The sequence below is a fragment of the Bradyrhizobium iriomotense genome, from assembly GCF_030160715.1.
In the GTDB taxonomy this organism is placed as follows: Bacteria; Pseudomonadota; Alphaproteobacteria; order Rhizobiales; family Xanthobacteraceae; genus Bradyrhizobium; species Bradyrhizobium iriomotense.
In genome coordinates, this window is record NZ_BSOW01000028.1 from 1 (window position 1) to 115,343 (window position 115,343).

Here is a 115,343-nt window from a genome sequence, read left to right on the forward strand (position 1 = left end):
CCTTTAACGATCGGGTGCCTCACCTGCGCGCGATCAGATTGGAAACGCTGCGCGGCATCAGATTGGAATACCTGCGCGCGATCATTGGAATCCGCAACCCCATCGACAAAATAGGTTAGCGTGTAGGGCGTCCACTCCACGCCGAAGGTGTGATCGCCGGCCGTGAGGTCGGGGGTATTCGCCCAATAGCCCTGATTTGAGGTGCTCGAAGACACAAACCCCCAATGGGCCTGGTCAGGGTCCCGGCCCAGCGCTTCCAGCGCATCAAGTTCCGTCGCCTGACCGTGCGGATTGATCGGCAGCATCCAGAAGGCCGGCCATGCCCCCTTGGTGTCGGGCAACGTAGCCTTCATCTCGAAGTAGCCGTAGGTCTGAACGAAGCTGTTCTCGGTCGTGATCACGCCCGACGAGAATTGATGGTTGCCGACATAAGCCGCGTCGCTCGATGGAATGGGCGCTGCCGTGATGACAAGATGGCCGTCCTGAATGGAGAACGGATTGAGGCCCAGCGGGCTCGACGCCTTGGTCCCGGGCAGGCCAGTAAAGCTCGGGTCAACGTAGACCTCCTGCTCACCGGAAAGCGTGTAACTTGCCGTTCCGCTCCAGGCGTAGTTTGTTTTCCAGGTCAGGTGTGGATCCTGGCCGGCGGAGAGCGAATTGAAATCGTCGCCAAAGGTCTGGATCAGTCCCGTCGGCGCAGTGACGATATTGATGTTGGCCTTCGTGAAATTCTGAACCTGCGTATTTTCGAGTGTTATCTTCTCGCCGTTCCCGAGTGACAGAACGACATCCGTGCCAACCTGTTGCATCGCAGCCGTGACGTCGGAGAGCGTCTTGAAATTCGCGCCGTTGATCTGGAGAACGTCCCCACCGCCGCCAGTTTGAAAATCCGTGATGATGTCATTGCCATTCCCGGTCCGGATGACAAATGTGTCGCTGCCAGCTCCACCGGTGAGGACATCATTGCCCTTGCCGCCATCGATCATGTTGCTGCCGGCGTTGCCGGCGATGATGTTGTCGAGATCGTTGCCGGTCGCGGGCGCGTGGTAGTTTCCCCCCAGCCTCAGATTCTCGACATTCGGCGCATTGACGAGACTGTAGCCGTCGATCATGCCATCGTAGATGGTATCGATGCCCTGACCGGCGAGCTCGACCACCTTCGTTTCGTGATTGTACATGAAGTACGAGTCGTCGCCGGCGCCGCCGATCAGCGTAACGCCGTCGCCCATCGCCTGCAGCGAGTCGTTGGTCGCGCCGCCGGTGAGTATCCCCCCAGCACCAACCGTGGTCCACGCCGTATTCGGCGATGCGCTGACCGGGAGCGGATTGTCGAGGACGACGTTCGCCGCCACGAGAGACGACAGCGCAACGTTCTGCAACGTGAGCGTCTCGCTCGACGAGAGCGTGACGACAACGTCTGCGCCGGTCTGCTTTGCCGCGGACATGAAGCTTCCAAACGTTGCAAAACCGTAGTCCTGCACGCGCAGCACGTCCCCGCCGGTGCCGCCCTGAAAGTCGCTGATGTTATCGGAGTCATACCCCTTCGAAATAACGAAGAGGTCGCTGCCGGCGCCGCCAGTTAACAGGTCGTTTCCGGTACCGCCAAACAGGATATCGGCGCCGGAAGTTCCGTGGATCGTTAAGGCATAGGTCATGATGGTCGTGTGCTCTTGTGTAACCGGCATAAGCTGTCACATCCGCGGCGATCAGCGCACGCGTGTGTAGCGGGTCGGTGTCCAATGTTGGCGCGAGGCCTCGAGGGCGGCTGGGATGTCGGTGTGAAAATTAGGCAGAAGCCCATTCTCCTGCTGGGTCATTCGAGCTCGCTGCTGGCGGGCGCCCAGCCTTACTACGAGCTCTGTTGCATCGGCGCTGTTGCGTTCCCCAGCAGAGTCGTAGTGATGAGCAACCGCCCCTTCTGGCGCTTGGCGATCAATGAGCAGCAGGTGAAGGCCGACCTCCAAAGAAAGCCCTTGTATGGGGGCTTCCAAGGGATTGATCGTCTCGCAAATGCCCGGCACGGGACCGCGAGGAGGTCGTTCCCGAACTGGGCGTCGGTATCAGATCTAGAAGGGCATTCCCCAACTCTCAGAGCGGCAAATTCGCCGCTACATGGCCTTCCTGGTCCACCCCTGAGTCTACCGGGCCAGGGAGTGCCAGTTTGCGAACATCCGGGTGCTCGATCAGCCTGCCAACGCTCATCGCCAAAACGCGAGGAGCTTGCTTTGCTGACTTTGAACGCCTGATTGTTGATGATCAATTCGGTTCGCTGCAGGACAGACAGAGCTAAACGACTGGCCTCCTTCTCCCAGGACACCATCCAATTCAGCGCGAAACCCACGGCTCGTGTTCATTTTCTATCCTTTAGGAAACGTTAGGCGGGCCAGCTGACGACAAGCTGACTGCCATCGCGCCGATCTTCAAGGCCCTGCGATTTCGCGGTCGGACGAAACGCGGACCGACTTGCTTAGCGACGGACTTGCGCTCTTTCCACCTCGCGAGCGTCTTGTTGATCCGTGGCCCTTGCCAAGCGATCTCAGGTTCTCTTGACAATCCTATATTGCTCGACGGCCTGCCCGTATCGTGGCGGCGCATCCGTGTTGAACTTGTCACCTAACCCATCCTTCAAATCGTGCGATAAGAATGCAGCCGGGGACTAAACACCTAGGTCTCCCTGCCTTCACGCAGATGTGTCCGAGCGTCCAGTCACGACGTGACCTTACGCAATGGCAGGGTGAACTGAAAGGTCACCCCCGGCTCCGGCTTGCGTACGATCGACAGGCGGCCTCCGTGAGTTTCCACGATTGAACGGCAGATCGAAAGACCCATTCCGAGTCCGCTCGATTTGGTGGTGAAGAACGGGTCCAAGACACGGTCCATATCATCCTCAGCCATCCCGATGCCGCCATCGGACACAGCAAGCTGAACGTAACTCGCATCGTCCTTGGATGACCGAATCACCAATTCGCGCGGCCGATCCTCGATTACCTGCATGACCTCGATTCCGTTCATCACCAGGTTGATGATCACTTGCTGCAGTTGAACCCGATCACCGAGGATCGCAGGAAGCGCGGGTGCCAGCTCGGCTCGCAATCCCACGTGCTGACTCTTCAGTTCACTCATCACAAGCGCGATCCCCTCGTTCACGACATCGTTGATATCGAGAGGCTCCATTCGATCTCACCTTTCTTCGCAAGTAGCCGAATGCGGCGGATTACCTCGCTTGCCCGGATTGCATCATTGATGATCCACTCAACCGAGCTGCGCGCGGCGGAAAGATCCGGAGTTACCCGGCTCATCCAACCGAGGCATGCGTCCGCGTTGCTAACAATCGCGGCGAGCGGTTGGTTGATTTCGTGGGCGATCAAGGTCGTCAACTCCCCCAGCGTCGTCACGCGCGTGACATGCGCGAGCTCGGCCTGAGCCTTTCGCAGCTTTTGCTCCACCTGATCTGCGCGGATAGTTGCGGTAATGTCGGTGCTAACACCCGATAGCCGAGAAATTTGCCGTCCAGATCAATATGCGAGAAGAATCCCGAGCCTCCGGCCCAGCGCCGACTACCGCGACCGGCTCTGGGAGACCCGCGTCGGCACCGTCGAACTGCGCATTCCCACGCTGCGCAAGGGCTCCTACTTCCCGGGGCTTTCTGGCGCCGCGCCGCATGGCCGAGAAGGCGCTCACCGCCGTGGTACAGGAAGCCTATGTGCACAACGGCTCGACGCGTTCGGTCGACAATCGGGTGCAGGCAATGGAAATGAGCGGCATCTCCAAGAGCCATGTGAGCCGGCTATGCGGCGAGATCGACGACAAGGCGAAGGCCTTTCTGGACCGGCCGATCGATGCGGCTGGCCGTATCTGTTGATCGACGTCACCTACGTGACGGTACGCCAATCGGCCGCGGTTTCCGCTGCTTACAGGCATTACTCCTGTCCCTGACGATGGCGCATCAATCAGAACTGGAATGAACCCTTACGGGACTTAGAAAGCTGCATGCCCAAACACATAATGCCCCCAGCACAAGGCACACGAGGCGCTCGCCGAAGATGCCAAGCTTAGGCAGCCTAGCGTTCAAGTCCTGGTCGCGATCTATGTCGTTCCGCATCAAACGCAATCGTGAGTCTGGCTTAGGCGAGCCAAGTCCTCGGATTGATGAGGAAGAAAAAAGGGCCGCTTGATTGACAAGCGGCCCAAGTCTAGGGAGGAAACGCCCAAGGAGGGCACGATAGCAAGGCGCTACCGCACTGCGATAATACGCGACCGCACTGCACACGCAAGTACTTTCGTCAGCCGGCCGCCCATCGAGAGCCGACGGCGGCCATGATGTGGCGATTCCCTGGTTGCGCTTAGGCAGAGAAAACACTTTTTGCTCTTGGAAGAGAATTAGAGCCCGTTCTGGAAATCTGCACAGGACGCCAAAGGGAGTTTCAGTCCGATAACGGCAATGAGCTATATCAAGCGGCGTGTTTAACTTGACCCGTTTTGTGTTCGACACCAGAGAGCCATATTGCCGCGGATTACGGTGATGCCGTTGGCATCTTCGTGCGTGACGGCAATCGAATCTCTCCGCCCGACTTTCCGCGCCGAACCAAATGTCGACAATGCGACGCGTCGTGCGCGCAGACTCAAACCTTCTGCGTTCGGCACGGCGCTTGCTTCTGTAGTCCTGGCATCTCCGATGAGGCGGAACGGTGATGTCTAGGGAGCGGACCTGCTCTCCCGGGTCCGCTCCCGCCGTACTTCGGTGAGACACGATGAAGCCGCAGCTGCCTTTGCTGCAACAGCATTTGCTCGCACGCAGCATCGACGTTCTGGCCGATGTATGGACGCGAAGAGTGCACGTGCCAAATCTCAGCGTTTTGCTTCCGAATTGCGTGTGGTTCCGATGCAGTCGGGATCGACGAACGCGAACAGCGCGATGTCGGGATTGAGACAAATTTCCCCATTTGAGGCGCTCACCTAAAACGAGGCAATTGAAGAACCTCCAATTTTCAAGCGGCACGCTACTTGCTTCATCCGTACCGCCGTCACCCGACGCCAGCTTCACGGCGCTCGGCTGAAAAACCGGAAAGCGCAGCGGAGTGTATAATGAGATCTGGAGTTCGTTCTTGCGGAGCCACAATGATTGCGCCGCTCGCAAGCTGCGCAGCCAATTCGGTGGGCTTTGGGCCAGTATTGAAGCTGCCGCCGCCCACTCTGTGGAGCTGGCCAGAAGATATATTGGCGCGTAGGTCGGGTTACTGCCGCATGTGGCTTCAGTAAGACCTGTTTGCCAATATGGCAACGTCGCCGACCACCGCGTCTTCCTGACAAGTAATTTTGGTCGACAAGATGAGGTCAGGGCGCAGTGCGCGTCTTTAAGTGCGACCCTGATGCGAAGCAGCAACTACCACCCGGACCTCACTCCGTAATAACCGACATTCCGATCGAGCCCGACGCGGCGCCGGCGACGAACAACGAGTTGCGGCCAATCGCACTGCACGGAAGCTAGTCCAGTGATTCGCAACCTCCAACGCTAAGGCCTGAACGCGGCTGAGGGGACAACGCTGCCCTCTCCTTAATCTGAGTGATCTGCAATGATATCGCGCGAGGAACTCGGGAACGGGCACGTGTGCTTTGGGCACGACGGCAAATCGGCCGCACGCAGAAGACTTTGCAAGTTGCAAGGTGACGTCGAACAAGCGATCGAAACGGACGAGCTGTCTCCGGCCTCAGCGCTTTCTCGACATTCTTGAGAGTTGCATACCCCGCTGTGAGGCGCTGCTGCGCGGGAACGATCCGCCGCCTGTTCAAACCGTACTCTCAAGGCACATGCCAAACTGCTCTTTCGAAGGAAAAGGCTGATGGGAAGTCGTTACATGTATATCGGGATGGTTGCGCTGGCCAGTCAGCAATATCTGGCGATCGCGTTCATCTATTCGGCCATTCCTGTGATCCTTCGGGGCAATGGCGCCAGCCTGGAACTGGTTGGCTTGTACAGCACGGTATTCTTTGCCTTCACCGTCAACTTTCTTTGGGCCCCCGTCGTGGATCGATGGAGCCTCAACCGTCTCGGGCTGAGGCGTTCATGGATCCTATTGACCCAAGTCGCCACGACCGCTGTGCTTGCAGCGATGGCATTTTTGAATCCGAAGACCGATTTCGTGGCGATTTTTCTAGTTTCTCTGGCGCTTGCGACCGTCGCCGCCACACAGCGGATCGCAACGTTGGGCTACATAGCGGAAGCCCTCGATTCCAGCCAGCGTTCGCTCGGCGCTGCGCTGCTGGGCTGGGGCCGGGTCATCGGCCACGTGATCGGTGGCGCGGTCTGCCTCCCAATTGATCGAGATTGTCGGTTGGCGCCCGGCTTTGCTGGGTTTAGCAGTGCTGCTGGCCGTTTTTGCTGGATGGGTGTTTGCAATAGCTGAACCGCTCCTTTGCAAAGACAGATGGGGCTCGCCGCGCCTGTCTATCTTCGCGATCTTACGTAACAACGGCCTGTGGACGACGGCCGCATTGATCGCGCCCGGCGTTATCGGGGTCGCTGTGGCGTTCGCAACGATGCAGCTGCGGCTCGTTGATCTCGGCTTTGCCGCGGCAGACATCGGATGGATCGGAGCGCTCTCGAACGTCGTGACGTATACTATCATCGCACCGCTGACCAGCGCGATCCTGGCCCGAATGGCGCCGCAGCGAGGCTTGATCTGGGGCTGCGCAGTCCTGGCCATCGGATTTGGAGCGCTCGCGATTATCGATCGCTATATCGGCGTTCGCGTGAGCGCCGTCGGAAGCGTTGGGTTCGTATTCGCGGCACTCGCAGTCCAGCATGTCACATTCACGAATTGGTTTCTCGGACTCGCCCGGCCAGGCAAGGCGGGGACCGATGTCACGTTCCTGACTTCGGTAATGTCGGCATTCGCACTGGTAGGCTTCGCGCCGAGTGGGTTTATCGCGGCGAGATTGGGCTATGGGGTCACGCTGATAGTGCCGGGCCTCGGCTATGCTCTTTCAGCTGTGCTCGCTGCGACATTCCTCCGCCAATCTGACACCGCAGCGCCCGAGGAGGAACTGATGATCGAGCGCACTAACTAGCCAACCAGACGCCTTTACAATTCCCATATGTGGAACGACCCCGCGGTCAAGGGTCGCCGTTGCCTGAATAACCTTTGGGGTTGGGTGCGCCCATATGTCCGGCCTCTAATTGTGCGGACAAAAGCCGCCGGCCTTGATGACGTTCGCGATAGTACCGGCGTCAAATCAGGCAGGTTCTAAGCTGGCGAGGGAAGCCGGCAGGCATGGCGACATCACTTTCGCGAGGCGGGGGTGGTCGCCGCCGTTGACGGCGGCATGCGACACACTTTCGCGCGGGCACGCCAAGTTCTATCCGCTAGGTGACGCAAGCGCGCAGCACTAAGCCTTCTGGACAAAAAACAGTCACACATAGTTTGGCGGATGTTTTCCGTCCTTCAGCGTTTCTATGCTGGGTCGGACCTTTTGGATCACCGGCCAGCGACCGTCAACCCCCTACTCCCTGTAGTTGATGAGGTCGGCAACATGATCTTGAACCCCTCGACAACATCCAAGTCGAGTCTATCGAGTGATAAGGGTTTTCCATCGAGATCATTTCGCTACGCTCCGGCCCGCTCAGCTTGTCGCCGTCCACGGTCGCTCGTTCGAGTGGCTGGACATCCGCACCGAAACAGTCGCCCAGCTGCGCGATCCGGTGACACTCGAACGAGCGTGGGTGCCCCTGGCCGCGATCACCGTTCCGGCGGAGCCAGAATGGGCACCGACGCATCCCGCAGTCGCGGAAGCCGATCGTCCACTTTGTAATTTTTTCCGTCGCTTCGTTCGTCGTAAAAAATCAGTCTCTCGCCAAAGCGGACTATCCTGAACGCCGCGAAACCAATCGCTCAACCAATTAGCCTCACGGCATAATCAGCCAACTTCACAATGTCGTCGATCGACCAGCTCCGGATTCACCCGCATATCGGACGGCAACCCGCAAAATAGCCCCGGCTATCTCAGACGCCGGGGCATCAACTCTTGCCGAATGTCAGGAGGTCGATCTTGTTGCCCTGCGGATCGAAATGCAATTTCACATCGGTTAGTCTCTATTCAGCCGTACCCTTTGTGTGGTGATACTTAGCAATTCCATTCTGTTGGGGGGACTTCTGTACCGATTTGCGAGGCTTCTGAAGAATTCACCCACATCCGCCGGTTCAATGGTAAATTCTCCATAGTTTGGGTCGAAGAGCGTCACTATTTCATCCGATGCTGACGTCGCAACTAAGTGATGCTCCTGTCGCCCATCGCGCTCGAAAGCCAAGCTGAGCAAATACACCCTCCCATCGGACACGATCTTGTCCTTCAATTCCGAGAATTGCTCAGTATTGCCGAAGGCGTACGTGATACCTTCGTTGGATGGAAAAAAGCCCGCGTCCGTCAACACGGTTGCCCGTGCCCTAAAATTGGCCTCAGAGCGTTCTACATCGTCCTCTCGTAACGATCTGAAAATATCTTCATACCGTTGTTGAGACCTGGCGGCTGATCGGTGCCCGTTCGATCCGGGTGACAGCGCAGCCATTCGTGAACTTGGGCTTTGCGCGAGATTGGGAAGCCATCCAGCCACGAGCCCAACGCAAATGTTTTGGACATTCGCATCGCGCAATTCAGCAGTCCTGTATTGAAACACAGAGGTGCTCATCCTTGCAGGGGAGGATGTACTGTTGGCCAGATTACTGGCGCAGCACCCCATTCCTTCGGGCAGATCCCCAGGCGGCAGATTCCTGTACCGTGCAAGATCGGTAAGTTGTTTATCGAAGCCGTCGCTGTCGAACGAATTGTTCAATTCGTGATGCTGGCCCGGAAGAGTTGATGATTGGCTGATTCGATTGTGCATCTCGATTTTCGCCTTGCATGAAGGTTGCGCCGGCCTATCGCGAAGAATGATAGGCAGCAAAGCTGACGGCGAGCTGACGGTGGCAGTTCCTACGAACTTCGGGGATATGACCGGGGCCTAGGCGAGCTGACTAACAACCGCATCATTAGATTCGAGCCACAGCTGTATCACTCCACCGTTTCTTTCCAAGAAAACTGCGGTGGAGCATTGTATGGCGCGGCAGCTAGTCCTTCTGCGTCACAAACGGTTATCTGCGTAGTGGTCGAACTTGATCGCACGACAAGGACATCTCGACACCGTTCAGACGAGCCCACCGGCCGTTTGCGCCGCACTCGATGCGTCCGCCAGGTTTTACCTGATGCCACTCATGATCCTCAGACAGCCGCCATGCCTCATCGGCGTGGTAGTCCTGCCGAGCGATTGACGGGACTACGCATTCGCTCTTTCCGTCTTTCCTATTTTTTGCGGAGTTTCCGGCTCCTCGCAAACTAGAGGATTAGCAACTTCCATCGTCATGGCGTTGCTGAATCGGCGATGTGGCGGCCGCTGATGTCCGAACGTCTGAATCACCTTATTTCATTAAAGAGAGGTTCGTCTGACGGCCACCCGACCACCTAACGGTAACGCCAAATCGTGACGTTGCGACGATCACCCCAATTGGGAGGGCTTCTGCACGACTCCAACAGACGTAATCTCCATTCTTCAGGCGCCTCGCCTGTTTCCCCGTCATCGCATCGCCTCTTACCGAGATTAGAGATGGCAGGTTAAGGCGTCCTTTTGAAATCTATACGCAGGGATAGTCGCACCCCGCCGCGGCCTGGCAATGAGGTTCTCTAGCTGGGCGCCTCATAACTGTGTGCCTCATGGAGGTCCGTCGTGGGCTTTCGAGCGATGCGTGAATCCCGACCGGACCGTCTGCCTCAAGCGCGGGATGGGCGGACCACGGTAGCTAAACCGAGTCCGCCCCCGCACATCACCGGGCCGGGGGGCGTTAGCTGGTGACGATGCCGTAAGCCAGGCAGAGTGTGCCGTATCGAAAGCTATCGATTTCCGAGCGCACTTTTTCTGGCGGAGCACAACGTCGTCTTGGCGAAATCGTTCCCAAGCTGCCGACTAATACCGCATTGGTTGCTCACGCTTTGTCCCCCTTCCGCAGATGAATCGTAACCGACCGCAGACGTGTAGCTCGTCCCGCCATTGGGGCGTTCTGGACAACGATGGCAGCCGCGCGCGGGCATCCGACGAATTGAGACGTCTGCGGATACGCATTCTTTATGACCCGTCAGCTTCCCGAAAGCTGGTTCTGCGAAAATGAAATGCGAAACAATCTATGCTCAATCAGAATAGAATGAACGTCGACCCACGGAACACCACAGACTTCATTGAAGCCTACAATCTCCCGCGCCAGCGGCATCAGCCGGGCGAGGTGAGCGGAAAAAGCAGCTCAGCGGCCCTCGCGTCACCGGATCAGGCGAGCTTTGAGTTGCACCTAAGCGAGTTGCGGCCAAGCCACCGAACATCTGATTCAGTTGCCGTTTCGGTACATTCCAAGAGTAACTCGTCCTCGATCGTGACGGCTGGCAATCAGAAAGCACGCAAGATTCCCGCAAGCGAACGATGTACAGCTTTGTCCTTTGTCAGGGGGCGCGCCGAACTTGCCGCATCGTTGGCTGGAGGGAACGTTAATGAGCTCAGACGCGAGATCAGGCTAGCTGAGGAGCAAGTGTCGCTCTGGCCAAATACGACCGGATCTTCCGTCGTCAGTGTTGATAGTGGCAGGGTTTTCAACGACGTCCTGGCATCGTCGTATCTACAGCTACAGCGTTTTCAGAACAAGCCCGGCCATTGCAAGCCGCGCATAGACGGCGATGTGAATGCCATGGCGCATGTACGTTCAATAGCGAATTTACGTCGGGACGCTTGCCCGCATATTTCTGAGGCGTTCTGCGACGAAGACATCGATGAGATCGATATGGCGCGTATGGCTGCAATGCACACGCAAGGTCATGCCAACTGTTCGTCTTTCGTGTCATTGGCCCAGAACCCCTCGCGACTGCTCGTTTCGGAGGACGACGGTCGAAAGGGCGCGAAGGCAATCGCAAGGAAGGCTAAAGAGTTGCACACTTACACTGTACCGAGTGTTGCCGCCTGGCCGACTAAAAAAATCGAGGATGTTCTAGCGCGCGGGAAGGATCTCGGAGATCCGAAACTGCGAAAGTGGCTGAGCGGAACACCGACCAAGGAGACCGAGGTTTTGTTTCTGGGCAGCAATCTGGATCACTATCGGACCGCCAGCGAACCAAATCCTTACAGGCCGAGAGCAAGTGAATAGATAATCACCCGTTCTGTAATCGTGGACGCACGTCCGCCTGTTACTTGCCTAACGACCACTGATGGGTTGTGCAGATCACAAAAACGATGCTCAATGTGCGATCACGACTTCGAGGCATGCCTTGCGGGAAAACTCGTTCGGGCCCGATCGTTGATCCTTCTGACAGGAGAATAGTTATGGGCAGCTGCATTTCACGACTGAGCGCGCGGCACGAGACCTCTCAGGATGATGGACAACACGCTCAGGAAGCCGAATTTGCTGGTCACCTGACTTCTGTGCGATCGCGTCCAACTCGATCCAGTCCCGAATGGCAGCACCCGCCCGGACCATCTCGCGAGGCCGATGGCGGAACCACTTCGCATTGTATTCCAGCCCGCGTTGACGAGAAGCTTGAGTTACTTGGGCAAACACTTGAGCGTGCCAGCCAGGCGGGAATTTCGTCCGGTCTAGTGGAATACGGTCAGCAGGTAGCTCGCTATCTGTCTGCCAACAAGCAACCCGACCACGAATTGTTGTCCTTCGATCTCGCCAATCTTGATCGCCTTGCAGACAGTTATAACGGGCGCTACCCGGACCTCAATCTTAAGTACATGGACTCGCCCGCCAAGCTTCTAGAGGCGCTGGCGGACCGGTCGTCGGATAGTGCATGGCGCGCTGTCGTGCGGCTGGCAGAAGGCGAATCGCACCATTTTGCTGCTGACGTTCGAACCCGCGCCGGAGCGCCGCCAACAGTTATTGTGATGGAGGCGACCGACCTTTACAGATTCGTGCCCCAGTACACCAAGTTGCGACGGCAAACGATAGGGCAGCTAGGAACGGAGCCGAAATGGGCCTTTATCGGGGTTGGCGCGCAGAAATCTGCCGCCGATTGCGTGATGTTCGGTATGCAACTTGCGCTGGCGGCACATCAAAAAACACCCACCTTCGATGACTGGCATGACAATCTTCATCAGCGTGGAACGATTGCCGACGAGGGAAATGATTCCAACAACTACCTTCCCTCACCCGACGCAATTCTGGAATTTGCCGGGATAAACCTCTTCCACGGAGAACAGTTTCTCCCAGCCCTGTTCTACAAGCACGCCCATTCCGGCGGAGTAATCGATGAGCTCGCAAGCTACCAACCCAGTATCAAGGACGAAGATGTGAGCACCAGCAGCCGCGATCCCAAATCAGAGACGCTGGCCGGACGGCATGATGCCTTTAAGGTCCAGCGTGACTCCCTCCGATACAGCGCATCTATCGAGGCGTCGAGGGCAACCAAGATCCGGACGGCACTGGACAGGATGTTATCCGACTGATCCGATCTGTCATGTCAGTTTGAGCTAAAGGCCGCTCGGACGAAATTGGCGTTGCTGAGCTGGACGCTCTGAATGTTTGATGGTGCTGTCCTTCGACATGGGCGCCCAGCCTCAGCATATCAGATGTTGCACAATCACGAAAGCAGCAGCGTTGCAATGTGCATGCGGGACCGGCTGACGGCGCGTGGTGGTCGGAGATCGAAGTGGTCGGCCGTTTAGCCGGGGGCCGGGGACAACGCGCTGGCGTCGAACGCATAGGAGCGGAGGTTTGCCTTGGTAAGGCTGAGCGATATTCTTGTAAAACTAATGGGTCATGAGGATTTCTTCGCCGCACTCAATCGTGAGCTTTTTCGTCAAGAGCGAGCAGGTGCGAAAATCCGGACATTTGGCAGATTAGCGCTACATCCGCGCGAATGGCCACCCGGCCTCATGACTGCGGTCGAGTGCAAACAGGTGAGAGGCGCCTCTGTTTAAGGGCGCGCTTCACAGCATGAGGCCCCGGTCTGCGAGTATCTGGTGCGTTAGCGTGCCCTTGATCTCGCGGGTGATTTCTTTGAGGATTTGGGCTCCGATTTCCCGCTCGGCATCGGCGTCGCCGGTCAGTTGATGTTCGGCGAGCCGTTGTGCCAAGCGGCCTTGAAACTCACCGCCCATCGCATCGGCGAGCCGCCTCTGCGTCGCTGCATGGGCTTCGGGTGCGATACGGCTCACCACCGTTTCCCAGGGTTGCCAGCGGGTTGCCAGATAGTCGGTGAATCCCGCCGATTCTTGGTTTCGCACCGACGTCTCGGCCGCGGCAATGTCGTGCTCCGTGACGTGGGCGACGCCGTAAAACCGCATGTTCGGGGCGATGTGCCGCAGTTGCAGCGGCTCGCGCAGCTTGACCTGATAGGCGAGATAAACCTCAATCTCATCGACGAAGCGGAGCGAACGAACCTTCTCGCGCGCAATCCCCTCCAACGCGTCCAAGCGGAACATGACGCGGCCCTGTTGGAGGAGCTCGTCGAGCCGCTCGTCATAGGCTCCGCCCTCGACATCAGCGTTCAGACGTGCGGTCTGCATGCTGTTCCAGGTCAAAATGATGCGATCCTCGCAAGTCTCGCTCGCTCCGATGGCCAGCTGGAAGTATTGCTCGCGCAATCGCGGCCTCGTCGTGGCCTGCCGCAGACCGTCTGCCACCGCTTGCCGGAACGCGGCATTACCATAGTTCACGGTGTCCGGCAGCCGCAACCTGTCGAGAAAGCGTGAGTATTCCTGGGCACCCGGTTCAGCGGCGAAGCCCTGCCACGCGGCCACCACCGCCGGCTCGTCCTTAAGCCAGTCCGCGACTGCCTCTGCGAGGGGCCGCGCCTGACTTTGCTCCGCTCCGCCGCCCATCGAGAAGAAGACCTGCGGGCCGGCATAGCCCTCGACATTCATGGCCGCCGCCAGGTTGGTCCGCACCCGCTCGGGCAGCGGGTTCTCATCCAGATCAATGGTGCACTCTGAGCCGAGCTGCGTCAGCAGGGTTTCAGGCAGGCTGGTCAGCTCGTTGTGATCGGCGTAGAGCGTCACGAGTCCAGTCGGGAGGGTGTTAGGCAAACTGGTCAGCTCGTTACCGCCGATGTTGAGCCAATTGAGCTCGCTTGGGAGGGCTTCGGGCAGCGTGGTCAACCGGTTGCGGCCGGCGTCGAGTTGCCGGATTCCAGCCGGGAGGGTCTGGGGCAAACTGGTCAGCCGGTTGCCGCGGGCGTTGAGCTGCTGAAGCGTCGCCGGAAGGATATCGGGCAGACTGTCCAGCTGATTGTCGTCGACGTTCAGGTGCCGAAGTCCGGCCGGGAGGCTAGGCAGGGTGCTCAGCTGGTTGCCGCTAGCGTCGAGACTTTGAAGTGTTGCCGGAAGGGTATCGGGCAGGCTGGTCAGCTGATTGTTATCGATGTTCAGGCGTCGGAGTCCGGCCGGGAGCGCGGCGGACAGGGTGGTCAGGGACAGCGATGAAAGATCCAGCGACGGCGGCAGATCGACATTGACCACCGCCTCGCACAAAGCTCTCGTTCGTCTTCCCGCCTCTTGCCGATCCTCGTGTTCGCCCTGCCCCTCTTCGGCAGCCCAGCCTTCCAAGAGCCCGTCCAGTGACATCTCTCTGGCGGCGGGGGCCTCGGGGTTCGTTGGATTGCCGGTAGGGCCGGCGGTGGAGGCCCGCGCTCTGGTCAAGGCTCCGACCCACTCCGTTGTGGCGCGGGCGAGACCGCATAGGCAACCTTGCCGATGAGCTCGCTCGGAAGCTTCGGGAGTAATGCCAGTGCCACGCTGGGCCTGCCCTGTGTCCATTAATGCCGCCTCTTAGGTCGCCAAAGCGAATTTGCTTCTCGAAGCCGCCAGCTGTCACCGCGGATGGCGACCGCCGACAAATGACGAACAATGTCGCAGGCAATCAAAGACCAACGTTTGCTACCCCGACCGCCGAACACGCTGCCGAATTCGCCCGCCGAGCAGTTGCAGCCAGGCTTTGTACGTCTGTACGGAATCTGGGCCGTCCAATCGCTTGATATTGCTAAAGGGATCCATCCCGTTCTCCCCTGCCAGAAAGATCAAGCGGGACCTGTCAGTCTCAATGGGCACATTCTGACGCTAAGGAGCTTAGCTGTCGATCAGCTGACGGGTCTCGGAAGAATTCCTTGGGAGAACATCCTTTGCGTTCTCCCTTCGATGTCAGGGGGCGCGCGACGCTCCAGCCGCACCCCCTACTCTTGCTCGGCGAGCAGATTGGCCGGTGCAGCAGCACATCTGCCGACGACTCCGTCAAGTCAACGAATTGGAGCGACCGATGAGACAGCCGACCGGCATGCCGACCGCCCGGGCCCCTCTTTGTCGCCGCCATCGCTTCCCACCGGAAGTGGTCAGCTGTGCTTGAGCAGGATCGAGGAAATGCTGGCGGCGCGTTGCATTGGCTTGACCGATGAGACCATGCGCCGCTCGGGACGGGGGTTCTGTAAGGCGTTCGCCGATCGGATCCGTCAGCGCGCGCTCCAGCTCGCGGTGACAGATGGCATCTGAACGAAATCGTTATCTCGATGGCGGGTGAACAAGATTCGCTCTGTCGCGCTATCGACCACAATGGCTTCGCTCTCGACGTCTTGATCTAACACCGAAGAGACTCGCGCGCTGCGCAGCGGCTCAAGAAGAAGCTCTTGAATCCGCCGGCACGCCGCCGGGCGTGATGATCACGGATAAGCTCCGTTCGCATGTCGCTACGAGGGCGGCCCTCTAGGGAACCGCCGCTTCGTACACCGATAGCCTTAGCCTGCGCTCCTTAGAGTGATTGCCTGATCAGGAGCTCAATGACGCTGCAAAATCGTATCCGACCACGCTCGGCATTGTAGAGCGCGCACAAGAAACCTACCGGTCATTGTTGCCGTCAGAAGCACCGCCGGCCTGCGAAAATCCCGGGCGATGGGACAGCTGACGATCGCGAGCTCGGAGACATCGAACGCTTGCTCCCTGACCATCGGTCGCTCAGTGCAGACCTCGAAGAGTTCTGGTCAACGGTCGATCCGAAGACCGCTGACATCGAGGATCGGATTGCCGAATGGCGACATCATTGGAATTGGCGTCGCCCGCATGCCGCCCTCGGTGGCGGCACGCCTGTCGATCGCGTCTGCGAACTGGCGAACGTCACCCCGTTCACAGACGAGGTGGAATCCCGGTTCGATCCTGCAAAAGAGCGGATTAGGATCCCGGATTTTCGCTTTGATCAGACGTTCGCTCCGCTGAAATGATGTGACCAGACCCTACAGATAGATCAATCTGGTCGTACGCCGCCGCGAGCCACTCCACCAGCGCTCGTCTCTCCAGCCGTAGCAGCGGGTCGGGATCCAAATTGACGTTGTAGAACAGCACTGGATTGAAATGGATCTCGTTAGTGAGATCCATCAGAAAAAGGCTACTCTGGAAGCGCCGCCCGCTGGGCACGCCCGATGGACGTGATGCGCAGCGGCGTCTCGACACTCGGCTGTGCGCTGTCGGAAGCTTCCGACCATAATCATCCAGGTGCTCGCGACATCGCCGATCGCATGATGGCTTCCCTCGGCTCCGTGCTGCTTTACTGGCATCATTTCGATTTCGCCCAGAACGGTCGCTGCGTCGATGTCGAGACCGACGATAACACGATTGGCGGGCACTTTCTGCATCTCCTGCAGGGGCGCACGCCGTCAGCCTCTCATGTCCGCGCCATGCACAACTCGCTCAATCTCTATGCCGAGCACGAATTCAACGCATCGACATTCACGGCCCGCTCGATTGCCGGCACGGGCGCGGACATGTATTCGGCCATCCCCCGCGCTATCGGCGCGTTGCGCGGACCAAAGCATGGCGGCGTCAACGAGGTCGCCTTCGAGGTGCAGAAACGGTATGGTGATGTCGACGAGGCCGACGCCGATATTCGCCGCCGCATCGCTGCCAAGCAGGTCGTCATGGAGTTCGGCCATCCCGGCTATACAATCGCCTATCCCCGCAACGAGGTGATCAAGGAGGTCGCGCGTCGACTATCGCGCGAAGCCGGATCGATAACGAGGCTGGCGGCCGGCGCGTCCCGATGTCCGGATCCTCACAAATCAGTCCCCCAGCAACACGACGAGCAAATCCTTCGCGTCGACTTGTGTCCCTTGACTGACCGGGATTTCCGTCGCCACGTGGAAGCTGCCTTGGCGAATCTCAAGCGTACGAGCGAGAGCGGAGCGAGATGTTGTCCTGATCCGCTCGTTCAGGCGAGCCCACGGTCTAGAGTCCGGGAGAGCCGCTCCAGCCAGCTCCATTACCCCAAGCCGGGATGAGCCAGTCGGTCCTGGAGGGACCGCCGATTGGCGACGAGGTTGTCAAGATGCAGCGGCTCGTGCTCTGGCCGCTCTCCTTGGGCCAATCGTCGAACCAGCGCCCGCGTGCCGTCCACCACGAAGACGCCGCAATCATAACCGTTCCGCTGCAGGGCCATGCTGGGTGACTCCAGGCGGGCACGCAGCCGTCGTGCGAGCTGCGCTGCCGCCTCGTGGTTGTGTCCCCTGACAGAGTCGTAGTGATAGGCAACCGGCTCTCCTCGCGTGCGGCGGTCAAGCAGCAGCAGCGACCAATGCGTGCCGAGGCGATTAGGATCCATAGCGTCGCTCACTGGCAGGAACAGGAAGTCGGCGGTATCATTACCATTCGGATCGTAGACGATGCGCTGGAATGCGAGGCGCCTGACGGCGTCGGCGCCGAAGCGCAGTTGATAGTGTGCTATCAGGGGATCCACGAACTGCGTCAGGGCGGCGAGTTCCGGACGGTCCCGCTGCAACTCCTGCGCCAGGAGCTCGTAATCCCTGTGGATGTGCTCGTCACCCAGCCATTCCTCGGCGCCGAGCTCTAGGCCGTTGCGGCCGTGGGAGGAGGCTGTCGGATCCAAAGCCCCGATCTGAGCATTGGCGGATGTGCGCGGGACAGGCGCATAACTAGCACCATCACGCAGCTCTTGCGGCGTCGGCGCATCCAGATCAACAAAAGGCTCAAGACCAGCGTGGGTATCCGAGCGAACCCTGGCAGGATGCGTTGGCGCAAAGTGAGCATCGTCGCGCAATTCGGATGGTGTCGGCGCATTCAGATCGACAAAAGACTCTAAGCCGCTGTAGGTGTCTGAGCGAAGCTTGGCAGGATGCGCTGGCGCAAAGTGAGCATCGTCGCGCAATTCGGACGGCGTCGGCGCATTTAGATCAACAAAAGACTCTAGGCCGCTATAGGTGTCTGAGCGAAGCTTGGCAGGATGCGCCGGCGTAAAGTGAGCATCGTCGCGCAATTCGGACGGCGTCGGCGCATTTAGATCAACAAAAGACTCTAGGCCGCTATAGGTGTCTGAGCGAGCCTTGGCAGGATGCGCCGGCGTAAAGTGAGCATCGTCGCGCAATTCGGACGGCGTCGGCGCATCCAGATCAACAAAAGGCTCAAGACCAGCGTAGGTATCCGAGCGAACCCTGGCAGGATGCGCTGGCGCAAAGTGAGCATCGTCGCGCAATTCGGATGGTGTCGGCGCATTCAGATCGACAAAAGACTCTAAGCCGCTGTAGGTGTCTGAGCGAAGCTTGGCAGGATGCGCTGGCGCAAAGTGAGCATCGTCGCGCAATTCGGACGGCGTCGGCGCATTCAGATCAATAGATGGCTCAAACCTGCCCTTAGCATTTGACGCGGGCCTGGATGGTGATGCTGGTTCTTGCAGCTGTTCCCCCAACCAAATCCAAGCTCCCGCGCTCGGGCTGGCTGGCGTTGAGGGAAGACCTTGCGCCGAGTCGGAAAGCCGATCGTCCTGCGCGGCCGGCGAGCTCGGCTGCTCAGGGCCTGGCACCCCCAGCTCTCGGTTCGCCTCGATGAGTTTTAAGTAGCTGCGAAGATGCGACAAATCGGGACCGTGTACTCTGCCTCCAGTCCGTTCGAATGCTACCACGTCATTGTCGAGCGATAACTGCTCCTTGCTCGAGCCGTTTAGTCGCCCGATGATGCTCCCTTTGCGATTCGCGCTAAGCCACGCACTCAGCGCACGAAGACGTGTCGCCCGCTTTTGCGCAGACTGCCTCAGCTTCGCAGTCGGGGCTGTAAGATCTTTCAGAGCTTGGCTCAGCGCGCCCTCGATGAGGGGCGCATCTTCTGGATGAGGAACGTGGCGACGGGGGCCACCGAGGACGCGGACGTCGGGTGCTTCGACTTCTTCACCCCCACGTAGCAGCTGTCGGAGAACGTCCAGAGCCGATCTAATGCGGTTCTGGGGGTCACGGCCCAAGCGCTTGTAGGCCGCAATTTCCTTGTCCAGCGATGAACCGTCTCGCAGCCGAGAAGCTAAAGGGCTCCCATGACTTGCGTTGAACCAGCGAACAAAAGTCCGAAGCCCGGAAACACTGTTGTTGATGGACCCTTCAGCGAGCTTGCGGCGCTCGGCGTATACACGAAACTTCGCCAAGAGCTCCGCGTCTTCGGCCGGAAGCTGCTCGCCGATTAGTTCGTCCGGCGACGGCATCGGAGCTTGCCTCTGCGATGGTGACGGCGCCAGTTGGGATGGGGTCTGCATCTGCCGCCGCTCCACGGCGACGCCTTGCGGGTTGCTTACCGTCTTCTGCCTCTTCGCTGATCTTAACTCCCCTATATCATGCTCATCCCTAATGAGAATCTGCTCGCCTGGCACGAGGGGGTTCCTGTGACGTTGATCCGTTAGTTCGTGGTCAGGGTGGCGCTGGTTCAAGGGACGAAGGGACTCTGCAGGATCCAGGCCATGCGTCGGTGGAAGCCAATGGTCGTCGCTGGGCAAGTTAAAGTCAGGAAAGGGACCTCCGGCATCCGCTGTCTGTTGATGGTGCGCGATAGTTTCGAGAGACGGCGAGGAGCTGCGCCCGTCCATGGTCTCCAAAAGCAGATCCTGCTGGTTTGCAGGCAGAGTCTCCGGCCAGCTAATAGCTCCGTTCGACCCGCTGTGCTGCGCAGTCGCGGCCGGGGTCCGCCTCGGCTCGGTGCGAACCGCGTCTTCGAAATCGGGAACGGGGCGGATATGACGCTGGAGTTCGATCGCTCTAGCAGCCGCCGGCGACCTGAGGAGATGAGCCAGTGCGGCCCCAGCTTTTCTGCGGCCAAGGGGGTCCGCCTCCTTATACCGGCTGATATCTTCATCCAGCGAGTCGTGGCCAAGTCGAGCAGCAATGCCGGGCTTATCGTTTTCACGGAGGTGATCACTGAGATCGGTAAGAATAGTCGCATAGCTCCTGGCGGTGTTGGCGGTGCCTGGCGCTGCTTCTTCCTTGTACCTTTTGATGAGATCCGCATCCTGGGGATAGGGATTCAGCTCAACCCGACCTGCAATCGGCGCGATGCCGCCCGGCGATTGGGACGCTCTAAGATAATCCAGTGGCGTACCGATGGCCTCCCCCTCCAGCTCGCCGAACTCCTGGGCATCCTTGTCCAGCGACTTGTCGTAAAGCCGGGCAGCAATGCCCGGCTTGTCGTTCTTTACGAGCCACTGCCCCAATCTGAGAATGCAACGGACATTGCGCCTGACGGTGCGCTCGGACGCTCCAGCCTTGATGAGTGCCGGCTTCAGTTCCTCAATTAGAGACGCATCTTCGGAATGAACAGGATCCAGGCTGCTACCTGCGAAAATCAAACTTGCATGGCCGGGCGGCAGCGCCGACGCATTTAGCATCGCCACACCGCCTCCAATATGCGGCTCTAGTGTGTCTTCTGGCCCGCTCCCTTGTCGCATCATGGGCTGAGCCTCCGATGGCGATGCACCCAGTTGATGGGTGGGCGGCCGCATCAGCACGCGACCGCCTGAATTGTCGATCTCGCTCAGCTGCTGCTCAAAGGCCGCCGCATCTGCGGACGGAGCCGGTAAGTCCTCTTGCGCGTTCGCGCTGCTCGATTGTTCAAGCACCCAGTTGGTTGATGGGACTTTCATTCGTTCTCAGTTTCGGAATATAGGCCAACTTGAAGCCTCAGGTGCGTTGTGATTTGCCACGGACCGGCACGAACCTCATCGTTGGACGCTGAACAGCTTCTGCAATCGCCTCAACGTCAAAAAATCGTTCTTCTTGCCTTCAGGAATGGCCGCACGAACTTCGCCGACATCAGGTGCGCATCGTGACCAAGCGGGATCAGGTCGCGGGCGAGGTGGTGGCTTTCGCAAGAGGCTCCCTCCGGCGTCAAGTGCCGAACCGGCTCACGGGGGATCGATATTCGCAAGTTGAGGGCGAGGGCAGTATCCGCAAGCGCTGCTTGCGCAGCGCCCTCACACCGTATCCGCAATGCAATCCACTGAAAAAAACTCTGCGATACCCATTTTTAGCGCCCAGAACCCGGAAACTGTGCTCCGGAAGCCTCCGCACCGGAACCCGGCGGCAGGCTTCGATCGTTTCGCCGTCGAGACATCGCCGCACCGGCGGACTTGATTTCTATGGAAACACCTATATATAGCTAGCCTGTCTAGCTAGGAGCGCTCAAAAATGGAATGGCCACTGCAGGACGCCAAGAATCAGTTCTCCAAGGTGGTGCAGAAGGCCCGCCGCGAAGGTCCGCAGGTCGTCACCCTGCGCGGGATGCGCGCCGCTGTGGTGCTGTCGGCCGCCGATTACGATGCGCTACGCTCTGGCCGGCCGACCTTGGTTGACGACCTGCTAGCCGGGCCGGGCTGGGATGACGAACTGGCCGAGACCGTGACGCAGCGCGCCAAGACTCCCAGCCGTGACGTCGCCTTCTGATGTATCTCATTGATACCAATGTTGTTTCCGAGGCTCGGCGCGGCTCTACCCAAGCAACCGGCTGGTTGCGCTCGGTCAACCCGGCCAGCGTTCACCTGAGCACCCTCACGCTCGGCGAGATCATGCGCGGCATTGCACTCAAGCAGAAGTCCGACCCGAAGGCGGCCGGCCATCTTGCCGAATGGTTGCGCAAGCTGCGCCACGACCACGCCGACCGCATCTTGGCGGTGACCGACCAGATCTCCGTGGAGTGGGGTCGGATCGCCGCGATCCGGCCGCGCGGCGATATCGATGGGCTGATCGCCGCCACGGCGATCGTCCACGACCTCATCCTTGTCACCCGCAATGTGGGGGATTTCGAGGATACGGGCGTAACGGTCATCAATCCCTGGGAGGCGTCGGCATAAGCCGCAGTCCAGGATGTCGCAAAGACTGTCCAAGAGACTGGGCAATCGCAGCCATCCTGTATGGGTAGAATGTTGACAAATAGGAACCAAGGAACCGACTCGATGGCGCTGAGCATCAAAGATCCCGAGACCGAAAAGCTCGCGCGCACGTTGGCCGAGCGCACCGGCGAGACCATCACCGTCGCGACCCGGCGGGCGATCGAGGATAGGCTGCGACGGGTCGGCGCCGACGCGACCAAGGCGGCGCTGATTGAGGATATGGAAGCCATTCGGCGCCGCCTCGCTGCCCTCCCCATCCTTGATCCGCGCAGCATGGATGACATCCTCGGGTACGACGAAAATGGCTTGCCGGTCTGATGGTGATCGACTCATCCGCCATTCTGGCGATCTTTTTGAATGAGCCGGAGGCCAGCGACTTCGAGCACCGCATCGCCGCCGATCCTATCCGCTTGATCTCGGCAGCAACGATCTTGGAGGCGGGAATAGGGATCGAGTCGAAGTTGGGCGATCGGGGCGGCGCCGAGCTTGATCTCTGGCTACACAAGGTTGGTGTCGAGATTGTTCCGGTCACGGCCGGGCGCGTGGATCAGGCACGGCGGGCGTGGCGGCGGTATGGGAAAGGCCAGCATCCCGCCAAGCTGAACTTTGGCGATTGCTTTTCTTACGCTCTCGCTGCCCTTACCGAAGAACCCCTGCTGTTCAAGGGCAACGACTTCTCACAGACCGACATCAAGGCGGCCTGACGATGAACATTCTCTCTTCCGGTAGCCCCACGCTGCCAGCTCATCTGGAACAGCTTGCCGATCGGGCCCGCGGCTATGTCGAGGCCGCGAGTTCAGCCAACACCCGCCGCGCCTACGGATCGGACTAGAAGCATTTTGCCGGCTGGTGCCGCCGCCAGGGCCTCGAGGTCCTGCCGCCCTCCCCGCAAACGGTCGGGCTCTACATCACATTTCCATCGAGATCATTTCGCTACACTCCGGCCCGCTCAGCTTGTCGCCGTCCACGGTCGCCGGTTCGAGTGGCTGGACATCCGCACCGAGACAGTCGCCCACTGCGCGATCCGGTGACGCTTGAACGAGCGTGGGTGCCCCCTGGCCGCGATCACCGTTCCGGCGCAGCCAGAATGGGCGTCGACGCATCCCGCAGTCGCGGAGGCCGATCGTCCACTTTGTAATTTTTTCCGTCGCTTCGTCCGTCGTAAAAAACCAGCTTCTCGCGCCAAAGCGGACTATCCTGAACGCCACACAGCCAATCGCACATCCAATTAGCTTCACCGCGTAATCAGCCAGCTTCACAATGTCGTAGATTGCGCCGCTCCGGATTCAACCACATCTCGGACGGCACCCCGCAAAATAGCGCCGGCTATCTTAGACGCAGGGGCATCAACTCTTGCCGAATGTCAGCCGGCCCGTCTTATTGCCCTGTGGCTCGAAATGCAATTTCGCATCGGCAAGTCCTTACTGAGACCGCACCCTTTGTGTGGTGATACTTAGCAATTCCATTCTGTTGGGGGGACTTCTGTACCGATTTGCGAGGCTTCTGAAGAACTCACCCACATCCGCCGGCTCAATGGTAAATTCTCCGTAGTTTGGGTCGAAGAGCGTCACTATTTCATCCGATGCTGACGTCGCAACTAAGTGATGCTCCTGTCGCCCATCGCGCTCGAAAGCCAAGCTGAGCAAATACACCCTCCCATCGGACACGATCTTGTCCTTCAATTCCGAGAATTGCTCAGTATCGCCGAAGGCGTACGTGATACCTTCGTTGGATGGAAAAAAGCCTGCGTCCGTCAACACGGTTGCCCGTGCCCTAAAATTGGCCTCAGAGCGTTCTACATCGTCCTCTCGCAACGATCTAAAGATATCTTCATACCGCTGTTGCGACGTGGCCGCTGATAGGATGGGCACGCGCTTCGCGTTCCATCTGCGACTATCCACGCGCCGGATTTCTTGTTGATCGCGTCGCGAACCGACCGGCGCAGGATCGGCAAGCCGGACTTCATGTCTTGCATTTTGTGGAGTAACAGCTTCGCATGAATTACATGAAAGTTGATATCATCCGGCATCGCCGCGACAGCCCCTTCCCTGAAAGGACCGTCGTCCAATCCTCGGCCTTCATACCCTGCGGCAAGTTGGCGACGATCGGCTCGGTCAACGCGCGCTTACGCGTTATCTGGCGCGTGGGGCGTTTGCCTTCGGCGATCCGCTGCGTATCACCTGGTGCCAAACGCTCCGGTGCCCGGGGCGCATGGTCCATCCGCGCGTCACTCAACTCTGCGCTTCATGGCGATCAACCCAGGCCACAATGTCTCTGCCCATTGGGTCTCTGCCCATTGGGAGAAGTTCAATCGTCCGGTCGAGGGCAACGGCGAATCGCCGCAGGCAGAAGGATAGGCCAATAGCGATCGCCGTTGCCCGGTCGCCCTTTCTCGGCCGGAAAGTATGGCCGAAAAAGTCAGATGAATAGATCGGTGGAAGGTATACCGGTGGTATGTATGACTGAGAAATAATTCTCAGGGTGATGCTGAACGTCGGCAGCATTCACATTGGAGAGCGTGATCGAATTACCCTCTCCGAGGTCGACGACCGTCGTATTCGTGCCAGCCGACTCGGCGCGATTGGCAAGATCGGCAACATTATGAATACCAGTGTGATTGATCCCATCCTCGATATGCAGTTTATCTCCCACTGCGAAGTCCATCACGGCATCCTTGCCGTTCCCACTCGTGAACATGAAGTTGTCGTTGCCCTGATTGCCGAACAGAACATCGTTGCCCTGATCGCCGAACAGATAGTCGTCGCCCGCACCACCGGAGATCGTGTCGTCTCCCCGATTGCCTTCCAGATCATCAGCGCCCGCACCACCGGAAATCCGGTCGTTCCCGCCCAGGCCCTGGATAAAGTCCCTGTCGGGCGTCCCAACCAAGTGATCGTCGGAGTTTGTGCCGCGGATTACAGCCATGTCGTTCTCCTGTGTTGTGCCTGCTATGCGAGCGGTCACGCAAGCGATCACGCTCTGGCTACGAAACATAATCATCGAAGCTGACGAAAGCCTGATTGCACACTCAGCCAAAACGGATGCGATGGGGTCGTCTAATTGCCGAGCGTTGTGAAAGTTGTTTTCAATTACCCTCTGGCTCAACACTGCGATCGGTACTGTCACGTTGATGAGCCGTCGGGTGGGTGGATGCGAGACTTCGCAGCGCTTGTTCAAGTCATAACAACGGCCTTGAGGTTTGACTCAGATTGCGGAGTCCCAGATCGGTGAATTTCTGAATCAGTCGTTGCTCTTTAGGAAAAGAGCGACATCGCTTGGGCGCGGCGGTAGCGATCAGCCGGTTTGATTTGACAGCACCTGAGCTTCGCAAGGCAGCGCAGCGGGAGAAGGACAGCACGGCGGCGCGGCGGATGTTGGCACTTGCGCTGGTTCTGGAAGGCGAGGAGCGCAGGAAGGCGGCGAAAAACTGCGGAATGGATCGCCAGACCTTGCGGGACTGGGGCATCGGTACAACGTGGAAGGCTTGGCCGGGCTTCCGTCACGCAAGCCGCCTAGTTCTTTCGCCGAAACTCGCCGTGCCGCGGGAGACCAGGGCTTGTCGAAGCCGGCACCGCTTTGGCGCAGCATGGGGTGGTGCGCTGGCGGCGGATTGATCTGCGCGACGAGATTGAACGACGCTTCGGCGTCGCTATGCAGGAGCGCTCGATCGGCATGGTCCTCGCAAGGCTCGGTTATCGCCCCCTTTCGCTGCGCCCCGCGTTATCCTCAAGCCGACGAGGAGGTTCAGCAAGCATTCAAAGAGTTTACCGCAACCGTTGCGGCGGCTCTCCTCCGTCACGCCCAAAGCAAGCCGATAGAAATCCGGGTTCCAGTGTATGGTTCGCCTCCGGTGTGCAAGAAGAAGCGACGCTCCCGAGAGCCCCTGCTCCATCGTGTTCGGCCTGTTGGTCGGCGGAATTTTGCCAGAGCCACAATGGGAGTCGCCGAGATGCATTTCTTGCAAGACATCCAGATCTTTCGATCTCCTGCCACCACCAGACTTGGTGCAGCCGGCTCAAGCAGGAATTCAATAAATAGCTTGAGGTTTACGTGGCGTCAGATTGTAGGCTTCGACGAACGCTGACCAAAGCTACACGAAGAAGGCAATCGATGACGCTTCAGCAAATCGGATTCGAGCGCCACGTGACGTTGGATCCCTCGCTTCGCGGAGTCTTTGGATCCCTCGCTTCGCGGAGTCTAGAGCACGATGGACGGCAGAAATTTCGTCGCCCGACTCATTAATGCAAGCACTTGGGAAGGGCCGGGAAGAATGACGGGCAGTCCAATCGAGCAAGTGCAAATCCACGGGGACGGCTTCCGAACGCGCGGTAAGGCGACCGCATCTTCAGTCAATGACTCTTTCAGAGGCTGCGCCGCAGGTCGCACCCGGCGACCAGCGCGTGATCATGCAGGACGTCACCTTTGCGGTCGAGGCCGGCAGCGGCGTCGGCGTGATCGGCCCGAGCGGCTCCGGCAAATCGTCGCTGATCCGCGCGCGCGCGCGTCTGGACGCCGGTCCGCGGCAAGGTGCGGCTGGACGGCGCGGCGCTCGACCAGTGGTCGTCGGATGTGCCCGGTCGTTACGTCGGCTACCTGCCGCAGGATGTCGAGCTGTTCGGCGGCACCGTTGCGCAGAACATCTGCCGCTTCGATCCCGAGGCCAAGTCCGATACCATCATCGCCGCGGCGAAAGAGGCCGGCGTGCACGAGATGATCATCAAGATGCGCGAGGGTTATGACACCCAGGTCGGCGCGCAGGGCACTGCGCTCTCGGCTGGTCAGGCCCAGCGGGTGGCGCTGGTGCGCGCACTCTACGGCAACCCGTTCCTGATCGTACTGGACGAGCCGAATTCCAATCTCGGCAGCGAGGGCGACGAGGCCTTGACGCGTGCGGTGCGCTCGGCCCGCGAGCGCGGCGCGGTCGTGATCGTGGTCGCGCACCGGCCGATCGGCCTCGAGGGCGTCGACCAGCTCCTAGTGCTGAAGGACGGCCGCATGCAGACCTTCGGTCCGAAGGAAGCCGAGCTCGGACAGGTACTGCAGCGTGTCGCGCCGCCGCCGATCAAGACCGCCTCCGACGCGGAAGCAGCGAAGTCATGAAAGATCAGCCGCGGAACACGCACCAGTCGATCAGAAAACTTCTGATCGTCGGCCTCGTTGTGGTCCTCGTGTTCGCCGGCAGCGGCGTCGGCTGGGCTTCTAAGGTGCCGATCTCGGGTGCCCTGATCGCGCCGGGCTCGGTTGTTGTCGATTCGAACGTGAAGAAGGTACAGCATCCGACCGGCGGCATGGTCAGCGAGGTGCGGGTGCGCGACAGCGACGTGGTCAAGGCCGGCGACATCGTCGTGCGGCTCGACGAGACCGTGGTGAAGGCGAGCCTTGCGATCGTCGTCAAGATGCTGAACGGATTCTACGCGCACGCGGCCCGGCTCGAGGCCGAGCAGCAGAACCGACCCAAGATCGCCTTTCCACCGCAGCTTACCGAGCGCGCCGACGACCCTGATGTCCGCTACGTGATGGCGAGCGAGACCAAGCTGTTCGAGGTCCGCGTCAACGGTCGCACCGGTCAGAAAGCGCAGCTGCGCGAGCGCGTCACCCAGCTCAACGAGGAGATCGCCGGGCTCCAGGCGCAGGATGCGGCCAAGGACAAGGAGATCGAACTGGTGCAGCAGGAACTGGTCGTCGTCCGACAGCTCTACGAGCAGCACCTGGTGCCGATCAACCACCTGACCACACTCGAACGCGATGCCGCGCGGCTTGCGGGCGAGCGCGCGCAATACATCGCCTCGCGCGCGCAGGCCAAGGGCAAGATCAGCGAGACCGAGCTGCAGATCATCCAGGTCGACATGGACATGCTCGCCGAAGTCTCGAAGGACCTGCGCGAGACTAACAACAAGATCGGCGAGTTCGTCGAGCGCAAGGTCACCGCCGAAGACCAGCTCCGCCGCATCGACATCCGCGCGCCGCAGGACCGGCATGGTGCCACAATCGACGGTGCACACCGTCGACGGCGTCATCACCGCCGGCGACGCCATCATGATGATCGTGCCGAAGGCCGACGACCTGTCGGTCAAGGCCAAGGTCAATCCACAGGACATCGACAAGCTGCAAGTCGGCCAGAAGACGCTGCTGCGGCTCTCGGCCTTCAACCAGCGCACCACACCGGAACTGAACGGCGTCGTGATCCGCGTCGCCGCCGACGTCACCACCGAACAGCGCACCGGGCAGAGCTTCTACACCATCCGCGTCTCGATGCCGCCGGAGGAGGTCGCGCGCCTCGGCAGCGACGTCAAGATCATTCCGGGCATGCCGGTGGAAGCTTTCGTCCAGACCGGCGACCGCACTATGCTGTCCTATCTGATGAAGCCGCTGAGCGATCAGCTGATGCGCTCGTTCCGCGAGAAGTGAGTCCTTCTCAATCACTCCCGTGGTCGCCGCGATCTGTCATGTCAGTTTGAGCTAAAGGCCGCTCGGACGAAATTGGCGTTGCTGAGCTGGACGCTCTGAATGTTTGATGGTGCTGTCCTTCGACACGGAAAGCACGAAGGCGCACTACGCTCAGGCAGCTCTAAGCTTGACGTCAAATCACTAAGAGCTCCTCCACGCGCAGATGGCGTGCGATCAGTTTCTGTCGCGCGGCATAGTCGATCACGATCTGCAAAGGCAGGACGCATGGCCGCCAACTCAAAAGGGTCTGGTACGGGCGCGAGCAGCGCTCGTTCGATCGCTTCAACAGACCGAATCAGGATCATCGTCTTGCAGCGCCTTGGTGACGACGACATGGTTGATCGGAACGATCTTGTACTTCTGAAACCATGCCTCGCTCGCGGATTTCGATTCATGCGAACAGAGGCCTCGACCGTAGGTCGTCGGATGTTTCGCCGCAGACCGCGTCCACCTCGCCATCCAGCAGCATCTGAAGGATCGTTCGTCTTGCGGGAGCTCGCGCACCACCCTCGCGCCGAGGAGCATTGGCAGCCTGTTCGGTCCATTCGTCATTTTCGCATCAGTCTGATCACTGTGCGCGAGCTACCCGGAAACCGCCTCGAGCTTCAGTCCGTTGGTGCGCGGGCCGAATACACCGATCGTCACAACGACGATCGCCATGGCCCCCGCGATCAAGGCGAACACGCCGGTCGCGCCGTAATCGCGGAGGCAGAACGCGATCAGGAAACCCGAAAACATCGCGCTGATGCGGCTGATCGAATAGACCACACCAATCGCGCGGCTGCGCATGCGTGTGGGAAAGAGTTCCGCCTGATAGGCGCGATAGGAAAATGTGAGACAATTGCTTGCCAAGGCCATGGCAACGCCCAGGGCGACGATGAGAGCTGCGTCTTCTTGCTTGGAGAATATTATTCCAATGACCGCCATCGCTGAGGCGGATCCCACCACGATCCACTTGCGCTCGATTCGCTCGGCGAATGACATCGAGAGCAGCGGTCCAATAGGGTTCGCGATCGCGATCACGAAGGAATAGAGCAGACTGTGCGTGACGTTGATGCCCTTGGCGATCAGGAGGGTCGGAATCCAGCTTGCAAAGCCGTAATATCCGATCGACTGAAAAAAGTTGAACACCAGCATCATGATGGTACGGCCTCGATATCGGGATTGCCACAGCACGGCAAAGTTCACTTTCTGCTCCTGGGCCACGGGAGGATGAGGCTTCGGCTCAGACAAAGACGTACCGGTGCGCGCGACGATCTCGTGTTCAAGCCGGGAAACGATCGCATCCGCCTCGGCGATACGGCCCCTCTGCGCCAGCCAGCGCGGGCTTTCCGGCAGGCCGAGACGGATGAACCAAACGGCCACCGCGCCCAGACACCCGATCCAGATGACCCAGCGCCATCCGTCAAAGCCAAGGGGAGCCGTCGGCACGAACCACCAAGCAACCAGCGCGACGGTCGGAACGGCGGAGAATTGTATCGCCTGTAGGAAGGCAAACGATCTTCCGCGCGAATTCGCCGGCACGAGTTCGGTCGTGTAGGAGTCGATCGTCACGATCTCCGCACCGGCGCCGATTCCCGTGAGAAACCGAAAGAAGATGATCCACTCTGCGCTGTGTTGACAGGCCAGCAAGGCGGCTGCTGCCGTATACCAGAGCAGCGCGCCCATGAAGACGACACGGCGCCCGAAGCGATCGGCCAATTGGCCAAACACGAGCGTTCCGACGAACAGGCCGGCAAACATGGCGGCCACGAAAGCCCCCAGTCCGGCGAAGCCGAAGAAATTCGCAGTCGAGGTCGTGAAGATTCCGCTTCTAACGAGCCCTGGTCCGATATAGGCGGTGAAAAAGACGTCGTAGATCTCGAACCAGGCGCCGAGGGCGACCATCAAGACGAGCTTCCAAATCGGCCGGCTCATCGGAAGACGGTCAAGGCGCGCATTGATCATGGCCGCAGCCGATGCGTTGTCGGTATCCAGCGCCCTCGCTCCGCTGCCATCCGCGGGTGGTACGGTCGTTCGTGTCGCCGGCCCATGCATGCCTTGATCCTCTGCGTCGATTTGTTTTTCTTGTTCAGCACGCACCACCTACGGCGTCACGGCGATGACTTGTTCTCGTGCCAGCCTCTCGATCTCTCGCTGGTCGAAGCCGGCGTCGATCAGAATTTCGTCTGTATGCTCCCCTAGACGTGGCGGTTGGCGGGCCAGTCCTGGCCGCTCGCGTTCCGCGCCGAATTCGACTGGCATGGCGGGAAGCCGCGTCATCTCCGTTGTGCCTTCGACGGTGCGGATCGCAACATCTATCAGCCCGCCATGACTGGCGAGATGCGGATCGTTGAACAGGTCCGTCGGCTTGCCGACCGGCGCCCATGAGACGGCCGCTCGTTCACAACGTTCGGCAATCACCGCCTTCGAGAACGGGGCAAGCGCTTCCTGCACGGCAGGGATGAGCCAGCTGCGATGGCTCGCCCGCATGACATTGGTGGCGAGATTCGGATTCTCGCCGAGGGCGGCGAGCCCGAATTCCTCGGTGAACCGGATCCATTGCTTGTCGCTGGTGACGCCGATGAAAATCTGATCGTCGCTCGCGTTGAAGACGTCGTAGATCGCCCAAGCATGGCGGCGCTCCGGCATGGGTTTTGGCGGATGTCCACTCGCGACCGCGCCCGCCATGTGTGTGACCATGAAGAACGCCGCGCTCTCGAACAATGCGCTGCTGATCCGCTGGCCTCGCCCGGTCGCGTCGCGCTCGCGAAGCGCTGCGAGTGCGGCCGTGACGCCGAAGATTGCACCTGTGATATCGTTGACGGACGCACCCGCGCGTAACGGCCGCCCCGCAGGGCCTGTCATATAGGCGAGCCCCGCCTGAAACTGCACCACCTCGTCGAGCGCCGGCCGATGCTCGTAGGGACCCGCGAGGAAACCTTTGAGCGCCAGATAGATCAGACGTGGATTGATCGCTTCCAGGTCAGCATAGCCGCACCCCAGCCGCTCCATCGTGCCGGGCGCGTAGTTCTCAATGACGATATCGGCGTCCTTCACCAGCCGATGGATCGTCGCGCGTCCCTCGGGATGCTTCAGGTTGATCGCGATACTGCGCTTATTGCGATTGAAGCCGGCAAAGAAACCTGCGCCGAAACCAGGCAAACGGCGCGTGTGGTCGCCGTCAGGCGCGGGCTCGACCTTGACAACATCGGCTCCGAGATCGGCCAGTATCAAGCCGGCGCACGGCCCCATGATCGTGTGGCTGAACTCGAGGACCTTCAGTCCCATAAGCGGTTTAGTGGACACCTGTCGCCTTGCTCCGAAAAGAATAGAGGCTTCCGGCGTGGAGGAGCTCGCTCGGCAGCTGGTGGCCGACGATCTCTTCCGCCATCCGTCCGACTTCGATCAGCGCATCGAGGTCGACGCCCGTACTGATCCCCATCTCCTCGCAAAGCAGCACGAGCTCTTCGGTGCAGATGTTGCCGGCCGCGCCCTTGTGCGCGGCGAAGGGACAACCGCCGAATCCGCCGACAGTCGAGTCGAATTTAGTCACTCCCATGCGCAGGCCCGCCATCGCGTTGGCGATCGCTAGCCCGCGTGTGTCGTGCAGATGCAGCGTGATCCGCTGATGCGGCCACCTGCTTCGCACCTCCCCGAGCAGCCTTTCGACGCGTAGCGGCGTCGCCCAGCCCATCGTGTCCGACAGGGAGATGTTGCCGATCGCAACACCGCATTCATCCGCAATGCGAAAGCCGTCGCGAAGGGCAGAGATGACCTGTGTCGGCGTGATATCGCCCTGGAAATTGCAGCCGAACGCCGCCATAACCCCGATCCGCCGAACCGGAACCTTTTTCGACAGATGAAGGAGGGTCTGCTTGCGCATCGCCTCCAAATTTTCCACGTGGCTACTATGCAGGTTCTTGCGGGTGAACGCATCGGACGCGGACAGCGCAATCGAGCCGGAAAGGGTCAGCTTGTCCGAATGTGCGAGGGCCCGATCGAGTCCCTTGTCGTTGAACCAGAGCCCGACATAGTGAACGCCGGGCGCCGGCCGAAAGCCCGCGGCAACGTCATCGGCATCCGCCCATCCGGGCACGAGGCGAGGATGGACGAAGGAGCAAACCTGGATGTGGCGAAGCCCGGTTTGCGCCAAAGCCTCGATGAGGCGAATCTTGTCTGCGGAGGCAATCGGTCCCGGTTCGATCTGAAAGCCTTCGCGCGGGCCCTCCTCCTGGATCTCCACTTCGTTTGGCAGGTCTGCCATCTATCCTCGCTCGGCGGAGTCGCGGCCGCGACTGCGCCTCGATTTCTGCGCTGAGCACAGGATTGCCGCGGTGTTCCCATTTCGTCCAATACTGATTTGACGGCGTTACCCATATGATTTTTAAATACCAGGATGGACATCCGACAGCTTCGCTATTTCATCGCAGTCGCCGAGGAGCTGAATTTCAGCAGGGCTGCACGCCGTCTCAACCTCAGCCAGCCTCCCCTCAGCCTCCAAATCAAGGCCCTTGAGCATGATGTGGGCGCGCCGCTCTTTCTGCGTCAACGCCGCGGCGTCGAGTTGACCCAGGCCGGACAGATCCTGCTTGAACAAGCGCGCGAGGCGCTTGCGAAGCTCGATCAAGCGATGGGGACGGCGCAGCGGGCTGCGCGCGGAGAAGTGGGCCTGCTTCGCATCGGCTATACAGGGTCAGCTCCGATCCACGCGTCGTTCTCGAAGATCCTGCGACGCTTTTCGCAAACCTATCCAGAGATACGCCTCGAGCTGCTTCATGCTTCCACCAGTGAACAGGCCGAGATGCTGACCGGCCGGCGGCTGGATCTCGGATTCCTGCGACCGTCCCCGACATATCCGCTCCCCAAGAACGTAACCATTCGCCGGCTCTGGTCCGACCCGCTGGAGTTGTTTGCGCCGAAGGGGCATCCGCTACTGCGCGAGCGCGGCGCCATCGCCGTGCAGGCGCTCAAGCCGCTGCCGTTCATCTTCTTCGCAAATGCCAGCCGACGCGGATTGAACGGCCACGTCGTGCATCTCTGCGGAAGCGCGGGGTTCACGCCCAAGGTGGTTCAGGAAGCCGAGGACGGCGGTGCCATTCTGGGCCTCGTGGCCGCGGGCTTGGGGGTTGCCGTGCTGCCGAAATGCTACGGCCAGATCGTCGTGAGCGATGTCGTGCGGCGCCCGCTGACCTCTGCTGAAGCCAAGAGCGATCTCTGCCTCGCCTACAATCAGGACCGCGCGTCCGATCACCTGATGCGACTTGTGACGCTCGGGTCCAGTACGGCCACAGCGGACTGACCCCATCTAAATATCAGATAGACCATATCTGGAGGTTAGCCTTGTTCGACTGAAGGCTTTGCGTTTTGCTGGTACAAACCCGGGACGCGACGTAGTTTGAGCCGCGTGATCACAACAGGCTACGGAAGCGGCAGTGAAGACAGGCATCCAGCCCCTTGTTCTTGCGACACTTGGCTCTTTGCTCTTGTTGGTCTTCGCCCTTGCGGGCTGATGACCTGCAATTCTCCAAGCTCGCCTTCAACCTGGTCGCCTCGCATCAGGGGCACTTTAGCGACATTGTCACGATCGCGGGACGAAGCCGGACAATTTTTGTGTGGGGTGTCGGCGCTGAAGACGAGGACAGCACCACCCAATTTGCGCCCCAAGTCCGCTTTCGGGGCGAATTCGCCAAGCAGTGCGACTATACCCTCGACAAGATCGGCCGGATGCTGGCGACCAGAAAATGCGGGCTCGCTGACATCGTCATGCTCAGAGTCTATCTGACCTGAAAGGCAGAAGATGACACCGCGGGCATGACTTGCACTATTCCCCTCCCTCGTAGAACAGCTCGAGTGGCAGCCCGACCAGGGACTTGCCGATCCAGTCCCGCGCGATCACGTTGGACGGCCCCATGGCGATACCGGCTCGGGCATCGCGAAACGACCGTTCGATCGGCCCGCGCCGATAACCGTAACCACCGGTTACGGTCAACGCTGCGGCCGCCACCTTGTTGGCTACCTCGGCGGCGTGGACCTTAAACTCCGTCAATGGAATCAGGATCTCGCTCTGCGGCTTTCCAGCGCGCCACAGCTCATCCAGCTTGGCGGCGAGTTCGTTACGCCATGGGCGCAAGGTTTCGACCAGCACCTTCGCTGCGCCGAGCTCTTGGCGGATCGCCTGGTAGTCCGACAAGTTCTTGTTCTTGTCCTTGTGAACGAAGCTCGAGGTATGGGCGACCGCCGCATTGAGAGCACCACGTGCGACCCCCTCCCACACGGCCCCGAGACCAATCAGATAAACCGGAGAGACACCGTCATAGATGATCTCCTTGCCCTGCCCCTCAGCTCCGAGCCGGTCGCGGCTTGGAACCTTGACGTCCGCATAGCGGATCGGTCCGGAGTGATTTGCCCGCACACCGAGCGCCTCCCAGGGGCCGGCTTCGATTCCGGGCGCCTTGCCATCGACGATGAAGAAGGAGATATCGGTCTGGTCCTTGGCGCCGGGCGAGCGCGTCTGCATCACGTAAAAGTCGGCCTGACCTGAGCTCGTCGTGAAGGATTTCTCCGCGTTGATGACGTAACTCTCGCCGTCACGCGAAGCTTCGGAGAAATTGTACCACCAATGTCCGCCCGACGCCCGCTCGCTGGTCGAATAGGTGCCGAGCAAGGTGCCGCCCTTCGCCTTGAGCCAACGCTCCTTCTGGTCATCATTGCCGAACAGGTTGATGGTCTGCGCTGCACCGACATGCATGACGTAAACGAGGCCCGTCGACGCATCATGCTGACCGATCCGATAGGCCGCCTCCGCGAAGTCGCTATGACTCAATCCGAGCCCGCCGAAACCGGGCTCGTTGAGGACTCCGGTCCATCCGGCGGCCGCCAGCGCCTGAAGATTTTCTCTCGGAAACCGACCTTCGAGGTCGTTGCGCCCGGCATGGAGCTTGACCGTCGTCTCGATCACTTCGTCGAGGCGCGAATAGACATCGCCGTCTGCCGCGCGCGCGAGGTTGTTCTTGCTCATGATAATCTCCTCAGTATCTTCCAATGCAACTGTTCAAGCGGCCGCGTGATCGGCCGGTGACGGACCGCGCAAGGCGGCAAGATGTGCCGCGCTCTCCTCAGGACTCCCGAGATAGAGCGCTTTGACCTCGGCACGTCCGCGCAGATCGGCAGCGTCGCCCGACAGCGCCGTCGAACCGCCTTCGAGCACGGCAGCGCGGTCGGCGTAACGTAGCGCCACTGTCGAGTTCTGCTCGGCGACCAGGATCGATAATCCTTCTTCGCGGTTGAGCCGCTTCAGGGTGCTGAAGATCGTCTCGACCACAAGCGGCGCAAGGCCCATCGACGGTTCGTCCAGCACCAGGAGCCGCGGGCGCGACATCAAGGCGCGGCCGATCACCGTCATTTGCTGTTCACCGCCCGAGGTGAGGCCCGAGGCAGAACGCCGGCGCTCCTTCAGGCGCGGAAATAATGTGTAGATGCGTTCAAGTCCTGCCGCGATCTCGCCACGCGACAAATCCCTTCCGATTCCGCCGACCACCAGGTTTTCCTCGACGTTGAGCGCACGAAAGCAGTGGCGGCCCTCCAGCACCGGGACGAGACCGAGGCGCACCAGATCGGCCGACGTGAGCGCGGCGGTATCGCGCCCGTCGAACACGACGCGTCCGTGGGTGAGCTGGCCGCGCTCAGCGTGCAGCAGGTTGGAAATCGCCTTGAGCGTGGTCGACTTGCCCGCACCGTTGGCGCCGAGCAGAGCCACGATCTCGCCGCGGCGCACCGTGAGCGAGACATCGGACAGCGCACGAATGGCATGGTTGTAGGTCGCAGCCAAGCCTTCGAGAATGAGAAGATGATCGCTCATGCGATGCTCCGGATTTTCGGACCAGGAACCGGCGCACCGGCTCCTCGTCATCTCGGGTCCCTTTACTGGCTGACTGCCGTGTCGTCAGAGGTGCGGATCTTGATGTTGTGTTCAGCCGCGTAAGCCGCCGCGGACTTCTCGATGATCGGCCGCAATGAAGCCCAGTCGGGCGCGATCCAGTCCGACACCACCTTCCACTTCGTGCCATCCCACTGCTGGAAGGTCACGCGGCCATCGCCTTCGTGATTGTCCCAGGTCACGTTGATGGAATGGAACAACCCTTTGGCGCCCAGCGCCTCGACTCGCGCCGGATCCAGCTGCAGATGCTCGAAGCCCAACCGCACCTCATCACCGGTCAGCGTGCGCTTGCCGAATTTCTGCTGGGCGATCCGGATCGCCTCGACATTGAGGATGCCGTTGACGATGCCGAGGTTGTGATAGACGCTGCCGATCCGCTTCTTGTCGTCGAGATTGCCCTTGCCGGCGCCGTAGACGGTCTTGATGATCTCCTGCAGCACTGGATATTCGGCGCCGGAAGCCTGCGTCGTGATCGCGACATAGCCCTTGGCAGCATCACCCGCGGGAATGACGTCCTCCTCCGAATTCGACCAGACATTGCCGATGATGTGATCGACCGGGAAGCCGACCTTCTGCGCCGTCTTCAATGCCACCGGGTTCATCACGCCCCAGCCGCGCAAGACCACGTAGTCGGCCTTGGCACGACGGATCGACAGCCACTGTGACTGCTGCTCGTTGCCGGGATGCGGCACTTCGATCTGCTCGAGGGAGAAGCCGTATTTGTCGGCGAGCAGCTGATAGATCGGGATAGTCTCCTTGCCATAGGGCGAGCCGTGATAGAGCACGACGATCTTCTTGCCCTTGAGCTTATTGGTGCCGCCCTCGCGCGTGGCGATGTAGTTCACGATACCCGAAGTTTCGCTGTAGGGATTGAGCAGAAGCGGAAATACATAAGGGAACACGCGACCGTCGGTGGAATCGGTACGGCCGTGGTTGATGGTGATCAACGGCACTTTGTCCTTGGTGATGCGATCGATCATCGCATAGGCGATTCCGACCGAAAGCGGATTCCAGGCCGCAACGCCCGGATGGTTCTTCAGCCGCTCATAGACCTCAACGCCGCGCTCGACCTCATACTGCGTCTCGCCCTCCTCCCAGGTCAGCTTGACGCCGTTGACGCCGCCATCGCGGATATTGATCAGATTGAGATAGTCGATGAAGCCGCCGAAGAAGCCGGTGCCACCGGCCGCGTAGGGGCCGACCCGGTAGCTCTGCAGCGGGAAAAACTGCTCATCGGCGTGGACCGGCAGCGCAGCGCCGATGGCGATGGCCGCCGCAAGCGCAGCAGTACGGAGGGATCTGGACAGAAGCATAACTTTTCCTTTCGTTCAGGAGACAATTTCAAGAGCGGATGGGACCGGGCTGCGGCCGGAAAAGCCGGCGCCGGATCTTGTCCGCGACGCGATCGACCAGCGCGATCAAGCCGCGCGGCTCGGCGATCAGCAGGCCGATGATCAGTGCGCCGATGACGATGCGCTGGCTCATCTCCAGGACGCCGGAATCGAAGACGTTGTCGAGCAGTGCGGCGCCAAACCGCGAGAGCAGCAGCGGGAACACGACGATGAACGCCGCGCCGAGAAACGCGCCGCGGATCGAGGCCAGGCCGCCGATGATGATGATGAAGAGGATCTCGAACGAGCGGTCCAGGTTGAAGCCGGCGGGCTCCACGGTGCGCAGGTAGGCGAAGGCCCACAGCACTCCGGCGACGCCGATCAGGAACGACGAAACCCCGAAGGCGAGCAGCTTGGTGCGCAGCAGCGGCACGCCGATCACCTTGGCCGCGACCTCGTGGTCGCGCAGAGCGATGAAGTTCCGCCCAACTTGCGAGCGCAGCAGCCGGATCGCGAGCAGCGTCGCAACAACGACGACGGTCAGCGAGAAGACGTAGCGCCCAACTGGGCCGGAGAAGCTCAGGCCGGCCACCGCCAGCGGCGGCGCGTCGATCACACCGGATGGATTGTTGTTCGAGAACCAGCCGAACTTGGTGAGCGTCCACTGCACAAAGAACTGCGCCGCCAACGTCGACACCGCGAGGTAGAATCCGCGCAGTCGCAGGCTTGGGAGACCGAATACGATCCCCACCGCAGCAGCGACAAAGCCTGCGGCCACGAGGCTGGCGAGAAACGGCAGGCCATGCAGCCTCAGATTGAAATTATAGGCGGCATAAGCGCCCACCGCGAGATACGCGGCCGAGCCGAGCGAGACCTGCCCGGCATAGCCGGTGAGCAGGTTGAGGCCCAGAGCCGCGAGCGCGAGCGCGAGAAACGGCGTCAGCACTGCATCTAGCAGGTAGTCGGAGCCGGCGAACGGAATGATGGCGAAGGCGGCGATCAGCAGGACCGAGAGACCGAAGCGATTCGGCGTGAGCCAGCGCAGAGAAGCGGAACGAGTGGGCGTGGTCATCGTCAGACCCTTTCCACCAGCTTCTGTCCAAACAGCCCTGACGGACGCAGCAGCAGGAAAGCGAGCGCCACAACATAGGCCGCCCACACCTCGATGCCGCCGCCAAACAGCGGGCCGACATAGACCTCGGCGAGCTTCTCGATGGCGCCGATCAGGAGGCCCCCGACGATGGCGCCCGCCACTGAATCGAAGCCACCGAGCACCAGCACGGGCAGCGCCTTGAGCACGACGAGCGAAAGCGAAAACTGCACACCAAGACGTGCGCCCCACAACAGACCCGCGACCAGTGCGACGATCCCCGCTGCGGTCCACACTGCCGCCCAGACGCGGGACAGCCGCAACCCCACCGCTAGTGCGGCGAACTGATCATCGGCGACCGCGCGGAACGCCAGCCCGGTTCGGGTGTAGCGAAAGAACAGCGCAAAGGCGGTGACCAGCGCCCCGGCAATCACCGCAGCGAACAGGTCGAACTGGCTGATCAAGACGCCGCCCACCTCGAACGGGATATCGTTGATGCCGAGATCGAGGCCGTGGACCTGGGTGCCCCACAACAGCTGCGCGGCGCCCTCGATCACATAAGAAAGGCCTAGCGTCGCCATGAACAGCGTCATCGGCGACTGATTGACCAGCGGCCGCAGCACGACGCGCTCGACGGTCACGCCGAGGGCCACCATGATCACGAGCGTGACCCCCGCGCCCAGCCAGAATGGCACGCCGCGCTCGACCAGACTCACGAAGGTGAGAGCCGCGAACAACAGCATCGCTCCCTGAGCGAAGTTCAAGACGCCGGACGTCTTGTAGATCAGCACGAAGCCGATCGCGACCAGCGAGTACATGACGCCGGACAACAGCCCACCGACGAGGACCTCGATGAAGAACTGGTAGTCGAACATCAGATCACAAGCTCCGTTTCGCCCTCATGGGCCACACCGAGATAAGCGTCGATCACCGCCTGGCAGGACCGCACCTCATCCGGCGTGCCGTCGGCGATCTTGCGGCCGTAATCGAGAACCGCGATTCGATCGGAGAGGCCCATGACGACGCCGATGTCGTGCTCGATCAGCACAATGGTGGTGCCATACGCGTCGCGTGCATTGCGGAGGTGTGCCGCCAATTCCCGCTTCTCTGCGAGGGTCACGCCGGCGAGCGGCTCGTCCAGCAGCAACAGCTGCGGGCGTGCGACCAGCGCTCGTGCGAGTTCCACCCGCTTCAGGATTCCATAAGGGAGTCCGCCTGCGAGCTGATGTTTGACCGCGTCGAGGTGAAGAAACGTAATCGCTTCCTCGGCGGCGGCGCGAGCCTCGGCTTCCTCGCGACGTGCCTGCGGCGTCGACAGGATCTGCCGCACGAAGCCGGCCCGTCGGCGGTGCACGAGGCCCATCACGACGTTGTCGAGCACCGGCAGGCCCTTGAACAGCGCGAGGTTCTGAAATGTGCGCGCCACGCCGACCGCAGCAAGTCGCGCGGTCGGCACATGCCTGAACCGTTCGCTGCCGAGCTGCACCACGCCCCGATCGGGACGGTAGAGCCCACTCACCACATTGAGCAGCGAGCTCTTCCCGGCCCCGTTCGGACCAATGATGGCGCGGATCTCGCCCTTCGCAACGGCAAGATCGATGCCGTCAAGCGCAGTTACGCCGCCAAAACTGAGCGAGATGCCCTGCAGCGTCAATACCGGCACACCAGCATCGGCGACGCGCACAGCGTCCGTGGCGCGAGACGTTTCCCTCGCCACCCGCGAGGCCTCGGTGGCGCGCTCACGCGCACGCGCCACGATCAGGGCGTCACCGCCCGCTGTCGCAACTAGGCTCATGCGTCGCCCTTCCCGCCTATTCCGCCGCCTGAACGTGCGGCGCGTTCTGGGCCTCGAGTTCGCGAACCAGAGGGATCACATGCTTGCCGAAATATTCGACCTCTTCCTGGAAATGCAGAAAGCCCAGCAGGATGAGATCGGCGCCGGCGCGCTTGAGCTCGATGATGCGCTCGGCGACCTGCTGCGGTGTGCCGATCAGGTTCGATCGGAAACCATCGTTGTATTGAACCAGATCCTGGAAGGTGGATTTGGCCCAATTGCCCTCGCGCTCGGGGCTGGCATTTCCGGCATTCTGGACCTCGTGATGGAAGCCGCCCACCGCTTCCGGGATTGCCTTGTCGAGGATCTCCTGGAGGACATCCTTGGCTTCCTTTTCGGTCTGCCGGACGATGCCGAATGCGTTGATGCCGATCTTGGTTCGCCAGCTCTTGCCAAACGCCTTTTCCTTGGCCTTGATGTCGTCGACCTGCGCCTTCAACCCGTCCGGCGTGTTGCCATTTGTGAAGTACCAATCTGACACCCGCGCCGCCATGTCACGGGCCGCGCGCGAGGAGCCGCCCTGGAAAATCTCCGGCAGAGGATCGAGCGGCTTCGGCTTGAGCGAATAATGCCGGAATCGGTAGAAATCACCACCTAGAGTGTAGCTCTCCTGGCTCCAGATCCCACGCAGTGCATTGATAAATTCCTCCGAGCGGCGATAGCGCTCGTCGTGATCGAGCCACGGCTCGCCAATGGCATGGAACTCACCCCGGAACCAACCAGAGACGATATTGACCGCAACGCGGGCGTTGGTCAGCTGGCTGATGGTCGCGATCTGCTTCGCGGCTAGCGCTGGATTCCACGGCCCGGGAAGGATCGCGGCGATGACGTTGAGTTTCTCGGTCGCGGCAAGAAGTGCGTGCGAGAAGCTGACGGATTCGTGCTGCTTGTCGGCACCGTAACCCGCAGTGAAGCGGATTTGGCTCAAGGCGTAGTCGAAGCCAGCCTTCTCGGCGATCTGGGCAAGCTTGCGGTTGTAGTCGATGTCCCAACTGGTGCGCTGCTCGATGGAAGAAATAACAAGGCCGCCGGATACATTCGGGACCCAGTAAGCAAATTTGATCGGGTTGCTGTTCGTAGTCATGCTGTCACCTCACGTGAATTGGTTTGCGACGATGTGGACAACGGGCGAAAATCAGGCAGCACACCGCATTCACGTCGCTCGATACGAACGATTGCACGCCTGTTTCGAAACTAGGCTATGATTTGGAGGCGTCTTGGCGATCTGCGGTGCAGTTAAGTCGATGCGAGATTGACATCATCAACAGATCGGCGCACGCGCCACGCAACACATGGTTCCACATGCATCGGAGCCTGCGGCCTCATCGACGAGATCATTGCAAATCATCGAGCTCCCCCTCTCGAGCACCATTGATCGACGATCAATAGTCTCAGACAAACGACGAGCGCACGAGTCCAAGATCAACTCTTTTTCGTCGCACTCGTAAAAATCGCTTCCTTAGATTTGCGGCAAACGGATGGTTTGTTGCAGAACGATGCATATCTCGTGAGAGACAGCTCGCTCGTCGCCGTTGACAACGACTGCATCGATCGTCCTGATTTGAAGCCCGTTGCTGCGTCCGCTCTGGCAAAGATATTCTCTCGATCCATCGCTGTGCAGAACTTGAGCAGCGCAAATCGTCTCGCCTCACATCAATTCATGTCCCCGAGCACAGGCTGCGTGGCATCTTAAAGAAAGCCGATGCGTGAGCAGCTCGATCAAGCATCGCAGCTAGTCACACATTGCAATCAATCTGCGCTTTCACCAACAAGCGGATGAAAGAGGCGTTGGGTATCGACGCCTTAATGCTTTCGGTCTACACGGTCTTCTCGAAAGACGGCCTCGCGTGGCCGAGTTGCTCTTTGTGTTGCTGCCGTCAAGCGGCCACAACGGGTCACTGGCGGACTACATCGTGACGCGTTGTGCCTAGGGGTAGATCTTTCGTGGAAGAAATCTTGAGCGTGAAATCTCGTGGGGCTGGGTGGCGCTCAGTTCTGTCGAAAGTGCGTGGTCAGTTGGCGAAAACTGCGGTCGCTCGCGACCGCAGCGGAGGTACAGCCAAGGCGGAGCGCGATCTTTTGCGCCGCTCCGGCCTGCTTCTATTGTCCGTGCCTTGCGAGTACGGCGGTATCGGCGCATCCTGGATCGATATCTTCGGTGCGGTGCGGGAGTTGGCGCAGGTCGATTCCTCGCTCGCCCATCTCTTCGCCTTTCAACATCTCCAAATCGGCTCGATCCTGCTCTATGCTAGCCCTGAACAGCAGGCATCGCTGCTGCGTGGCACGGTCGAACAAGGCTGGTTTTGGGGCAACGCGCTCAATCCACGGGACTTGCGTACACACCTCACGGCAGACGGTGCAGGATTCTGCCTCGACGGCATCAAGAGCTTTTGTTCGGGCGCTCGAGACTCGGATCGCCTGCTGGTTTCAACACAAGATGCCCGAGGCGGATTCCACATCACTGCCTTGCCAACGGTGCGTGAAGGCATCACTGTACTGGACGACTGGGACAATATGGGCCAGCGGCAGACCGACAGCGGCACCGTGACCTTTGAGCGTGTTCCAGTGGCGCAGCACGAAGTGCTGGGGCCACCTGGTCCCTTCGGTACACGTGCGTCGCTCCGCGCCTGCCTCGCCCAGACCGTGCTGGGCATGATCTATCTGGGCATTGCGCAGGGAGCGCGTGAGCAGGCGATTGCTTTCACGCGAGAGCAGTCGCGGCCCTGGCCGGGATCGGGTGTCGAGACAGCGTTGGAAGATGCCTTTATTCAACAACACTATGGCGAGTTTCATGTCGCGCTTGCTGGCGCCGAGGCCCTCTCGGAGCGTGCGCTTGCGCGGTTGCAGGCTGCCTGGGATGAGGGCGACAAACTTGGCGCCGAAGGTAGAGGAGAGGCGGCGGTGGCAATCGCCACCTTTAAAGTTGCCGCGGTGAAGGCGGGGCTCGATATCGCGACACGACTGTTCGACGTTACAGGCGCGCGAGCTACCCATGCACGCTATGGCTTTGACCGCTATTGGCGCAACCTGCGAACCCATTCATTGCACGATCCGGTCGACTACAAGCTGAAAGAGCTGGGCTGCTTCATCCTGACCGGGCGCTACCCGGTCCACGGGTTCTATTCCTAACAAGAAGCGATCGCCGACGCCTTCCGAGCATTCACGCCAAACGAATGCGCCAACGACTTCCTGCCGCAGGACACCGTTCAACTTGAACGGAATTTGCTCTACCGACTTTTGGGCGAACTTGGAGCCACAAGCGCTGTGTAGCGGGGGCCGTTTTGATAGCTCGTCCCCCGGAAAAGGCCTCCCGTTTTCAGATCATCCGGATCGCTGCCTGAGCGGGGGCGCGGAGGGAAGAAAGCCGCCTGCGCAAACGCTGTTGGGGCTCGAACCGCTTAAGGAGCCGGCCTGTCCAGCAAGGCGCCCTCGGTTGGACCCGGAAGCAGCTGAATGCGCGGAAGTTCTGCTCCTCGGCGGCCAAGGACAACTAAAGTGCGCCCCCTGCGCGGTTAGGTGAGGCTACGCGCTTGACTCCCGCTGATCTGCCTGCTTTTAATGTTCGTGTTTTGTTCTGTATAGCGTTGAGGTTCTTATGTCGAGCATCGTTCGGAATTTTTGGGGCGAGCTGATCGAGCCCTACCCCGACCTCTTCCAGCCACCGGCCGACTTCCCAGGGGCGGCTCAGGGCTCCCTCGAATGCAACGCCGGCTGGCACGACGTGCTCACCAGGCTGTGCGTTCGCATCCGGATCGCGGTCCAAGCCGACGGCGGCCCCTTCAAATTCAGCCAGATCAAGGAAAAGTTCGGGGGGCTTCCGCTCTACTGGAACGGCGAGGTTTCGCCGCCGACGGATACCCAGATCGAGGAAGCCATCGCGCTGGCTGAGGCGCGCAGCGTCGTGACCTGCGAGATCTGCGGCGAGGAAGGACGCCCACGGCACTTCGTTGACGGTAAGAGCCACGTCAGCTGCCGCCGGTACGACCGGGAGAGTGTCTCCTTCGTGTCGGTCGACCCCGCCTCCGTCGGGATCGAGGAGTATCGCCGTGCGCCTTTGGACCATGTCTGACGTACACGTCGAACTGACTCGCGGATGGGACCTGCCGTCCGGAGAGGCGCGTCCGCATTTCGACGTCCTTGTCGTCGCCGGCGACCTGGTCCCGAGGGCCGAACGCGGCGTTCGGTGGTTGCTGGAGCGCGTGCCGGACCGGCCCGTCATCTACGTCATGGGCAACCATGAAGCCTATGGGGTCGACGTCGATCGCACGCACGAGAAGGCCAAGGCCGCGGCTGCCGGGACCAATGTGCACGCGCTAGAGAACGAGACCGTCCGGATCGACGGCGTGACATTCGCGTGCTGCACGCTCTGGACCGATTTCGCCTTGTTCGGCGATCCGCGGCGCGCGATGGCCGTTGCCGCCGACAAGATGAACGACTTCCGGAAGATCCGGACCTCCCGGTATGTCGAGCGCTTCCGGCCGATCCACGCCCTCGCCAAGCATCAGCATTCGCGCGCGTTCCTGGAAGCCGAGCTCCGCAAGCCGCGCGGCATCGACGAGAAACTGGTGGTGGTGACGCATCACGCGCCGTATCCGGGCGATCTGGCTCTGTCGGACCCGCCGACCTCGGACGAGATCCTGAGCGCGGCGTACCGCTCCGACCTCACCGCGCTGATGTCGCGGGCGCCCGACGACGGACGCGGCGCGCTGCGACCGCCGAACCTCTGGATCTACGGCCACACCCACGAATCCTTCGACTTGTTGGTCGGCGAGACGCGCGTAGTCTCGAACGCGAAGGGCTACGGCCCGTGGCCGGGCCAGCAGCGCACCTGGGACAACGAGAACTTCGACCAGAACCTCGTCATCGAAATCTAAAGGGAGGCGGCCATGGACGACACGGACAACCAGAAACACGTCGAGGCCAGCCCCGCTCCTTCAACGGTTTCAGATGTTTCCGAAGTGTTTAGTCCAAGGCCCGCCGCGGCCAGGCCCGTGACCATCGTGAGGTCCCGTATATGAAGAGATCCAAGCGTCGATCCAATCCGCCTATCACCTACCGAATGCCGCCGAAGCGGTTCAGGGATGCACGACGGACAAACCAGATCGAGGGCAACTTCTACCTGGATGATCCGGAGGCCGAAAACGTCCGTCAGCTGCCGGAGGCGCAGCGGAAGTCGGTCGCGACCGCCGTCGAAGCCGCGCTCGGCGCCATCTCGTCGGAGAAAACGGGCCATCCGACGCTCCGCGATCAGGCGGGCTGCATGGTCGTCCGGGTGTCTCTGACCGGCGACGCCGTCCGGGCGAACTTCGACGCCCGCCAGCCGGGCGGCCGCCCGCGGAAGACGCGATCGCGCTGATGGTCACGATCGAACGCGCGCCGGAGGCGCGCGGGGCTGCGGGTCTTGAAGCAGCATTCAAGAAGCGCTTTCCCGGTATGAACATTCGGATTTTGATCGATCGCACCAAGTATCAGGGCGTCCGCATCGATGGGACGAACTGTATCCGGATTTCAGGGACCGGCTGGATGGTCTGCGGCCCTGCAGGAAGCCGGAGCCATCCGCGAATGCGACGAACACGGCTGGATGCGGATCGCGTCGTCCCCCCATGTCCGCGAGCGTGCCCTCGCCATTTCCCGCCGGGAACCGAAGCTGGGCAACTCTCCGGATGAGGCCATCAGAGAAAATCGTGACGTCCTAGATTTGATCGGCGACACCTGTCCGGGGTGCCTGCCCGAGGCTTCACACGTCAGACGAACAAGCCGCCGCCTGCGAACCGCGCTCCTGTACTATCGGGGGCTGTGCGAACGACTTGATCTTTTTTGGATCTGCAAGGCCATCGACCCGGTCAGCCCAATGCTGCATCAGTTTGGCGCGCGAGCCGATTAGTGCCAGCGGTCCGTGACGCCTGTAGATCGCCTTTACCGAGCCACTGTCGAGATGCGCCAACTGTAATTCGATGACATCACCATCCCATGCCTTGGCTTCCTTGAACTCCTCATGGTGGCAAAGGGTTGAGAACGTCGTGCGGAAGCCATGGGCGCAATGTTCGGTCTTAGTGTCGATGCCGAGCGCACGCAGCCGATGACAGAGCGTCGCGTTAGACAGCGGTGCGTCTTTGGCACAAGCGAACACGTAGCGCCGATGACCATTAATCTGCTGGACGCGTCGCAGGATTGCGAGGGCTTGGCGCGACAGCGGCACCACATGGTCCCAACCGGCTTTCATCTTCGCCGCCCGGATGGTCCAGCGTTTGGCATCCCAATCGACTTCGGTCCATTCCATCTCGTTAATCATGCCCGGGCGAGGGATAGTCAATGCATCGAGCCGAAGGGCATCACCGACCACGTCGCCAAATCTGGCCTTCTCCCATGGCGGCATGATCAGCCTGAAAAGACGAATCACATCCTGCGGGTCAGTGACGCCGGGCCGTGGTGTCGAGACGTTGGCAGCGAGTTGCTTCTTGCAGGCACGGAACGGATTGTAGCCATCGCCTTCGAGGTCGGCGTAGTCGCAGACTTGTTCACCGATACTGTGGACTCGGTCACGTGTCTCTAACCTGCCTTCACTCTGCATCGCCCGAAAGAAGGCGAGCACGTCGGAGCGCGTGATGTCCTGCCGGTAGAGCTTGCCGAAACGACTCTTCAGATAACCGGCCCATCTTTCGAGTAGCGCGATCGTTTGGGGGCTGCGCACGGTGACAAGCCTGCCGCGCTTGATCTTCTCGGTCTTCTTCTCAGTAAGCCATTCATCGATCCACATACTGAAGGGGCGTTCAGCTGCATAGCGATGCCGTCCGAATTGGATATCGCTCGAGGGATCGGCCGGCGACTCTTGTGCTAGCAAAGCCTTTGCGGCGTCCCGCTTCTGACCAGTAGCGAGCGAGATGGCGGGATCGTTGCCGTAAGGCCCGATTGAGTCCGACTTGTGCCTGCGGTGAAAGCGATAAGCCATCGGCCAGAGCTTCCGTGCCATCCGCGTAACATTCCTTTCTTATTCGGATCACTGAGAGTCGCTACCATCGTTTGTACTTTCGGTACAAACATATACAAAATGCCAACAAATCGGATGGCGGAGCAAATGAGACAAACAGTGACGAGCAGCGATGTACGGAGAAGCAACCGATCTTCGAGGGGCTCTGCGTACCTCGCGAGCGGTGTCGAACATCTTAGAACCATCTCGAATAAAGTCTTTCTTAGCTCCGCGGGCAACGCTCAGCAGTCGACAATCGGCCGAGCGATTGGAAAAACGTCAACCGAGTAATGCTTGTTCTAGTATAGACCTCGTGAACGTGATGAGGGAAATTGTTAGTTGCACGAAAATCATCATCGATGTGAATTCCGTTTGTGCCTGCGCTCTTTCGCGCAAGGCATCAATGGGAAGATACACAGCTCCGGCGGACCGGCGTATCGTCGTCCCCCCTGTAGACGGCACAGATCGTTACTGCGCCACTTTCGAGAGTCTTTTGATCTTGGTCCACCTTCCCTCGCCGCCAAAGACAGGCGGCCATCCATACGCAGCCGACTGCGACCAGCAGTCCATGTGCAACACGGAGGGGCTGCGAGCCGAAAAATTGCGGAATGTACAAGGACATTCCGACGGCGAAGGGAATGCCGCACGGCTTCGGGTAGCGACAGGAGCGCCAAAGCGCCGTTGCGGTCGCAATAGCGGAGGCGGCGAGGAGCAGCAGACCGGCAAGAAACATGACAAGACCGGGGCCGGAGCGGATGACCTCTACTAGGCCCAGCAGAGCGTCAGTGTGTAGCCGCAGCGCTTCCTGGCCCAGCGCGTGAAGACCATAGGTTTCGCCGCCATAGAACGGCAGCGTAAACCCCGTGCCGATCACGCTCAGGACGATGGCGACAAAGAGCAGACGTTCGGCCGAGGTGCCGCGAAGAGAGCGTTGCAGCCCGAGCAAACCCAGCGGCAACAAGGTAAACGCAACAATGGCAAGCATGTGCGAAGCCAACCATGCCGCTGATCCAAACGCCGCAGCCGCCAGCAGTGACCTCTCGTCGGAGAACGGGCGAAGGGCCGGGTAGATCGCGAACAGCCCCCCGGAAATGACAAGAGCGCCGGCGCCGAAGCGGATACGGTTCGCAACCATCGGTTCCTCTCTAATTCACCGCTGGATACGACATACGCGACACAAAACTGTGTTACCAGCGTCAGCGGGAGGCCAACTTTTAATCGGATGGTCGCTAAAAGCGCAGCGCGCTTCTGCGCTGCCTGATCTCGTTAGTCGCTGACGACCAGATATTTTTTGCCCACATTCCTAGCGACAAGTTTCGTATGGTCCATCAAGCGAAGCGGATTCTGGTCGAAGTGATCGGGTGCCAGAATATCTTCTCACGAGCCAGCGACTTCATCTAATCCGTCGGAGTATTCGCAAGGCCGGCTCCTTCCCCGCCTCCCTGCGCGACAATGCGCTCGCACGCGTACAGCAGTGTTCGCGACGGAGGCAACATTGCATACCGCGCGCAAACGAAATTCTACCCCGACCCTGCACACCATTAGCCGGGTCAGCGCGCAGCTTTTCATCTTTTTTCATCGCGAAGCGCATTGTTTCGACGCGCCACGACCGCCACTGCGTGATGAAAGCGCCAAAAAAGGTTAGCACTCGAAGATCCCAACGGTTTCAATTATGCATATGTTAGAGCTCGAACTTCGAGGAGCATTGCATGAAGAACAGCGACGTAACATGCAGTGACTGTGGTGCTGGCTTTTCAACGGCTCGAACTTAACTCCCTGCCTAGCACCAAAGGCGAATATCGCTGTCCGGCCTGCGGAGAAGTCTTGGAGACCTTCAATGGGGACGGTGCTCTTGTCGTCTATCGGTTGACTATCGAGCCATGCACGAGAGCAGCTCGCCTATAGCCGGATTGGTCGAGACCATCCGCAGCCTCTCCTGGACCCGAATTCACCTTGGACACTCTGTTGTGATTGGAAAACATTTCGTCCGTGTGAGCGACCCAAGCGTAAGCCAATTATCGATGTTGCTCTGGATGCTCGTTGAAGTCTTCTATTCAGCCTCCAGTCGGTGTCATCGACGGGGCCTACGGTACGAACTGTCTCTCCAGCGCAACATCACCGGGCTTGAACGGATCGATTCCGGTTCGGTCGAACGGCAGGAAAAAGCTCGGCTGCGACACGTATATGTTGCGTTGGAACGACATCCTCGGCGCCATGAACAACAAACAAGTCAAGCGCCGACGGCGCGTCAAGCACATCTTGACCCTGCTGGAGCGGCTTGAAGTGTCAGCGCAGTTTGCGAGAGCACGCGCTGAAGCGATGCCTGACAGCCGAGAGCGCGAAGGCCTGTTGAAGAAAGCTAAAGTTGCGGAAAACGTCGCCGAGTTGGAACGCTTCTTGACAAGACCAGCCGAAGGGGCCGCCGCTCAGCGGACAAAACCCCAGCCTCCAGGAGCTCGCGATCCCAGAGCACGCGACATCAGCGACTGAGCTCGTTTCGGCACTCGACGAAGGGCTGCATCGAGTTTCGCGTCGTGCTTCTTCCAGCGATCACTCTCAGCGACACTTGCCGCGTGGATGACCGGCGTGTTCCTCCCTGAGAATTCGATCGATCACCATCTTGACCCGCCGGATGGCGAGCAGTCCCAGGCGCGCTTGGATCCTGCCCGACTTGAACTTGCCTCCCCATAGCGATTGAATAACGCCAGTAACCAGCTGAGTCTCGGTTCAGCGAGTAGTGATTACCTCGATGCGTTCCCTCGTACTCTGTAGGTGGATATATGCGGCTTGGCACGGCCTTACCTAAGCTGTCGGCATGACGTTACTCGAGTAGGTCTGGGCTTGCGTCTAGCTTGAAGGAGACGCTACGGTGAGAAGGCTTGATCGCGAATCCTTCATGAATACAAATGCGAGCAGGCTGGCGCAGCGCAATGGCTTTGGCCGTCAGCGCCAAGAGGCTACCTGAGATAAGGTCGTAATTGCGCATGAACGGCCCTCGAACGCGCCATGGGGGCGAGAGCAGCAGCCTGCCTCGCATCACCCGATCGGACGATACTTATGATTCAAATTCGCCGCGCGGTTCCTGCTAATAAGAGGAGACAATGCATTTTTCTCGCATGATGAGGGTCAGCTTCGCCGCCTTGCTACGAGAATAAGCCGGTATCGAGTTCGGCGCTTTACAACCTAGATGCGCTCATCGCATCGGGCGCCGCAACACCTTCTCTACAATTCGCTCGTTCCAACGCACCTTTTGTGACCTTTTTATAATTGCGACACAGCCCTCCGAGTAAATTTGTAACATGCGCAGACTCCTGATCCTTCTCACCGCTTTTGTGATCATGATGGCGGCAGGTGGGCGGCACCAAAATGGTTTCGTGCCGCATCCAACCGCGCCCATGCCAACGGTCAACGTGCCTTAACCAAGGACTTGGATCAGGCAACGATGACTCGATACAATTCTCGAATGTTGGGGGAAGCCTCGTGATGCTGCTGAGACTGATAGTTCCGATCTGTACTGCCGCCTTCATGGCCAGCACCTCTTCGGCCATGGCCTGGGGGCAGCTGGGCCACTCCGTCATTGCGGAACTGGCGCAACGGCACTTGAGTCAGGCCGCACAAGACAAGCTCAAAGACCTGATCGGGGACACGTCTCTTGCTGCCATCTCAAATTGGGCCGATGACTACAAATTCACGCCGGAAGGAAGGAACACCTACCGATGGCGTTTCGTCGATATCGACGTCGAGCGTTCGACTTACGACGCGGCGATCGATTGCAAGGACGTGAACAGCCAGGGCTCCTGCATTGCAGAAGGCCTCCCAGCAGCCATTGCGGCCTTGAAAGATAAGTCGAGCTCCAAAGACGACAGGTTGCGCGCCCTTAAACTTGCTGTTCATCTTGTCGGCGATCTGGAGCAGCCGCTGCATGCAAGCGAACGCAACGGCGATCAGGGCGGCAACAAACTGCACGTTGTGTTGCACTCTAAGCGCTCCGACGGCACGGCGTACACAAAGACATCGACATTTCATAGCATGTGGGACGACTCCCTTGTCGACCTTCAGGCGTATTCGTGGGGCAGTTACGCGGACGCGCTCGATGCCAATCCGCTGCCGTCGGTGGAAGCACCTCCATATGACCAGGCACGCATCGCGGCATGGGCGAACGAAACTCACATTCTTGGAATAAAGGCTTACCAGCTTCTGCCGGTGGGGACGCCAGACCACAACGACGCCGGTCATCCCCTGGACATCAACAACGATTACGCCGCTGCCATCAAGGCCGACCTAGATCGTGAATTGGCAAAAGGAGCAGCGCGCCTCAAAGCCATTCTCGATGATGCGCTCGGCGACTCCTCGTGAGTAGCCGACAATTCCGCTCAACCGTTGCTGACTAGCGCGAAGTCTTAGCCACGCGGCCATACTGGAAAACGTCTGCAAAGGAGGCCAGACCGGGGCAGGCCATGGTCTGGCTTTCCCGACCTTCTTCTCTTCCCCATTGACTCCCGCGTTGTGGAATCGGCTCGTCGAGTAGGCGTTGACGCAGATCTATCCGGGTCGTCATTGCCAAGTCACGCCGCTTTTGCCGCTCGCGCTTTTGACTTTCTAATTGGCGTCAACTTCCGCCCACGATCAGCGCTCACGGGCTCGTCCCGCTCCTTAGTTGCCCGCCGAACGGCCCGATGTCGGTCACCAAAATCGTTGGCCGTGTAATGCTGGGTGGCGCGATTGTCCCAGATCGCAACGTCACCGGCCTTCCAGCTCCAGCGCACCGTGTTTTCGGATGAGGTGATGTAAGATTGAAAAATGTCAAATAGCTTCTGACTCGTAGCTTTCTGCAAGCCCACAAATCGCTGGACGGAATTCGCGAGTACAAGGGTGCGCTCGCCGGTCTCGGGATGAATTCGAACGACCGGATGCTCAGTTGCCTTGATCGTGGCGGTTGAGATCTCCTCGAAATGCTTCCTATCGGCTGCTGTGGCCTCGCTCTTCACCGCGTAGTCATAGGCCTTGCTATGAATCGCCCAAAGATCGTCCGCTAGTTTTTGAAGCGGCGCCGGAAGGTCCAGATATGCCGACGCTGTATTCGACCAGATTGTGTCCCCGCCGAACTCAGGAATTAAGACGCTGCGCAACACGGAGATCTTCGGATAGGTGTCGGCGAAGGTGACGTCGGTGTTCCATTGATCGGCGTAACCGCCACCTCGCGCGGAGTCGAGTTCCAGAATGCAATCAGTCTCTTTGGGTATGCCGGCAGTTGGATGAGCCACAAGCAGTCCGAGTCGGACGGCAAATCGTTCCTGCTCGGCATCGTCGAGATGGTTCTGATCGCGGAAAAAGATGACCTTGTGCTCTAGGAGCGCCCGATTTATAGCGCGAACGATTTCATCAGGCAGGTCTCCCGACAGCCTAACGTTCTTGATCTCAGCCCCAAGCCTGGCCGACCGCATGATGATCTCCATCCGGGAAATGGAGTTCTGCAGTGCAGTTGTATCGCTCATGATCTTCTCACTACCGCGATCGCCTTGGGAGAACTCCGTCTGGGCCGATCGCAGAGGCGGCGGCGGAGTGAACTGAACTCAACATTTGGCAATAGGGTTCTACTTTTCCCCATTCATTCGGCGGTTGTCAGACGGTTCACATGCACATTTCAGCGGTAGAGTCCGTCACTATTGCGTCGTCAGCATGTAGCGTCGCAATAAGCCAGGTCCGCCCCGAAGTGCGACTGTATCGGAATCGTATTGCAGCATGGTTGGATGACCTCGCTGAGACACGCGGATCGTAAAAGCGATGGAAGTCCAGTCAATGAAACGAAATCAGCTTTGTTTTCCGCGGCAAGCAATGATCTCTTCGCCAGGAACGCGGGTACTGAAAAATTTGCGGTGCTCTGACGCACTCGCGGGTACCTAATGCACTGACAATCGACTTACGGTCTGCCCGTTGCACCATGAAAGCGAGCGCACTCCTCTCTGATCCACCGACGGGTTAACGTCGTGCCACGATGGCTAGCAAGCGGGACTCCACCGGCTCGCGCCGAGCGGGCCGATCTTGCAAAAGCGCTGCCCGCTCCTATACGACTGGTCTTCGCACAACGCTGCCTGAGCCGCCGGCCCAACGTATTCCCCAGCATTCAGGTCAACGCGTAATCCTCTGGACTCTACTACGACAGAGCCGTTCTTTGTCACAAGGCGACTGTGAGAATCTGGCTAAGTCAATGCGATAGAAAGCGATGCGCAAAACAGCGGCTCAATCCACGTCGCGCGGGCACAGGAACCCGCAAGGAGACTCGCGGACACCACGTATGGCGGCGACGGCGCCGAAGCTTCCGCTATAGCGACGCGAGAAGCTCGCCTGGTCAGCCGGCCTGCTCTGTTCAAAAGACATCAGCTAAAGCGTGACTCATCGGTAGTTCCTTCAATTGGCATTGCCAGAAAGCTATCCAACCTGTAAACGAGCCCCCGCACCGTTCGGGCGTCTTTCAGCGGTCGCCCGTAGCGGGGGCCTGTAGCTCAATGGTTAGAGCCGACCGCTCATAACGGTCTGGTTGCAGGTTCGAGTCCTGCCGGGCCCACCAATTAGAACGCGGAGCTAGATTTGGTCCGCCGCCGCCATCATCGTCAGGCGGCTCATTGCTCATTTCCGCAATAATATTAAACGGTTGGCGGAAAGTCGCGGTAAGCTCCCCGTCGCGCCATGTCGAGTTCGAAAGTACAAAATTCAGAAGGCGACGTTTGTCCGCAGCAGCGCGTTTTTCGAAGAGGCGTTGCGAATCCTTGGCAATCGTCAGCAGAGTTACGCCCTCATCCATATAGGACTGTTCGGCAGTCTGGTGACGGCCGATCTCCCGCAGGCAGCGCTCCTGCTCTTTACGCCATTCCGATGCCATCCTGTCGTACATGACTGCGTCGATCCGGCCGTCGAGCTTGTCGATGTACATCGTGCTCAAGCGCTGCGAGAGGCGGTCATATTCTGTCTGGAGCCGCTTTACCGCCTCACGATGTTCCTTCGATTCGTCTTCGTGGCTTTGGTGCAGCCCTTCGGTGATCCATTTTTGAATGTCGTCGGAGAAACAAAGCCGGGAAAGCAAGGCGGAGAATCTCGCCTCAATCACTTCTTCGCGGACATAGGGCTCATTGCATTTTCCCTTATACCCGGTGCAGTGATAGTAAATGTACTTACCTTTCTGAATTTCTCCCACAAGCGCACATCCGCAATGGCCGCATTTCATGAGGCCTGAAAAGGCAAAATCTCGCGGGCCTTTGCGGAGCTTGGATGCATTCCGTCTCTCCAGCATCGTTTGCACGCGATCAAAGAGTTCGTGCGTAATCAGTGGCTGATGGCGGCCAACATAGCGGTTGCCCTTCCAGCGGATTTCGCCGGTGTAAATTGGGTTGGACAAAATCGTATGCAGGTTGCTGATCGAAACCGGGCCTCTTTTGAATCGTGAGACGAGGCCCGCTGCACGGGCCTTTTCAGATATATCTCGCAGTGACAGCGTACCGGTTGAATACCAGGCGAACATGTTTGCGATCACAGGCCCCAGGACAGGATCGATCTCGATGACCTTTTTGCCATCGGGACCGAGCACGTTGTTGTAACCGAGCGGCGCGCTGCTCGGCCAAAGTCCTTGCTCGGCTTTCTCCTGCATGCCCTTCCGGGCTTCCTCCGAAAGATTGTCGATGTAGTTCTTCGCCATCAGCACTTTGATGCCGTGCATGAACTTCTCGGAGGAACGCGAGTCCCGAGAGAGAACGACGCCCTCCTTCACAAGGTGCATCTCAAGTTCGAACTCATCCAGCGTCACCCAATCTTTGAGATTGCGATAAAGCCGGTCGGTCTTTTCAACCAGGATGGTGCGGATGCCGGGATGCTTTTTGAGATACTCGATCATCTCGCCGAAGTGTGTGCGGCCGCTAACCTTCGCCGTCTCAACATCGACAAACTCTCTTGCGACAACTAAGTCATTCGCTTGCGCATAGCCCGCGAGCAACTTCTTTTGAGCATCGATCGAGAAGCCCTCTTTTTCCTGTTCCTTCGTAGAAACGCGCGCGTAGACGACCGCCTTCTTCGCAGTTGGAATAGCACTCGTTCGATGGTTCTTTTTCATGAGCCTCCTGACAAGCTAAGTAACAATGATTGAATCAGGAAGGCGATACAAGCGCAATGAGAATCCTAACGCGCGCCTTTCATGCGCGCTGATTCCTTGCGCGGCCCCGAATCGGGCTGAGCTTGACTGATCTGCGGCTGTAGCGGCGAAGACTCAGTCAATCCAGTCGAACATCGTTCCTCCTCAGCCCATTCTCGCAAGATGCGAAAGAAGCCAACGACATTATGAATCATCTCGCGCGCGTCCTCGCGCGTTAACGAACGATCCGTATAGGGCTGCCACACTGAAATGGTATGATCGAGGAAGTCGCCCTTAGGCGTGCGATCAATGGTCTGATCGACGATGCTTACGCCTTCAACTACATCGGACGTCGCGTTCCCGCGCTCCGTTCTGGACTCTGTTTGGCACTTATGATCGTTGGTCATGACGTCCTCGCTGGACATCATTAGACCGGACGGAATCGAGGTTCGCCCTCGGAAACACTTGGAATCAGAAGGTTTCCGAAAGATTACACTCAATCCCGTCGAGCGACCCACACGGGTGTATGTTAAGCGATCGACATTCCATCACCCAGCAACTCACCGCCGCGCCTTCGCGCTCCATCGTTCCGGGACTAGGGTGAAAGCACGTACGCAGTCAGCATGCAGCAAATTACGACGGCGGCTAACGCCAGTATGCCTGAGAGGGGATAGATGAGACTTCCGGCGCGCAGTCGTTTGAATAGGTGCCCGTCTCGTGATGGTGCTGGCCGCCACATGCGCTCTGCAAATATGCGCTCGTCGGGTCCGCTGACGTCGCAATAGATGGCCGTCGTACGAAGCGAGGCATGTCCAAGCCAGCGTTGGACCAGATGAGGCGGCACCAGGGATTGAAAGGCGTTCACACCGAACCCATGACGCAATCCCTTCGGCATAGCGGGAAGTCCTGCAATTTCGGCCTTGGCCATGACTTCCTTGACCCTGCGCCAGGCCGTCGTCCGGCTCCAACTCCAAATTCTGCGATGGGCTCGAAGAGGATCTCGCTGGCGATCCCGGATGCGGAAGGCGCGATCGAGTTCGTCAAGCAGATCGCGGGGCAAAGGTACTTGCCGGATAACACCGCGTTTGCGGCGCTTGAGGGTGATGAGGTTGGCGGTACCCGCCTGGAGGTCAAGCCCGATCGGCGTCAGAGCGAGAACTTCTGAAATCCGGCCACCGCTCAGGCAAAGCGTCAGACAGAAGAGACGGACATCGGCCGAGACGTTTTCGGTGGCCCGAACAAAGCGATGCCGCTCAGCCGCGTCGAGATATTTGCGGCCGCCAGTCAGGCCGTAGAGCGTTAGATCGGTATGTCCTTGCGCCAGCATCACGGGGCCCAAAACAAAATGGCCGATAGTGTTGCAGCACGAGAAGTCCCCTAAAAATCTGCGAAGAACGTGCGATCGGCAGAAAATTCGCCTTAGAGTCTAGCGTCTCCCGAGAGCCAATATCAAGGGTTTTTCGGCAATCTGAAACACTATCGGCCATACGGTCACACCGGCGTTCGAACTGTTTCAAATCCCGCGCTCGCTTCGCCGGCTTATCTCGCGGGAGTAGCCGCACTCACCATCGCCTTCGCATGCATCCCTGTCAGCAGGGGTTGGCAAATTGACCGGGCCTATGCGCAGCAAAACGCCGGGCCGACAGCGACGATGTCGGAGGACGAGCTAAAGCGTGGCGCGCAAGATGCCGCCAACCAGAAGAACGAGGCCCTCGGCGTCAGCTACATCAAGGCGCTGGCTGAACGCGGGAATGCGTCGGCGCAGCTCGCAATGGGTGACTTCTACAAGACGGGGCACGTTGTCGAGGTGAATGCAAAGCAGGCAGTCTATTGGTATCGAAAGGCCGCCGAGCAAGGCAATCCGGAAGGCAACACCCGGTTAGCTCTCGCTTACCTCTTCGGTACGTTGGATATGCCGGTCGATTATCAGCGCGCTTTTGAACTGTTCAACAAGGCCGCCGCCGAGAATGAAGATAACGCCATTACGCGCATCGGATGGATGTATGAAAATGGCAAAGGCGTTCCGCTCGACTACACCAAGGCCATGGAATGGTACATGAAAGCCTCGGATCGAAACGCCGAAGCGCAGGAGCGGATCGGAATCCTATACTTCTACGGCTGGGGCGTGAAACAAGACAACGCGACGGCCGCCACCTGGATTCACAAGTCGGCTAACCAAGGTTTAGCAGGCGCTCAGAGCGTACTTGGATCGATGTACCTGGAGGGGTTGGGTGTGCCCCAGGATTTCGCAGAAGCCATGCGGTGGTTTCGTCGCGCGGCGGAGCAAGGGCAGGCACACGCCCAGAATGAGCTAGGGCGAATGTACTTGGTGGGAATGGGCGTACCCAAGAATTCCGCAGAGGCGGTACGCTGGTTCCGACAAGCCGCCGAAAATGGAGACGACGATGGCCAATACTTTCTTGGTGGTCTCTACGCCGAAGGCACTGGTGTAAAACCTGATGCAGCCCAGGCGCGCTTCTGGCTCACGAAAGCCGCCGCTCAGGGACACGAAAAGGCCAAGGCTCTTTTGGCCAAGATTGAGGCCAGGAAGGCGCAGACCTCTGCCGATACCGCAGGCAAGGTGCCGCCGGCGCTCGAATTCAGATGCGTTCTTGATGCACGCGTTCCCGCCATGCATGCGGGCAATCCCCCGCAGGTCGTCGAGGCAAAGTACGTCGAGTGTCTGCGCTCGAACTGGAAGAGACTACACGGGTCAGCGCCATTTCCAGCCGATCGGTAGGGGCCTCGTCGGGGTAGCCGCCCATCGAGGCAGCGTTTCCAGCCCCGTACTTCGCTGGCTGTCGAGACGGTCACGAGAGGTCCAGCCGCGTCGGCGCTCCAAACCCACCCCGGCCGCGTCTTTGCCGTCTCGCCGCGCGCCGGGCATTTCGTTCAAGCTGACGCCTTTCCCGCAGGGCGTTAAATGCCGCCCTGCGCCATTCGCGTGCCCCTCGCCGCGCGGCGCCCCGCGCATATCGCGGCAACAACCGAGCGCCTGCTAGCCTGCGGCGATATTCGGTCTCAATCTCCAGCTCAGCCGCCTGGCTTTCTTCCTCATGGTCTGAGTATCCGAGATCATCTCTTGCATCTTTGCTTGCCGAGAGAGATGGGGGCTCGACCGTGGCGGGGCCGGCCCCTGTGTCATTCTCGGTAGAATTCTTTTTGCCGTGTACGCCAGGTTTCGTCCTCCTCGTCCCGTCCACGCTGCTGGTGCTGTTTGAGCGCGTCCTCGGCAGCTTGGCGGAATTGGTCCGCCCTCTCCTCCTTCGAGATCGGCTCCGGTTTCGCCGATCCGAGATTTGTCAGATTGGAAAGCAGGGCACCAAGAAAGGAACCGACACCCGCGCTGATACGATCGCGGGAACGAGAACGCGGCCCGGCGGCGTCAGGGGCCTCCTCAGCCGTGGGACGCAGGTCCTTTTCCACCACCGGCTTGAGTGCCGGGATCGAAACAGGCGTCGGACCTCCGACTTCCTTGGCAGCATCGCGGAAGCCATTATTGTCAACTTTCCGAGACGCCTCCATCGCGCGCTGCTCCTCGAAGAATTCCCTCGTATCAAGGCCCTCTTTCTGCAGACGCTTGAGCTCGGCTTTATCTTCCTTCTGCTCGTCTAACAGATCACGATAGCAAGCGTCCCGAACCAGCCGGAGGTCACTTAAGAATTCCGATTTCGTCTCCAGGACTTCCTTTCGGTCGGCGACCAATTCGTCCTTTATGGCCATCAGAGACTCATGATCATGGCCACGTCGCCGGAGCTTGAAATAATTGGCCCAGCGATCGCGAAATTCCTCCTTCACCTCCCGATAAATCTCGTCCTTGAGCTGTCTAAATTCCGATCCAAACCTTTCGTTGAATTCAATGCGTTCCGTTTTTTGAATTTCCTTCAGGATTTTCCACTCTCGATCTTTCGGATCGGACGGCAATTCCGGGTCATTTTCCGTCAATTTCTCCTGGCCGCGCCGAAATTCCTGTTCGTGAGGCTGGAAATCCATCCAGACATTGCGCGGCATATTCTTTTCGCGCTCTTTCGGACTTTTCAGCCGCTGCTCACAATATATTCGGCCTTGTTCACGCTCATATTCGAGCGCCCAGGTCTGCGCCTTGGCGCGCTCGAAATCGTCATTGAGGCGCAGCCCCGTTTCCGGGTGCACCGCGTTCAGCAAAATATGGACGTGCTTGTAGGCCTTGTCGTTGTGAGCAATCAGAATGGCCTGATGGTCCTGCCATCCCATATGACGCAAGAACTTCTGACTGGTCTCGATCATATGCTCTTTCGACGGATCGTCGCTCGGCGACCAGTTCAGACTTATGTGCTTTACCGTTTTTTCCGTCGCACGACCGCCACCACGAATGCCGGCCTGTTGCTTGAGCCACTCGGCATTTTCCGCGGTGATGTACATTTCATTGACGGCGGCTGGGACGAACTCGTTGGCAAGATTAAGCGTATGGGTCCATTCGACACGCTCCTGGGTCTTCGCTTTCGGATCATGCATCAGATAGTTGGAACGTCCCTTGAAGGACGCACCGTTGGCCGCAATTTTGACGATCATGGCCGTATTCGCGCGATGAGACCGCGAATATCGTTGAGCAAGGGCTCAAGATCCGGCGGCAATGGTTCACCGGTCATGTGCAAACGCATCACAAGCTGATTCAGGTTGTTTCCGAGCCTCGACAACCCCGCCGCAATAACTCTCCATCCGTTATCGGCAAGCTCATGCTTGCGCGCTGCGCGCCCTTCCTCGCGGCACAGCAGCGCGCGACCAAAATGTACGGGGCGCATGCCGAGCGCTTCCGCGCGCCGTACGACGCTTTCGTATTCCGACGCTGTGAGGCTCAAATTAAATTGCCTGTCACGCGGTTCAGATTTTCGAGGCCGGCCCATGTTTTCTTCCTTGGCAGAGCGCATGCGTCCTGGGGTTTGGGGACAACAATATTTGGTCCCCAACGAGAAACCGTTTGCCCTAGGCAAACGGACATCTCGCCTAGCTGTTGCCTGAATAGTACCCGTCAAGACTCACTCCTTCACTGCGAAGGATTTGTAATCGCAAACATTCCGACGCATCCGAATTTGATCTGGCTCAGGCAAAAGAAAAGGCCCGGATGTTCTCCGAGCCCTCGCTTTGGTGATCTGGTCTTTGACTAAGAGATGAGACGCGACACGGCGAGCACGTCTTCCATAATTGACTGCGCTATGTTCATGCCATCGCACTTGATGCTGTGCAGTTCGATCGCGCAGCGAGGAAGGCCAAGGAATGTGACCGTGACGACCGGCAGGCAGCGCCTTATGCGAAGGAGATCGAAGATCGACGCATATATTGTTGGATAGAATTTGCGGTCGCTGTCATTCCACAAGGTAGCGTAGAGACGTCCCTTGTTTGGGTCGAAGCAGGCGGCGTAACCTTCACTACCTGCCCAGGTCGATTTCATAGGCGTATCGTCTCCCTCGATCACCAAGGGTTTGAAGAGTTTCGTAATGGATCTGATCATGGATGGTCTCCCTGAGATGGATTGTTGTTGTTCTGGCGAAGTAAGGGGCGCTCATTGAGCGCCCCCCGTCGCCGGACTAGTTGCTTGTCTCGGCTTTATCTTCCTTCGGTTCGCGCAGTACGATGCGATCACCGAGTGGCAGAGCGTCGAGCTGGATGGTGAGGCCTGGACCTTTGCCGTGCGGGAATGCGGCACCGATCTTGGTCCAGATGGCGGGCTTGCCTTCGCGTTCCTTGACGCTGAACGCAATGAGGGTGGGCTGAGTATTGGTCATGTCTTTTCCTTTCAAGAAGAAGCCCCGACGCGGGGCTTGATGGGGTTCGACCGAGGGACGGCGCACGAGAAGATCAATCGATTTTGAGCGGAACCGAAACGAAAGGCTGTTGCGCTTCTTCAGCGCAACAGCCTCTTCGTTTTGGGGAAAATCGATTGATCTTCTCGTGCGACGGCCCTAGAACCCGCATCCTTCAAGCACCGCCGGGCTTCGCCAAAGGAAAAGACATGGCCAATACTCAGCCCATGCGCGATGTCGCATTCGTCAAGGAACGCGAAGGCAAGCCCGCCTGACGTTGATCGTACCTGCAAGACATTCCCAGGTGTTCGCAGGCATTCCAACAGACCTGATGTGCTGCTGACGATATCGAGGGCCGTCCAGACAAAGGAGGCCTCGATGGACCTGTTCAGAAGCGAACGGCAGAAGTGGGCGATCAAGATTCAAAGAGCGCAGTTGCGCAGCTATCCGGCGGTACCGGGATTCGATGCGCGTAGCCGCGAGCTTTTTGACGTGGCGCTGCCGCGCGGCGTGCTGGCGGCGCGCCTCGATCGCGATCGGGAGCGCGTCAATTACTGGATGTCACCGACGGAGATGCTGAAGCTGCGGTATCAGCCCGGCCAAATCATCCTCGGCAAATTCGGCGGAACTTTTCTCGGCCAGCTCGATGACCGGCCGATGGTGACGATAGCTGGCGCGCGCGCCGGCAAGACAAAGACGGTGCTTGAGCCGAACCTCTATCTCTACTCTGGCTCGATGCTGGTGCTCGACCCGAAGGGCGAGCTTGCGCAGACGGCGCGTTTTCGCCGCGCGATGGGGCACAATGTCTATGTGCTCGATCCTTTCGGCCAGTCCGGCGAACCTAGTGCAAGTTACAATCCGCTCGCCGAACTCGATCCCGAAAGCTTGAGCCTGGTGGATGATGTTGTGTCCATCGCGAACGCCCTGATCCCAGACAATGGCGATGAGCGGTCGCGGCACTGGACGGATAGCGCACGCACGCTTCTGGTTGGTTTGATCCTGCTGGCGCTCACCTTGCCGGAGCGCGAGCGGAATTTGGTGACGGTGCGGGAACTGCTCTGTCTTACCTACGCGCCTTTGGCGAGCGCCGCGAAAGCGGCGGCCGCCAAGGCGCTGGCCGAGGCTTCAGCCGAGGAGAAGCAGGCCCATTTCGATGCCAACACCTTCGCGATCAAGGTGTTGCTCAATCGCATGATGGCCCTGGGGAATCGCTTCGGCGGGATTCCGGCTGCCATAGGCAGCCGGTTCAAGCAGACCCCGCTCGCGGAGCGCGGCAGTGTGTTCAGCACGGCGGCCGCGCATACCGACTTTCTCGACAGCCTGATGCTGCGCGCGACGCTGCGGCATTCGGATTTCAGTCTCGCGAGCTTGCGAAGCGAGCGCCCGACCACGATCTACATGTGCCTTCCCGTGGGGCGCATGGCACGGCATTCGCCGTGGCTGCGCACCATCGTACAAACTGCATGCACGATTCTTGAAGCCTTCGGACCGTACCCACGGACCCAACCGCCGATCCTGTTCCTTCTGGAGGAGTTCGCAACGCTCGGTCATATGGAGATGATGGCAAACGCCGCCGCCTACTTTCCCGGCTTCGGCATCAAGACCTGGGTGGTGCTTCAGGACATCACGCAGTTGCAACGCCATTATCAGAAGGGCTGGGAGACCTTCTTGGGAAACGCGGGGCTGGTGCAACTGTTCGCCAACGGCGATGAGCAGACGCTGCGGTACGCAGCGTCGCGCCTCGGCAAGCTGATCGATCCCTTCGAGCTGCGGGCGGCTTTCTCACGCGAACGGTCCAGCCAGGTTCTGTTGATGCAAGGCCTGCCGGCGGCAGCCGCGCTGCGGCTCGGACACGATGACGTGGCGGCGATCCGCGCTCGCGCGGAAGCCGCCATGAGGGCGCGCGGTGTCCTCGAATGACTGGCGTTCAGGGGGCCGTCTCGAAGGTCACTTCGCGGCGGCCCCAGAGCTGCTCGATGGCGGCCTGAAGATCAGCGGCAAGCACTTCGGGCGTGGAATCCGCCTTATCGAGCCGGTTTGCGGTCATGTATTCGATCCGGCGCGTGCCGCAGATACCGGAAATGACCATGCGGTCCGGATCTTCGTCCTTCATCTGCAATGCGGGCCAGTGGTCGCCGATCTCCTCGGCGAGAAACACGTCCTCGCCATCGACGATCATGCAATCGGGACGGATTTCGACGGAGTGAGGGACCTTGATCTTCAGGTTGGCGATGAACCCGGCAATGAGCGCCAGCGCGGCGAAAGCCGCGAAAGAGTGTAGCCAGGACAGCGAGCTCTCGAAGAATATCTCCCAGCCGCCAACGCCGGTCGCAACTCCCCATCCGGCCACACGAGCGACCGTCAGCCGCAGGCTGCGATTCTGATCCACATACGAGATCAGTACCCCACCTTCGGGCGTGAGCAGGCGCGTGTAGCCCGCGAAGGGGCTTCGCCGGTCGAAAGCAACCGTCGCAGCAGCGGCCGGGGCCGCCATTGGACAGTGCATGAGTTCGTCCCCCGCCGGCGGATCAAAATCCACGCCGGGCGGGACAAGGCGTAACTGCTCGCTCATGCACGAAATCTAGGGCCATGCCGTACTCGGAGTAAGGGGCGTAGGCAGCGCTTCCCAAACATTCCCAACACGCTTGGCACAAGCCGGCAGCGCGATCGGTCTTCGGTCATGGGTACGGTTGAGCGCCAGCAACTTCCGGTTTACGATCCAGGATTGGGTTACGACTATAGGAATGGATCATTATGTCATGGCCGTCGGGCCTCCGGCGATTTGGCCGTTGGGTGCTGCTGTTTGCTTTCATATCTCTCGCATCGGTTACAGCTTATTTCCTGTTCTTTGCTCGGGCCACGTCCTCGGTCCCGATCACCGAGATCGTAAAGGTCATAAACTCTGGCGAAGTGATCCAACTAACGATCGCGGATGAGACAATTGCCGCGACGGTCCGTGACGGGCGCGTATTCACCGCACAGACGGACACTGTCGCCGGGGCTCTGAACATGATGGCCGCCTTGGGCGTGGACCAGGAGCGCATTAAGTCGATAGCGGCTGTTTCCATTCGTGCTCCCTCCCACTTCGGCGTCACTGTTCTCAACGCGATTGGCGTGCTCGTGCTTCTGGCCATGGTCTTTGGTTCTTTGGCGACGGGCCTGTCCGTCGTCCGCAGGAAGGCAAGCGATCGCGCCTTAGCAGCCGCTGAGGCTTCTCGCAGAACCGAATCCGATATCAGCCCTACATCGCTTGCGGCCGAACAGCCGGTTCAGAGTGAGACATCTCAAGCTGAAGCCAGCCAAGAGACAGGTAACATTGACGAAGCGGACGTAGAACCACCAGCCACGAACCAACGCCAGGCTGACGCCGGCGAGCCTCCTCAGAACCCGCCAGAACCGGACAAAAACGTATCTGACGAGCGGAAACAGCACGAAGCCTACTTTTTGTCTGCCCACATAGGCGAAACTGACCATGCGAGGGTTTATTGGACCGACGTCATTGGCGCCACGGACGCGAAGAAGGCCCTGCAAGAAGTCGCTGACTTCCTCAAATCTCCTGATGCTTATGAGCGCCTTGGCGCGCGAATGCGCCGAGGCATTCTTTTGGACGGACCGCCGGGAACCGGCAAAACCTTGTTAGCCCAGGCATTGGCAACCGAGGCCGACGCTGCCTTCTTTCCGGTGTCGGGCTCGTCATTCCTTGAACTCTATGTCGGCGTCGGCGCGGCCCGCATACGGGATTTATTCGCTCGCGCCCGGACCGAAACAAGAGCCATCATATTCATCGACGAGATTGATGCGCTCGGCGCGAAGCGAGGAGATACGACATTCGGCGGATCTCAGGAACGCAATCAAGCACTGAATCAGCTTTTGATCGAGCTTGATGGCTTTGGCCGGGCCGGCAACTCTTTGGTGCTCGCGGCCACTAATCGTGCAGACACCATCGATCCTGCGTTAAGACGCCCGGGCCGATTTGATCGTGTTATCTCGGTTCTTCCCCCAAGTCGCGAAGAGCGTCTCGAATTGATCGAACTCTACGCCCGTGGAAAGCCATTTGACGACACTTGGACGACAGAACTTAAAGAAGAGGTTGCACGCGACACGTCAGGTATGACCGGCGCGGATATTGCGACCATCATGAATGAGGCCGCCATTGCAGCGGCTTCGAGTCATGCACCGGCCATCGGCGCAGAGCACATTCTAATAGCTGTTAAGACGATTGCGCGCGACGAAGGTTAAGACTTGCGAGCGAACTACCAATTTTTGGTAGTCCGAAACTGATCATTTTCGAAATGCTTTCAATCCCGCTCGGCTGGTACACTCCTCCTTGGGAAGGGGGTGCTTTCGACTTGGGAGAACATAAACCAGTTGTGACCGTCTTGGATGACGGTGTCGCGCGAGAATGGGGCGCCTATCGAGAGCGGGATCGAATGAAGCAACGTAGCTTCTCAATCGTCAAACTCGCCAATGGCAATTCCAGTGAAGAAATTAGAGGGCGGTTTATCAAGGGTGGACATTGGGGCCGTCTCATTTCAGTAACATTCTACAACGCGGACGGATCGATACCTCTACGATACATGAGCAGAACTCCCGAGCGGCCGGAATCAAGCGAACACTATCCGAAGTTGCCCGGACCGAAGGGGCCACTTCCATAAGATTTTGTGCTTCAAGGGTGCAAGCCGACGAACTGCTGGAGCACGATGAAGAAACGATCGAGCTCACGCCAGTGCCGTTCAACAAAATATGTCGTCAACCGAAGCAGCTTCTGCACATTCGCCGCTTCGGGACCGACGATTTCATCAAAGATCTCCAGATTGCACTCCAACGCACTCATCGTTTGCCGATAGTTCGGAATCCTACCTGTCCTTATCAAGTTGGCAAGTCCAGCTCTCGTAGCTGGAAAATCCGGATAGATTGTTTTTAATCCGCGCACTAATTGGTCGATACCGTCGGGAAGAGGATCGGCGCCCGGAGGATCCAAACCTAATAGTTCGCGGATCAAATTGCGCAGAGGCTCGATCTTGGACCGAACGTCTGGAATCGCTCGTGTTTGAACAACAAATGCGCTGATTGCCCTTCCAAGCAGTGCCGAACCGTCCTTGCCTATCGTAGGCGCACCACTCTGCGTGTCGCGCCAAACAAGCAAATGCGGCATTAAATTCAAACAGAGATCGAATACCTCTTTGTCTTGATAGTCGTCCGCAGGAAACACGGCGAGCAATCGCATCATGATCTGATCAATGACCTGCCGATCCCGCCCCTCCAGTTCGGCGATCGATCGTGCGACAAGTTGGACGACGCGATGAACCGATACAGCGGGCGCTCCGCTCTGCAAACGAATATTCTTGATCAACGACATTCGCGATAGCGCGATCAAAGCGACCTCTCGCTCGCCCTGATCCGCCGCCGCACCCTCGACCAACGTACCAGGTATGCGGTCGTGGCCGCAGCAACCCAAAAACTCCATTACCGATGTGGCCGCAGCACATCCTTTTGCAACGTGGCCAATTGCAATTTTGAAAGTCGCGTACACGCTGCCGGCATCCGGGTCATCCAAAGGGTCCCTCTGGATCAGGCTCTTGGCCCGCTCGGCATAGTCGGCAAAGCTGATGCCGGTATGGAGGCAATATGCAGCCGCGTGTTCGAGGGCCAGCGGCAGCCGGCCCAACACGCCTGCCAGTAAGACCCCACCTTTGTCGCCTTCGCGATTGGCGTAAATCTCAAGAAACTCTACGGCTGCAGGCGGCGCCAAGACGTCGACAGAAAGGCTTTGAGCCAGCGAAATCCAATTCGCAATGCGAGAAGTTAAGAGAACGCGAACATGCTCCGTTGGGAGTAGAAGGCTCTTTTGATCCTGCAGATCGTCATAGATGAGCAGAAAGTTCGGATACTTTTCGGTCAGATGTTCTAGCGTTCGCCGGGCGGCGGCTTGGCCGTTCGGCTCTTCCGCTCCCAGGATACCAAGTTTGATACCGAGCTCGGTCAGCCCCTTGTACTGGTCAATCGCTAGGCGAGCTGCACACCACCAGACGCCGTCATAATGATCTCGATATCTATAGGCGTATTCGACGGCCAGCGCCGACTTACCTATCCCTCCCAAACCGTGAAGTGCGACTCTGCCGGTACGGCTCTGGAGATCCCGTGAGCCCCCGCTCGGATTCGGACGGAGCGCCGCATGGATACGTATGAGTTCGTCGTTACGGCCAATACATTCCTGAACGCGAGGCGGCATTTCGCCGCCAAAGAGCTTTGCCGGTTCTTCGGTGAGGAGTTCGGCAATATCGATATTGAGCTTCGTGCATACCCTATGAGCGAGCGCGAGCCTCATCATGCCGCTCTGCTTGGCACGCGTGAAGGTACTCTGATCGATGCCGATTTCAGCAACGAAATCGGCCTGGACGAGCCCGGCCTCTCGAATTTTGGTTTCAAGAAGTCGCCGATTGAACGGCAGCAGCGCTTTCGACCCGCGCTTTTCCTTGGGTTTCTGCTTCTTGCTGTCCAAACCGGTGACGCTCGCAATAAAGACCGAAAAATATTTGCGTCTCTATAATTGCATGCAGCGCCCATCGCCACAACGAAAGTCTACGAGGAATTTCAATCGCTTCGCCGATCGCCGGTGTAGCGCTCCGGTCCATGGTGCTCATTTGGCGCACACTTGGCGCTCTGGTGCCCGCATGAACCGAGCCGTAGCGTTTGGGCATCTTTGGTAGCCCAGATCGACCTACTTCAGCGCAGTCTTCCTCGAAGAACGTCTGGCCCGAAGATATGGATTTCTGCCGTACGGCACAAAGCTCTGCTCTGGAGGTCGTGATGGACGCGAAACCAAAGCCCACCCAACGAACCTACGGGGCGCTTGTCCACGCCTATCGCAAATTCAATGACCGCCTCTTTGCTGGTGAACTTCCGAACTGCCTCATTACGGTCCAACATCTTCGCGGCGCCTATGGTTGCTTCGGGGGCAACCGCTTCATCTCCCGTGACGGGATAAATGTTTCGGACCAGATCATTCTTAATCAGCGCTTCTGGGGCTCGCGGCGCTCCGACGCTGAGAACCTGTCCACGCTAGTCCATGAGATGGTTCATCTGTGGCAGCACCACTTTGGCAAGACAGGTCGCGGCGGATATCACAATCGGCAGTTCGCCCGGAAAATGTTCGAGGTGGGCTTGGTGACGTCCGACACCGGTGCTCCAGGTGGCAAGCCGATCGGTCGAGTCAGTCACTACATCAAGGATGGCGGACTCTTCGATCAGGTCTGTTCGGGCCTTCTGAACACCGGCTACGTGATCCCCTACGTCGAGTTGGAGGCGAAAAACGACACGGGCTTGGTGCGGCGGCTGATCTCGAAAGCCGAGTCCAAGACCGGATATTTTTGCCCAAACTGCGATCCGCCCGTACGGGTGTGGGGCAAGCCGCGCCTGAAAATCAATTGCGGCTTCTGCGAAGGCGCATTTGTTTGTGATCAACTCGATCAAGATGCAGCAAGTCTCCCAGGGCTTGATGCACGAGGAGCAGACCCATTCTGAACCAACGGCAGAAGACGCTTTCAAGCGTCTAGAGCGTCTCTAGCTTTTTCCGAAACCACCCAACGACGGAGGCGGCATCGCGCACGCGCGACGCCGAACGACCCCGGCTGTCCTCAACACCGAAAATCGGAGTTCGACGATGAAACTTGATCTATCTGAACGCTCTCATGACCAGAAGCCCCCCTCCAATCCCATTCCGCTGCGTGACCGGCTCTCAATTCCGCTGAGCGGCTTTTCGGCCGAGTTCGCGCACAAGTACGGATCGCCGCAAGAACTGAGCGATCTGCGGGCGGCCGGTGCAATCCTGCTCGGCAGTTCGGCATTGAGTTCGCTCACGACCACGGTCGGCCTTCATCTTGCGATGGGTGGCGGCGGATTCCACGCATCTTATGCGGTCGCCGGTTTGTTCGTGGGCGGACTTACTGGCGCGATTGACTACGTGGTCCAGTACAAAGGGACACTCAGTTCGCGCGGCAACGCGGAGCTTCGGCGTGTCGGTCTGAAGCTGCCCGATCCTGAGGGTACCAGCCGCATCCCCTTTCTCGTCCGGCTTGTTCGGGTCGGTCAAGCGGCCACGTTTGGTTTCCTCGCGGGAACCTTCCTGATCATCGGGACCAACTTCAGCGACGTTCAGAGCTACATCGACAACAAGTACATGACCTCGAACCAGACCGTCGCTGCGGACGCATCGAAGCTGGTCGATGCGGGTATCGCGCGTTCCAAGCAGGCGCTTTCGGTACAGGATGCTGAGGTCAACAACATCAGCCGCTCGCTTCAGGCCTTGCGGTCCAATGATGTCAGGCGGGCGATCGGTCGCAAGACCAATGCGCCGTCATCGACCTCTGATCCGCAATTGGAGGGGCTCGAACGGCGGCTAGCCGAAGCGACAGCGAAGCGAGACGCCTTAGCCGCGACTGTGACGGCGCAGGAGAGCGGGAGGAACGCGGGGATCGAGAAGGCGATCAACGAGTCGCCGAACGCGATCCGAAAGCGGAGCGGCCTCGCGGCCCAGTTGGAAGCACTTTCCGCTCTCACCAGCGAGAACCCTCGTCTCTGGTTGTTGGTGCTGGCGTTCGAATTCCTCTCATTGGCGCTTGAGCTTGGGCCCATGTGGGCGGCCGCGACCAAGCTTCCCAGCGCCTTGGCGGCACGCCTGGCGCGGGAACACTACGTGGCGGTCAGCACCATCGCCAAGGAGGCAGCCGAGCAACTCGAAGCCACTGATGCCGAGAGGCGCGACGTCGGCGAAGCCGTCGAGCCGCAGGCGATCGACGTCGTTCTGCCGGCGGTGTCGACGGCGGTCCAGTCGGCGGCCAACGACAACGTGCCGGAATCCTCGCTGTCGAACGACGTGGCCGTGCCTCGCCGTGGGCGCGGACGCCCGCGCGGAAGCCGCAACAAGACGCATTTCAACGGACATCAGGGGGACGCTGGTTATGAGCAATGACCGCAAGCGGGCGGGCGCATTCATCCCCAACGGGGTCCTGATCGCCGCCGCTGATCAATCTCAGCTTCCTGACACCGATGATGAAAGATGATCCCATGCCTGATGCGAGCAAGAAGAGTATGTCCCTGCGCAAAATCGAAGAGCCCGGACAGCCCGCCACGCCTGGCACCGAGAGCGCTATGCGCGAGGTGCGATCGGTGCCAGCGAACGACAACGGCCCGCCCGGCAGGGCCGGGCCGCGTCGGGCAACACTCGATCCGGAAAGAAACGCCACTCCTGACGGCTTCCCGATACTCGACGATCCGCCGCTCGCGCCGGACATGCTCATCGGCGTGCGTGCAATCGCCGAGTTCGTGCTTGGCAAGACCGACATCGCGGCAATCCGGCAAATCTACTACGTCACCGAACAGACAACCTCGCTCCCGTGGTTCAAGTTCGGGGGACGGACCTGCGCCCGGAAATCCTCGATCCGGGCGAAGTTCTGGAGCCAGGAGCGGCGGGCTTGGGGAAGCCAAGAACAGGAACTACTCGCAAGGACGCATGTCCTGTTGAGTTCGGCATTGCCGCTGATGTCCAGCAACGACAACGGACCGGACGAGCAGGCAAGGCTTGGCGCCATCACGGCGGAAGCGGTGACGACCATCAAGCAGCTCCTCAAGGGGCAGATCACATGATGAGCGGTGCAGGCCGGATGGCTAAGCGAGCAGCCATCCGGCCGTTTCGTATTGCACACAGGTTATCGGCCGCGTTCCTGCTGTTTCAACCAACTCTGGTGATCGAAATAATGCGGATCACCGCCGCCGCCATTGATGTAGTGCATCCAGGCGAGGCTTCGTTCGAGTTCGACCCGCTCGATGGCCGACAGGCCATCGACACGTTCGCAGAACGGATTCCAGATTTCATGTTCGGGATCGTGGGGCATGGCGTGACCTGTTTGCTGATCCCAGCTTAGTTCGCCGCGTGTCGGCGGGCTATCCGCAGCGGCCCGTGGCTACCAATATTTCTCGGCGACTCCTAGGCATTCCGCTGTTCGCACGCTGTAGCGCGTCTCACAGTCCATCCATTCTTGCGTCAGAAAAAGGAGCTCAGTTATGCGCACGGCACTCCGCGCCGCCAAGGGCGCGCTCTTCATGGTCTATGTTTCGATCGCCATCGCACGAATGGCGCTCGGCACTGTCATGCTCGGCACGGCGCTCTGGCTGGTTTGGCCGGACGGCTCATCGACACTTTGGAACGGCCTGGCGTTCCTGACCGGCTGGTGGGGTTGTGCAATCATGCTGACCGGCATCGAGCAATTCGCGGAGGCGGTTTCCAAAAACCTGCCGCCGACGAACCCTCACGCCGCACCGATGCTTCCGCGACGTCCGGACGAGCGAGAAGCAACCGGCCGAAACGTCGCCCGGATTCGGCGCTAGTCCGGCGCGCTTCAAGCGACAACGGCCGCCGCGATAGTTTGTACAAACGCAGGAAAGAACAGTCGCGCGGCGCGAGGCTCTCCCCTCGCAGTCAGGCTGGCGTGTGCTCGGTCGGCAGTGCTTGAGCTAGGACGCAACAACGCGATTGCCCGGCAGGGCTCCACCAATAAGAAAGCCGCGTCCTCGTCAGGACGCGGCCCCTCTTGTGCATGATCACAGACTACAGTTTTGATCGCACAGTTCAACATAAACATCCTTTGGCTGCCGATGCCCGAGCCTCTGTCTGCATACAAGACAAATCAGATCGATCGCAGCACTTCGGGCAGCCAGCCTTTCCCGGCCAGCAGTTGCTCGGCACGCTGGGCCATCGCCTGCTTCTTGAGACCCGCGATCTGCCGGGCGGCGTCATCGCCCGCGCCTTCCCTCACCGCTTCGGCGATCAACTCCTTGCTGACGCGGCCGAGATAATTGGTAACGGTCGGTTGCCAGTAGCGGATCATGTCATGCGGCATGGCCCTCGCCAATATCGCCGCATGCTCGAACACCGATTTCCGGTCGCCCCAGTCGGGACCATGCACGGCGTTGAGCGACTGCGCGGCGCAATGCGCCAGCAGGGAAAGCAAATCGTCCATGCTGAGCGACGAGACGAACGCCCACAGAGCCTCGCCTTCCTGCGGCATCCGGTCCATCCACATACGATGCCGCTCGGCAATGGCACGTCCGGCGATGCTTTCGTCAAGCACTGGACCACGGGACGATTGCAGTCCCTGCGCCACCCTGATCTCAAGGCACGAATGCCTGCCGTGATAGAAGGTCCGCGCCGCCAGCACATGGACGACGGCGATCAAGGCAAGTTCGGGAGCCTGCGCGAGATCGTTCTGCAACGCTGCCGTCCGGTGTGCGGTCAGTTCGGTGACCAAGGCGGCGGAAAGCCCCTCGGTGCCGGTGGCGGGTTTCGGCGCGGCCTCGGCTTCTTCGTTGCCATTGCCGCTGTCCTCGCCCTCACCTTCTTCTGGCCGTTCATCCTCGGGCCGCAGATAGCCGCGCTCGATGCGGGCTTCACCGTCATGGCCGAGCGCGATGAACACACCCGCGCGGCCGATGTCCTCAGGCCGAAAGACTTCCGCGGTCAGGACGGCGATTTCCTGTTCGAGGCGCTCGATTTCGTTAAGAGTGTCCTCGGACGCGTCGTTCTGCTCGGCTTCGTTGGTGATGATCTCAAGCCGCTCTTGCAGGCTTTCAAACTTCTGTTGATCCTCAGGAGTCAGTTCCTTCGGCACGGTGTCGATAGTGGCCATCGAGGATGTGCTGCGATAATCGAACTGGGCTGCAACTTCCACCCACTTCCAGCCTTCGGCCGTAACGGCCTCGGCCACGGATTGGAGCTTCGCGCACACGAGGCGGTTGAGCAGGGCCGCATCGGCGAGATAGCTTCCGTCCTCGTCGAACAGGTCGCGGATCACCGTGCCGCCTGCTTTCTCGTACGCCTCGACGCCGATAAACACCACGCGGCGGTCGCTGATGGACACATGCCCTTCGGTGAGCGCCCGCAGGATCGCGCGGCGGCTGTGGTCGTAGGTGAGACCAGCCCAGACCTCCTCCTGCCGCTTGTGATCGTCGGTGACGGTAAAGGCAGTCAGTTGTTCGAGGTTCATCTCGCCTGCGCGATAGAGAGTGAGCAGGGCAGGACTTACCGCCCCAAGCTTAAGCCGCTGCTTGACGACGGCAGGCGTGACGCCAAACCGCGCGGCGATATCGTCGGCGCTCATGCCTTGCTCGTTGTGAAGCTCGGCAAAGGCTTCGTATTCGTCGGCGGGATGCATGTTGCTGCGGATGGCATTTTCGGCGAGGCTGATCTCGGTCGGATTATGCTCGGTGTCCAGAACGCAGGGGATCGGCTCGTCCTTCCTGATCTCCTTGCGCTTCACGCGAAGCAACTGCGCAAGGCGGCGTCCCTCGCCTGCATTGACCAGATAATGGCCGGTCGGCTTGTCCTTGGCACCGCGTTCGGGCTCGACGATCGGGAATTGCAGCATGCCGAGGGATGCGATGCTGGCGGCGAGCGCCTCGATCTCCGCAGGCGTGTGCGGCATCTTGCGCACATTCTTCGGCGACTTCTTGAGTTTGCCAAGCGGCACCATCACGATGTTGCGCGCTTCGGCGGGAATGTTCTTTCTGTTGCTCATGGTTTTTTCCTTGTTGGCTGGGGTTGTGCGCGGCCAAAAAGCCGCCATAACCCCTGCCTCGCGGCGAGCAGCGGGTGTGCAAGCGGAGCGGGTGCCTTCGCGGGGACCCGGCTGCAGGGAGCTCTTGCGACCGAAGCTGGGCGGAAGGCCACCCCGTAGCGCGCCGAGGGCGGGGCCCTAAGCCTCACGCCGCAGCAGCGGCGACAAGAATGCGCTGAGAAGAAGAAGCGCGCAGCGCTCAATAACAGAAGTATCTCCCGGCTTCGCTAACTGGGTGGCGCGCAGGATGCACCATCTGTCGGATTGGCTGACATCGAAGCATCGAACACGATTCTTGAATGCAGCTTGTGATTGTGGAACACTAACCGCAATGAAAGCACATTCAACAGATCCACTGTCTAAGCGTTCCAAACGTACAGCGGCGAAGCAAGCACTCGACCAAGCGTATGAGGACGGTTACGCAGCGGCCATTGGCGACGTAAAGCGGTTTCTCGAAGAATCGGCAGCAGCGGATCGGCGACTTTTCGAGGCGGCGGCGGCAGCGGATCGGCGACGTTCCGAGGAAGCAGCAGCGGACTGGCGACGACATTTCGAGGAAATAGCAGCAGAAGAGCGGCGACGTTTCGAGGAAGCACCAGAGCACCACCGGAGAGGTTTCGGTCAACCGACACTGACGAATCTTATCTTGCAACTGCTAGCCGAGCATCCAGACGGAAGGACGGCGAGGGATATCAAGGACTGGTTCAAAGCGACGGATAGCCGCTTTTTCGTCAAGACAGATTTCGAGGCTAGCAATGCGGTCGCCGTCGCACTTTCTAGAATCAAGTCGAAATCCGGCCTGATCGAGCACAGACACGGCAAGTGGTTCATCCGGCGCGAGAACAACCAAGACACGGCAGACAACTCAGGCGAGATTTTGTGACGTACGCGCTGTGTGGGCCTGGCCCAGCGCCGCGTCGAGGGCGTAGCCCTAAGCGATCACGCCGCAGCAGCGGCGAAACAATGCTTTTGAGAAGAAGACGCGCGCGCGGTTCGCCAAAAGAAATTGGCCGCTATACGCGGGAAAGCCAACCGATTATGCTCAGTCCGATCTTTGTCGTACATGACCCGTAATGAATCGATGCGATGCCTCATAGTCAAAGCTCACCCGCTTGACGCATCTTTTTGCCAAACGCTTTCCGATGCTGCCGTCGAATTCCTGACGGCTGCGGGGCATGAATGCCGCTTGGTCGATTTGTATCAATCCAACTTTGCGCCCGCCCTCACCAAACGCGAGCGTCAGAGCTACTATTCCAATTTCGACGCCTCCGCGATAACGCGCGAAATCGATGACCTGCTTTGGGCCGAAGCCATCGTGCTTGTCTTCCCAACCTGGTGGTTCGGATTTCCGGCCATCCTCAAAGGTTGGTTCGACAGGGTTTGGGCCCCTGGCGTTGCCTACGACCATGCCCCCGATCTGGGCGCCATACGGCCACGCCTCAACGATTTGAGACGAGTCGTTGGCATCACGACCTTGGGATCGCCATGGTGGGTGGATTGGCTTTTGCTTCGCCAGCCTGTTCGGCGCATCCTCAAAACGGCGATACTGGGCACGTGCGCGCCTAAGGCGGCACTCACATTCCTGCCGTTTTACAAGGCCGAGAAACTTTCCCAGCAGGACGTCCAGGCAGCCGTCGCTCGAATGAAGAATGTACTCAGGCGCATCTAGTCGCCTATAGGCCCGACCAACGATGCTGCGAAAGGCGTGCGCCGCCTTGTCCTCCGAAGCCTTGGCGTAGGAGGAGGCGCATCGCCCCCCTGAAATGGCACCCGGGCCGCGTGAGCATAGCGACCCGAAGGGGCACGCGGAACGAGTGCAGCGACGCGACCGGTTAAAAGGGCACCCGGGAACGCGGCAGTGATAGCGTTCGCCGGCATACTTCATGACGGCGAGCCGCTTTTCCGAGTGCCCCCGGCAAGGCGCACATCAGTTCTTGCGCGATGGGATCGTTACCCGAATGGGCCGGGGCGCAGACCCGGCAAGCGCAGCTCGTAGAGCCCGCTCCGCGCAGCGGACGCGCCCAGATCCAGTGAGAAACACGCCCGGTGGCGCTTCAGGAGCACCACGTGGTGCAGATTTTGGGACTACCCGAGACTTTCGTCATTCGCCAACCTGAGACCGACCAAAACAGGGCTGATCAAGTTCCAAGGAGATGTTATGCGAAAGCTGCCGCTTGACCCTGATGTCGCGGAACTGGCCCCAGCCGATTCAACACTGACACCCTATGACTTCGAACATATTGTCACGTACATGCGCCTGCTGGATGCTGATGCCCAGGGCACCGATTGGCAGCAAGCCACCAAAATTGTGTTGCGTATCGATCCTGCTCGCGAACCGCAACGTGCCCGTCATGCCTATGACAGCCACCTTGCTCGTGCCAGGTGGATAATTGATCAGGGGTATCGGCATCTCTTGGGAGCTGAATCCCTCGCCCGCTCTGATCATTGACATCATGCTTTGCGAGGCCGAAGGGTTTGGGCACGCGATCGGAGCGCCGCACCTGATTTTCGCGCTGCGCGCTCTTTCGAGCTTGAGGTACGTCAATGCCGGATGCATTCGGAGGCGAATGGCTAGTCCCGTTTCGCGGGAGGAACCACTCGGGCGCCTTTACCCAAAACTTCTTGTGGAAGCGCCAGAACGTCTACGTGATGGATAACCATCGCGCGGCGCTGTGGTGCTGGCTGCAACATATCGATCCCAAACAGCGGTATTCTCTCTTTCACGTGGATCAGCACTACGACACGCTTGTCAGCCGGATGACGACATGGCTGGACAATCTGCCGGGCGACTGGGGTCTCGGCATCGATGAGTATCTGGCGCGCAAGGTCAAACACCTGGATATTCCGCAGCCGCTCCCTCTGTTTGGCTGGGATAATTATCTATCCATTTTCTTGGCCGTGTTCGGAAACGCGATGGACGCCGCCTATTTCGCGACCCATGGTAAGGGCACGACGCCAAAGTGCGAGCATATGACCTGCGATCTCTGGGGTCTGCCCTCCAACCTCGATTATTGGTTGAACGAATCTCCGGCCCCGTGGATTTTCAACCTCGATCTGGACTACTTCTTTTGGCACGGAGCCGACAACGATCCTCCCCGGTGCATGATGTCCGAGGCATACATATCGCGTTTGATGAAGACCGTCAGCGTTCACTTGAGTAGCGGCAAGATCAGCGTGCTGACGATCGCGATCTCACCCGAATATTGTGGTGGCTGGGAACAGAGCGAGGCGGTCCTGGATCTCGTCTTGAAACCTCTTGGAATCGAATTCGCCCTTCCCCGCTGACTATCGCTTCGTCAGCGACGCAAGCTTGGATGGGTCAAATTCCCAGAAGCTCGGATCGTCGCTCTTGGCAAAATCGTCATACGAGCGATCACCGATTAGGATTGGCCACATCCACCAATTCGGACTCATGCATGATGCGACCAGATAGGTTTCATCCGGCCGGTCTTCGCGCGCCTTGGCCAACGGTACGTAGACGTCGGCCACAATGGAGGGATTGGTAAGCTGGATATCGTTCTGCTCCAGCACCAAGATCGATTTGGCACCCTCGTTCGCTTTCCACGCGGCAAGCTTCGGAAATTTCTTGTCGATCGCAGCCTGCATCCGGTCCCTGCGCAGCTTTTCGATATCATCCACTGTATGCCGGATCTGGAAATACTTGCCGGGAACAATTGGCGGCTCGAAGCGGCAAAGGGCCACATCAAACGGCACGTTCGGCGGCCGTGTAGGGCCAACACCGTTTCCCTTGTAGTCCGGGTAAGGACGCTTGGGGATCGTCGGCGCGGTCGTCTTGACCCAGTCAATGATTGCCTGCTGAATCGCCGAAAGTTCAGCCGGCTTGCGCCCATTGAGCGAATTGATCGGCAGGTAGAGTTCGAACAGCGCATCCGTTCCGAGCGCATCTTTGAGCGCGGTCGTGATCGGTGCGAAGAGCTTCTCGGTCTGCGCCTCCATGCGTATGTGGCCATCGAACGGCTCGATACCGGTATGTTCGAGCGCATAAAGCTGACTGCCCAGATCAAAGACCACCTCGACCGGGTGCTGGTGATTTTCCAGCTCGGGCCACCGGAGGTTTGCGCGCACTTGCTGTTCGCGCTCTTCGAGACGGCGCACGATCGCGTCACAGACCTTACCTTCATTGAAGCTGAGATGCTTTTTCTTGGGCGGACCGTCAAACCGCGCGCGAAGCATCTCCGAAAGCTTCGCTGCTTCGAGCACCGTTAGGCTGCCTAATTGATTTACCAGTCCCGGCAGATCAGCCATGACTCGCCCGTTCTTTGAAAAGTTGTTCGAAAGCCTTGGCGACAGCTTCGCGGCCCGGCACTGAATCTTCCTCGAAAAGAATTCGGCTGTCTTCGGGTAGGGTAAAGGCCGGGCGAGCGATACGTACAAGCAAGTAGCAAATGGCGTAGACACTCAGGGTCGTAAAGAACGTGCGCATCAATGCATCATGCACGTACACTGGCCCATTGCTCTCCCAGAGAGCGCCATCGCTTGAATCGGGACGCGAATGCGTAAAATTGCACAACTGACGAAATGTATTGCTGGCAAGCTCGTCGTCGGCAAGCAGCCAGTTGCACTGTTCCTGACTCAGCATCCCGCGCAGCCGTTTTCTGACACGCGTGAAGCCGAATTCTGAGCCGCTGGTTTTCCATGTGACGTAATCGGCGTCGGTCGGTTTCAGATTGCCGTATGAACCGATCATAACCAGTTCGAGCGCCACGCGAAGTTCAGCCATGGCGGCTCGGTAGTAACCGTGCAACAGGAGAAAATTGACGCACTGAAAGGCATCGGCGGCGTCCAGCATGCAGTTGTAGAGCTCATCGGGATGATCGGGGTCACCTATGGCAGAAATCCAGTCGCTCCACAGGCTGTAGAGTAGCTTCAGCCGGATGCCATTGTGGTCTGACGTGCGAATGGCCACGTCGTCGGTAAGATGAGTAATGCCGGCCCATGTTCGCTCGTCAATCAAGTCGGTCGGCGCAATATCGTCCCCGTCGCTGACCGCAAAATCATTGGGTTCAAGTTGATGCCTGACAGCGCGGAAGTCTGTCAGAGGCAGCTTTCTCGTCATGGGCGTTCCGTGGCATGGCCGGCGCGGGTCAATGGGTGGCGCCGCCCGTAGTGCCGGCGCGCTCCCGAAACAGGTCGTCGAACATCTTATCCGCGCCCCACGCTTGGGCCGACGTGTAGGCGAGACTGCGCGTTTGCTGCGGCGTCAGAGGAGCTTCGCCCGGTTTGTAGCCGAGATCATGCTCGGCTTCGGACCAGGCGTGCTCGAACAACGTCTTCACCTGCAACTCAAAGAAACGCGGGATCATTTCTTTCGGCCATCCGGCGCTGATGACATCGGACGGTATTGCGAGAATGTAGTGCCGTCCGAAATAGCCGAATTCCCAATGGGACTCGGGCACATGGTCCCGATACTCTATGGGTCTGAACCATTGCTGGATCAGCGGATCAAGCCGGGCAACATCCGACTGGTAGTATGTGATGATGCGCGCGCCGACCTGGTCCTGTATTTCGGCCAAGGGCTCCTGATATTTCGGCTTTCCGTCGGCCAGCTTGGTCGCCTTGGCGACAAATCGATCGATGTCCTTTGGACGTGCCGAGATCCGGTCAATTCTCGGTTGCCCTTCCAGGCAGCGAGACAGATAGGCGCGCAGCTCGTCGGCGAGCGGAGTGAGGACTTTTTCGTAGCGCTCTTTATACTGCACCCTGAGATCATCAGGCTTTTGGCTTGAGCTTGTCATTGATTACCGTGCCTTGCGTCGTGAACCGAACTCTGTGCGCGCTACCGTCGATGACTTCTTGCCTGAAGACATCGTCAAATTCGGCGGACGGTGCGGTTAGGGTTGCGCCATTATCGAGCTCCATTGATCGATAAGCCATGATGCTGACAAAATCAGAGGCCGAGAACAGGAAGCGCTCTTCCGCCAGATGCGGATTTCTGAGTTGTTGCGAAACGGCCTCGCGTGCTGGGGCCGATAGATTAAAGCGATTGGCAAATTCGTTGATGCTCATCGATATGCGAGGAAGTGTCCTTGCGAGTGTCGCAGCCGCAATGATTTCCTGCTTCACCTCGATATCGGCTGTCTTGATGGCATCTCGCAGGGTGGTCGCGAGGCGGGACGTGCCCTGTTTCGGGGTCACGCGAAAATCGGAGGCGAGGAAGTCCGCAATCCAATAATCGGCGCTCTCGCCGGCAGGGTTGGTTTGCTTATCGATCGCTTTGCCATCCCAAAAGCCCGCGCGCAAAGATGCATCTCGATAGAGAACGGCTTTGTAGGACGTCTTGTTCTTCATGAACACGCGTTCAAGGAACGCAACGTCGAGACTTCGAGGGTTCTCCTCGACGAGGATCGCGCTATCGGTCGGAAATCGGGACAGCACAATCTTGTGCTCACGCCCTTCCTTGCCGACGATCAGAAAAAGCAAACCGATGCCAGCCCGCCGATCGGTATGGATCTGCAAGCGCTCGGCGATGGCGCGTCCGTTCGGCAGTGTTGGATCATCGAGATGGGCGCAAATGAGATCTCGGCATGGGTTCTGTTGCACGCCGCCGGACGATTTGAAGATGATGTCGATGTCGCATTCCTGGTCGGCGCGGGTGTAAATCCCGTCGAGCAGATCGAACATACTGCCCGTCAGTGGGACCGACGCGCCGTTGACCTGTCGAATGTCTCCCGAACTTTTTCCAGGATGAACCAAATAGGTATGAATATATTGTACGGGCACCGCTCCCCCCTGATGCGGCTGGCTTTTTTGGAGGATGCTAACCCGCCAGGGTTGTATGAACAAGCCCGATGGGATCGGCGGATGTTGGCTTTTAGTCGGTCGGCGTCGGCTCGCGTCAAACCTTCCATGTGTCGGACCAGCGATCCAGGCTCATGGGCATCTTCAAGCCCTTCGGCCCGGTCCGATCACGCTTATTCTCTTCATGGTGCATGCCAAGCGCCAGATAGATCAGGGCGGCGCGGGCCATACGATAGAGCTGGATGGTCTTGGCGTTGAGTTCGCTGCGGCTAACCGAGTAGGCCAGTCGGTCTGTCCAAGGATCGGGCGCTGCGCTCGGTTGTTTGCGTATCAGGATTTCGTGCACCCTCAGATAGCTATGTTCGAGGTGATTGCGGATCGTGTAGAGCTCCTTAGCGTCGGGCTCCATGGTGTCTTTCAACGCCGGATCGAATAAATCCTTGGCGAGCCAATAAAGCGCTCGGAACGGCAAGTTCTTGGATTGCAGGAATTCCGGTCGGACGGATCGGGCAGGATCACTCTTCTCGTACCAAATCGTTCTGAAATAAACGCGATGAGCCGGAATGCCGAGTTTCGCGTAGTCGTTCAGGAAGAACGCGACCTTATCGAGCACCGAATAGACGATGCGGAAAGCAGCCTTTACCTTTTCAACTGCAAGCGAATAGCTGGGATAGTCGAGCGTGTTGTAAAGCACGACATCGCGGTCGGAAAAGTGCACTGCGTCGGAATGAAGTCCCTCGAAGAGCAACCATCGACCCGAGACGAACTCTTGCTTCATTTGATCGAAGAAGGCGATGAGCGATGGCGGTTCGCCCAGATTACTTGTGAAGCTTGGAAGAGAAAGCAGATCGATCGCGGCAATGCTATGCGGGCCGAGATCATTAAGGGGGTTCAGGAACAACCCTTGATGCAATGTCCAGCGTCGGTATTGACGTTCGCTTGCGGAGCGTCCGATGCGATGTCCTTCCCACTTGATGCTCTTTGCATGGTCGAGATGGATGGCAGGCTCGATGCGCTTTTTGACGCCGGCGAAGAATTTTATCGCACCCTCGCCCTCGGGACCGACATATCTCGCCTTTGGTGAAAGAGCGGCATGCAGGTCTTCGTGGGCGCGGAAAAGAAACAGCCCTCTGTGCCCATTGTCATAGAGGCTGGAGGCATATCGTGTGAGGCCAGAGCCTCGATTTCCTCTGGCCATACCGAACTTCGGATCAATCGAGAGCGCGCGCGTCCATACCGCGACAGCTTCCACGCAACGGCCGAGCGTGTTGAGCTGGTTACCGAGATTGGTAAGTATCTGGCAGCGACGCAACGCGGACAGCTTTTCAAAACCTGGCGCGTGTGCGGCGCTTCTGAGATGGAATATCTCGTTCTGTAATTCGGGTTGGTTCCACTGCCACGCCGAATCCGGATCGCGGTGCTTCAGCCGTTTTCGGTTGGCCCAAGCGTTGGCACGAAAATAATCGAGCAAGACCCGCTGCTGCTTCGTGAGCTTCTTCTCCCTCAGCAGATCGCACCATTCGAGCGCAAGCACGGTTGCATCATCGCGACCGAGATCGCCTGCAAGGTCGATCAGCATCCCAATTCGTTTGAGCGCAGCGCTGCCCGTCTCCGTTGCCTGCGGGGGCCCTTGAGCGATGAGCTTTTGCAGTATTTGAGTCGGATCGGTGGTCATGAACGCGAGAGTAGAGAGATTTTCGGTAGTTTTGTCTTGGATTGTGCAGGAAATCCACCGCCCAAAAAGCCCCCGAACTCACCGGATATCGTCGCTAATGCACCCTCACCCGATGCTGTGCGGCTTGTTCAGAAAGAATTCGCGGTTGCCGAGCGCGGCCTCAGCATACTGATCGATCGCGACCTGGATCGCCTCGATGTGCATTCGGCACCATCCCTCATGGCAGGAAAGCTTGCGGGCGTGGTTGAGCGCCACCAGAAATTCCGGCGGGTTTTGCATATCGGAGAAGTAGACCGCGCGCGTTGTGCTCATGCCAGCGCCGCCTCCGCCGGCGGCACAAGCCGGCGCTTCGCAACAGGAGCGCGCGACGGCGTCGGCGGTCGGCGGGGAATGAACAGGTGGTGCACAAGGATCGGCTCATTGTCGCCAAGCATGCTTCGCTCCTGGACCAGCCCGCTCATCACCGTGCGCATCTTGAGGATTTCCTGCGCCACGAAGGTGCACTCCTCGTCCCGGTTGATCTGCGCGTGCATGATGGCCTCGGCCTCCTTCATGCTGACGCGCAAGGCTCTGATAACGCGCCGGATTTCATTGATGCGATTGTCCATGGCCTGTCTCCTTGCTGGACGGACAGCATAAGAACAAAACATGAACAAGAAGTCAATGCCGCGAGAGACGGAGTCTATGCCGATTTCAGGAGGAAACGATCCTGAAGCTGTGCCCGCCGCCAGAGATGAACAAACCGCACGCCGATCTTGTCCAGCCTGTCCCGTTCCCCGAACGGAACGCCCTCGAGCCTCGGCTGGCGGATTTCGATGAGCGCTTCGATGATCTCGTGCATCAGCCGGTGATGCGTCGGGCAAAGCCAGCACGATTCCTGAATCGGCTGCGTCTCCCCCGCATCGAACTGAAGCGCCAGCGGATAGATGTGATGGGCCTCCGTAATGCATTCGTACTGACCGCAGACCGCGCACGGACACCGGGGGCCCGGATCAAAAGCAAGCCGGGCCGCTGCGACCCACACGCGCCGTCGCGCGACGCGGCTCTTGTAAGCCTGCCTCGCGTCCGCCCACGCCTTCGCGGCCATATGGGCACGCTGGCTCGGCGTCAGCGCTTGCGTCATTCGCGCGCGGTAGTCATCGAAGCTCTCGCCATCGCGGACCGGCAGGATCTCGCGTGCGTGACGCTTCATGAGCTCGAACCACGTGTCCATTCCCACTCGCCTGTTTGCTGAGTTGTTGGGGCAGGAAGGATAGCTGCCGGGATACGAGGCCAGAAGTCCGTGTTCAATTTGTCCACCGCGACCACGGCAACAAACGGCATATTGGAAAGCGACCTAGCGCGTGTAATCCGGCAGGCTGGCGTTGGGTTGGACGGATTGGAAATAAACCACCCGGTTGACCCAGCCATCGAGGAAGTAGGCGCCGCCGCCAACACCACAGCCTACGCAAAGCTGTGTCATGGCGGGAATACTGATGCCAGAGCCCGATGTATAGGCTGTCCCGCTGAAAGCAGAATAAACATTCGATGAATAGGCGATACCGCCCTTGATCAAACTGTTCGCAACTGTGCTTAAAGGGTTTTGAGCATAAACCACCGCCCCAGCATTCAGTATGGCTGCTTTATCAACAGCATTCGTCGCCGTGAGTGTCACAATATTATTGTTACTTCCGTCATCGATTTCAGCAAACCGGTGCGCGTTGGTGCTATCCACATAAGGTATCGTTCCGCTCGCCAACAATGTTCCCTGTCCTGCCGTGTACCAGACACCGCTGGCACCGGCGGCCGTGGTGCCGATGGTCATGGCGTCCGGATTACGTGTGACTGTGCTGCCGACGGTCGGGATGTAGGAGGTTGGAAAGGAGCCGACTTCTAACTGAACGCCCCAAACAAGAACGGTTGAGCTGCTCCCGCCATTGTTGAACGTGAGCTCAAAACGCGCACCCCCGCCGCAGCCGCTCCCCGTTGTGGTCCCTGTCGAAGAGACACGCGTCCATGCCGTCGTCGATAAGGTCACCGCACTGTCCGTGCTTACAACAGTGTCCGTCTGACAATTCTTTATATGCGGAGTTACAGTGGTAACGTTGCTCCCCGCTATACCTCTTACATAGGCAGAGCCTGTAAATGTATTGTTGCTATAAGGCCCAGGCTCCATCCAGAGACGCCCGCCTGCCGCGGTGTCGAGCGTGAATTGTTGGGCATAAGAGGAATCTGGGGCTGTAGTGGCACTCACAACTGCGTCTTGATAAGGCCAATTGCTATTTGCGCCGCTTGTTGAAACGTAATTTGTCCGGCTTTCCTCGATGAGCACTCCAAATGGCTGATATGGGCTGGAGGGGCTGTGATCCAGTCTCGCAGTATTGGAGGGCGCGTTCTTCATAACGCCCGAGCTATTGAAATACGTTCCGCCATTCGGCACTGAATAGATATCAGCAGATCGTGAGGCTGAGCTTCCAGAAGCGGGAATGTACGAGGTCGGGGTCGAGCCGATTTCATTCTGCGGACCCCAAATATAAAGGCCGCTTCCGGTGGTCCCAGCGTAGGAATCGTCCTTATTAGTGTTGTAGTTATAATGGACACTGAAGCTCGTATAGGCGTTAGTGGCTCCTGCCGGTACGGTGTCCACGACCCACAGATACCACCAGCCGTTTGAGATTTGCTGCATGCCGTATTGAGAGAGGGCCGCGCAGCTAATGTTCGTAACCGGCGTCGCTACAAGTGCGGCCCCGGTTCCCAGGTTGAAGTTTATGCCGCGATAGCAGTAGTTGCTGCCGGAAATGGCAGGATAGTCGAATGACAGTTCGACGATGTTGCGCTCGGCGGATTTAACGTAGGCCGAGAACGTGTAAGTGCTCCCCGCCGTCAGGGTAATATAGCTTTGACTCAAGACATGTATGTCGGTCGCGCTCGTTTCCATCAGCTTTTGCGTCGATGTCGTACCGTCAGGCGCTGTTGTGGTTATGGCGCTGATGGACGCGCTTCGCGGCGTGGCATGAGTAAGGTCCGTCGAGTACGTCAGGTAATTAGTCGCCGCTGGTTCGATGAGCGTTCCGGCATTGACCCATGAACTGCCGTTGTAGGTGTAGTTGGTCCGCGCGACGCTGGTGGTCGTGGTTTGCATGACGCCGGAGCTGTTGAAATACGTTCCGTCGAATGGCGACGTATAAACGTCCGCCGAACGCGCGGCGGTGCTCCCTGATGTGGGAATGTAGGATGTCGGGAACGTGGCTGCTTCAACCTGGTCGCCCCAGAAGGCGTTTTCAGTGGCAACGCTCGCAACATTGTAATTTATGAGGTTGAAGTGATTCGTGCACGACGTGTCCGTGGCCGCATTGACGATGACCCTGAACCAGCCATTTGCCATCGTGACAACAGAAGATGAGAGCACGCCCGAAGAAGTGAGGAGGACAGCGCCGGTTTGGGAGTTGACCTCGACATAAGCCGGCAAGCCGGTACTTCCATTAGCGAATGAAGTATTGTCCGACCAGACGCGAACCCTTGCTGTCCCGCTGACATATTTGACAAAGGCAGACATTGAATAGGCGGTACTCGCACTACAACTAATTCCCAGATATGCACCCGCAGATCCGCTACTGGAAACCGAATAGGCCGTTGAGCCGTCCGGCGCGGTCGTCGCGTGATTCAGCGTGAAAGTGCCATTTGCCGTCCAATGCGAAAGATCGCTTGAATAGGTTGCGAGGTTCGTCGCCGCCGGTTCGATGAGCGTTCCGCCGAGCACCCACGAACTACCGTTATAGATGTAGTTGCTGCGCGCGACGTTGCTCGATGCCGTTTGCAGCGTGCCGGTGTTATCGAAATAGGTCCCGGTCGAGGCGCGGCTGACGAAGGCTTGCGAGCCGCTGAGGTAAAACGGTGCGCCCGTCGCGGTGTAGGTGGTTGTTATCGGCGCGCGGCTAACGAAGGCCTGGCCCTGGCTGCTGTCGAGATAAAACGGCGCGCTGGTCGAGGTAATGTTGTGCGTACCCGAACGCGTGAAGGTCGCACCCGCTCCGCTGATGAAATTGGCAACCCCGCTGTAGGTCGTGCCGTTCAGCCAATATCGGTCGTTGTAGAAATCGAGATCGAGGGTCGATCCGTTGCGGTACCAGTTGCCCTGCGGGATCAAATCGTCCGGCACCTGGGCACAGCACACACGCGCCCACGTCGCCAACAGCACCAGGAGCGCGAGCGCCCTTAGGAGACGCTGCCCATTCATTAATACCCCGGCATCCAGGTCACGAACACGTTCGTGCCCCGGCGGGTGAAGTGATAGATCGTCATGGTGCTGGCGGTCGTCGCGCCATGATTGGACGGCATCTTGAACGTCAGCGTCGGCGAATCCGTGTTGCTGAATGAGCAGGTGCCTGAGGTCGTGCCCTCGACCGTTAGCGTATAGCTGCCACCATCCTGCATACCGCTGAAGCTGAACGCGCCGCAGCTTTGCGAGGTGCCTTGAACATTACCCGAAGCCCAATTGATGGTCGTCGAGCTAGAGCTGACGGCGCGGCTATATAGCGATCCGTTCACGTCCAACGTAGCGAGCGGCACGGTCGTCCCCATGCCGACATTGCCACTGACGATCATACCATCTGTAGGCGCTGAATTGGAAACGTAGCCGCTGCCGACAGACATATTCCCGTTTACGGTAAGCTTGCTTCCGATGGTTGTCGTCGCAATGCCGACATTGTTTCCACCGTTGATGACGACAGCATTCGACCCAGCTCCTGCCGCAAGAGTAAGCACGCCGCTTCCTGGAGCCTGAATGTAGAAATTCGTACTCCCATTTAGATTGTACAACTGCCCATAAGTCGTACCACCGCGCTTGATGCTGATCGTGCTGTTGGCGCTACCCGCATTGTCCAAGGTCAGGTTGCCGTAGTCGGTCAGTGTATCGGTCGGGTTATTCGTCCCAATCCCCACATTCCCCTGCACGATGAGGCCGTTGGTGGGCGCGGTATATGTGCCCGCGTAGCCCGAGCCGATTGCGACACCACCGCCGTTGGCACCGTAAACATCCAGCTTGTTGGTCGGTGAAGCAGTGCCAATCCCAACGTAGTTGCTGTTGGTATTCGTAATGGTGACGCCGCCGCCTGCCGTGATAGTGCTGGTTGTCGCCAGATAAAGAGGTTGGCTGTTATCGGCTCGAATATAAGAAGCCGCGACCGCTGATCCGTTCGCCAGAAAACCGGCACGTACAGAATTGGTGCCATCCCCAAATCTTGCAACATCATGGCTGCCGGCACTCGTACTTGCCGCTATCACGGCATCAAGAGAGAAAACGGGCACCGTCGTGCCGATGCCGACATTTCCGCTGCTCCCGACGATATAGACGCGGCTCGCTGAATTCGTAGCGTCATAGACATCGAAGTCGCCAGAAGCTTCGTTTATCACTTTCCATGAATGCGCAGTGTTGATGAGGCCGATGATAGTCTGAGCCGCAGATCCACCCTCAAGCTTCAAATAAGGGGCAGACGCCGAATAGATGTGGAGGTTCTGGCTGGGACTCGCCGTCCCGATGCCGACGCTGCCAGTTGTCCCTATGACCATGGCTTGGCCGCTTCCGGCGACGCTGTTGTTGACGTTGAACTCCAGACCCTTTGTGCTGCCCCCCTGAATGAACGCGTTGCTGGTGTTGGAGTCGTAGCCGACCATCGCGCGGCCCGCTACCGACCCACTTCCACTCGCAAATCCCACATACTGAAGCGAATTCGAAGCGTTGTCGCCGAACAAGGCCACTTCGCTTGTGCCGCTGACGTGCAGCGAATAGAGTGGGTTCTGCGTGCCAATCCCCACATTTCCCTGCACGATGAGGCCGTTAGAGGGAGCAGTGTTGGTGCCGATAGAAGCGACATAGCTGCTGCCGATAGCGACGCCACCAACATCGTTGATCTGCATCGCGGTGGTTGATGTTCCCGACTCCATGATGGTGAGATTCAGATAGCCATTTTCTGCGCCGGCCACTTTTGATGTGGCTCCCGCAGAGTAGCTTGCGAACACGGTTTGATTGCCGCCGCCGTTATTTGCAGAAAAATTAATGCCCGCGATGGTGCCGCTTGTAACATTGTTAAACAAACGTGCGTTGCCGCCGACGGTCAGGATATCGGTCGGTGGCAGGTAGTTTGTGTTGATCTGAAAGCCGCCATTGATACCGCTAAAACTGCCACGTATGACGGGGGCATAGTCGGCCGTGCCGGACGAGCCCTGGCTGGGTGTGTAAAAGTAGACGCCTCCGCCCGAAGCGACACTTCCCGTATGGGTGCCGCCCACGAGGTACAGATTACCACCTGCGGCATTGGTCGCACCGGCCTGCGCGCCACCCGCCCTGATCGTGAGATCAGCGCCCGTCGTACCGATAAAGGCACGCTCCGGCTGTATGGTACGGCTCGCTTCGCCATTAAAGCCAATCGTGCTTGATGGCGAGCTAGTGCCGATGCCGAGCTTGATATTCGTATCATCCCAATACAGGTTGCTGCTGGCGCCGAGCGCGCCGGAATTATTCCATTGCACCTGACCGGTTGAACCGGCCGCTGCGGCGGTTTGAGAAACAACGCTCCAGACGTTCGACGAGCATTTCAGAATTTGGCCGTTGGCGTCGGGCCAGCCGTATTGGATGCTCGAGCCGCTGCAAGACTGGCCTGATGTGCCCACGGAGAAACCCGGCGGCGTCGCGAGCTGAGCCAACGCGGACGACGGGCCGAACGCGGCCAAAAGAACAATGAAGGCTCCGAGCGCATGCCGCGCCTTACTCGGCTTCATTCAGCCTTATCGAGGCTGACATTTCGCCAGCCCGTTCCGTCACAGAGTTGCAGATGCTTGGCCGCGTAGCGCAGAGCGCCTTCGTTCTTGCCTGAGCAGCCAACGCCGGAAGCGCCGAGTTTGAGCTCGCCCTGATAAACATCGAGATTGGCGTTCGGAGAAGCCGTGCCGATACCGACGCAGCAATGATTAGCGCCTGAGAACACCATGCCGCCGACTGGATTGGTCTTGGACGGATCGGCCTTCGGCTGATCGGCTGCCGCTGCATGATGTGCGAGCAGGGCCAGGACAAACGCGAGGACGCAAACGCAACGCTTCACAAAAACTCCCTTCCGGAAAGCTCGGAAAGACACCGGGAAGAGAACCTTCCACTGGCGAGCACGGGAGTTGATGAATCGCTACTAGGCGATTGCGACGGCCTTTGGCCGCAAGGCTTGGACATCGAGGGTTATCGTTTTCACGACAACCGACCGCCGCCTCCCGGCCCATAGGGTCGAAAGGCAGCGTTTGAGACGGCAAACGCCGTTACCGCTAGTAGAGAGGTCATCACACCCCGAAGGCAGGCTTTCTCTGCCCTCACCTCGACACTGCCATGGCGGTTGGGTGGGTCAATGAAGTTCTGCTTGTGCCTGTGGCACCGCGCCTTTCGACGTAGCTCTGTCCAACAAGGCGAATCAAAACCGGTTCAGACGACGATACTCAAACGCTTTCTATGCGCGTTTGCGACGAGCGCGTTGACTGGCAATCAGAGCCTTCAGCTCCTTGAGCGTTAGCGGGATTTCGCGCCGATGGACAATGCGGTGGCAATTGGCGCAGAGAACATCAACGTCATCGACGGTCGAGACACGGACCTCGCCGGCGGCGATCGGTCGTTTGTGATGGACCTCGATGTAGTCCCTGCCGATATCTCCGTAGAAGTCCGCAAAATTGAAGCCGCATCCCTGGCAGGTGGTGCCGTGATGACGCTTTGCCGCCTTCACCAGCCCTGCATTGCGCGCGAAGTACGACGCTTCACGCGATGCGAGTTGGCCCTCCTGGAACGCCGCTTGATCGGTCTCGCCGGTACCGTTAGGCAGTGCGCCTCTCCGGACCAGATCGAAGTTCTCCAGAAACCGCTCATAGTTCGGATTGCCGGAGGGATAGAAGATGTTGCGCTGACCAATGAACCCTTGATCAATCCGCCGGGTCTTTCTGGGCACTTCGAGATCGCGCTCTGTGGCCGGAACGAGATGAGCGTCAATGGTCGAGGCCTGGAAATAGTATTCCCAATCGCCGCGAATTGAGCCCTTCTTCGGCATTTGCAACTCGCGAAAGACGGTCGCGTTCTCGTACCAGCCGACGACTTTCAGCTTCATGCTGCGCTCGTCCACGGCGCAGAATACGATCATGACTCCATCGATGGAATCATCGGCCGGACTTGCGCCCAGATTTTCAAGCTTGACGTTCTGGCTTCGGTTCTCGACGAAGCCGTACACCGAGCCTTTCTCGTCGGCAAAGTTGAGCTGCTCGACGGCAAGCTTGTGCGTCGCCGGGTAGCTCATGTTACCCGCGAAGATCTCCTCTTTTTTCGATTTGTACTCTTCGGCCCTAACGAGCCTGCACAGCATTATCTTTTGGGGCATATCTACGAATATCCGGCAATCAACAAACTTGAGAAGGTCTTCACGAGATCGCAACTACAACGTTTGATGGACTTTACCTACACGACGCGTGCATGTATGTCACCCCGCGCCGTACCGTGGCAACCGATGCTACGTGATTTGATGCAGCGCGGGACGAAGCCATCTATGTTGGTAATGCATTCTGTGGGAGGGTGAGCGTGTGACCGAGCCAAGTGCCAGGATTCATGTTCAAGGCCACGTTGACGACCTCTACGCGCTGAGCTTGCTCTTTCCCGAAGGCGCCTATCCAGACCTTCATGTTGTCACGGCAATCAAGGGCATCAAGGACGGTCTGCTTGATCGCGTTCAGGACGCGGATCATAAGGAGACGTATATCGCGGGACCGGGATGCCTGCCGATCATCGAAGCGCCATTTTTGGAGAGGCCCTGGATCGCGCGGGAGATTATCGCGCCTCTCAATGGCTACGCCACACTCGCGGACAGTAACTTCAAGCCCGTCGTGCCCGTCTCTGCGTCATGGGAGGCGAAGGGCGGTTCCGGCCAAGCGGTGTTTGGCTCGACCATCCCGAACCGCCCCACCCGCCTGATTGCCACAAACCGGCACCCGACGCTCAAAGAGCTGCTCCCGAACCGCGTCGCGTTCATGAGCGAGAATCCGCTGGCTGCTTACGCGGCTTCTGTCCTTGCAGGACAGCCCTCCTGGGCCGACTACTATCGCCTGCTCGAAGACATTGCGGGACATCGCGGAACAACGCTCGATAAGCTGCCGGAAGCAGGTTTGGCGAAGCGGCAGCCGCATAACGCTTTCAAGAATGCCGCCAACAACCGTGCGTTCGGCCGCCATGGTGCGTCAAAACGCGATACAACCCTCTCGCAGGACACGCTTATGAATCTGCTCGAAGCTCGCGAGTTCGTACGAACTGTGGTCAGCACATGGCTAGATCTCGAGTGCGGCGGCTGCATGCCCCGCGATCGTGTTGATGGCGGCCCGCTACGTTTCGGGCTCGACGATCCTCGCCCTTAGGTGCGTCTATCTAATATCAGCCTGTAGCCACGGTCCGCGACCGTGGAGGCTCGGCTTCTCGTGGCCTAAGCCTCTCCGATTGCCGGCCTGTTCTGCACAACAGACGACACTTCCATAAAGCTGACCAGCTTTGTATCGATGCCGTGGAAGACAGCGGCGAAGTCCGGGACGAACGTGCCCCGCTTGGTGAGATTGTGACGTGCCTGCCGCCCGATCGCGTGCATGATGAAATCGGCGACTTCCAGGCCGGGTTCGCCTTCCTGCTTTCGCATAAAATAGCACTCGACCGGCAGTGGCTTCCCGTTTTCCTCGATCGAGAAGTCCTGAAAGGCCTTCTCGATCAGGGGGTCTGCACGTTCCGACGATTCGAAAATCACCGCGACGGAACCAAAGCGGGTCCACCTCGCGATGTCGATAATGCGTTGCCTAAGTACCAAAGCAATGGTTAGCAGAGGGCCAAGATTGCCGTCAAACGCGGTATCGACAGACACGATAGCGCCAAACCGTGCAAAGCGGCCCTGACGAAAGAACGCGGCAGCCGCGAGAATCTGCTCGCGGGTCGCGCTCCGGCCAAAGTCGCTGGCATGAAGCGGCGTGTCCGGCGAACCCGTCGCTTGCCGCCTTACCTGACGCCACGGCGTCCGAACGATAGCATCAAGATCTTGCGCGAGTACGGCGCAGCCGCCAAGCCCATAGACCGGCTGATCCGGGACAAGGGCTTCGTGACCGGTATCGTCGGCAAACACAGCCAGACAGTCATTCGGAAGCTTCAGCTCCATTGGCGCAATCTCTCCCATGACTCCGTGGGCAACCGAATCTGGCGATGCGCACAGCGCTTTGCAAGGTGTTCGCTGCGACAGGTTCGTTTGACGCGTTCGCCGGTCCCCCATCACGTCGCACCAATCGCATCCTTCGCCGGCCTTATCGCACCGCGCGTCGGCTCATGGATGCAAGTGCTCCCGCCTACGCCAAAGCTTCGGCGGGCCGAGACGCACTCCTTCACTGCGTTCCGGTCTGACGATGCATCCGCCTCCTCCGGCGCAACGGCCTCCTCGAAGGCCGCGATTGGCGCGGTCCAGCGATGGAGGAAGAAATGCAGCCATGGACGATCGACGAACTGATGCACCTGACGCGGGACGAGCTTTGCGCCCTCTCAGCGAATCTTGAATGGTCGCTTGCAGCATTCGAGGCCGGTACGGCGGTGCGGCTCAGGGTACTCGCCAATCTCGACAACATCCGCCGCACCATGACCCGGCGCGGGCTTCACTTCTGATCGGACGTCAAAGAAAAACCCCTGCCGGGTATCTTCCGACAGGGGTTCGAACATTGCGTCTTTCGACGACCGGTGGACGCTAGGTGTTGAATCCTTCCATCCTGCGCGATCCATTGCGACCCCGTGGAGGCCGCTTCGCCGAACGCTTGACCGTCGGAACGGTCTCGACCTTGGTCTTCAGGAGCTCGGCGATAACCGTTTCGGGTGCTGTCAGCAGAAGCTTACTCTGCTCCTTACCCGCGAAGTCGCGCCACTTGAGCCGGGTCTTATAAGGCTTCGCGGGATTGAAGCCTTCGGTCGGCTCAAAGGTCTCGACCCGGAAAACGATCGCCGGGTTCACCGCCACCGTATCCTCCGTAAAGAGGTGGAGTCCGTGTTCGGTCGCAAACTCCTGTGGCGGCTGTTCGGTGAGAACGATATCGCGGTTGAGCATGATCAGCCGCGACTTGAATTCCTTCTCGGGCTTGAACTCCGGGTTGGCTGCCGGGTCGAAGGGTTCGACACACGCGACCTGTTCGAGGGGCACGAGTCTTTTTCCGATGGTGAGGACTTTCATGGAGATCTCCTTTCTTGGTTGAGGAGATTCCGGTGTAGCGAAAATAGTCCGCTTTCTTGATCGAAAGGATTGTGAATCGGCCTGAAAAGATTTTGAATCTTTGGTGATCCTGCGCCGAACGGCGTCCGATCTCGCGAATGATCGCTGCCTCGAAGGCAAAACGCGATTTCACGGCAAAGCGAACGAACGACCAACACGCACACGCGGGTGTGCATATCGTAAAGGTTGTGAACCTCTTGCAACGCAGCAATTTTATCTTTGACTTCCGACCTACCAAAAAAAGACAATGAGCCTGTTCCCTTGGCCCGTTTGTCCAAACGTAGAGCGGGTCAGGATAGTGGCGTTACCCGTTTTTGGCAGGCCGAATAAGGCGGCCAAAACAGCGAGGTTCAAACTCCACCTATTCGCTCGGGAATGTCCTTTGCAGCCGCCGGGGACCGATCAACAAACATAGGGAGGATACATGGAGCCGAACGCCGCCAGCTCAGGTCAATTCGCTGACGACATATTGGAAGGTGCTGCGGCAATCGCAGAATACCTGTTTGGATCACGGGACCTTCGGTGCAAGGTCTATCACCTGGTCAAGAACTCGCGATTGCCCGTCTTCAGGTTCGGGTCCATGCTCTGTGCGCGCAAGTCCGTGCTGGTCGGCTACATCAAGGGACAGGAGAAGCAGCCCGTCCGACTGCTTCAACTTCAGGCGCAGATCGCGGCATTGTCCGGGACTATCCATCAGCTTGAGCAAGCCGGTTTCGATACAACCAAGCCGCAGCTCCTCATCGCGAAACGTCAAGCCGAATTGAAGGATCTGTCGGGCCGCTAAAGCGTCATGGCTTGCATCTTCAGCTTTTGAAAGGCTTTGGTTTCCATAAGGCCGGGCGCGGTTTGCTCCAATTTCTCCAGAGCCTTGTTCATACCGTACAGGCTTTGATTGGCGGCATCGCCGGCAACCGCGCTCAGCAGATTAAGCATCTGCTCGGGCGCGACCTTGTAGATTTCAGGATCGGCTTCGGAGATGGAGAAGACGCTCGAATGCGCCCGCGCCTCTTCGGGACGTATAAACGGGATGACGATCGGCGCGGCTTCACCGAAGGCGTCGCCGGTTGCTAGAAGTAGCTGAACCAACTTGAACGTAGTCCGCGGCGACTGTAGTTCCGCGTCGAGTGGCCAGGCGCGTTCGAAGACCGGACCGATGATCTCTCGCCAGACCGATATTTTCTCGGCTGGTTGCGCGGCCTCCATTTCGACAGCCAATTGATGCGCAAACGACCACCGCCCCTCGTTGCCCGTCGCTCGCAAGACGGAACGCACTTCGGTAGTCGTCAACGGATATTCGGCCTTCTTAGCCTGATTAACAACCAGTATGATGGCGAGCCAGTCGGAGAAAGCCCGATTGTCCTCTCTGCCCATCTCTTGCCGCGAAAAGAGTTCGAGAAAGGGCTTCTTGGTGAGGGAGAATAGCCGGGCGGAGCCAATATGATTGGCATACTTGCGAGCGGACCACATCGCGACGGCATCCGGCGAAGTCCACTCATAGGATGGGAGGATGTTGGCTTCCGTCCATGCCGGTGCCCGCTCGAATAGAAATGCGACCGCAGCGGAAAAGCGCACGCGCGCGAGAAGGGCAAAGAAATCGTTCCCGCTCAGCAGCCTGACGTAACGACCGCGCAGCGCCTTTCCGAGTTCGACTTGTCCCCTCGACTTTGGCGTTTTCTTCAAGAGCACCGATGCCAGGTTGCCGGCCGGATCGTTTAATGCTGCCGTGAAAATATCGCCGTCCGGCTTTTCCGAAGGCCGCGGAGCCCGGCGTTCGATGAGGTCCCACAGCTTCCACAGGACCGCAGATTTCAGCTTGTCCGAGACCTGGTCCATCCAGAAGGCAGCACCATTGGCCGTTTCAGCGAATGGCGAATCTTCTGGCCATGCGGCAAGCAAGCTTGCCATTCGGTTCAAAAGCGCGACATCGGAAATCTTGTTTGCCGCCCACAGGAGGGGCCGCCAGACCCATTCCTGCCAACGATCGGGGTCAGAAGCGGCCTCGATGCCTAGAAACGCCTCATCCGGTTGAGCTTGGCAAAAGCTCTGCCAGGCATCACCATCCATGAAGTCGGCCTCGGCCGCCGCCTTCTTGGCGGCGGCGACCAACTCGCTGCTTGGCACCCCTTGAAGCTTCTCCTTCTTCCCCTCAAGGCTACGTCCTTCCCCATGCCAAATGGCAAAGCCGGCTCTCTCAGGATCATTGTCAATCCAGTTCGGACGCCTTTGCCGAATTTCCGTCAGCAGCTTCGCGGCCTCCGATCCCAACGGGACATTGCTGCCTTCCAGGTCGAGCAGGAGCGCAAAGCGGTGCCGGTCCATCGGCTCGGCCAAGTCTACGCCGTCCTTAAACCAATCGGCGGGGGGCCCTACGACAATGCGTCTCTCGATCGCACCGCGCTCCGCGTCTGAAAATTCCGGCCACCTTGAACGAATGAGCCGGTGCACTTCGACCTGCGAGTTTGTCAGAAAAAGTTCGCCCTGCGGTATCGCCAGCAAAACGTCGGCTGCCAGATCAGGCGAAACTCTTGAATCGCCCGCTGCATAAAGGGCTAGCCGATGAAGGAGGCGAAACGAACTCCGCTTCCACACGTCCAGAGTATGCAGAGCTTTGTCCAGGTCATTCTCGACAAGTCTCGACCAAAGCTCGGCAAGCACCCGAACAGTCGGAAGGAAACCCTCATGGTGAGCATTTTGCTGGTGTGCGGCCACCGAGGGAACGTCGATATCGGTAAGGCTGAGCCCAATGGCCCCCTCAACGCCGACCTCGGTTGCATCAGCGAGCGTGGCGCTGAGTGCAGTCGTTAGCCCATCAACCAGAAACGCCATTTCTTCGGCGCCCGCATTCTTCGGCCACGCCGCAATGAAGTCCTTTTCGGTGATGCCGTCCTCGACGCCGTATTTGATGGACATGATATCCGTCGGCTTCTCAATCGACCGATCAGCATCTTCATACCATCCATAGCGTTTTTCGACGAAAAGCTTTGGTGTGAGCAGATGGATAAGCCGGGAGAGAACTTCTGCCGAGACGTCACCGTGCCTTAGCCGTGGCAGCAGTCCAAACCATTGGCCATAAGTTCTGCCCTGATGATCGTTCTCGATGTGCCTGATTATGAGCTGCCAGCACTTTACAAGGAGCGGATCAAGCTTGCCCCGCTGGGCCTCAAGCCGATACTTCAGAATACGGGCCGCTTCGGCATCAAAGAAACGGAGGTTGTTAACGACTTCGCGGACGGCCTCGATATCTGCGAAGTTTCGTTCGATCCATGCTGGCAAGACGGTGTCATTCTGGAAGACCTTCATCTCGGCCAGCAGCGGCAACCACGCGAGAGAGGGGTTGATCTCCGTCAGATTGGTGAGTGCGTCGTCACCAGTAAGAAAAAAACGCAGCCGGTCGCGCTCGAATTCCGACACATCGGCTGGCGTTATCTTCTTAGTGGCTTCTACCATCGGGATGGACGCTCACGATTTAGGTCGAAGAATTTCTTCAAGGCCCTGCCGTTTGTATGCAGCAGGATTCTTTGCATACCGAGCCCATTCTGCGAGTGTCGTATAGATATCCGGGTAATCGGCAAATTCGAGTGGCTTGATCCCCTTTGCATTCCATAACGAGGCGGAGCCCGGAGAGCTTTTCTCAATCGCATATATGTCCTTGAGGTCGCGAAAACGATCCCGATCGGCATCCAGCGTTTCGAGCAAGAGTCGCAACGCCGCGTCTTCTGCGCGATAGCCGACCAGAATGAGTGTATTGAGACGCATCCGGTCTTCTATGTAGCGTGACGCCCATCCATCCCTGAGATAGGCATCGCCAAAGTCGGCGCTCGTTAGGATCAGATCTGATTTCCTCAAGCTGAGGTTCGTATCCTCAAGCCTGCCGTGAAGGTGAAGTATGCCGAAATCATCGGCGCCGCCCGGACGCGGAATTGACTTGCCGGCATGGCTTTCAAATGAGAGCCCTTCCTCCTGCGCCGCGCGTTCAAACAAGGTGTCGAAATTCGTAGTCAGCAGGCGTGCCCGCCCGGAGCGATCTCGTGATAGTTGAAGCAGGGATTTATGGTGGACGAGATTGGCGCCATCCGGCGCCTTCAATATCCGCGTAACGGCGACGCGAACGCGCGACTCAGTTCCGTGCAGCAGGGTGCGCTTCTCAAGAGAGCGAAGCACCCGGTCATACTCTTCCTTCTCATAAGCTATCGTTTCCGCAGGCTCATGTGCTCGGCTCTCACCAATCGCCGCATAGACGTCGTCGGTCAGCTTCTTAAAAGTTGGTAGTCCGACTCCAAAGGAGACACCCGCTCCACATAGAAAGATGACGTCACCATCGCTTACCGATCGAATGAGATCGTGCGGAATATCAGCGCTGTTCGGGAGAAACTTCATTTCGAGTATTCTGAGCGACGCCTCAGTTATTCTGCTAGACGCAAGCCCATGGCGCGCAGCCAGGCATCGACTTGTCCAAAGGCGTCCTGCTGCCATTGCTCGGGAGTACGATCGCCCATGATCCGGGTGTCTTCAACAAATTGACGCACGCATGTCGGACCGAAGCCTTCGAGCGCGTCGAATTTCTCGGCAATATAGTTGTAGCCCTTGAGCGCGCTCGCCTCACCTTCGAGCTCATGGCATGCCGCGGCCAACGCCTCGACGCCATCTGGATAGTTTCGAATGCAGTAGTAGATGTCGTAAGCATCTTTCTGCTTAAGACGTCCATTCAAGGCATGTCCTTTCATGGCGAGCAGGGCCGGAATCGAGCAGACGGCGATTTCGACCTTGTTCGTGCCGCCTTGAGGCATCGGACCGTCGATGGCGACGTACTGAAAGAAGCGAACGGCGAGATCCGCGCCATCGGCTTTCTGAACGGCGAAGTTGGCTACCAGCGGCGGATTGTTTTTGACGATCGCAGCGTCACGCGGCATCAAAAAATCGACGATGACGTCGATGGGAGGACCGCCGTCTTTCGATGGGACGCTGCGGACGAGCTGAAAACGCCGTAGCTGTGCGTTTTGCTTGTAGCCGTGCTCCATCAAGGCTTCGACGAGCGTTGCATATTCGCCGTCGCCAAGAGCTTCGGGGTCAAGGCTAAGATCGACATCGATTGATCCGACATGGCGCATCTCTTCGTTGTCGAGCAGCAGCCAAGGTACGGCCCCGCCAATCACAGCAAACTTTCCCTGGAAGCTGCCGAGAATTTGTCCGATCTCGATCAGAACGCTCTTTACGGCAGCCGTGGTGCGGTCGTCGTAATCGGCGGCGGATTGCGGTTCTTGCGGGGTTACGCCTGCCATGACAACCTCATACGACGCAGATGCTCAGCGGCCTCACGGCCTCGTTCACCAGCACCCCAAAGATCAAGGTAAGTCTGGATATCGCCAGTGCAGTAAACACCGGCGGCCGGCTCGACGGTATCGAGCAAGAGTCCACGATCTTTCGGCACGGTCACCACCACATTCTCCCCCTTTGGTGATGGAGAAAGTTTGAGGCATTGTTTTAGACGTTCCAGGCCAGCCTCGTCCGCATAAAAATACTGCGTACCGGTTCGCCCATACGGGGCTAACCAGTGGGCCGCAGAAAAAGACGCAAAGACCGCTTTTTCTTGGTCGGAGCATGCGGCAAACGCCTGGCGGGCAGCGGCTTCAAAAGCACTGCCGTGCAGGATTGTATAGAAACCGACCCGCTTGCCCTCGGGCGACTCGTATTCATCGCGCCACGCGTCGAGCAGGGCATCGGGCTTGGACAGGAAGAAGCCGTCTTCCGATTCCTGAGCCCATTCGCGACTGAGCAAGGCGGCGCGTACGTTGCTTACATGACCTAAGCTAACGGCTGCGGCCTTTGCCAATTCGACGACACGCCATGCACGCTTGGGATCTTGAAGCAAGGCACGCAGTATTTGCGCGGACTTCGGCTTGAATAGCGACTTCAGTTCACGTCGCTCGGCGGGTGGTGCGCTTGATACGAGCTTCTCGATAAAGACGCTGTCGAAGACAAGGCGAGCGTTGCCCGCCAAGTCAAGAAAACCCACATTGTTCTCTTTACAGAGAGCCTGCGCTTCTGGCGACAGGTACGGTGCAATGAAGATCGGAACAGCACTCTTGCCGAGATGTGCGGCGTAATCTCGCAACTGAAGCAGTCCGGTACGGACGTGACGAGGTTGCCCGCTCTGCTTTACTTCGCAAACTAGGATACGAGGTTTGTCGGCAACATTGATGTGGGCAATGATATCCACGCCACGATCTGGTGAAGCCGGCTCGATCTCGATATTCTCCACGCGTATGGCGGGCACTTCGGCAATGGCTTTGCCGAGCGCGCTAGCAGCTTGCTGCTCCAGTTCTTTCACTGTTTCTGGCATTTTCAACATATGCTGAAAATACCTATTTCAGTGAAAAAGTCAAGGTATTTCACCAAAATCATCGATTTCAGCAAACGCTGAAAATGACATTTTCAGTGAAATCATGATCTTGAGGAACGCCATTTCCCATTGAAAACGAGGGTATTTGAGCTTTTCCCCGATCCATCCACGAGCATTCAACCCAATCGCGAACAAAACTAGAACATCAGTCCCAGCCATAGTAGAGTGGTCGCGCCTTATGGGAATCAGGGGTTGCATGGAACCCGTCGGACCTAGGGGACTGAAATGCCGCAAAACTTGGTGGGCAAATGGCCGAATCCTCAAGTGACAAACCCTATCGCGTCCTCACTCTCGATGGAGGCGGCGCCAAAGGCTTTTACTCGCTCGGAGCGCTTCGCGAGATCGAAGGGCTTGTCGGGATGCCGTTGTACCAGAAATTCGACCTGATCTTTGGCACAAGCACCGGCGCGATCATCGCAGCGATGCTGGCTCTCGGCCACTCGGTCGAAGAAATTCACGCCCTCTACAAGCAGCACGTCGTCTCGGTAATGGCCTGCAAGAAGCCGGCGGACAAGACGGCTCGATTGAAAGCCCTCGCAACCGAGGTGTTCAGGGAGCAGACCTTTGAAGACGTGAAAACTGGCATCGGCATCGTCACGACGAAGTGGATCAATGACCGTCCGATGGTGTTCAAGGCGTCAAAAGAGCAAGCGCACGGGCGGCAAGGGACGTTCAAACCAGGGTTCGGATGCACAATCGCAGACGCGGTTCAGGCCTCCTGTTCCGCCTATCCCTTCTTCGAAAAGAAAACCGTCAAAACGCCCCTCGGCGACTTCGAACTGATTGATGGCGGATTCTGCGCCAACAATCCGACGCTCTACGCACTTGCCGACGTTACCGGGCCCCTCGGCAAAGCACGCGCCGATATTCGCGTAGTCAGTATTGGGGTCGGAGAATACCCTCCAAAGTTACCCAAGCGCTTCAGCAAAATGTGGTTTGCGACTCGATATGTCGAGAGCGTCACTCTTTTGCAGAAGGTGATGGAGATCAACACGCAATCAATGGATCAGTTGCGCGCCATCATGTTCAAGGATGTTCCGACCATCCGCATCAACGACTCTTTCCCACAACCGCACATGGCGACGGATCTGTTTGAGCACGATATGAGCAAACTCAACGACCTGTTCATTCGAGGCCGTGAGTCTTACGCAAAGGCAGAACAAGACCTGAAGACGTTTTTGCTTTGAGGATCGACAATGGCAATTGCAGAATCTCAACTTGAGACCTGGTCGTCACAGGGCTCGGTTACCCAATCCAGCCAAACTTACGCCACCGTAAAACTCGCGCTTGAGTCGAAGGATGCAGCATATGCGGGCAGGCTAACTTATTGCTTCTTGCAGGGCTCATACGGAAACGACACGAACGTCTACGCCGATAGTGACGTCGATGTAATCATAAAGATGCAGGACATTTTCTACTACGACACAAGCCGGCTTTCTGGCCCCGATCTTGCCGCGTTTAACCAATCGCTATCGACAGGCAGCGGATATAACTACGACCAGTTTCGTAGCGAGGTTACCACTGTTTTGCAAAAGCGGTTTGGTACGGATGCATCGCCCGACAAGAAGGTGATCTGGATCAAGCCAAACGGTGGTCGTCGCAACACCGATGTTCTGCCGGCAGTTCAATTCCGGCGCTACCATCGCTTTACAGGCAATTCCTCAGACTACAATGAGGGCATCTGTTTCTGGCCGACTGGCGGGGATCGGGTCGAGAATTTCCCGAAGCAACATTCAGACAATGTGACAACCAAACACCAGGCAACGAGTAGCCGCTTCAAACCGACGGTGCGCATCTGGAAGAATATGCGAAATCGCATGATCCAGAATGGCGTGATCAGAGATGGCCTCGCGCCTTCTTACTATCTTGAGGGACTTCTCTACAACGTACCGAACGAGAATTTTGTAGCGAACCGCGTCCAAACATTCGAGAACTGCCTGAAATGGATTCAGGCCTCGAAGCGCGAGGATCTTGTCTGCGCGAACTACATGTTTTGGCTGCTGCGGGAGAAGCAGCACACAAGCTGGTCACCTCAATCGTGCCAAACATTTCTGGCCGAGCTTCAAAAATTCTGGAACAATGGCGGAAAATGACGATCGATAGCCTGCCTGTCCCGCCAGGGCGGTCATGAGCTACCAAATGCTCGTGCCAGGCCCGCGGGTCCCCGGAAATCGATAGCCCATTTGCGTTACTGAATTCATGACTGAGCACACCAGTTCAACAGTGTGCCGCTGCAATTGCTTGAGGGCAGTAATGTCGATCGGGGTCTCAAAAACACCGCGCCTCTTATCAACATAGAGTGGCAGAGAACGCCCATCAGCGTCGGGCACTCGCCACGAGCCATGACAAATCGTATTGCGCCAAACAGCGACTTCACGAAGGTTTTTCACCAGATCGTCGAGATAAGAAGGCGCGTTCTGATGCTTGCGTGCCGCGCTGCTGTATGAATCAGTGAGACCCCCGAGCGGATCTTCGAGAGCCCTTTGTAGCGTTGGTAGCCACTTCTTATACTCCGATTCAATTCGATCGGAGGGAATGGTGCGGGTAGCGGTGAAAGCAAATATAGCCTTCCCTAAAACCTCCTCAAGAAACCCGAAGGTCGCAACAGCGCGTCCTAGCGCTTCCCAAAATGCACCGTCATGCCGATGGGTTGGGAAATCGGGTGGCAGCTTGTCGATATCAACGACGAACCGCTTTGCCTCGGATTCATTCATCACAGCGATGATCCCTTTATTGAACCGGCTCTAGGTCGCCAAGTGCGATGTACTGAAGCACGAGGAAACTGCGAAGGCACGAACATTAGGGCGCTTGATTGCCTATGAGAAGACCGCATTGCTCCGTCTGAGCTGCTCAAATGTTTCACGAACTTCTTGAGTGGGCGCAATGCAAAGAGCAGAGGAGCGAGCGGTGGTGCTAAACCAATTCCATCCTCAGATGACGGCCCACGGCCTGCGCTGCCCGTGTGAGCGTCGCGAGCGTTACCGACTCGTTGTCGGGATCAAGAAGCCGGTCAAGTTGTGCCCGGCTGGTCTGCATACGTTTGGCGAGGGCGGATTTGGTGAGCCCCCTCGTCATGCATCAGCGCATCGAGCTGGCGTACAATCACACGCTTGATGGCCTTTGCCGTTACTTCGGCATAGATGCCCTCGTCCTTCAGAAAATTGTCGAAAGACGATCCAATGCGGCCTTTCTTCTTCATACGATCTCCTTTCGGCGCTTCTGCGCAAGCTCAAGTTCGGCCTGGGGTGTCTTCTGCGTCTTCTTGATAAAGGCGTGCAGTAAGATCATCCGGCTTTCGTGAACACAAAACAGCACCCGCGCGATACGATTGCCCTCAAGTTCGCTTCTTACCTCCCACAGGCCTTTTCCTAAGGCCTGGCAAAGCGGCATACCGATCGGCCAAGAGAACTCCACATCCTTGATGTCTTCACCGACAATCTTGCGATCCGCTTCCGGCAACAGCTTCAGCCACTCACGAACAGGTTCGCGGCCAGAGGCTAGCTGGTAGAAGGCGGTGGGCAGCCGGTTCACGAGTTCTCGTACCTCGATTGTACCAAAAATGGTACATAGAAGGCAAGAAAAAATACGCCTTTTAGATCAGTGCTCTGTCTGGGGGACGTCTGCAATGAATCCTTTGCCATTCCTTCTGACGATTGAGCGCATCGAGCACGCACGGCAGCGCTCAGTTTGACTACAGCAAAATCGCGTTACCCATCCTAATCTGTTCGAAAGTTTCTCGAACTTCCCGACTCGGTGCTATGCATAACGTTCGATAGGTGTCCAAAAAGGTCCACCACCCCGCTACTTTTATGCGGACACTTTGAAAACGACTCGATTTCACCTTTTAGAACGACTCGATTTCGTTTTGAAATCGACTCGATCTCACATCCCGCTGAAACACCTGACGAATTTCGCCTCGTTTTTTTTCGTCGATTTTTCACCGCCAGAAAAGCGAGGGGGGTCTTTTTCATCCAGCACGTTCGTCATAGCCAAGGGAATGCCTTCGCCTGACACCCGCAGCTAACCGGTGCTTCCTTCGCTCTGTTGCATCCGGAGGTCGATGACCTCGACGTCTCCTCTTCCGTCCCCCGCCAGCGCAGCGCCCGCGTGGTCGGCGAACAGGCGGTGATACTTGTTGACGAGACCTTCTTGTCCTCTCCAACCGCCGTCCCGCTGCTTGTCGGCGAGGGGCCGGTCGATGAGCGCGTACTTCTTCGAAACGTCAGTGGGGGCTATCGCCAACTGGCGAAGTCGATCATCCGGTTCGATGTGCATCGCATCGACGATGACCGATCGACCGTTGCCGAGGACCTTCGCGCTGCGCATGCGAACTTCGTGGAATATCTCGGACTGCGCACCCGGCACTTCGCCGTCCGGACTCCGTTCCTTTCTGATTTCGTCTGAAGAGATCACCTCGATCCCCTGCGCGGCCGACCAGGTGGACTTCCCGGCTCCGGAAGGACCGACCGTGAGCGTCATGCTCTGTCCGCAGCGCGGCCAGTTCCAGCCCGGGATGTCGAAGTCGACGTCGCCGATCGTCGCCTCATAGAAATCGGATAAGCGTGAAACGACCTCCGGATCGATTAAGTCGAAGTGAGCGACCTTATTGCGTATCCAACCCGCTTCCCGCTGCGCTTCGACCTCGACTTCCCGTATTCTGGCGAACGCCGAATTGAAGTCCTCGACGCGGTCACCTGCCATGGCCTCAGGCAGGAAGGAAGGCGACAATTCGGCCGGCAAATTGTTCGGATTGACCGTCGACAGCGCCTCCTTCAGTCGGGCCGACTGATCCAGCGAGCCGACCGCCATACGGCGCATACGTTCGATCATGCGCTCGGCTGCCGCCAACCGCGACTTGACTTGGCTCTTCTTTGTTTCGCGGTCGGCGTCCAGCTTGCCTCGCAAGGCTTCCGTGGTCGCTTCTCTCACGCCGAACCAATGCGCGATGTTCACAAGCATGTATGCGGGCACGAAAGCGGACTCCCCCCGCCGTGCTTCGAACGCGCTCGCGATCGCCGCTCCGGGATCGCTGCCCTTCAGCGGGATCTTCGCGTTCGTGATTTCCTGCAGGACCCGCTCTTCGTTGTACGGAGAAGGCGTCCAGCCGCCAGTCCAGGTCATGTTCGGGAGCCAGAGCAGCGGCGTGTGGAGTCCGACAGCCAGAGGCGGAACATTGCGGTCCGAAGATGAGTGTCCCTTAAGCGTGTCCCGGACGGAGCGCAGGATACCTCAACGCCTCCTCGTAGAGGCGAGGCATGTCGTCGACGGTGGGACGTTCCTCTGGCCAGGGATAGCCGGTCGTCTTGCGTATCCACTCGCGATCCTGGTGCATGAGCCGCGTGTCTCGGGGCACCATGTGAATCGCCTTCGAAAGAAACTCTTCGGTCGCGAACGCCGGCATCCACCTCGACTCGCCGCTGCGTTCGCTCGCTCTGCGCGATCCACGGCTCGCGGAATTTGTCGGCAACGCCAGCCGCCTGGTTTTCTCGCGTATCGTCGACTTGTGCCTCGACGAACAGGTGAACGCCCTCCTGCTGGCCGGCGACCTCTATGACGGCGAGCAGACCTCGATGAAGACGGCCCGCTTTCTCGCCGAGCAACTTCGTCGGTTGGATTCAGCAGACATCAAGGTCTTCATCATCCGGGGCAACCACGACGCCCTGTCGAAGATAACGAAGGAACTCGTCCTTCCCGAAAACGTCCACCTGTTCGGCGGCCGGGCCGACGCCGTCGAGGTCCCGCGGGATCGCGGAGAAAGACCGATCGCGATCCACGGCCTTAGCTTCGCGAAGCCACAGGCCCCAGAAAGCCTTCTCGCCAAGTACCGGCCGCCCTTCGCCGGCGTCGTCAACATCGGCCTGATGCACACCAGTCTGGACGGTTCGCCCCCTCACGACGTCTACGCGCCGTGCAGCACGGCGGACCTTCTCGCTTCAGGCTTCCGATACTGGGCGCTCGGGCACATCCACAAACGTTCGGCGACGGAAGGCCCCTGTGCGGTCGTGATGCCGGGCATTCCGCAAGGGCGCGACGTGGGCGAACACGGTCCCAAATCCGTGACGCTGGCCAGCGTACTAGACGACGGGTCCATCACGATGGAGGAGCGCATCGTCAGCCTGGCGCAATTCGAACGCGTCGCCGTCGACGCCTCCGGCGTGGCATCGTGGTCGGACCTAGCCGCTCGGATCGAGAAGGCCCTCGGAGAGGCCACCAGCAGATCGGCATCCGACCACCTCGTCGCCCGACTTGGCGTTTCGGGAGTGACATCGATAGCCTGGAACATCCGGCGCGACGCCGATCTCCTTCGCACGGAAGCTGAGGCCCGGGCGGAGAGGATAGGCAACGCATGGATCGAGAAGATCGATATCGACTGCCGACGGCCCGTCGTCGATTCGACCGAGAGCGCGGACCCCGTCGAAGCGCTGCGAAGGACGATGAGCGACGAAGTCGTTGGCTCCGAAGCCTTTCGAACCGAAGCGGACGGAATCGTCAACGACCTTCTCTCGCAGCTCCCCCCGGAATGTCGACGCAGCCTGGCTCCGGACGACACCGGACTCGACCTGCTCATCGGGCGGCTCGCCAGCGAGGGATCCGAAGAGGTGCTGGCGCGATTTGCCGCCGGCAGCGCGCAGGAGGTGCGCTGATGCGCGTTCGAAAGCTCGGACTTCGACGCTACGGCAAGTTCACGGACGCCGTCATCGATTTCGGAGAGCGCTCCGCCGGCGCCCCTGACCTGCACATCGTATATGGTCCCAACGAGGCCGGTAAATCCACCGCTATGTCGGCGTGCATGGACCTGTTTTACGGGATCCACCATCAAAGCCGGTTCAACTTTCTGCACCCTTATCCGACCATGCGGATAGAAGCCGAACTCGAGATCTTCGGGGGCGTCCGAAGCTTCTCCCGGATCAAACTCCCCCACAACAGCCTGTTGGACGACGCCGGCAATACCATTGCAGATGCCACGCTGCTCGGAGAACTCGGAGGTCTCGATCGCAACTCCTCCCACAGGACCGACAGCGTCACGTGCTTGCGCTTGAGCTCGCGATGCACCGCCGCCCAGTCCGGCTCGGGCTGCCGCCGATGGCCCCGCCGGGTGCCGGGACCGGCTCCGGCGCTGGCGAACAGCCGGGCCTCCAGCACCGTGTCGGTGACGTCGTCGGGCAACGGCCAGGTCAGCCCCGCCGCCTCGAACCGGCGGATCGTCAACCGCACCGTCGAAGGTGCCGTTCCGACCCGCCGCGCAATCTCGCGGGTCGGCATCCCGGCCGACTTCAATCTGATCACATCGCGCACATGGCGCATCGCAAACCTCTCCGTCGGCATCCAGGTCCCCTTCGCAAAGCCGAAAGGCGGGACCGTAGCGGAGCCAGAAGAGGCCTCGTCACCCCGGGCGACATCATCCCGGAATGGTGGGCAACATCGAGCGGAATCAGCACGCGGAAGCCGCGCCCATAGACTCGGCCATGATGATCGCCCGCAAGCCCCTCAAAGTGCCCCCGCAAATCGCGCGCTCCTTCCTGGCGGACATGCGGGCCTACTTCCAGGCTACCTCCGAACTGACGCGCGACGAGATCGCCGCGCATCAACTGCACGTCCTGAGTTCGTACTTCCGGCGGGGCGACAAGGAAATGCGGCTTGAGTGACATGCGGAAGCTATTCGAATTGATTCGGGACGAGATCGGACAGGATGAGATGTGACGGCCGCAACAATCGTGCAGGCGGCGAGGCTACCAGTCGACTACGTCAAGGCACTCTTGAATCACAACGACAAGGGCGTGACCGGCATCTACGCCCGTTGGCACATATTCGAAGAAAAGCGCGAAGCGACTAAAGTTATCGCGAAGCATGTGGGCGGCTTTCTCTGACACTCTCGTCACGACTGCCGCCCCGTAGACCGCGAACGCCTTCGCAAGTCCAGACACGTACATACAAACCCCCGTCACCGCTGGCTGGGAGTCCTCACAGTCCTTAGGCATTCCGCGTATGTGTCGAGAATCCACTTGCGATCCGCAGCGGTCCAGCCTGGCTTTAGATCATCGTGGTCGGGATAACTTAGCGACCTTCGCTCCACGACGGCAACCCTTTCCATCAGCTTAAAGGCAACCTGTTCAGGCGAGCTTTCGCCAACGTGTACCACCGGCGTGGGAGTTGACATGTACACACCCTTGCGCTGCCACGATGACCTGGCCCGCAAAACTCTTCGTTTGCCATCCCTTCCGCAGCGCTACTCCAGCACGCGAGTACTGGCGTCCGTACTCTTCACAAGCTCAATGGCAGCAAGGCAATCAACTTTGTTGTGGTAGCCTTACGCCGGAAGCGGCAATTTTGCGTTCGTATAACGTCCAACGCCATTCATTATGCGCGTCACGGTACAGCTGAAAGTACATTGCCTCGGCCTCCTGAGTTATTTCCCGCGCCCCAGGATTAGCCAAGTTGTACCGCTGAAAGGGATACGAGCCACCTACCGGGATTGGTCGGCACGTCTTTTGCTGAGAAAAAAAGGCAGCGCGGACGTGACTCGGCGTCTTGGTGGGGAGATTGAGACTCTGACGCTGTCCCTACCACGCCCGCGCTGCCGGCGAAGTTAAGCGGCGGTGACTCGGCGCTCACGCCTAAGCGCTGTCCCTATCACGCGCCACAAACTTCAGTGGCCAGCCTTACCTCGTAGCCCACGGGCAAAGCTGACCACCTCAGGCCCCCAGGCTGGGGTCGGCGGTGTAATCCACGGGGGCCACCAAACTGTATCGTCGAGAGGTCCGCACGGCACCTACCAGGATTGGTTGCTGCCGATCTCATGTGGGCCTGTATGGCGCGACAATCAGGATGAGAGCGCGTATTGCCTCAGGTATGGGTGCTCCCGAGGGCGATCGATTGCCTCATTTAATTTGCTCCCGGCTTGGATTGAGGAGGAGGCCGGGTGCGGAGATGGCCAGGATTTCGGAGCGCCCGGCCTCCTCCGCTGGCACTTGGCACATCATTGGGTTGTCGTGACCTCAGGTCCTGGCGGCATTTTCTCCGTAGGAGCGAACAGCAACGCATTCGCTTGCTCGCTGCGCCAGGATTTAAGCCGCCGTTGAAGCGTTCGAAGAAGCTTGTTCGGATAGGCTCCAGGATATTCCACCTGCAACCGGCAAAGCAGTTCGCTGCCAGTCCGCCAGGGCTCAGCTTCAAACCATTTTCGCAAATCTGGCGTTGCCCGGATGAGCGGATCGGGACGACGTCGGCCTCTTTTCGCGTTCACGATTGGCCGATCCGTCGGTCGCATAGCTCCGCCCTTCCAGGCGGTTCGTAGGCTTGCCAGGAAGAGATCGATCGGTTGCGATGCCGCAGCAGGATGGGCGATAGGCTGGGTATCCGCGAGCGCCGCAAGACGCTCCTGTGCAACGCGGATATCTCGCAACAACGCGACCGGGTCGAGAGCGGCATAGATTTCTTGGAGATGGTGGCGAACCGCGTCAGGCGTGCGGGCGTCCTCGGCCAACCGCTGGTGGGGTGTTGTCGGCGCGCTGTATTTCTTGCGCACACGAGCACCGTCGCGCTGCTTGGCTATCAATTTGAACGAGGGTTGGAAGAAGTTTACGAACAGCCGCGCTGATCGATAGAGTTCAGCCAGCAACTCGGCCGCTTCCAGGCCTTCGAACCGACGATAGCCGACCATCCTGCGTACGACCGCGCCGTTCTTCTGCTCGACGAACGCCTGGTCATTCTTCCGGTAGGGACGGCAACGCGTGAAGACGATGTTGGCCGCCTCGCAGTAGGCTTTCAGCGTCTCGTTCATGAACACGGTATCATTGTCGGTATCGAGGCCGAGCAGCGCAAAAGGCAATCGTTTGCGCAATTCCGTCAACACCGTGCTCAACAGCGTCTGTTCGCGCACGATCAGAGGGGCGCACTCCGTCCAGCCGGTAGCGATGTCGGTGAGCACGAGGGTCTGGATGAAGCTGCCGCGCGCAGATGGACCGCTATGCGCCACAAGATCAGCCTCGACGAACCCCGGCGCCGGATCGTTCCAATCTCCCGACGTCCGTATCGGAACACTGCGACGCAGGGAATGCGCTGGGTGCCGCCGCCGCTTGTGACCTAATTCTTCTCGAATCCGCACCAATGCGCGGTCAATCGTCGCAGCGCTCATCGCCAAAAGCTTGTCGCGGATCTCGGGGGCAAGGTCGAGGTGGCCGTGCCGTTCCATCGCCTCAATCAGTGCAGGCATCAACGCCTTCAGCCGCTTGCCGCAGATCCGGTCTGAGCTTCCCAAAGGAGCACGAGCGCGTTGTGTTCTGCCTCATTATAGACCCGACGTCGCGCCCGCCGGCCTGGGCGTGCGTCCTCCTGACCTCGAAGTGCTCGCATTGCATGCTTGCGATGGAATCCGGTGATGTCGACGAACTCGTCCAATATCCGCGTCTTCTTCGCGCGATCCGAACGCCGATAGCGCGCGCCTGCTGCCGCCGTCAGTTCCTTCCGCGTTGCCATGCTCAGCCACCCCATCTTCGCCCCCCGCTCGTTCCCGATCCAAGGGAGCAATTTACGTGAGGCAACGGCTCAGCATCTGGTAACAATTAGGGCGAGGCAATGCGAGGTCTCACCTCGATCGCCGCCGCCCAGGCCTGAGGCAAATGCGCCTATCCGGCCCAAGTCCGGTACGAATGGCGGCGGCTGAGGACGTGGTCATGCCTGTCGGGCCAGCAGGTCAACGCGATTAGCCCGCCGGTGGGTATGGGTCGTGGCCATATGTCCACTCGGTCCTAACTTCGTTGTCCTCGTCTTGAACTAGAACTTGAGCATCGTGTCCTGACGCACCCTCCTTGTAGGCTGCGTCGACCGCGACGCGGATCGCCTCTTTCTGAGTGGGGTACGGGACGGAGTGCGCGCCATTCAGCACAACAATCCACTGGCCTCTATCTTTATGGAGCGTGACGAAGAAGCGGAAACGAGCCATAAAGTTTCCTCCGGCATCGCCACTTATCGAAACGTTGAAGCGGCCCGAATCTTTGCAAACTGACGCGGTCGCCTCAACTACCGGATTTGGTGGGGCTGTATTGAGCATTCGTGGCGGCGTCAACGGCCCGCACGTTTAGAAGCCAACCAGTCTGCCAGCGGATCGCTCGACGCGGTCGCCCCGGTAGGCAGACCGGAAGCCCGGTCCAAATACCAGTCAATCGCCTTGCGATCCCAACGCTGCGTGCCGGGGATCGCCCCCGGCACTATGCCCTTCTGTGTCCATCCACGTGTTGAACGCCCCCTCGGAGCAGCCGCAGTAGGCAGCCGCATCGGCCTTGGTGAGACCCCGAGGGGCGATCTGGTTGGCAAGTAGTATCCGTTCCGAACGCCCCAGCTCGGCAGGCGAAGGTTTATCCCGTTGGTTGTCCCCGTCCATTCGGACCCATAGTAGAAGTTAGCGGCCACGTGACTCGGCGCCCATTGTCAGATACAGCGCTGTCCCTACCACGCGCCGCCAACTTCAACATGGCCAGCCTCAAGCCCAGAAGCTGACGGCCGAATGTATCGTCCCGAAAAAGTTTTGGCACAACTACCAGGACTGGTCGTCGCCAGCGGTTGGGCGATCAGCCTCCGGAAGCAGCGCGGGCGCGACTCGGCGCCGTTCAGTTGGGCATCAGACGCTGTCCCTACCGCGCCCGCGCTGCGATTAGCGGTGACGTGACTCGGCGCTTAAGCCCCCGCGCGTACGTACCACAGGGGAGGCGCTGTCCCTACCACGCACCGCTAATCTTAATGGCTGTGTATTCGGGCTAGCTTTCCAAAAGCTGACGAGCCCCGCGCGGAAATTTACAAACGAAAAGCGGCCCGTGTGGGCCGCTTGCCGTCAAGACCGAGAACAACGCTCTGCCGCACTCAGGCCGCAGACAAAAGCCGTTCAGCGCGCTCACGTTCGGTGGCAGCTGCACCTGGGCGACGCGTCGGGTGGTTGATCAGCCAAGCTATTGCATGCTTGCGGCTGAGAGCCCTTACGACTTCACGCTTCCGTCCCTCGTCGGGCTCGACCTCATGAGCACAGCCGAGGCCGCATCCCCCCGTGCAATTGGGGTAGGTTGGGCATCGCGCCCCGTAGACGGCCGCTGGCTCCCGCATCTCTTCGACCAAATAGAGCTTGCCGTTCGGTTTCCGGAAGACGCACGCGCCCCGTCTCGCAAGCCTCTTCGAGCCAAGCGACAAACACCGCTTGGTAGAACGGCTCAACGATGGCGGAACGTCTGCGCTTGTTGATCCGCCACGGAAGCTCTTGCGCGAGACGCGAAGCGCTGAAAGATGTCTGCGAATAATCGCCCGAAACGTCTTCCGCTGACGAACCCGCGGCTTTAGCCGCCTCCCGCGACAAGCTCTTGGCTAGCGCGTCGTGTACTGTGTTGGGACTCTGCGGCCGATGCAGAACGAGACGATCTCCCTTCATCATGTGCGTAACGATGCCCGGTTGAAGATTGACCTTCACCGTCTCGTAATACGCAGCACGCGCTTCAGCCCACGCTTCGGGCGACACCCCCGGCAGGTGCTGGCATGTCCATCGCATCGGCCGTCGCCATGGACCCGAGCGCAGCACCACGCGGCAAATCGGATTCCACCGTGGCCGCTATCATGGACTGCACAAGCGCGGCCGCTAATTCGCGCCAGAGAAAGACCACGAACCGCTGTCGAGTGCGCAGCTAGCGTGACGCGTCGTCCCATACAGCTCGCGAGCAGCCGAATGGCACCGCCTGCAGCCATTAATGCATGATGGCGACAATCTAAGGATCGATTGCCTCGCAGTTTTTGACACGGTCGGTTCGTTGGGGATTCCGTTGGAAGCGTTCGTGCGGTCCAATCGCGAGCGCTACGAATTCCACGGCGTTGAACTTCCATCAATCACGCGTGTCAATTTGCAAGCCTTGGCCATCGACGAAAATCGATGGCCTTTTCAAGCAACCGTCTGGCGCCCCGCGCCATTTAAGAAGATCAATACCGTCACCGAACAGGTATGGTTCTCAGGGGCCCACGCTGATATCGGCGGCGGCTATTTGCGTTCTACCGAATTGAAGGCAGCCCATGATCGGGCCGATCATATAACGCTGGACTGGCTGCTTAGGCGGTTACGTACCTTCTTCAAGGACCTCCCTGTCCCGGATCGCTGGATAAGAAGCGCGTCACCTAGCAGTTGGAGCGAATCCCGGATCCATAACTCGCGCCGAGGAGTTTATAAGCTATACCCGAGATCCTGGCGGGCCATATCCAACAGGGAAATTGCCTCACTGCAAACGTACGAAGTCGCCGTTGGCGTCGACCGGCATTCGAAGTCCTTGAACGAGATGGTCCACATCTCTGCGATCGAGCGTCTCTGGACCAAGAAGGGGATTGACGGGACACCTTATGCGCCGAAGACTCTGATCTCCATTTTGCCAGCAATTGAGTCGACGTATACTGCCAAGCCGGCAAATGAGCACGTACTTCTGGTCGACTGGAATGGCGAGGTGTTGGATCCAAATCACTCCGAGCAAAGCGCTTGCGCCAAGGCGGCTCTTGATAATGCGAACCAGCGAGCCAAGGGGTTCGTGCAGCACACAGGAACATCGAAATGATCGTACCTTTTGGGAAGGATCGGCCTTTTTCCTCCGGGGGAAATGCACATCCCGCTTAGCTGCGCCCGCCTCAGTTCTACAGATCCAAAATCGACGCCGGTGACGTTGGTGTTGGCGAAGAACGCGCCCAGCATGTTCGTTTGTTCAAACTTCGCGCCTGTCAGATCTGCGTCTTCCAGGGAGGTCGACCGGAGGCTAGCGACTTTGAATTTAGTTCGGTTCAGGTTGGCTCCCTTCAAGTTCGCGCCCCCAGGTCAGCAAAGGACAAGTCCGCATCTACCCACTTCGAGTTCTTCATTGATGCAGAGTAAAAGATCGCGCTCTTTAGATGTGCTCGGTTTGCTACGATGCTATCGAGCGTTGCTCCTTGAAAAATTGCCCAATGCCACCGATGACTCTTGTCGAATAATCTGTTGGCCGCATCGTAGCCGCGATTCTCGACCTCTGCTCGGACTGTTGGATCTTCCCACCAATCAGTCAGGTCAATTCCCACTTTAGCGTCTTGGATGTCAGAACCTCGAAGATTCGAGTTAACGAATTCTGTTCCAATCAGTTGCGCGTCCTTGAGATATAACTGCTGCAGCCCCTCGGAGTCGCGCAATTGCACGCGGCTCAGGCATGCGCCCGCCATATTCATCGTCTTGCCCCAAGGATCCGGAACGTTATTCCCAGCAAAGATCTGGGCGATTCTCTGCAACTCGGGAGACATTTGGTAGTCAGCCTTGCTGTCGCCGTTCTGCTTGCAGGAGCTCTTCGAGATTTTGAGGATGAATTGCGCCATCGTCCCAAATACGGCGGGATTAAAGCTGCCGTCCTCACGAGCAGTTAGCGCCATAATCTCAAAGGCGTTTACATGCGTCCATTGCGCGTCGTCGGTCGCCTGCACGAACGTCGACGTCTTTATGAATTGCTCGGCGGCTGATTGCCTCGCTTTCTGATTGTAGTCTCGATTAAAATTGTAGATCGAAAGTAAGAACGTCACCACGAACGAGGCGCCAGCGAACAGCTGAGCATATGTCTTTCTTACCTCGTTTCGGGACTCGACTGTCTTGATAAGATCTTCTTGGCGGGAGGAGCGAGTTGCCGGAATGAGACGCCTCGGAAGGTAGTAGATCAGTAAAAGCGCGACCAGCGCACAAACCGGTACAGTATACAAAAAGTATCCATCGCGAGCTCCCCAGCGAACCGTGCGACAAGTGTGTCTCGCAATAGAACTTGAATCAAGAGGAAAAGGCTAGAGTTTGTTGCTGCAGTTTTTCGAGCTTGAACCGGAAGGGCCGAGACCGCGCAAGAAATCGACCGCCGCGCATGTCTCGTCGAATTGTTCATACGAGCTGCATTCAACTGTAACAGTGTGTCGCGAGATTATGCGGTA

At 58.9% G+C, this 115,343-nt stretch carries 96 protein-coding genes, 1 tRNA gene and 13 pseudogenes; 51 read left to right on the forward strand and 59 right to left on the reverse strand.

Annotated elements, in window-relative coordinates:
* On the reverse strand, window positions 1-1,685 hold a 1,685-nt coding region (locus tag QQL28_RS32260), incomplete at its 3' end, for a family 16 glycosylhydrolase (protein WP_284272046.1).
* A gap of 1,021 nt (window positions 1,686-2,706) precedes the next feature.
* A pseudogene (locus QQL28_RS32265) lies at window positions 2,707-3,589 on the reverse strand (sensor histidine kinase); the annotation flags it as partial.
* Between QQL28_RS32265 and QQL28_RS32270 the strand changes: the two are divergent.
* The 3 genes and pseudogenes from QQL28_RS32270 to QQL28_RS32280 all read left to right on the forward strand — a co-directional run.
* Window positions 3,559-3,903, forward strand: a pseudogene (locus tag QQL28_RS32270) (transposase); the annotation flags it as partial. The pseudogenes QQL28_RS32265 and QQL28_RS32270 overlap by 31 nt on opposite strands.
* 1,904 nt (window positions 3,904-5,807) lie before the next feature.
* Window positions 5,808-6,404 (forward strand): annotated as a pseudogene (locus QQL28_RS32275) (MFS transporter); the annotation flags it as partial.
* Window positions 6,361-7,068: an MFS transporter gene (locus QQL28_RS32280; protein ID WP_284272048.1), complete on the forward strand. Its 708-nt coding sequence runs from the start codon at window positions 6,361-6,363 to the stop codon at window positions 7,066-7,068. The pseudogene QQL28_RS32275 and the gene QQL28_RS32280, both read left to right, overlap by 44 nt.
* A gap of 1,015 nt (window positions 7,069-8,083) precedes the next feature.
* Here the strand turns inward: QQL28_RS32280 and QQL28_RS32285 are convergent.
* Window positions 8,084-8,878, reverse strand: a complete 795-nt coding sequence (locus QQL28_RS32285) for a YopT-type cysteine protease domain-containing protein (RefSeq protein ID WP_284272051.1) — start codon at window positions 8,876-8,878, stop codon at window positions 8,084-8,086.
* A gap of 1,330 nt (window positions 8,879-10,208) precedes the next feature.
* On the opposite strand from QQL28_RS32285, the gene QQL28_RS32290 reads away from it, so the two are divergent.
* Together QQL28_RS32290 and QQL28_RS32295 are read left to right on the forward strand one after the other, a co-directional pair.
* On the forward strand, window positions 10,209-11,210 hold the full coding sequence (locus QQL28_RS32290) for a hypothetical protein (RefSeq protein ID WP_284272053.1): 1,002 nt from the start codon (window positions 10,209-10,211) through the stop codon (window positions 11,208-11,210).
* 176 nt (window positions 11,211-11,386) lie between these two features.
* Window positions 11,387-12,511, forward strand: coding sequence for a YopJ family acetyltransferase (locus tag QQL28_RS32295; RefSeq protein ID WP_284272054.1), 1,125 nt, complete (start codon window positions 11,387-11,389; stop codon window positions 12,509-12,511).
* 483 nt (window positions 12,512-12,994) lie between these two features.
* Here QQL28_RS32295 and QQL28_RS32300 read toward each other — a convergent pair whose 3' ends face one another.
* A complete protein-coding gene (locus QQL28_RS32300; RefSeq protein ID WP_284272056.1) occupies window positions 12,995-14,821 on the reverse strand; it encodes an NEL-type E3 ubiquitin ligase domain-containing protein in 1,827 nt (608 codons plus the stop codon).
* Between the two features lie 514 nt (window positions 14,822-15,335).
* Here QQL28_RS32300 and QQL28_RS32305 point away from each other — a divergent pair.
* The 3 pseudogenes from QQL28_RS32305 to QQL28_RS32315 all read left to right on the forward strand — a co-directional run.
* Window positions 15,336-15,758, forward strand: a pseudogene (locus tag QQL28_RS32305) (DDE-type integrase/transposase/recombinase); the annotation flags it as partial.
* A gap of 241 nt (window positions 15,759-15,999) precedes the next feature.
* Window positions 16,000-16,269, forward strand: a pseudogene (locus tag QQL28_RS32310) (integrase core domain-containing protein); the annotation flags it as partial.
* Window positions 16,270-16,458: 189 nt separating this feature from the next.
* A pseudogene (locus QQL28_RS32315) lies at window positions 16,459-17,058 on the forward strand (citrate/2-methylcitrate synthase); the annotation flags it as partial.
* 245 nt (window positions 17,059-17,303) lie between these two features.
* On the opposite strand, the gene QQL28_RS32320 reads toward QQL28_RS32315, so the two are convergent.
* A complete protein-coding gene (locus tag QQL28_RS32320; protein ID WP_284272058.1) occupies window positions 17,304-20,951 on the reverse strand; it encodes a Ulp1 family isopeptidase in 3,648 nt (1,215 codons plus the stop codon).
* A 544-nt stretch (window positions 20,952-21,495) separates the two neighbouring features.
* On the opposite strand from QQL28_RS32320, the gene QQL28_RS32330 reads away from it, so the two are divergent.
* From QQL28_RS32330 to QQL28_RS32350, 5 genes and pseudogenes are all read left to right on the forward strand, one after another.
* Window positions 21,496-21,750 carry a type II toxin-antitoxin system Phd/YefM family antitoxin gene (locus tag QQL28_RS32330; RefSeq protein ID WP_284272059.1) on the forward strand — a complete coding sequence of 85 codons (255 nt, stop codon included), beginning with the start codon at window positions 21,496-21,498 and terminating at the stop codon, window positions 21,748-21,750.
* A complete protein-coding gene (locus tag QQL28_RS32335) occupies window positions 21,750-22,157 on the forward strand; it encodes a type II toxin-antitoxin system VapC family toxin (protein WP_284272060.1) in 408 nt (135 codons plus the stop codon). The genes QQL28_RS32330 and QQL28_RS32335 overlap by 1 nt, the downstream gene beginning before the upstream one ends.
* Window positions 22,158-22,259: 102 nt before the next feature.
* Window positions 22,260-22,514, forward strand: coding sequence for a type II toxin-antitoxin system VapB family antitoxin (locus QQL28_RS32340; protein WP_284272061.1), 255 nt, complete (start codon window positions 22,260-22,262; stop codon window positions 22,512-22,514).
* The gene (locus QQL28_RS32345; protein WP_284272063.1) at window positions 22,514-22,900 is read left to right on the forward strand and encodes a type II toxin-antitoxin system VapC family toxin; all 387 of its coding nucleotides are present in this window, start codon (window positions 22,514-22,516) and stop codon (window positions 22,898-22,900) included. The genes QQL28_RS32340 and QQL28_RS32345 overlap by 1 nt, the downstream gene beginning before the upstream one ends.
* Before the next feature lie 2 nt (window positions 22,901-22,902).
* A pseudogene (locus QQL28_RS32350) lies at window positions 22,903-23,109 on the forward strand (integrase); the annotation flags it as partial.
* Between the two features lie 508 nt (window positions 23,110-23,617).
* Here the strand turns inward: QQL28_RS32350 and QQL28_RS46260 are convergent.
* Together QQL28_RS46260 and QQL28_RS32355 are read right to left on the reverse strand one after the other, a co-directional pair.
* On the reverse strand, window positions 23,618-24,097 hold the full coding sequence (locus QQL28_RS46260; protein ID WP_431309679.1) for a YopT-type cysteine protease domain-containing protein: 480 nt from the start codon (window positions 24,095-24,097) through the stop codon (window positions 23,618-23,620).
* 517 nt (window positions 24,098-24,614) lie between these two features.
* Complete coding sequence (locus tag QQL28_RS32355) at window positions 24,615-25,121, reverse strand: calcium-binding protein (protein WP_284272065.1); 507 nt, start codon at window positions 25,119-25,121, stop codon at window positions 24,615-24,617.
* Window positions 25,122-25,471: 350 nt separating this feature from the next.
* Between QQL28_RS32355 and QQL28_RS32360 the strand changes: the two genes are divergently transcribed.
* The 4 genes and pseudogenes from QQL28_RS32360 to QQL28_RS32370 all read left to right on the forward strand — a co-directional run bounded on the left by QQL28_RS32360 (window position 25,472) and on the right by QQL28_RS32370 (window position 28,604).
* Window positions 25,472-25,810 carry a hypothetical protein gene (locus QQL28_RS32360; RefSeq protein WP_284272067.1) on the forward strand — a complete coding sequence of 113 codons (339 nt, stop codon included), beginning with the start codon at window positions 25,472-25,474 and terminating at the stop codon, window positions 25,808-25,810.
* Between the two features lie 37 nt (window positions 25,811-25,847).
* A complete protein-coding gene (locus QQL28_RS46265) occupies window positions 25,848-26,234 on the forward strand; it encodes a hypothetical protein (protein WP_431309682.1) in 387 nt (128 codons plus the stop codon).
* Between the two features lie 341 nt (window positions 26,235-26,575).
* A pseudogene (locus QQL28_RS32365) lies at window positions 26,576-27,296 on the forward strand (ATP-binding cassette domain-containing protein); the annotation flags it as partial.
* Window positions 27,293-28,604: pseudogene (locus tag QQL28_RS32370) on the forward strand (HlyD family type I secretion periplasmic adaptor subunit). The pseudogenes QQL28_RS32365 and QQL28_RS32370, both read left to right, overlap by 4 nt.
* A 621-nt stretch (window positions 28,605-29,225) precedes the next feature.
* Here QQL28_RS32370 and QQL28_RS32375 read toward each other — a convergent pair.
* From QQL28_RS32375 to QQL28_RS32385, 3 genes are read right to left on the reverse strand one after another with little or no spacing between them, the layout of a single operon-like run.
* The gene (locus QQL28_RS32375; RefSeq protein ID WP_284272069.1) at window positions 29,226-30,728 is read right to left on the reverse strand and encodes an MFS transporter; all 1,503 of its coding nucleotides are present in this window, start codon (window positions 30,726-30,728) and stop codon (window positions 29,226-29,228) included.
* Window positions 30,729-31,931: a CaiB/BaiF CoA transferase family protein gene (locus QQL28_RS32380; protein ID WP_284272071.1), complete on the reverse strand. Its 1,203-nt coding sequence runs from the start codon at window positions 31,929-31,931 to the stop codon at window positions 30,729-30,731.
* On the reverse strand, window positions 31,921-32,889 hold the full coding sequence (locus tag QQL28_RS32385) for a hydroxymethylglutaryl-CoA lyase (protein WP_284272073.1): 969 nt from the start codon (window positions 32,887-32,889) through the stop codon (window positions 31,921-31,923). Before QQL28_RS32385 ends, QQL28_RS32380 begins: the two co-directional genes overlap by 11 nt.
* A 132-nt stretch (window positions 32,890-33,021) precedes the next feature.
* Between QQL28_RS32385 and QQL28_RS32390 the strand changes: the two genes are divergently transcribed.
* Both QQL28_RS32390 and QQL28_RS32395 read left to right on the forward strand, forming a co-directional pair.
* Entirely contained in the window at window positions 33,022-33,924 is a 903-nt protein-coding gene (locus QQL28_RS32390; RefSeq protein WP_284272075.1) for a LysR substrate-binding domain-containing protein, read from the forward strand.
* 200 nt (window positions 33,925-34,124) lie between these two features.
* Window positions 34,125-34,412, forward strand: a complete 288-nt coding sequence (locus tag QQL28_RS32395) for a RidA family protein (protein ID WP_284272076.1) — start codon at window positions 34,125-34,127, stop codon at window positions 34,410-34,412.
* Window positions 34,413-34,446: 34 nt separating this feature from the next.
* On the opposite strand, the gene QQL28_RS32400 is transcribed toward QQL28_RS32395, so the two are convergent.
* The 7 genes from QQL28_RS32400 to sfnG form a co-directional block, all read right to left on the reverse strand.
* On the reverse strand, window positions 34,447-35,643 hold the full coding sequence (locus QQL28_RS32400) for an acyl-CoA dehydrogenase family protein (RefSeq protein ID WP_284272077.1): 1,197 nt from the start codon (window positions 35,641-35,643) through the stop codon (window positions 34,447-34,449).
* Window positions 35,644-35,676: 33 nt separating this feature from the next.
* Window positions 35,677-36,483 carry an ABC transporter ATP-binding protein gene (locus tag QQL28_RS32405; RefSeq protein WP_284272079.1) on the reverse strand — a complete coding sequence of 269 codons (807 nt, stop codon included), beginning with the start codon at window positions 36,481-36,483 and terminating at the stop codon, window positions 35,677-35,679.
* Between the two features lie 62 nt (window positions 36,484-36,545).
* A complete protein-coding gene (locus QQL28_RS32410; RefSeq protein ID WP_284272081.1) occupies window positions 36,546-37,874 on the reverse strand; it encodes an ABC transporter substrate-binding protein in 1,329 nt (442 codons plus the stop codon).
* Window positions 37,875-37,902: 28 nt separating this feature from the next.
* Entirely contained in the window at window positions 37,903-38,964 is a 1,062-nt protein-coding gene (locus QQL28_RS32415) for a branched-chain amino acid ABC transporter permease (RefSeq protein ID WP_284272083.1), read from the reverse strand.
* 2 nt (window positions 38,965-38,966) lie between these two features.
* Window positions 38,967-39,857 carry a branched-chain amino acid ABC transporter permease gene (locus QQL28_RS32420; protein ID WP_284272084.1) on the reverse strand — a complete coding sequence of 297 codons (891 nt, stop codon included), beginning with the start codon at window positions 39,855-39,857 and terminating at the stop codon, window positions 38,967-38,969.
* The gene (locus QQL28_RS32425; RefSeq protein WP_284272085.1) at window positions 39,857-40,777 is read right to left on the reverse strand and encodes an ABC transporter ATP-binding protein; all 921 of its coding nucleotides are present in this window, start codon (window positions 40,775-40,777) and stop codon (window positions 39,857-39,859) included. Before QQL28_RS32425 ends, QQL28_RS32420 begins: the two co-directional genes overlap by 1 nt.
* A 16-nt stretch (window positions 40,778-40,793) precedes the next feature.
* Entirely contained in the window at window positions 40,794-41,900 is a 1,107-nt protein-coding gene (sfnG, locus tag QQL28_RS32430; protein WP_284272086.1) for a dimethylsulfone monooxygenase SfnG, read from the reverse strand.
* A gap of 878 nt (window positions 41,901-42,778) precedes the next feature.
* Here sfnG and QQL28_RS32435 point away from each other — a divergent pair.
* The 4 genes from QQL28_RS32435 (at window position 42,779) to QQL28_RS32450 (ending at window position 46,172) form a co-directional block, all read left to right on the forward strand.
* Complete coding sequence (locus QQL28_RS32435; protein WP_284272210.1) at window positions 42,779-43,945, forward strand: acyl-CoA dehydrogenase family protein; 1,167 nt, start codon at window positions 42,779-42,781, stop codon at window positions 43,943-43,945.
* A 466-nt stretch (window positions 43,946-44,411) separates the two neighbouring features.
* A complete protein-coding gene (locus QQL28_RS32440; RefSeq protein WP_284272087.1) occupies window positions 44,412-44,885 on the forward strand; it encodes a hypothetical protein in 474 nt (157 codons plus the stop codon).
* A complete protein-coding gene (locus QQL28_RS32445; protein WP_284272088.1) occupies window positions 44,863-45,690 on the forward strand; it encodes a metallophosphoesterase in 828 nt (275 codons plus the stop codon). The genes QQL28_RS32440 and QQL28_RS32445 overlap by 23 nt, the downstream gene beginning before the upstream one ends.
* Before the next feature lie 140 nt (window positions 45,691-45,830).
* Complete coding sequence (locus QQL28_RS32450) at window positions 45,831-46,172, forward strand: hypothetical protein (RefSeq protein ID WP_284272089.1); 342 nt, start codon at window positions 45,831-45,833, stop codon at window positions 46,170-46,172.
* 381 nt (window positions 46,173-46,553) lie between these two features.
* On the opposite strand, the gene QQL28_RS32460 is transcribed toward QQL28_RS32450, so the two are convergent.
* Together QQL28_RS32460 and QQL28_RS32465 are read right to left on the reverse strand one after the other, a co-directional pair.
* Window positions 46,554-47,786 (reverse strand): tyrosine-type recombinase/integrase, encoded by a 1,233-nt coding sequence (locus QQL28_RS32460; RefSeq protein ID WP_284272090.1) that lies wholly within the window; start codon window positions 47,784-47,786, stop codon window positions 46,554-46,556.
* Window positions 47,787-48,183: 397 nt separating this feature from the next.
* Window positions 48,184-48,918: a hypothetical protein gene (locus QQL28_RS32465; RefSeq protein WP_284272092.1), complete on the reverse strand. Its 735-nt coding sequence runs from the start codon at window positions 48,916-48,918 to the stop codon at window positions 48,184-48,186.
* Between the two features lie 905 nt (window positions 48,919-49,823).
* Here QQL28_RS32465 and QQL28_RS32470 point away from each other — a divergent pair.
* Together QQL28_RS32470 and QQL28_RS32475 are read left to right on the forward strand one after the other, a co-directional pair.
* The gene (locus tag QQL28_RS32470; protein WP_284272093.1) at window positions 49,824-50,273 is read left to right on the forward strand and encodes a hypothetical protein; all 450 of its coding nucleotides are present in this window, start codon (window positions 49,824-49,826) and stop codon (window positions 50,271-50,273) included.
* A gap of 993 nt (window positions 50,274-51,266) precedes the next feature.
* Window positions 51,267-52,139, forward strand: a complete 873-nt coding sequence (locus tag QQL28_RS32475) for a S1/P1 nuclease (protein WP_284272094.1) — start codon at window positions 51,267-51,269, stop codon at window positions 52,137-52,139.
* 209 nt (window positions 52,140-52,348) lie between these two features.
* On the opposite strand, the gene QQL28_RS32480 is transcribed toward QQL28_RS32475, so the two are convergent.
* Window positions 52,349-53,278: a TauD/TfdA dioxygenase family protein gene (locus tag QQL28_RS32480; RefSeq protein WP_284272095.1), complete on the reverse strand. Its 930-nt coding sequence runs from the start codon at window positions 53,276-53,278 to the stop codon at window positions 52,349-52,351.
* 997 nt (window positions 53,279-54,275) lie between these two features.
* Between QQL28_RS32480 and QQL28_RS32485 the strand changes: the two genes are divergently transcribed.
* Window positions 54,276-54,351, forward strand: a tRNA-Ile gene (locus tag QQL28_RS32485).
* A gap of 84 nt (window positions 54,352-54,435) precedes the next feature.
* Entirely contained in the window at window positions 54,436-55,014 is a 579-nt protein-coding gene (locus QQL28_RS32490; protein WP_284272096.1) for a hypothetical protein, read from the forward strand.
* Here QQL28_RS32490 and QQL28_RS46270 read toward each other — a convergent pair.
* The 3 genes and pseudogenes from QQL28_RS46270 to QQL28_RS32505 form a co-directional block, all read right to left on the reverse strand.
* Window positions 54,922-55,884: pseudogene (locus tag QQL28_RS46270) on the reverse strand (recombinase family protein); the annotation flags it as partial. The gene QQL28_RS32490 and the pseudogene QQL28_RS46270 overlap by 93 nt on opposite strands.
* A 65-nt stretch (window positions 55,885-55,949) precedes the next feature.
* Complete coding sequence (locus QQL28_RS32500) at window positions 55,950-56,309, reverse strand: hypothetical protein (RefSeq protein ID WP_284272100.1); 360 nt, start codon at window positions 56,307-56,309, stop codon at window positions 55,950-55,952.
* A gap of 188 nt (window positions 56,310-56,497) precedes the next feature.
* Window positions 56,498-57,229 carry a tyrosine-type recombinase/integrase gene (locus QQL28_RS32505; RefSeq protein WP_284272102.1) on the reverse strand — a complete coding sequence of 244 codons (732 nt, stop codon included), beginning with the start codon at window positions 57,227-57,229 and terminating at the stop codon, window positions 56,498-56,500.
* Between the two features lie 324 nt (window positions 57,230-57,553).
* Here QQL28_RS32505 and QQL28_RS32510 point away from each other — a divergent pair, with 324 nt between their 5' ends.
* Complete coding sequence (locus QQL28_RS32510; RefSeq protein WP_284272104.1) at window positions 57,554-58,642, forward strand: SEL1-like repeat protein; 1,089 nt, start codon at window positions 57,554-57,556, stop codon at window positions 58,640-58,642.
* A gap of 401 nt (window positions 58,643-59,043) precedes the next feature.
* On the opposite strand, the gene QQL28_RS32515 is transcribed toward QQL28_RS32510, so the two are convergent.
* From QQL28_RS32515 to QQL28_RS32530, 4 genes are all read right to left on the reverse strand, one after another.
* On the reverse strand, window positions 59,044-60,453 hold the full coding sequence (locus tag QQL28_RS32515; protein WP_284272105.1) for a relaxase/mobilization nuclease domain-containing protein: 1,410 nt from the start codon (window positions 60,451-60,453) through the stop codon (window positions 59,044-59,046).
* Window positions 60,450-60,809, reverse strand: a complete 360-nt coding sequence (locus tag QQL28_RS32520) for a hypothetical protein (RefSeq protein WP_284272106.1) — start codon at window positions 60,807-60,809, stop codon at window positions 60,450-60,452. The genes QQL28_RS32515 and QQL28_RS32520 overlap by 4 nt, the downstream gene beginning before the upstream one ends.
* A gap of 233 nt (window positions 60,810-61,042) precedes the next feature.
* Window positions 61,043-61,390: a hypothetical protein gene (locus tag QQL28_RS32525; RefSeq protein ID WP_284272107.1), complete on the reverse strand. Its 348-nt coding sequence runs from the start codon at window positions 61,388-61,390 to the stop codon at window positions 61,043-61,045.
* Window positions 61,391-61,466: 76 nt separating this feature from the next.
* The gene (locus QQL28_RS32530) at window positions 61,467-61,664 is read right to left on the reverse strand and encodes a hypothetical protein (protein ID WP_284272108.1); all 198 of its coding nucleotides are present in this window, start codon (window positions 61,662-61,664) and stop codon (window positions 61,467-61,469) included.
* A gap of 83 nt (window positions 61,665-61,747) precedes the next feature.
* On the opposite strand from QQL28_RS32530, the gene QQL28_RS32535 reads away from it, so the two are divergent.
* Both QQL28_RS32535 and QQL28_RS32540 read left to right on the forward strand, forming a co-directional pair.
* Window positions 61,748-61,957, forward strand: coding sequence for a hypothetical protein (locus QQL28_RS32535; RefSeq protein WP_284272109.1), 210 nt, complete (start codon window positions 61,748-61,750; stop codon window positions 61,955-61,957).
* 103 nt (window positions 61,958-62,060) lie between these two features.
* Window positions 62,061-63,602, forward strand: a complete 1,542-nt coding sequence (locus tag QQL28_RS32540; protein WP_284272110.1) for a type IV secretory system conjugative DNA transfer family protein — start codon at window positions 62,061-62,063, stop codon at window positions 63,600-63,602.
* A gap of 7 nt (window positions 63,603-63,609) precedes the next feature.
* On the opposite strand, the gene QQL28_RS32545 is transcribed toward QQL28_RS32540, so the two are convergent.
* A complete protein-coding gene (locus QQL28_RS32545) occupies window positions 63,610-64,254 on the reverse strand; it encodes a hypothetical protein (RefSeq protein ID WP_284272111.1) in 645 nt (214 codons plus the stop codon).
* 182 nt (window positions 64,255-64,436) lie between these two features.
* On the opposite strand from QQL28_RS32545, the gene QQL28_RS32550 reads away from it, so the two are divergent.
* On the forward strand, window positions 64,437-65,921 hold the full coding sequence (locus QQL28_RS32550; RefSeq protein ID WP_284272113.1) for an AAA family ATPase: 1,485 nt from the start codon (window positions 64,437-64,439) through the stop codon (window positions 65,919-65,921).
* 427 nt (window positions 65,922-66,348) lie between these two features.
* On the opposite strand, the gene QQL28_RS32555 is transcribed toward QQL28_RS32550, so the two are convergent.
* A complete protein-coding gene (locus QQL28_RS32555; RefSeq protein ID WP_284272116.1) occupies window positions 66,349-68,184 on the reverse strand; it encodes an NB-ARC domain-containing protein in 1,836 nt (611 codons plus the stop codon).
* 308 nt (window positions 68,185-68,492) lie between these two features.
* Between QQL28_RS32555 and QQL28_RS32560 the strand changes: the two genes are divergently transcribed.
* From QQL28_RS32560 to QQL28_RS32580, 5 genes are all read left to right on the forward strand, one after another.
* Window positions 68,493-69,206: a SprT-like domain-containing protein gene (locus tag QQL28_RS32560; RefSeq protein ID WP_284272118.1), complete on the forward strand. Its 714-nt coding sequence runs from the start codon at window positions 68,493-68,495 to the stop codon at window positions 69,204-69,206.
* A 139-nt stretch (window positions 69,207-69,345) separates the two neighbouring features.
* On the forward strand, window positions 69,346-70,653 hold the full coding sequence (locus QQL28_RS32565; RefSeq protein WP_284272120.1) for a DUF4407 domain-containing protein: 1,308 nt from the start codon (window positions 69,346-69,348) through the stop codon (window positions 70,651-70,653).
* Between the two features lie 119 nt (window positions 70,654-70,772).
* A complete protein-coding gene (locus tag QQL28_RS32570; RefSeq protein WP_284272121.1) occupies window positions 70,773-71,327 on the forward strand; it encodes a hypothetical protein in 555 nt (184 codons plus the stop codon).
* Window positions 71,324-71,605 (forward strand): hypothetical protein, encoded by a 282-nt coding sequence (locus QQL28_RS32575; RefSeq protein ID WP_284272124.1) that lies wholly within the window; start codon window positions 71,324-71,326, stop codon window positions 71,603-71,605. Before QQL28_RS32570 ends, QQL28_RS32575 begins: the two co-directional genes overlap by 4 nt.
* A gap of 139 nt (window positions 71,606-71,744) precedes the next feature.
* Window positions 71,745-72,068, forward strand: a complete 324-nt coding sequence (locus QQL28_RS32580) for a hypothetical protein (protein ID WP_284272126.1) — start codon at window positions 71,745-71,747, stop codon at window positions 72,066-72,068.
* A 299-nt stretch (window positions 72,069-72,367) separates the two neighbouring features.
* On the opposite strand, the gene QQL28_RS32585 is transcribed toward QQL28_RS32580, so the two are convergent.
* Window positions 72,368-74,254, reverse strand: a complete 1,887-nt coding sequence (locus QQL28_RS32585; RefSeq protein WP_284272129.1) for a ParB/RepB/Spo0J family partition protein — start codon at window positions 74,252-74,254, stop codon at window positions 72,368-72,370.
* A 370-nt stretch (window positions 74,255-74,624) separates the two neighbouring features.
* Here QQL28_RS32585 and QQL28_RS32590 point away from each other — a divergent pair, with 370 nt between their 5' ends.
* From QQL28_RS32590 to QQL28_RS32605, 4 genes are all read left to right on the forward strand, one after another.
* Window positions 74,625-75,176: a hypothetical protein gene (locus QQL28_RS32590; RefSeq protein ID WP_284272131.1), complete on the forward strand. Its 552-nt coding sequence runs from the start codon at window positions 74,625-74,627 to the stop codon at window positions 75,174-75,176.
* 180 nt (window positions 75,177-75,356) lie between these two features.
* Complete coding sequence (locus tag QQL28_RS32595) at window positions 75,357-75,962, forward strand: NAD(P)H-dependent oxidoreductase (RefSeq protein WP_284272133.1); 606 nt, start codon at window positions 75,357-75,359, stop codon at window positions 75,960-75,962.
* Between the two features lie 489 nt (window positions 75,963-76,451).
* Window positions 76,452-76,742, forward strand: coding sequence for a DUF2285 domain-containing protein (locus QQL28_RS32600; protein WP_284272135.1), 291 nt, complete (start codon window positions 76,452-76,454; stop codon window positions 76,740-76,742).
* Between the two features lie 95 nt (window positions 76,743-76,837).
* A complete protein-coding gene (locus tag QQL28_RS32605; RefSeq protein WP_284272137.1) occupies window positions 76,838-77,578 on the forward strand; it encodes a peptide arginase family protein in 741 nt (246 codons plus the stop codon).
* Here QQL28_RS32605 and QQL28_RS32610 read toward each other — a convergent pair whose 3' ends face one another.
* The 12 genes from QQL28_RS32610 to QQL28_RS32665 form a co-directional block, all read right to left on the reverse strand.
* Complete coding sequence (locus QQL28_RS32610; protein ID WP_284272138.1) at window positions 77,579-78,559, reverse strand: hypothetical protein; 981 nt, start codon at window positions 78,557-78,559, stop codon at window positions 77,579-77,581.
* Window positions 78,552-79,370, reverse strand: coding sequence for a hypothetical protein (locus tag QQL28_RS32615; protein WP_284272139.1), 819 nt, complete (start codon window positions 79,368-79,370; stop codon window positions 78,552-78,554). Before QQL28_RS32615 ends, QQL28_RS32610 begins: the two co-directional genes overlap by 8 nt.
* Window positions 79,371-79,398: 28 nt before the next feature.
* Window positions 79,399-80,013 carry a GTP pyrophosphokinase gene (locus tag QQL28_RS32620; RefSeq protein ID WP_284272140.1) on the reverse strand — a complete coding sequence of 205 codons (615 nt, stop codon included), beginning with the start codon at window positions 80,011-80,013 and terminating at the stop codon, window positions 79,399-79,401.
* A 10-nt stretch (window positions 80,014-80,023) separates the two neighbouring features.
* Window positions 80,024-80,935: a hypothetical protein gene (locus QQL28_RS32625; protein WP_284272142.1), complete on the reverse strand. Its 912-nt coding sequence runs from the start codon at window positions 80,933-80,935 to the stop codon at window positions 80,024-80,026.
* Between the two features lie 214 nt (window positions 80,936-81,149).
* Complete coding sequence (locus QQL28_RS32630; RefSeq protein ID WP_284272144.1) at window positions 81,150-82,727, reverse strand: LA2681 family HEPN domain-containing protein; 1,578 nt, start codon at window positions 82,725-82,727, stop codon at window positions 81,150-81,152.
* 105 nt (window positions 82,728-82,832) lie between these two features.
* Window positions 82,833-83,039, reverse strand: a complete 207-nt coding sequence (locus QQL28_RS32635; RefSeq protein WP_284272146.1) for a hypothetical protein — start codon at window positions 83,037-83,039, stop codon at window positions 82,833-82,835.
* The gene (locus QQL28_RS32640) at window positions 83,036-83,335 is read right to left on the reverse strand and encodes a hypothetical protein (RefSeq protein ID WP_284272148.1); all 300 of its coding nucleotides are present in this window, start codon (window positions 83,333-83,335) and stop codon (window positions 83,036-83,038) included. Before QQL28_RS32640 ends, QQL28_RS32635 begins: the two co-directional genes overlap by 4 nt.
* A 74-nt stretch (window positions 83,336-83,409) precedes the next feature.
* The gene (locus QQL28_RS32645) at window positions 83,410-83,940 is read right to left on the reverse strand and encodes an HNH endonuclease family protein (protein ID WP_284272150.1); all 531 of its coding nucleotides are present in this window, start codon (window positions 83,938-83,940) and stop codon (window positions 83,410-83,412) included.
* A 123-nt stretch (window positions 83,941-84,063) separates the two neighbouring features.
* The gene (locus QQL28_RS32650) at window positions 84,064-86,943 is read right to left on the reverse strand and encodes a phage head spike fiber domain-containing protein (RefSeq protein WP_284272152.1); all 2,880 of its coding nucleotides are present in this window, start codon (window positions 86,941-86,943) and stop codon (window positions 84,064-84,066) included.
* Window positions 86,943-89,483, reverse strand: a complete 2,541-nt coding sequence (locus QQL28_RS32655) for a beta strand repeat-containing protein (RefSeq protein WP_284272154.1) — start codon at window positions 89,481-89,483, stop codon at window positions 86,943-86,945. Before QQL28_RS32655 ends, QQL28_RS32650 begins: the two co-directional genes overlap by 1 nt.
* Window positions 89,480-89,803: a hypothetical protein gene (locus tag QQL28_RS32660; RefSeq protein ID WP_284272156.1), complete on the reverse strand. Its 324-nt coding sequence runs from the start codon at window positions 89,801-89,803 to the stop codon at window positions 89,480-89,482. Before QQL28_RS32660 ends, QQL28_RS32655 begins: the two co-directional genes overlap by 4 nt.
* A gap of 390 nt (window positions 89,804-90,193) precedes the next feature.
* Window positions 90,194-91,159, reverse strand: coding sequence for an HNH endonuclease (locus QQL28_RS32665; RefSeq protein ID WP_284272158.1), 966 nt, complete (start codon window positions 91,157-91,159; stop codon window positions 90,194-90,196).
* A gap of 145 nt (window positions 91,160-91,304) precedes the next feature.
* On the opposite strand from QQL28_RS32665, the gene QQL28_RS32670 reads away from it, so the two are divergent.
* A complete protein-coding gene (locus QQL28_RS32670) occupies window positions 91,305-92,129 on the forward strand; it encodes a hypothetical protein (protein WP_284272160.1) in 825 nt (274 codons plus the stop codon).
* A 65-nt stretch (window positions 92,130-92,194) separates the two neighbouring features.
* On the opposite strand, the gene QQL28_RS32675 is transcribed toward QQL28_RS32670, so the two are convergent.
* On the reverse strand, window positions 92,195-92,908 hold the full coding sequence (locus QQL28_RS32675) for a hypothetical protein (protein WP_284272162.1): 714 nt from the start codon (window positions 92,906-92,908) through the stop codon (window positions 92,195-92,197).
* 302 nt (window positions 92,909-93,210) lie between these two features.
* Between QQL28_RS32675 and QQL28_RS32680 the strand changes: the two genes are divergently transcribed.
* Window positions 93,211-93,402, forward strand: a complete 192-nt coding sequence (locus QQL28_RS32680; protein WP_284272164.1) for a hypothetical protein — start codon at window positions 93,211-93,213, stop codon at window positions 93,400-93,402.
* Window positions 93,403-93,481: 79 nt separating this feature from the next.
* On the opposite strand, the gene QQL28_RS32685 is transcribed toward QQL28_RS32680, so the two are convergent.
* Window positions 93,482-93,958, reverse strand: coding sequence for a hypothetical protein (locus QQL28_RS32685; protein WP_284272166.1), 477 nt, complete (start codon window positions 93,956-93,958; stop codon window positions 93,482-93,484).
* A 463-nt stretch (window positions 93,959-94,421) separates the two neighbouring features.
* On the opposite strand from QQL28_RS32685, the gene QQL28_RS32690 reads away from it, so the two are divergent.
* The gene (locus QQL28_RS32690) at window positions 94,422-94,781 is read left to right on the forward strand and encodes a hypothetical protein (protein ID WP_284272169.1); all 360 of its coding nucleotides are present in this window, start codon (window positions 94,422-94,424) and stop codon (window positions 94,779-94,781) included.
* Here QQL28_RS32690 and QQL28_RS32695 read toward each other — a convergent pair.
* Genes QQL28_RS32695 through QQL28_RS32715 form a run of 5 tightly spaced genes read right to left on the reverse strand, consistent with a single transcriptional unit; the run spans window position 94,778 to window position 100,595 of the window.
* On the reverse strand, window positions 94,778-97,444 hold the full coding sequence (locus QQL28_RS32695; RefSeq protein WP_284272171.1) for a hypothetical protein: 2,667 nt from the start codon (window positions 97,442-97,444) through the stop codon (window positions 94,778-94,780). The genes QQL28_RS32690 and QQL28_RS32695 overlap by 4 nt on opposite strands.
* A gap of 12 nt (window positions 97,445-97,456) precedes the next feature.
* On the reverse strand, window positions 97,457-98,374 hold the full coding sequence (locus QQL28_RS32700) for an SIR2 family protein (RefSeq protein ID WP_284272173.1): 918 nt from the start codon (window positions 98,372-98,374) through the stop codon (window positions 97,457-97,459).
* 26 nt (window positions 98,375-98,400) lie between these two features.
* A complete protein-coding gene (locus QQL28_RS32705) occupies window positions 98,401-99,276 on the reverse strand; it encodes a nucleotidyl transferase AbiEii/AbiGii toxin family protein (protein WP_284272174.1) in 876 nt (291 codons plus the stop codon).
* On the reverse strand, window positions 99,264-100,346 hold the full coding sequence (locus QQL28_RS32710; RefSeq protein ID WP_284272176.1) for a type IV toxin-antitoxin system AbiEi family antitoxin: 1,083 nt from the start codon (window positions 100,344-100,346) through the stop codon (window positions 99,264-99,266). Before QQL28_RS32710 ends, QQL28_RS32705 begins: the two co-directional genes overlap by 13 nt.
* 30 nt (window positions 100,347-100,376) lie before the next feature.
* The gene (locus tag QQL28_RS32715) at window positions 100,377-100,595 is read right to left on the reverse strand and encodes a hypothetical protein (RefSeq protein ID WP_284272178.1); all 219 of its coding nucleotides are present in this window, start codon (window positions 100,593-100,595) and stop codon (window positions 100,377-100,379) included.
* A gap of 50 nt (window positions 100,596-100,645) precedes the next feature.
* Between QQL28_RS32715 and QQL28_RS32720 the strand changes: the two genes are divergently transcribed.
* A complete protein-coding gene (locus QQL28_RS32720; protein ID WP_284272180.1) occupies window positions 100,646-101,584 on the forward strand; it encodes an anti-phage phospholipase in 939 nt (312 codons plus the stop codon).
* A 9-nt stretch (window positions 101,585-101,593) separates the two neighbouring features.
* A complete protein-coding gene (locus tag QQL28_RS32725) occupies window positions 101,594-102,490 on the forward strand; it encodes an anti-phage nucleotidyltransferase (protein ID WP_284272182.1) in 897 nt (298 codons plus the stop codon).
* Between the two features lie 39 nt (window positions 102,491-102,529).
* Here the strand turns inward: QQL28_RS32725 and QQL28_RS32730 are convergent, their stop codons facing one another.
* The 4 genes from QQL28_RS32730 to QQL28_RS32745 all read right to left on the reverse strand — a co-directional run bounded on the left by QQL28_RS32730 (window position 102,530) and on the right by QQL28_RS32745 (window position 105,518).
* Window positions 102,530-103,111, reverse strand: coding sequence for a hypothetical protein (locus tag QQL28_RS32730; RefSeq protein WP_284272184.1), 582 nt, complete (start codon window positions 103,109-103,111; stop codon window positions 102,530-102,532).
* Between the two features lie 296 nt (window positions 103,112-103,407).
* Entirely contained in the window at window positions 103,408-103,596 is a 189-nt protein-coding gene (locus QQL28_RS32735; protein WP_284272186.1) for a hypothetical protein, read from the reverse strand.
* Window positions 103,593-103,928: a type II toxin-antitoxin system RelE/ParE family toxin gene (locus QQL28_RS32740; protein ID WP_284272188.1), complete on the reverse strand. Its 336-nt coding sequence runs from the start codon at window positions 103,926-103,928 to the stop codon at window positions 103,593-103,595. Before QQL28_RS32740 ends, QQL28_RS32735 begins: the two co-directional genes overlap by 4 nt.
* A gap of 489 nt (window positions 103,929-104,417) precedes the next feature.
* Window positions 104,418-105,518 (reverse strand): AAA family ATPase, encoded by a 1,101-nt coding sequence (locus QQL28_RS32745; RefSeq protein WP_284272189.1) that lies wholly within the window; start codon window positions 105,516-105,518, stop codon window positions 104,418-104,420.
* A 239-nt stretch (window positions 105,519-105,757) separates the two neighbouring features.
* Here QQL28_RS32745 and QQL28_RS32750 point away from each other — a divergent pair, with 239 nt between their 5' ends.
* Both QQL28_RS32750 and QQL28_RS32755 read left to right on the forward strand, forming a co-directional pair.
* Complete coding sequence (locus tag QQL28_RS32750; protein WP_284272211.1) at window positions 105,758-107,041, forward strand: metallophosphoesterase family protein; 1,284 nt, start codon at window positions 105,758-105,760, stop codon at window positions 107,039-107,041.
* Window positions 107,041-107,340 (forward strand): annotated as a pseudogene (locus QQL28_RS32755) (AAA family ATPase); the annotation flags it as partial. The gene QQL28_RS32750 and the pseudogene QQL28_RS32755, both read left to right, overlap by 1 nt.
* Before the next feature lie 56 nt (window positions 107,341-107,396).
* Here the strand turns inward: QQL28_RS32755 and QQL28_RS32760 are convergent.
* Window positions 107,397-107,702: pseudogene (locus tag QQL28_RS32760) on the reverse strand (helix-turn-helix domain-containing protein); the annotation flags it as partial.
* A 104-nt stretch (window positions 107,703-107,806) separates the two neighbouring features.
* Between QQL28_RS32760 and QQL28_RS32765 the strand changes: the two are divergent.
* Complete coding sequence (locus tag QQL28_RS32765; RefSeq protein WP_284272190.1) at window positions 107,807-108,043, forward strand: hypothetical protein; 237 nt, start codon at window positions 107,807-107,809, stop codon at window positions 108,041-108,043.
* 51 nt (window positions 108,044-108,094) lie between these two features.
* Entirely contained in the window at window positions 108,095-108,265 is a 171-nt protein-coding gene (locus QQL28_RS32770; protein ID WP_284272192.1) for a hypothetical protein, read from the forward strand.
* Window positions 108,266-109,374: 1,109 nt separating this feature from the next.
* Here the strand turns inward: QQL28_RS32770 and QQL28_RS32775 are convergent.
* Together QQL28_RS32775 and QQL28_RS32780 are read right to left on the reverse strand one after the other, a co-directional pair.
* Window positions 109,375-110,888 (reverse strand): annotated as a pseudogene (locus QQL28_RS32775) (ISNCY family transposase).
* A gap of 211 nt (window positions 110,889-111,099) precedes the next feature.
* The gene (locus QQL28_RS32780) at window positions 111,100-111,282 is read right to left on the reverse strand and encodes a DUF2188 domain-containing protein (RefSeq protein ID WP_284272212.1); all 183 of its coding nucleotides are present in this window, start codon (window positions 111,280-111,282) and stop codon (window positions 111,100-111,102) included.
* Here QQL28_RS32780 and QQL28_RS32785 point away from each other — a divergent pair.
* Complete coding sequence (locus QQL28_RS32785; RefSeq protein ID WP_284272213.1) at window positions 111,265-111,402, forward strand: hypothetical protein; 138 nt, start codon at window positions 111,265-111,267, stop codon at window positions 111,400-111,402. The two genes, QQL28_RS32780 and QQL28_RS32785, sit on opposite strands and share 18 nt — an antisense overlap.
* 1,002 nt (window positions 111,403-112,404) lie before the next feature.
* Here QQL28_RS32785 and QQL28_RS46275 read toward each other — a convergent pair.
* Window positions 112,405-112,926 carry a phage portal protein gene (locus QQL28_RS46275; protein WP_431309680.1) on the reverse strand — a complete coding sequence of 174 codons (522 nt, stop codon included), beginning with the start codon at window positions 112,924-112,926 and terminating at the stop codon, window positions 112,405-112,407.
* Window positions 112,927-113,122: 196 nt separating this feature from the next.
* On the opposite strand from QQL28_RS46275, the gene QQL28_RS32790 reads away from it, so the two are divergent.
* The gene (locus tag QQL28_RS32790; protein WP_284272194.1) at window positions 113,123-113,968 is read left to right on the forward strand and encodes a phospholipase effector Tle1 domain-containing protein; all 846 of its coding nucleotides are present in this window, start codon (window positions 113,123-113,125) and stop codon (window positions 113,966-113,968) included.
* Here the strand turns inward: QQL28_RS32790 and QQL28_RS46280 are convergent.
* Together QQL28_RS46280 and QQL28_RS32795 are read right to left on the reverse strand one after the other, a co-directional pair.
* Window positions 113,875-114,207 carry a pentapeptide repeat-containing protein gene (locus tag QQL28_RS46280; RefSeq protein ID WP_431309681.1) on the reverse strand — a complete coding sequence of 111 codons (333 nt, stop codon included), beginning with the start codon at window positions 114,205-114,207 and terminating at the stop codon, window positions 113,875-113,877. The genes QQL28_RS32790 and QQL28_RS46280 overlap by 94 nt on opposite strands.
* Window positions 114,204-115,124 (reverse strand): pentapeptide repeat-containing protein, encoded by a 921-nt coding sequence (locus QQL28_RS32795; RefSeq protein ID WP_284272195.1) that lies wholly within the window; start codon window positions 115,122-115,124, stop codon window positions 114,204-114,206. Before QQL28_RS32795 ends, QQL28_RS46280 begins: the two co-directional genes overlap by 4 nt.
* Window positions 115,125-115,343 lie beyond the last annotated feature (219 nt).

What these genes read in the sequence shown, in the direction of transcription:
- QQL28_RS32285 (WP_284272051.1), bottom strand. Translation starts at nt 8,878, where the DNA reads ATGCACAATCGAATCAGCCAATCATCAACTCTTCCGGGCCAGCATCAC.
- QQL28_RS32290 (WP_284272053.1), top strand. Translation starts at nt 10,209, where the DNA reads ATGCTCAATCAGAATAGAATGAACGTCGACCCACGGAACACCACAGAC.
- QQL28_RS32295 (WP_284272054.1), top strand. Translation starts at nt 11,387, where the DNA reads ATGGGCAGCTGCATTTCACGACTGAGCGCGCGGCACGAGACCTCTCAG.
- QQL28_RS32300 (WP_284272056.1), bottom strand. Translation starts at nt 14,821, where the DNA reads ATGGACACAGGGCAGGCCCAGCGTGGCACTGGCATTACTCCCGAAGCT.
- QQL28_RS32320 (WP_284272058.1), bottom strand. Translation starts at nt 20,951, where the DNA reads ATGAAAGTCCCATCAACCAACTGGGTGCTTGAACAATCGAGCAGCGCG.
- QQL28_RS32330 (WP_284272059.1), top strand. Translation starts at nt 21,496, where the DNA reads ATGGAATGGCCACTGCAGGACGCCAAGAATCAGTTCTCCAAGGTGGTG.
- QQL28_RS32335 (WP_284272060.1), top strand. Translation starts at nt 21,750, where the DNA reads ATGTATCTCATTGATACCAATGTTGTTTCCGAGGCTCGGCGCGGCTCT.
- QQL28_RS32340 (WP_284272061.1), top strand. Translation starts at nt 22,260, where the DNA reads ATGGCGCTGAGCATCAAAGATCCCGAGACCGAAAAGCTCGCGCGCACG.
- QQL28_RS32345 (WP_284272063.1), top strand. Translation starts at nt 22,514, where the DNA reads ATGGTGATCGACTCATCCGCCATTCTGGCGATCTTTTTGAATGAGCCG.
- QQL28_RS32355 (WP_284272065.1), bottom strand. Translation starts at nt 25,121, where the DNA reads ATGGCTGTAATCCGCGGCACAAACTCCGACGATCACTTGGTTGGGACG.
- QQL28_RS46265 (WP_431309682.1), top strand. Translation starts at nt 25,848, where the DNA reads ATGCAGGAGCGCTCGATCGGCATGGTCCTCGCAAGGCTCGGTTATCGC.
- QQL28_RS32385 (WP_284272073.1), bottom strand. Translation starts at nt 32,889, where the DNA reads ATGGCAGACCTGCCAAACGAAGTGGAGATCCAGGAGGAGGGCCCGCGC.
- QQL28_RS32390 (WP_284272075.1), top strand. Translation starts at nt 33,022, where the DNA reads ATGGACATCCGACAGCTTCGCTATTTCATCGCAGTCGCCGAGGAGCTG.
- QQL28_RS32400 (WP_284272077.1), bottom strand. Translation starts at nt 35,643, where the DNA reads ATGAGCAAGAACAACCTCGCGCGCGCGGCAGACGGCGATGTCTATTCG.
- QQL28_RS32405 (WP_284272079.1), bottom strand. Translation starts at nt 36,483, where the DNA reads ATGAGCGATCATCTTCTCATTCTCGAAGGCTTGGCTGCGACCTACAAC.
- QQL28_RS32410 (WP_284272081.1), bottom strand. Translation starts at nt 37,874, where the DNA reads ATGCTTCTGTCCAGATCCCTCCGTACTGCTGCGCTTGCGGCGGCCATC.
- QQL28_RS32415 (WP_284272083.1), bottom strand. Translation starts at nt 38,964, where the DNA reads ATGACCACGCCCACTCGTTCCGCTTCTCTGCGCTGGCTCACGCCGAAT.
- QQL28_RS32420 (WP_284272084.1), bottom strand. Translation starts at nt 39,857, where the DNA reads ATGTTCGACTACCAGTTCTTCATCGAGGTCCTCGTCGGTGGGCTGTTG.
- QQL28_RS32425 (WP_284272085.1), bottom strand. Translation starts at nt 40,777, where the DNA reads ATGAGCCTAGTTGCGACAGCGGGCGGTGACGCCCTGATCGTGGCGCGT.
- sfnG (WP_284272086.1), bottom strand. Translation starts at nt 41,900, where the DNA reads ATGACTACGAACAGCAACCCGATCAAATTTGCTTACTGGGTCCCGAAT.
- QQL28_RS32440 (WP_284272087.1), top strand. Translation starts at nt 44,412, where the DNA reads ATGTCGAGCATCGTTCGGAATTTTTGGGGCGAGCTGATCGAGCCCTAC.
- QQL28_RS32450 (WP_284272089.1), top strand. Translation starts at nt 45,831, where the DNA reads ATGAAGAGATCCAAGCGTCGATCCAATCCGCCTATCACCTACCGAATG.
- QQL28_RS32460 (WP_284272090.1), bottom strand. Translation starts at nt 47,786, where the DNA reads ATGGCACGGAAGCTCTGGCCGATGGCTTATCGCTTTCACCGCAGGCAC.
- QQL28_RS32465 (WP_284272092.1), bottom strand. Translation starts at nt 48,918, where the DNA reads ATGGTTGCGAACCGTATCCGCTTCGGCGCCGGCGCTCTTGTCATTTCC.
- QQL28_RS32475 (WP_284272094.1), top strand. Translation starts at nt 51,267, where the DNA reads ATGCTGCTGAGACTGATAGTTCCGATCTGTACTGCCGCCTTCATGGCC.
- QQL28_RS32480 (WP_284272095.1), bottom strand. Translation starts at nt 53,278, where the DNA reads ATGAGCGATACAACTGCACTGCAGAACTCCATTTCCCGGATGGAGATC.
- QQL28_RS32500 (WP_284272100.1), bottom strand. Translation starts at nt 56,309, where the DNA reads ATGACCAACGATCATAAGTGCCAAACAGAGTCCAGAACGGAGCGCGGG.
- QQL28_RS32505 (WP_284272102.1), bottom strand. Translation starts at nt 57,229, where the DNA reads ATGCTGGCGCAAGGACATACCGATCTAACGCTCTACGGCCTGACTGGC.
- QQL28_RS32510 (WP_284272104.1), top strand. Translation starts at nt 57,554, where the DNA reads ATGTCGGAGGACGAGCTAAAGCGTGGCGCGCAAGATGCCGCCAACCAG.
- QQL28_RS32515 (WP_284272105.1), bottom strand. Translation starts at nt 60,453, where the DNA reads ATGATCGTCAAAATTGCGGCCAACGGTGCGTCCTTCAAGGGACGTTCC.
- QQL28_RS32520 (WP_284272106.1), bottom strand. Translation starts at nt 60,809, where the DNA reads ATGCGCTCTGCCAAGGAAGAAAACATGGGCCGGCCTCGAAAATCTGAA.
- QQL28_RS32525 (WP_284272107.1), bottom strand. Translation starts at nt 61,390, where the DNA reads ATGATCAGATCCATTACGAAACTCTTCAAACCCTTGGTGATCGAGGGA.
- QQL28_RS32530 (WP_284272108.1), bottom strand. Translation starts at nt 61,664, where the DNA reads ATGACCAATACTCAGCCCACCCTCATTGCGTTCAGCGTCAAGGAACGC.
- QQL28_RS32540 (WP_284272110.1), top strand. Translation starts at nt 62,061, where the DNA reads ATGGACCTGTTCAGAAGCGAACGGCAGAAGTGGGCGATCAAGATTCAA.
- QQL28_RS32545 (WP_284272111.1), bottom strand. Translation starts at nt 64,254, where the DNA reads ATGAGCGAGCAGTTACGCCTTGTCCCGCCCGGCGTGGATTTTGATCCG.
- QQL28_RS32550 (WP_284272113.1), top strand. Translation starts at nt 64,437, where the DNA reads ATGTCATGGCCGTCGGGCCTCCGGCGATTTGGCCGTTGGGTGCTGCTG.
- QQL28_RS32560 (WP_284272118.1), top strand. Translation starts at nt 68,493, where the DNA reads ATGGACGCGAAACCAAAGCCCACCCAACGAACCTACGGGGCGCTTGTC.
- QQL28_RS32565 (WP_284272120.1), top strand. Translation starts at nt 69,346, where the DNA reads ATGAAACTTGATCTATCTGAACGCTCTCATGACCAGAAGCCCCCCTCC.
- QQL28_RS32570 (WP_284272121.1), top strand. Translation starts at nt 70,773, where the DNA reads ATGTCCCTGCGCAAAATCGAAGAGCCCGGACAGCCCGCCACGCCTGGC.
- QQL28_RS32575 (WP_284272124.1), top strand. Translation starts at nt 71,324, where the DNA reads ATGATGAGCGGTGCAGGCCGGATGGCTAAGCGAGCAGCCATCCGGCCG.
- QQL28_RS32580 (WP_284272126.1), top strand. Translation starts at nt 71,745, where the DNA reads ATGCGCACGGCACTCCGCGCCGCCAAGGGCGCGCTCTTCATGGTCTAT.
- QQL28_RS32585 (WP_284272129.1), bottom strand. Translation starts at nt 74,254, where the DNA reads ATGAGCAACAGAAAGAACATTCCCGCCGAAGCGCGCAACATCGTGATG.
- QQL28_RS32590 (WP_284272131.1), top strand. Translation starts at nt 74,625, where the DNA reads ATGAAAGCACATTCAACAGATCCACTGTCTAAGCGTTCCAAACGTACA.
- QQL28_RS32595 (WP_284272133.1), top strand. Translation starts at nt 75,357, where the DNA reads ATGACCCGTAATGAATCGATGCGATGCCTCATAGTCAAAGCTCACCCG.
- QQL28_RS32600 (WP_284272135.1), top strand. Translation starts at nt 76,452, where the DNA reads ATGCGAAAGCTGCCGCTTGACCCTGATGTCGCGGAACTGGCCCCAGCC.
- QQL28_RS32605 (WP_284272137.1), top strand. Translation starts at nt 76,838, where the DNA reads ATGCCGGATGCATTCGGAGGCGAATGGCTAGTCCCGTTTCGCGGGAGG.
- QQL28_RS32610 (WP_284272138.1), bottom strand. Translation starts at nt 78,559, where the DNA reads ATGGCTGATCTGCCGGGACTGGTAAATCAATTAGGCAGCCTAACGGTG.
- QQL28_RS32615 (WP_284272139.1), bottom strand. Translation starts at nt 79,370, where the DNA reads ATGACGAGAAAGCTGCCTCTGACAGACTTCCGCGCTGTCAGGCATCAA.
- QQL28_RS32625 (WP_284272142.1), bottom strand. Translation starts at nt 80,935, where the DNA reads ATGTTCGATCTGCTCGACGGGATTTACACCCGCGCCGACCAGGAATGC.
- QQL28_RS32630 (WP_284272144.1), bottom strand. Translation starts at nt 82,727, where the DNA reads ATGACCACCGATCCGACTCAAATACTGCAAAAGCTCATCGCTCAAGGG.
- QQL28_RS32635 (WP_284272146.1), bottom strand. Translation starts at nt 83,039, where the DNA reads ATGAGCACAACGCGCGCGGTCTACTTCTCCGATATGCAAAACCCGCCG.
- QQL28_RS32640 (WP_284272148.1), bottom strand. Translation starts at nt 83,335, where the DNA reads ATGGACAATCGCATCAATGAAATCCGGCGCGTTATCAGAGCCTTGCGC.
- QQL28_RS32645 (WP_284272150.1), bottom strand. Translation starts at nt 83,940, where the DNA reads ATGGACACGTGGTTCGAGCTCATGAAGCGTCACGCACGCGAGATCCTG.
- QQL28_RS32650 (WP_284272152.1), bottom strand. Translation starts at nt 86,943, where the DNA reads ATGAATGGGCAGCGTCTCCTAAGGGCGCTCGCGCTCCTGGTGCTGTTG.
- QQL28_RS32655 (WP_284272154.1), bottom strand. Translation starts at nt 89,483, where the DNA reads ATGAAGCCGAGTAAGGCGCGGCATGCGCTCGGAGCCTTCATTGTTCTT.
- QQL28_RS32675 (WP_284272162.1), bottom strand. Translation starts at nt 92,908, where the DNA reads ATGGAGCTGAAGCTTCCGAATGACTGTCTGGCTGTGTTTGCCGACGAT.
- QQL28_RS32680 (WP_284272164.1), top strand. Translation starts at nt 93,211, where the DNA reads ATGGAGGAAGAAATGCAGCCATGGACGATCGACGAACTGATGCACCTG.
- QQL28_RS32685 (WP_284272166.1), bottom strand. Translation starts at nt 93,958, where the DNA reads ATGAAAGTCCTCACCATCGGAAAAAGACTCGTGCCCCTCGAACAGGTC.
- QQL28_RS32690 (WP_284272169.1), top strand. Translation starts at nt 94,422, where the DNA reads ATGGAGCCGAACGCCGCCAGCTCAGGTCAATTCGCTGACGACATATTG.
- QQL28_RS32695 (WP_284272171.1), bottom strand. Translation starts at nt 97,444, where the DNA reads ATGGTAGAAGCCACTAAGAAGATAACGCCAGCCGATGTGTCGGAATTC.
- QQL28_RS32700 (WP_284272173.1), bottom strand. Translation starts at nt 98,374, where the DNA reads ATGAAGTTTCTCCCGAACAGCGCTGATATTCCGCACGATCTCATTCGA.
- QQL28_RS32705 (WP_284272174.1), bottom strand. Translation starts at nt 99,276, where the DNA reads ATGGCAGGCGTAACCCCGCAAGAACCGCAATCCGCCGCCGATTACGAC.
- QQL28_RS32710 (WP_284272176.1), bottom strand. Translation starts at nt 100,346, where the DNA reads ATGTTGAAAATGCCAGAAACAGTGAAAGAACTGGAGCAGCAAGCTGCT.
- QQL28_RS32715 (WP_284272178.1), bottom strand. Translation starts at nt 100,595, where the DNA reads ATGCAACCCCTGATTCCCATAAGGCGCGACCACTCTACTATGGCTGGG.
- QQL28_RS32720 (WP_284272180.1), top strand. Translation starts at nt 100,646, where the DNA reads ATGGCCGAATCCTCAAGTGACAAACCCTATCGCGTCCTCACTCTCGAT.
- QQL28_RS32725 (WP_284272182.1), top strand. Translation starts at nt 101,594, where the DNA reads ATGGCAATTGCAGAATCTCAACTTGAGACCTGGTCGTCACAGGGCTCG.
- QQL28_RS32730 (WP_284272184.1), bottom strand. Translation starts at nt 103,111, where the DNA reads ATGAATGAATCCGAGGCAAAGCGGTTCGTCGTTGATATCGACAAGCTG.
- QQL28_RS32735 (WP_284272186.1), bottom strand. Translation starts at nt 103,596, where the DNA reads ATGAAGAAGAAAGGCCGCATTGGATCGTCTTTCGACAATTTTCTGAAG.
- QQL28_RS32745 (WP_284272189.1), bottom strand. Translation starts at nt 105,518, where the DNA reads ATGACCTGGACTGGCGGCTGGACGCCTTCTCCGTACAACGAAGAGCGG.
- QQL28_RS32765 (WP_284272190.1), top strand. Translation starts at nt 107,807, where the DNA reads ATGGTGGGCAACATCGAGCGGAATCAGCACGCGGAAGCCGCGCCCATA.
- QQL28_RS46275 (WP_431309680.1), bottom strand. Translation starts at nt 112,926, where the DNA reads ATGCGATGGACATGCCAGCACCTGCCGGGGGTGTCGCCCGAAGCGTGG.
- QQL28_RS32790 (WP_284272194.1), top strand. Translation starts at nt 113,123, where the DNA reads ATGCATGATGGCGACAATCTAAGGATCGATTGCCTCGCAGTTTTTGAC.